Below are 114,865 nucleotides of genomic sequence, written 5' to 3' on the forward strand. Positions count from 1 at the left end.
CGGCGCCGGGTCACCCGCGGCCGGCCTCGCGGCCGCCGCCGCGCCCGCCCCCAGCAGCGCCCGGCCGTGCGCCGACAACGCGCCCCGGCCGGTCACGCCCAGCAGTTCGGCCTCGGTCAACGTCCAGCGGGCGAGCCGGGACCGCAGATCGTCGTCCCCCCGGGAGCCATGAGCGCCGTGAGCGCCGTGGGGACTCTGCGAGTTGTAGGGGCCGTGAGCACCCTGGGCGGCCGGGGCGGTCGGGGAGCTCTGCGGACCGTGCGCGGTCGCGGCGCCCTGCGGTTGCGGTCCGCGCAACGGGCGCTCCCAGCGCAACCGCGCCAGCACCGCCTCCGCGTCCGGCACGGCCCCCTCCGGCAACCCCGCCAGCAGCGTCAGCACCCGGCGCCGCACCTCCGGCGCGGCCGACCGGTCCAGGCCGGGACCCAGTGCCGACAGCGCCCGCTCCTTGAGATCCCGGCCGCCGACCACCCCCGACGTCCGGGTCGCCGACAGCCAGGCCTCCGCCAGCTGCGCCCACCGCTCGGCCGGCGGCCGCTCCAGCCAGTCGTCGTACTCCGGGGTCGCCGCGTACCGCTCGTCCGCCTCACCGTCGGAGGCGAGCAGGCCCGCCGCGTACGCCAGCTCCACCCAGAACGCGGCCACCGGCTCGGACACGTCCAGCGCGACGGCCGTCCGCTTGAGGTCGCGCACGCTCAGCCCACCGGCCCGCAGCACCGCCGGACCGCCCTCGTCCCACTCCTTCAGCAGCTCCTCGACCGTCGTCAGCGCGGTGTACGCCTGCCCGGCCGCCGTCGCGTCCACCACCTGGGGACGATGCGTCACCAGCGGCTGAACGGCGGGCGGCGTCGGCTCGGGCGACCGGTGGGCACGGCCCGCCCGCAGATGCAGGGCCACCTCGCGCGGCAGGACGACCGTCCCGGGCGCGGTCGGCAGCAGCAGCCCGCGATCGAGCAGCCACCGCAGATGAGCCGCCGGTTCGGCCGTGACCTGACCGTAGGGCGGCCCCCACACCAGCCGCTCCAGCACATCGAGGGAACCGGCCGGCGCCTTGGCGAGCAACGCGGCCATCTTCCGGCGACGCGAGAACAGCGAGGAGAGCGCGGAGACGGCGGACACCGAGTCGTGCGTGGACGGCAGTCCGGCGTTCGCCACGAACTCCTGGATCCGGCCCGGCGACATCCCCGCCGTCGCCTCCCGCACGCTCGGCCCGAGCCCCGTCGGCGACGGGTGCTGCGGGGACGGCGCGAGCAGCTCCCGGGCGGTCCGCACGAGTCGCAGCCGGTCGTCCGCGCCCCACACCAGAGCCTGTTCGCGCAGGGCCGTCAACGCACCGGGAAGCGCGGCCGCGACCGCCGGGTCGCGCGCGTCGCCCGCCATCAGAGCGAGCAGCTCGTCCCACGTCGCCGGATCGCCGGCCACGGCCAGCGCCTCCGCGGTCTGCAGCGCGAACGCGTCGAGCCGTTCCAGCGCACGCACCACGGAGGCACGGGTGCCGGCCCGGGTGGCGAGCTGGGTGAGGTCCGTGGGGACCGGCGTGATGAGGTCGGGGCGGGCGCGCAGCAGCGCGGCCAGGGAAGCGTCGTCCCGGGCGCGGAGCGCTTCCGCGAGGGACCGGGGGGCCTGTTGGTCCGCGGTGCTCATCTTGCCCACGGTAGCGGTAGACGCCCCCGGTGGCCGCGCCCCCGGCCCCGCCGCCGAGCTTCGAAGCTCCCGCGCGCCCGCGCCGGTCCCCGGCGGGCCGCACGTCGCGGCCCGCGTCGGCGACGAGTACCCGGCGGGCGCGGGCGGAAGCGGTAGCTTCTTCCCGTGGGGATCGAGAGCGACCAAGTCGTCTACGAGTATCTGAGCCGCGTCGGCGACGTCGCGCAGCAGCGGCAGTTGTCGTCGGCCACCCGGATGCGGCTCGTCTCCGAGCTGCGCGACGAGATCGACCGGCGCCGGGCCAAGGCCGCCGTCGACTCTCCCGCCGCCGTCCGCCGCATCATCGACCGGCTCGGCAGTCCCGACGACATCGTCGCCGCCGCCGCCGGGACCGGCGCCGGCGCGCCGCAGCCGCCGGCCCCCGCCGTGCCCGTGCAGCGCGACCGCGAGGAGACGGCGCGGCCGCCGAAGGGGATCCGGCGCGTCGTGCCCCGGCCCCGGACCGGCGCACCGCCCGCCGCCCCCTCCGACGCGCCGTCACCGCCGCACCGCGCCCCCGCGCACGAGCTGGGCGACAGCCGGGAGACACCCGACTGGTGGCTGCACGAGCCGACCCCGTTCGGCCCCGGCGAGGACGTGCACGGCTTCGTCGGCGGTGTGGAGATCCCTGACCTGCTCAAGCCCCCGCCCCGCCGGGACCCCGAGAAGGAGGCCGCCGAGCGGAAGGCCGCCGAGGAGCAGGCCGCCCGGAAGGCCGCCGACGGCGACGAGACGATCGACGACGAGGGCGCCGCCCGCCCGCGCCGTCGGCTCCCCTTCGTCAGGGCGTCCGGCGCGCAGGCCCGGCGCTGGAGCAACCCCCTCCTGCTGATCGCCGCCTGCTGCCTGGTCGTCGGCGCGGTGCTCGGGAACTGGTACGGGCTGCTCCTGGGCTGGCTGATCGCCTACGCCTCGCGGCGGCTGACCGACCGTGAGACGAAGCTCGCGGTCGTGTGGCTGCCGGGGCTCGCGCTCACGGCCGGGCTCGTCTGGCTGTGGGGGCGTTCCGAGGGGCGCTGGGGCGAGCCCATCGCCGAGGGACACATGAACGAAGCGGTCGCCGGGACCTGGCCGTGGGTGATCCGGGGCGCGGCCGTGACGTCGGCCCTGTTCCTGGTCTGGCGCTCACAGCGGCAGAGGTGACGGCGCCCGCGGCGCCGCGGGTGACGGCGGCGCCGGCCGGCGCGCGCTCCCGACCGGCGACAATGGCGCCATGACCGTCACTCCCGCCCGCACCGTCGGCTTCGACCTCGACATGACCCTCATCGACTCCCGCCCCGGCATCCGTGCCTGCTGGCAGGAGCTGTCGGCGCGGACCGGGAGGTACGTCGACGCCGATCTGGTGGTGACCCGGCTGGGGCCGCCGCTGGCGCAGGAGATGGCGCACTGGTTCCCGGCGAGCGAGATACCGGCGATGGCCGATCTCTACCGCGAGATCTACCCGGAGTTCGCCGTCGCGGGCACGCTCGCGATGCCCGGCGCCCACGAGGCCGTCGACGCGGTCCGGACGGCCGGCGGACGGGCGATCGTCGTCACCGCGAAGTGGGAGCCGAACGCCAGGCTCCACATGGAACACCTGGGCATGCGGCCCGACGCGGTGATCGGCGACCTGTGGGCGGCGCAGAAGGCGCAGGCCCTGCGCGAGCACGGCGCGTCCGTCTACGTCGGCGATCACGTGGGGGACGTGCGCGGCGCCCGTGCCGCCGGGGCGTTCTCGGTCGGGGTGGCCACCGGACCGTGCAGCGCGGCGGAGCTGACCGAGGCCGGCGCGGACGTCGTCCTCGACGATCTGACGCGGTTCGCGCAGTGGTTCGCGGCCTACGAGGGCTGACCCCCGCCCCGAGCCTGACGGCGTCCCGCGGCGGCGGACCGCAGGACGCCCGCGGCGGCGACCAGGAAGCCGACGCCCATCAGCATGCACAGTCCGAACATGTACGTCGGAAAAGGCGTCGTGCCGAGCAGCAGCGGGGCCACCGTGACGAGTGTGGCCACGGCGCCGACGAAGAACACGACGGCCCCGGCACGGATCAGTCGGTCACCGGCGGCGGCGGAATTCGTTTGGGTTTTGTCACGCACCCGACCAGGGTAGTTCCCAGCCCTGAGGAACAGCCGGGGGACGTCTTGTCACCGGCCCGAAGACCATTAGCCTTGGTACCGGCGGGTCGTGGACGACCCGCCCAAGTGCTATCAAGAGCCGTTCCGCAGCGGTTCAGAGCTCTTTCCGACGCAGTTTCCCGACGAGTACGAGGACGAGGACAGACGTGCCTACCGGCAAGGTCAAGTGGTTCAACAGTGAGAAGGGCTTCGGCTTTCTCTCCCGCGACGACGGCGGTGACGTCTTCGTGCATTCCTCGGTCCTCCCCGCCGGAGTCGAGGCACTGAAGCCGGGCCAGCGAGTGGAGTTCGGCGTCGTCGCCGGACAGCGCGGTGACCAGGCGCTCTCCGTCGTCATCCTCGACCCCACCCCGTCGGTCGCCGCCGCACAGCGCAGGAAGCCCGACGAACTGGCCTCCATCGTCCAGGACCTGACCACCCTCCTCGAGAACATCACCCCGATGCTGGAGAAGGGCCGTTACCCGGAGAAGACCTCCGGCAAGAAGATCGCCGGACTGCTGCGCGCGGTCGCCGACCAGCTGGACGTCTGAGGCGGGCGTCGGCGACCGGGCGGCGGCCGGTCACGGGAAGTCGAGCGCACCGGGGCCGAGGGGCGGCAGCAGTCCCTCGGCCGCGGCGCGGGTGAGCAGGCCGCGGACCGCCGCCCGGCCGTCCTCGCCCAGATCCGCCGTGAACTCGTTGACGTACAGGCCGATGTGCTGGTCGGCGACGGACGGGTCCATCTCCTGGGCGTGTTCCATCACGTACGGGCGGGAGACCTCGGGCTCGTCCCAGGCGGCCCGCACGGAGGCGCGGATCGAGTCGGCCAGCCGGGTCAGCGCGGCCGCCCCCAGCGAGCGCTTGGCGATGATCGCGCCGAGCGGGATCGGCAGGCCGGTCGTGGACTCCCAGTGCTCGCCCATGTCCGCGAGCTTGTGCAGTCCGTAGTTCCGGTAGGTGAAGCGCGCCTCGTGGATGACGAGCCCCGCGTCGACCTTGCCGTCCCGCACCGCCGGCATGATCTCGTGGAACGGCATGACGACGATCTCGCCGACGCCGCCGGGGACCGTGTCCGCGGCCCACAGGCGGAACAGCAGGTAGGCCGTGGAGCGCTCGCTCGGCACGGCGACCGTGCGCCCGGTGAGGTCGGCCCCCGGCTCACCGGTGAGGACCAGCGGCCCGCAGCCCCGGCCCAGCGCGCCCCCGCAGGGCAGCAGCGCGTACTCGTCGAGGACGTACGGCAGGACGGCGTACGACACCTTCAGCACGTCGAACTCGCCGCGTTCGGCCATGCCGTTGGTGAGGTCGATGTCCGCGAACGTCACGTCGAGCGCGGGCGCGCCCGGCACCCGGCCGTGCGCGAGGGCGTCGAAGACGAAGGTGTCGTTGGGGCAGGGGGAGTACGCGATCTGCAGCGCCGGCTCAGTCGTGGTCATGTGCCTTCCAACTCTCCAGGACGGGTGCGAGCTTCCCGAAGGCCACGGTGAGCGCGTCGAGCGCCTCGCCGATGCGCCAGGCGGCGCGGTCGCGCGGGCCGACGGGGTTGGAGACCGCGCGGATCTCCAGTACGGCCGTGCCGTGCGCGGCGGCCGCCTCGGCCACGCCGAAGCCCTCCATCGCCTCGGCCAGCGCCCTCGGGTGGCGGGCGCGCAGGGCGGCGGCCCGGGCGGCGGTGCCGGTGACCGTCGACACGGTCAGGACGACGCCGGAACGGGCGCCGGTGGCGGCCGCGGTCTCCCGTACGAGGGATTCGGGCGGACGGTGGGTGACGGCGCCGAAGCCCAGCTCGGTCACCGGCAGGAAGCCGTCGGCGGTCTCGGCGCCCAGGTCGGCCGCGGTGATCTCGTCGGCGACGACCAGCGAGCCGACGGGCGCGGCGGGCGCGAAACCGCCGGCGATGCCGGCCGAGACGACGAGGCCGTAGGGCTCGCCCCGCAGCGCGGCGGCGGTGAGGGCGGCGGAGACGCGGGCGGCGGCCAGGGCGGGGCCGACGCCCGCGGCGAGCAGGTCGCACGCCTCGCCGGCGCGGTGCAGCGTCGCATCGGGCAGCAGGGGCCGCGGCGCCGGCTGCCCGGGCCATGCCCGTGCCACCGCGTCCCGCTCGGCGGGGACGGCGGTGGCCACGAGGACGCGTGGGCGGGACGTGGTCAGTCGTCCTTCTTGAGCTTGAAGGACCACAGGCCGGTCGCCGCCTGGCTCTTCTTCTTGCCGTCGCCCGCCTTGATGGTGACGAGCGTGGAGTTGCCCTGGGCGCCGTACTGCGCGTTGAAGAACACGCTGCCCGGGATCGTCCGGTAGGTCTTGTCGCTGTCCTCGGTGAGCGGCTGACCGTTCATCAGGATGGTCCAGCGCTTGTCGGCCACGTCGGGGTCGACGCCGATGCGGACGGTCTCGTCCGGGTCGACGCTGATGGACTTGATGTCCTTGTCTCCGAGGCACTGGGTCAGGGCCGCGGCCTGCAGGGCCTTCCCCTCGCCACCGCAGGTGGCCTCGGAGCTGACCGAGTCGCGGCCGACGGTGATCGTGGACAGGGGGGTCGGCTTGTCGCAGGCCGACAGGACGAGCAGTCCGGCACAAACGGCGCCGGCGGCGGCGACGGCACGGCGGCGTCGCACCACGCCGAGGACATCAGCGGCTCCGCCGCGGGGCATCGTGGTCATGGCGGAAGGCTATCGGGCACGTCGGGTGGTCTCTTTACGCGGGGGGCGGCGCGGCTGTGTGTTACGCCACGCGGGCCTTCGCACCGCTCCCGTGCCGCACCGAGGAGAGCAGCCCGCGGACGGTGGCCAGCCAGCCCAGCGCGACCACGGCGGCGGCCACCGACAGGCCCAGCGAGCCGTTGAGCGGCATGACGATGCCGACCGCGCCGCCGAACACCCAGCACACCTGGAGCAGCGTCTCGGAGCGGGCGAACGCCGAGGTGCGCACGAGTTCCGGCACGTCCCGCTGGATCAGCGCGTCCAGGGACAGCTTGGCGAGGGCCTGCGAGAACCCGGCGACGGCCGCCAGACAGGCCACCAGGAACGCGCCGAAGAACACGGCGGCCACGAGCACCGCCCCCAGCACGACGGCGACGACCGCGACGATGATCAGCTCGGGGGCCTTGGAGCGCAGCCATGCCCCGACCGCCGTCCCGAGCGCGTTGCCGACGCCCGCCGAGACGGCGACCATGCCCAGCGACACGGCCGCGCTCTGCCCGGTGAGCGGGTGCTCGCGCAGCAGGAACGCGAGGAAGAAGGTCAGGAACCCGGACAGCCAGCGCAGCGCCGCGTTGGCGCCCAGGGCGTGGGTGACGGCGATGCCGACCGTGCGCAGGCCGGGGCGTTTGACGGGATGGCGGTGGGGGCCGTGCAGGTGCTGTTCGTCGGCGGCGAGGAGGGCGACGTCCTCGCCCTTGGCGGAGTCGACCTTGCGGGGCAGGGAGAAGGACAGGAAGGTCCCGGCCACGAAGATCAGGAAGGCGCCGTAGAGCGGGTAGCGCGGGCCGAGGGCCTGCAGCCCGGCGCCGACGGGCGCGGCGACGCCGGTGGCGAGCAGGCCGCCGAGGGTGACCCGCGAGTTGGCCTTGACCAGGGAGAACCCCGGGGGCAGCAGTCGGGGCACGACGGCGCTTCTGACGACTCCGTAGGCCTTGGAGGAGACCAGTACGCCCAGCGCGGCCGGATACAGCTCGATGCTGCCGGTGGCGACGGCCCCGGACAGCACCAGCGCGAGCAGGGCGCGGGCGAGCATCGCTCCCGCCATGGCCGCGCGACGGCCGTGCGGGAGCCGGTCGAGCAGGGGGCCGATCACGGGGGCGAGGACGGTGAAGGGGGCCATGGTGATGGCGAGGTAGAGCGCGACGCGGCCGCGGGCCTCGTCGGTGGGCACGGAGAAGAAGACCGTGGAGGCGAGCGCGACGGTGATCATGACGTCGCCGGCCCCGTTCACGGCGTGCAGCTCGATCAGCTTGCCGAGGCCGGACTCGCCGGCTCCGTGCGCGTGCGTGACCTTTCTGATGCCGCGGGCGGCGCCGGTGAACGGCAGGTTCAGGGCGCGGCCGACCGCGCGGACGGACCCGCTCATCCGGCCCGAACCGCTCACCTGGCTCCTCCCCTTGTTCCCCTTCGTCGCACCGGTCCCGGTGGCGCCCTGGGGTGTCCTTGCGGCTGCCACCCCGTCATAGTGCCCCGGAAACGCCGTGCATAGTGCGGTTACCGCGCGTATGGCCGTGTGATCGTCGGCGCGTGGGACCGTTCCGGCAACGGTTGCGATGCGATTGTGCCGCGACCCGGAGACGGCGGTGCGGCCGGGGGGCGCGGGAGCGGCGCGGGGAGGGAGGGCGGCCGGGGGTGGTCGGAAATGCGGTGGGGACGGTGGCGGAAGGGCGTGGAGAGGCTGTGGGGAGGCCGCGAGAAGGGCGTGTGAAGGGCGTGGGAGGGCTGTGGGAAGGCGGTGGCGCCGCGGTAGTAAGGCGGTGGCAGGGCGGCGGGGAGGCCGCTCCGGGACGGCCGGAAGAGGGGGCCGGGAGGGGTCCGGGAGGGGTCCGGGGCTTTTCGAAGGGTGGGAAACGTCCCGTCGGTGTAGGCCGAGCGTCCGGGAGCAGGTAGCGTGCGTAGCGCGCCGTGGCGATCGTTCTCGGCCGCGCGCCTCCCGGACATCCCGCAGAATGGATGACAGCAGGTGCGCCCGAGCGCGATCGGGCGCGGACGTCGACGCGGTCCAGTGGTCCGCTCCGTCCGCACCCGCCGCCTTCAGGCAGGCGCACCGAGAGACGGCGTAGGAGAGAAGCGATACCTGTGAGCGCAGCGACCACGCGAAGCCGCACCCCCGACCGCCTGTGCGCCGAGGCCGTCGACCTCGCCCGCGCCGCAGCCGAGGAGGCGGCCGCCCCCGGCGTGGTAGGCGAGCACGCGGGCGTCGTCTCCGAGGGCGACCGTGTGGTCACCCACTACTTCGAGTGCAAGGAACCGGGCTACCGGGGCTGGCGCTGGGCGGCGACGGTGGCGCGGGCCTCGCGCGCCAAGATCGTCACCCTGGACGAGGTGGTGCTGCTGCCGGGCCCGGACGCGGTGCTGGCCCCGGAGTGGGTCCCGTGGAGCGAGCGGCTGCGCCCCGGGGACATGGGCCCGGGCGACCTGCTGCCCACGGACGCGGAGGATCTGCGCCTGGAGCCGGGCTACACCGGCGAGGACGACCCGCGCCTGCAGCCGGGGTACTTCGACGCGGACGAGCCGACACCGAACTCGCCCCTCTCCGAGGAGATGGCCGAGCTGGTGGAGGCCGAGGACGCGGAGGTGACGGCGGTCCCGCCGGTGGCCCTCCCCGCGGCCCCGCGCCGCGGCACGATCGCGGCCGTCGCGGAGGAACTGGGCCTGCGCCGGGCCCGGGTCCTGTCCCGCTACGGCCTGCACACCGCCGCCGACCGCTGGGAAGAGGGCTTCGGCGCCAAGACGCCCATGGCGCAGGCGGCCCCCGCCTCCTGTGTGAGCTGTGGTTTCCTCACTCCCATCGGGGGCTCGCTGGGCCAGGCCTTCGGTGTCTGCGCCAACGAGTTCTCCCCGGCCGACGGCCGGGTGGTCTCCCTGGCCTACGGCTGCGGCGGCCACTCGGAGGCGGCCGTGATGCCCACACCGCCGCGGCCCGCCCCGCCGGTGATCGACGAGACCCGGGTCGACCCGTTCCCGCTGCGTCCGGCAGCGGACTCGGGCTCGGTGCCGGTCGTCTCCGACGAGGACGCGGCGGAACTCGGACACTCCTGACTCCCGTGACTCCCGGCCCCTCCGAGGCGCACGTCGACGAGGGGTGGAACGACCCCCTCCGGGGGGTTCGGGGAGGGCAGGGGCGGCGGGGGCGAAGAACATCTCGCGGTACCGTCGACTCCCGTCGACGAGGAGAGCCAACGTGAGCAAGTTCGTGCGGCCGGCGCCCGAGGGCGCGGATCCCTTCGGCACGGCGCGCCTGCGCCGCGGGGTCCTGGACGCCTGGGCCACCAGCCCGGCCCGTTTCCGGGAGGACGCCAACGCCGAGGAGGACCTCGTCCTCGGCGGCTACCGGGACCGGCTCGTCGTCGAGCTCGCGCAGAACGCCGCCGACGCGGCCGCCAGGGGCGGAGTGCCGGGACGGCTGCGGCTCACCCTCCGGGACGGCGTCCTGGTCGCGGCGAACACCGGCGCACCGCTGGACGCGGCCGGCGTGGAGTCCCTGGCGACGCTCCGTGCCTCCGCCAAGCGTGAGGCACGGCAGTCGGGCGTCGCCGTCGGCCGGTTCGGCGTCGGGTTCGCCGCCGTGCTCGCCGTCACCGACGAACCGGCCGTCGTCGGCCGCCACGGCGGTGTCCGCTGGGACCTGGCCGAGGCGCGCGCGCTCGCCTCCGAGACCGCCCGGCACAGCCCCGGCCTCGGGGACGAGGTCCGGCGGCGCGACGGCCATGTGCCCCTGCTGCGGCTCCCGTTCGCCGCCCAGGGCACCGCTCCCGACCCCTACGACACCGCCGTCATCCTCCCGCTGCGCGACACCGCCGCCGCCGACCTCGCCGAACGCCTCCTCGCCGCGGTCGACGACGCCCTCCTCCTCGCCCTGCCGGGACTGGAGGAGGTCGTGATCGAGATCGGCGACGGCGCCGCCCGCACCCTGCGGCGCTCCGTCGACGGCGTCCACACCGTCGTCTCGGACACCGAGCAGGGCACGACCCGCTGGCGGACCGCCTCCGCCCACGGCGACCTCGCCCCGGAACTGCTCGCCGACCGCCCCGTCGAGGAGCGGCTGCGACCCCACTGGTCGGTCACCTGGGCCGTGCCCGTCGACGAGGACGGCGCTCCCGTCCGGCCGCGCACCACGCCCGTCGTCCACGCACCCACCCCCAGCGACGAGCCGCTCGGCGTCCCCGCCCTGCTCATCGCCTCCTTCCCGCTCGACACCACCCGCCGCCACGCGGCCCCCGGCCCGCTGACCGACCACCTGGTGCGCCGCGCCGCGGACGTGTACGCCGAACTCCTCGCCGCCTGGCGGCCGGTGGGCGCCGGGATCATCGACCTGGTGCCCGGACCGCTGGGCAAGGGGGAGCTGGACGGGGCGCTGCGCCGGGCCGTCCTGGAGCTGCTGCCGCGCACCGCCTTCCTGCCGCCCGCCGTCCCGCCCGTGCCGGAGGAGGAGGCCGAGGGCGGGGGCGAGGGTGAGGACGCGGTCGCGGTCGGGCTCCCCGAAGCGCTCCGCCCGCGTGACGCCGAGGTCGTCGAGGGCGCCGGCGCGGACACGGTGCGGGTGCTGGCGGAGGTGCTGCCCACGCTGCTGCCCGCCGGACTGGAGCGGCGCGTCGAGCTGCGCACGCTGGGCGTGACCCGGATCCCGCTCGCGGACGTCGTCGACCGGCTGGCCGGTCTGGAGAAGGACCCGCAGTGGTGGTACCGGCTCTACGACAGCCTGGCCGGAGTCGACCCGGACCGGCTGACCGGGCTGCCGGTGCCCCTGGCCGGAGGCGCCTCGCAGGGGTTCGGCGCCGGGGGTCGCCGGACCGCCGTCGGCCCGCGTCAGGTGCTGCTGCCCACCCCGGACGCGGCCGTCCTCGACCCGGACGTCCTCGCCCGGCTCGGTCTCAAGGTCGTCCACCCGGACGCCGCGCACCCCCTGCTGGAGAAGCTCGGGGCCCTGCCCGCCACCCCGCGCGCGATCCTGACCACCCCGCAGGTGCGGGCCGCCGTCGCGGCCTCCCTGGACGACGACGGCGGCGCCTGGGACGACCAGGGTGCGCTGGACGCCGAGGAGCTCGCCGACACCGTGCTCGCGCTGGTCCGCGACGCGGGTCTGGAGCCCGGCGACGAGCCCTGGCTGGGCGCCCTCGCCCTGCCGGACGAGGACGGCGAACTCGTCCCCGCCGGTGAACTGGTCCTGCCGGGCAGCCCTTTCGCCTCCGTCATCCGCGAGAACGAACTCGCCTCCGTCGACGTCGAGTTCGCGCAGAAGTGGGGCGAACAGCCGCTCGCCGCCTGCGGAGTGCTCGCCGACTTCGCGCTGGTGCGGGCCACGGACGTCGTCCTCGATCCGGACGAACTGGAGCCGCGCGAGGGCGACTTCGCCGAGCCGGACGACGCGGGACTGCTGGACGCCGTGGACGTGTGGTGCGAGGACGTCCTCGACCGCTTCCCCGACAGCCCCGTGCCTCCGGTCGCCACCGAGCTGGTCGCCGTCCGCGACCTCGACCTCGTGGACGAGGACCGCTGGCCGCAGGCCCTCGCGATGCTCGCCCGGCCCCCGCTGCGCGACGCCCTCACCCAGCCCGTCCGCGTCCTCCTGCCCGACGGCACCCACGAGGTCGTACGGCCCTACACCGCCTGGTGGCTGCGCGGGAACCCGGTCCTCGACGGCCGCCGGCCGGCCGGCCTCCTCGCGGCCGGCGGCGACCCGCTGCTGCACGGCCTGTACGACGAGGCCGACGCCACCGGCTTCGACGACGAGCAGGTGCTGCGCGCCCTCGGCGTGCGGACCTCGGTGGCGGCCCTGCTCGACGAGCCCGGCGGCGCGGCGGAACTGCTGGACCGCCTCGCCGACCCGGAGCGTTCCGTCGGCCCCGCTCAGCTGCACGGCCTGTACGGGGCATTGGCCGAACTGGACCCCGAGCAGGTGACCCTGCCGGACGAACTGCGGGCCGTCGTCGACGGACACGTCGAGGTCGTGGACGCCGCAGACGCGGTGGTCGTCGACTCTCCCGACCTGCTCCCCTTCACCCAGGGCGTCCCGCTGCTCCCGGTACGCCCCTCCCGGGCGGCCGAACTCGCCGAGCTGTTCCAGGTGCGGCGGCTGAGCGAGTCCGTGACCGGCGGGGTGGACTCCGAGGGCGCCGAACACGACGTCCCGGAGTCGGTGCGCACGCTGCTCGGCCCGCGCACGCCCGCCACCTACGTCGAACACGAGGAACTCGTCGTCGACGGCGTGGAGATCGACTGGCGTCTGACCGCCGACGGCGTCCTGCACGCGGCCACCCTGGAGGGCGTCGCGGCCGGCCTCGCCTGGGCGGCCCGCCAGTGGCCCCGCCGCTTCGAGGTCGCCGCCCTCCTGGAGGACCCGTCCCGCACGGCGGAACTGGCCCGGGACCGCTGGTTCGACTGAGACGGACGGAGCCGACGGACCCGAAAGGGCCGTCCCACCGGCGAATACCGGTGCGACGGCCCTTTCCCCTACGTCACGGTGTCTTCGCTACTCCAGGATGTGCGCGAACGTCTCCTGGAACCCGAAGTCGATGATGTTGTGCCTGGTCCATTCGGCCTTGTACTCGGCGATGGTGTCACCGCCCCGCCCGGTGCAGGCGTCGTGGATCCGCCGACGGACGCTCCGTCAGGAAACCTCGTCGCCTCGCACAACCGTTCCTCCTCGTCGGCCCTCTGAGTAAGCGAGTCAAAAGACTCCCACGATCACTTGGGCCCCGGATGTGGTGCGGGCCGTGCGAGCGGCGACCGACCGGGCCCCTTTCCTCAGGGGGAATGCATGCGCACACGCGCCACCGTGGTCGCCGTCAGCGGTGCCATGGCTCTGTCCGCCCTCGCCGTGCCGGCCGCGCAGGCGGCGGGAAGCCGCTCGCACCACCCCGTCGACACCCTGAAGGCCCTGCACGCGGCCGCCTCGGGCAGGAGCGCCCTCAGCGGTGCGGGTTCCGCCGCCGGCGCCCCGTACCGGCTGGACGCCAGGTTCGGCAGCGTCAGAATCAACAAGGGCCGGGCGATCGTGGCCGGCACCGGTGCCAAGGTCACCGTCCCGGTCACCTTCAAGGTCACGCACGGTGCGGGCGTCGACCTCACCGCGGAGGACGTCGAGCTGGACCTGGTCCTCTACCGCGGTGCGTCGTTCGCCCACCCGGACCACGTCCTGATCGGCGATTTCCGGCCGACCTGCAGCACCGCCTCCGCCACGGTCGCCTCCTGCACGGGCACCGTCGACATCTCCCCGTCCGGCGAGCTGGACAACGTCGACGCCACGGTCTGGAAGGCGGCCGGCTACGTCATCGACTGGAACGACGTCGACCCGAGGTCCGACGACGTCGACTGGACCAAGGTCGGATACGCCGAGGGCGACGCCCTGGCCACCGTCAAGCTCCAGCGCTCCGCGCGGCTGACGGCCAACGCCGCCCCCGAGCCGGTGAAGAAGGGCAGGACCCTCACCGTCACGGGTGCGCTGACCCGCGCCAACTGGGACACCGACAAGTACGCCGGTTACTCGGCCCAGTCGGTGAAGCTGCAGTTCCGCAAGAAGGGCAGCAGCGTCTACAGCACCGTCAAGACCGTCAAGACCGGCACCACCGGCGGTCTGAAGACCACCGTGACGGCTTCGGTGGACGGTTACTACCGCTTCGTCTTCGCGGGCACCTCCACCACCCCGGCGGTCAGTGCCGTGGGAGACTTCGTCGACGTCAAGTAGCCCGCGTCACCGGATGCGGTGGGCTGCCCAGAAGGGGCCGAGGTCGACGTCCGTCATGGACTGGGCGGCTCGTACGAAGTCCTCGGTGGTGGAGACGCCGTACCAGTGGTCGCGGGCGTACTCCTTGAGCAGACGGGCCATCGCGTCGGCGCCGAGGGTGCGTTCCAGGTCCGCGAGGGCGCAGGGTCCGGCCGTGTAGACGAGGTGGTACTGACCGCGCTGCTGCGACCAGTAGGCCATCGAGGCGGTCAGCGCGGCGCTGTCGTCGGGCCAGTAGACGTCCGACCAGCAGTCACGCGTGTCCCAGCCCTGGAAACGGAAGTTGGCGTACTGGGCGAAGCTCTCGTCCAGCCACGGTGAGGAGTACTCGTCGTTGCCGACGATCCCGTACCACCACTGGTGCGCCACCTCGTGGACGACGGCGCCGCCTTCCTCGGTGGTGCCGATGAGGACGAGGCCGGGGTATTCCATGCCGCCGCCGAACTCCGGGGTCATCACTACGTCGAGCTCGCCGTACGGATAGCGGCCGAACTCCCGGCCGAACCGGTCGATCGCGGCGACGGCGTCCGTGCGGGTCAGCCGCACGCCCGCGGCGGGGGTGTCGGGCGCCCAGTACGAACGGACGAGCACGCCCCCGGGCGTGGTCCGTGTTGCCGAGCGGAACGGGCCCGCGGCCCACGCGAAGTCCCGCACCCGGTCGGCGACGCTGAGCGTGACGGTGCGGCCGGCGTCGCCGGGCAGGGTCCGGGTGCGGCCGGTCGCGGGCACCTTCAGGGCCGACGGGTGGTCCAGGCGGACCCGGAAGTCGCTCGCCAGGGCGTAGAAGCTCTCACCGAGCGCCACGTAGGGGTCGAGGTGCCACCCCTTCGCGTCGTGCACGGCGAGGACCGGCAGCGCGTTGCCGAGGAACCGGGACGCACCCTCACGGCCGAAGCGGGCGTTGCGGTCGGGCACGGTGAGGGAGACGTCGAAGGCGACGGACGTCCGCTCGCCGCGCGCGAGCGGCTCGGGCAGCACGATGCGCAGGGCCGTGCAGTCCACGGTCAGGGGCCCCGGTGTGCCGCCGACGACGTGCGACACGGCGACGGGGGAGGGCGGCCCACCGGGCGTGCCGCACGCGTCCTCGCCGTTGCCCCAGAGCCGCAGGTACACCTCACGCAGAGGTTCGGCGGAGGCGTTGCGGAACGACACCCGCTGCCGTCCGGCCCAGTGCCCGCCGTCGGCGTCCGAGCGCAGAGTCACGTCGTAGCGGGCGCGATCGGGCGTCGCCGCGGCCCTGGACCCCGCCGCGACGGAGGTCGCCGGCCGGGATGCCGCGTCGGCGTCACCCACCCCGGCGCAGAGCGCAGCCAGCACCACGAGCAGCACGACGGACAGGCGACGGCGACGAGGCACGGGCGGCCACACGGCTGACGGCGACATGCCAGCCGATGCTGCCACAAGTCCCCGAAAAAACAACCGACTTGGCCGGCACTCGGGTCGAGGCCGGAACCGCCGAGGGAAAGGATCTTTCTTTACCTTCTCCCGTACAACTCACCGGATCCGCCGTCGATCTCACCCCATGAGTCAACAGACTCCGAGATCACTCCTCTCCATCTGGGGAACGCACATGCGCATACGCGCTCTCGTCGTCGCCGCCACCGGCGCCGTCGCTCTCTCCGCCCTCGCCGTTCCGGCCGCACAGGCCGCTCCGGCCGCGGCGCCCGCCGTGACCTTCTCCCAAGTGAAGATCAACACGGGCAAGCCGGTCGTGGTCGGCCCCACGGCCAAGGTCACCGTCAACGCGACCTACACCGTGACCAAGCCCGCCGGCCTCAACGCGGCCTCCATCGACACCGGTCCGCTTCTCTACCGCGGCAGCAAGCTCAGTGCGCAGGCCGACATCATCGGCGGCGACGACCCGGGCGTGTGCTCCGCCGTCTCCACGACGGTCCTGCACTGCACCGCCAAGCTCCAGTTCCGGCCCATCGGCTCCGACGAGTACGAAGGCCTCGCCAACAGCCAGGCAGGCGCCTGGAAGGTCGGCGCCCTCGCCGTCCCGAGGAACGCCACCGGCCTCGGCGACTTCATGTGGCAGAGCGACCTGGGCGCGATCAGCGTGCAGCGCCAGGCGAAGCTGACGGCCAACGCCGCCCCCGAGCCGGTGAAGAAGGGCAGGACGCTCACCGTCACGGGTGCGCTGACCCGCGCCAACTGGGACACCGACAAGTACGCCGGTTACTCGGCCCAGTCGGTGAAGCTGCAGTTCCGCAAGAAGGGCAGCAGCGTCTACAGCACCGTCAAGACCGTCAAGACCAGCACCACCGGCGGTCTGAAGACCACCGTGACGGCTTCGGTGGACGGTTACTACCGCTTCGTCTTCGCGGGCACCTCCACCACCCCGGCGGTCAGTGCCGTGGGAGACTTCGTCGACGTCAAGTAGCCTGCGTCCGCGGCCGGTTCGACCGGCCGCGTCAGTCCGGGAAGCGGCGGTCGACCCAGCGCCAGGAGAACTCCAGGGCGATCGCCGCCACTGCCGCCACGCCCACCGCGATCCACGGCATCGTCAATCCGACCAGCTTCAGCGCGAAGAAGTGCTGCAGTGACGGGACCGCCAGCACCAGCAGGAACGCCACGCCCATCGAGGCCACCAGCAGCACCCGCCACCAGGTGTAGGGGCGGGCGATGATCGCCAGTACCCACATCGACGCCAGGAACAGCGTGAGCGTGGCCGCGCTCGTCTCGGCCTCCAGCGAGCCGTCGCCGGTGTAGTGGTGGCGGGCGAGCAGATAGGTCACGAAGGTCGCGACGCCCGCGATCACCCCGCCGGGGACCGAGTACCGCATCACCCGTCGCACGAAGTGCGGGCGGGCCCGCTCGGTGTTGGGGGCGAGGGCGAGGAAGAAGGCCGGAATGCCGATCGTGAGCGTGGACAGCATCGTCAGATGCCTCGGCAGGAACGGGTACTCGACCTGCCAGCACACCACCAGCAGGGCCAGCAGCACCGAGTAGACCGTCTTCACCAGGAAGAGGGTCGCCACCCGGGTGATGTTGCCGATGACCCGCCGGCCCTCCGCGACCACCGACGGCAGGGTCGCGAAGCTGTTGTCCAGCAGTACGATCTGCGCGACCGCCCGGGTGGCCTCGGAGCCCGACCCCATCGCGACCCCGATGTCCGCGTCCTTCAGCGCGAGGACGTCGTTGACGCCGTCCCCGGTCATCGCGACGGTGCGCCCGCGGGACTGCAGCGCCCCCACCATGTCCCGCTTCTGCTGCGGGGTGACCCGGCCGAACACCGTGCCCTCGTCCAGCGCCCGCCCCATGCCGTCCTGGTCCGCGGGCAGTCCGCGGGCGTCCACGGCGGCGCCCTCCAGCCCGAGCTTGGCCGCCACCGCCCCCACCGACACCGCGTTGTCGCCGGAGACGACCTTGGCCTGCACGTTCTGCTCGGCGAAGTAGCGCAGTGTGTCGCCCGCGTCGGGCCGCAGCCGCTGTTCGAGCACCACCAGGGCGACGGGGCGGGCTCCGCGCGCGGGCTCCGGATCGCCCAGGTCGCGTGCGGCGCGGGCCAGCAGCAGCACACGCAGCCCCTGCTCGTTGAGCCGCTCGGTCTCGCCGAGGGCGGGATCGTCGTCGTCCAGGAGCACGTCGGGCGCCCCGAGCAGCCAGGTGCTGCTCCCGCCGTCGCTTTCGCCGTCGCTCTCGTTGAAGGCGGCGCCGCTGTACTTGCGGGCCGAGGAGAACGGCAGGGACTCGGTGCAGCGCCAGCCGTCGGCGTGCGGAAAGGCGTCGATGACGGCCTGGAGGGAGGCGTTCGGCCGCGGGTCGGACTCCCCGAGCGCCCCGAGCACCTGCCGTACGTAGCCCTCGTCGGCGCCGTCGAGGGCGTGCAGCCCGGTGACGTCCATGCCGCCCTCGGTGAGGGTGCCGGTCTTGTCCAGACAGACGGTGTCGACGCGGGCGAGACCCTCGATGGCCGGGAGTTCCTGCACCAGGCACTGCTTGCGGCCGAGCCGGACGACGCCGATCGCGAAGGCGACGGAGGTGAGCAGGACGAGCCCCTCGGGCACCATCGGGACGATGCCGCCGATCGTGCGCGCGATCGAGTCCCGGAAGCCGTTGTTCTTCACGAACAGCTGCGTGACGACGAGGCCGATCGCCGCCGGGACCATCATCCACGTGACGTACTTGAGGATCGTCGAGATGCCGGAGCGCAGCTCGGAGTGGACGAGCGTGAAGCGGGAGGCCTCCTCGGCGAGCTGGGCGGCGTAGGCCTCACGGCCGACCTTGGTCGCCCGGAAGGCGCCTCCGCCCGCCACGACGAAGCTGCCCGACATGACCCGGTCGCCCGCCCGTTTGACGACGGGGTCCGCCTCGCCGGTCAGCAGCGACTCGTCGATCTCCAGCCCGTCGGCCTCGACGCACGTCCCGTCCACGGCGATCTTGTCGCCGGGCCCGATCACGATGAGGTCGTCCAGGACGAGCTCGGACGTGGAGACCTGGACCGCGGTGCCGTCGCGCCGGACGGTGGGGCGGGCCTCGCCGACGACCGCGAGGGAGTCCAGGGTCTGTTTGGCCCGCCACTCCTGGACGATGCCGATACCGGTGTTGGCGAGGATCACGAAGCCGAACAGACTGTCCTGGATGGGGGCGACGGCGAGCATGACCAGCCACAGGACGCCGATGATCGCGTTGAACCGGGTGAAGACGTTCGCCCGGACGATCTCGCCCACGGAACGGCTGCTGCGCGCGGGGACGTCGTTGACCTGGCCGCGCGCGACGCGGTCCGCGACCTCGGCGGCGGTCAGACCGCTCGCCGTCGGTGCGAGGGCGGGGACGTCGGTGTGGGGCATGGAATCGACGGTACGTGCGGTTTTGGGGCTTCACCCCCTGAAGCCCCCGAAGATCCGACCTGGGGAGGACGAGCAGGGGAGGGGGATGCTACGACGGTCGTACGGCTGCCCCGCCGGCCGGCGGGGCGCTCACTCCGCGGCCGCCGTCGCCCCGGGCGCCGCCGCCCGCTTGATCGCCGCGTCGCGCCTGCGGACGTACCAGATGCCGATCAGGCCGAGGCCGGCGCCCGCGAGGCAGGTCCACACCCACCAGGCCCGGCCGCGGTCGTCGAACCAGCCGTAGAAGGGGAGCTGGACGAGGAAGAGGACGAACCAGAGGATCGTGCCGCCGATGATGGTGGCGACGACGGGACCCTCCAAGGGCTCCGGCGCCTCGTGCTGGGGTGTCCACTTCGCCATGGGGACAGCTTACGAGGTGGTCACGTCTACGCGCGGAGATGGCCGATCCTCGCGTTATATGTTCATACTGAAACGGTTTGATGTTGACCACTTCTCTTCGTAGGAACCGCCAAAACATGCCCACCTCGGCCCCCGCCAAGACCCCCGCCCCTGACGAGCCGGGAGCCAGGTCCGCCCACGGCGCCCTCGATCGTTACTTCAAGATCTCCGAGCGGGGCAGCACTCTGTCCAGGGAGATCCGCGGCGGCTTCGCCACCTTCTTCGCGATGGCGTACATCATCGTGCTGAACCCGATCATCCTCGGCAGCGCGAAGGACATGTACGGGCATCAGCTGGACAACGGGCAGCTGGTCACCGCTACCTGCGTGACGGCGGCCTTCACCACGCTCCTCATGGGCGTGATCGGCAACGTGCCCATCGCGCTGGCCGCCGGCCTCGGCGTGAACTCCGTGGTCGCGCTCCAGCTCGCGCCCCGGATGTCCTGGCCGGACGCCATGGGCATGGTGGTGCTCGCGGGTCTCGTGGTCATGCTCCTGGTCGCCACCGGTCTGCGTGAGCGCGTGATGAACGCGGTCCCCTTCGGCCTGCGCAAGGCGATCAGCATCGGCATCGGCCTGTTCATCATGCTGATCGGGCTCGTCGACTCCGGCTTCGTCAGCCGCATCCCGGACGCCGCCCACACCACCGTCCCGCTCCAGCTCGGCGCCGACGGTCACCTGAACGGCTGGCCGGTCCTCGTCTTCATCCTGGGCGCGCTGCTCACGCTGGCGCTGATCACCCGCAAGGTGCCCGGCGCGATCCTGATCTCGATCGTCGCGATGACCGCCCTGGCGCTGATCATCAATGCCGTCGCCACCGTTCCCTCCTGGGGCCTGACCACCCCCGAGTGGCCCGGCAACCCCGTCGCCTCCCCCGACTTCGGTCTCATCGGCCAGGTCAGCCTGTTCGGCGGCTTCGGCAAGGTCGGCGTGCTGACCGGCGTCCTGTTCGTCTTCACGGTGCTGCTGTCGTGCTTCTTCGACGCGATGGGCACGATCATGGGCGTCAGCGACGAGGCCAAGCTGACCAACGCCAAGGGTGAGATGCCCGGCATCAACAAGGTCCTCTTCGTCGACGGCCTCGCGGTCGCCGCGGGCGGCGCCAGCTCCTCCTCCGCCACCACCGCGTTCGTGGAGTCCACGGCCGGCGTCGGCGAGGGCGCCCGCACCGGCTTCGCGAACCTCGTCACCGGCGGATTGTTCGCCGTGGCGCTGTTCCTGACCCCCGTGGCCACGATGGTCCCGTCCCAGGCCGCCACCCCGGCGCTGCTCGCGGTGGGCTTCCTGATCCTCTCCGGCTCGGTCCGGGAGATCGACTGGGCCGACCCCACCATCGCCATCCCGGCCTTCATCACCATGGTGATGATGCCGTTCACCTACTCGATCACCAACGGCATCGGGATGGGCTTCATCGCCTTCGTCCTGCTGCGCCTCGCGGCCGGCCGCGGCCGGGAGGTCCCGGCGCCGATGTACGTGGTCTCCGCCGTGTTCGTCTTCTACTACCTGATGCCGGCCCTCGGCCTCACCTGAGCCCGGGCTTTCACCCGAGCCGGATCCCGGGAGCGGCGGACGGGCTCAGGTGAGCCCGTAGAACTTCCCGGTCTCGTCGACCGCGGTCTTGAACCGTTCGTCGAAGTCATCGCGGATGAGCGTCTGGACGACATAGTCCTGGACGCTCATCCCCCTTTTGGCGGCATGCTGCCGGAGCCGTTCGAGCAGCTCCCCGTCTATCCGCAGGCTGAGCACACTGGTCCCCATGAGACGAGGGTCGCGGGCGTGTAGCGCAGTCCGGCCGCTTTCCGCTGCCGACTCACCCGTTCGAGTGATGGCCGGGTTTCGTGGCCAGAGTCACGGGAATCCCGGCGCGTCCCAGCTTGTTTAGCCAGAGTAATGAGTTACCCTAAAGAGATGTCTGACCTCACCCATGGCGACGACGCTGCCGCCGTGAACTCCCTTCGCTCAGCCGTGATGCGGCTGTCCCGCCGGCTCAAGCACCAGCGGGTCGACGAGTCGCTGAGCCCGACCGAGATGTCGGTGCTCGGCACCCTCTCCCTCTGCGGCAGCGCCACACCCGGCGAGCTCGCCCGCAAGGAGCACGTGCAGCCCCCCTCGATGACACGCATCGTCGCGCTGCTGGAGGCCAAGGGTCTGGTCCGGCTGGAGCCGCACCACGAGGACCGCCGCCAGAAGGTCGTCACCAAGACCGAGCAGGCCGAGGCCATGCTCGCGGAGAGCCGCGCCAAGCGGAACGCCTTCCTGGCCGCCCTGGTCGACGGCCTCGACGAGGACGAGTGGGCGAAACTGCGCGCCGCCGCCCCCGTGCTGGAGAAGCTCGCACACCTGTAGACCGTCCCCGAGGAGGCGAACCTGTTGAGTACGGGACCCGGAGCAGACTCCGCACCCGCACCGGCCATCCACGACACCCCGCCCGCTCCCCCACCCGCCCGCAGGTCCTCGATGTTCGCCTCCCTGCGGGTCAGGAACTACCGCCTCTTCTTCATGGGCCAGGTCGTCTCGAACATCGGCACCTGGATGCAGCGCATCGCGCAGGACTGGCTCGTGCTCAGCCTCACCGGCTCCGCCACCGCCGTCGGCGTCACGACGGCGCTGCAGTTCCTGCCGATGCTCCTCTTCGGCCTCTACGGCGGCGTCCTCGTCGACCGTCTCCCCAAGCGCCGTACGCTGCTGTTCACCCAGTCGGCGATGGCCCTCACCGGCATCGCGCTCGCCGTCCTCAGCCTCTCCGGCCAGGTCCAGGTCTGGCACGTCTACGTCGCCGCCTTCGCCGTGGGCCTCGCGACCGTCCTGGACAACCCGGCGCGGCAGACGTTCGTCTCCGAGATGGTCGGCCCCGACCAGCTCCAGAACGCGGTCAGCCTCAACTCGGCGAACTTCCAGTCGGCCCGGCTGATCGGCCCCGCCGTGGCCGGCGTGATGATCACCGGCGTCGGGACCGGCTGGGCGTTCCTCTTCAACGGCCTGTCCTTCGTCGCCCCCCTCGCCGGTCTGCTGCTGATGCGCTCGCGCGAGCTGCACGTCGTCGAGCGCGCCCCGCGCGGCAGGGGGCAGCTGCGGGAGGGCCTCCAGTACGTCGCCGGCCGTCCCGACCTGATCTGGACGATCGTGCTGGTCGGGTTCGTCAGCACCTTCGGGTTCAACTTCCCCGTCTACCTCTCGGCCTTCGCCGACGACGTGTTCCACGCGGGCGCCGGCTCCTACAGCCTCTTCAACACGCTGATGGCGGTGGGCTCCCTGGCGGGCGCCCTGCTCGCGGCCCGGCGCGGCACGGCCCGGATGCGGGTGCTGGTCGCGGGGGCGGTGGCCTTCGGCGCGATGGAGATCGTGGCCTCCACCGCCCCCTCCCTGTGGCTGTTCGCCCTGCTCATGGCCCCGATCGGCATGTTCGGCATGACGGTCAACGTCACCGCCAACAGCAGCGTCCAGCTGAGCACCGACCCCGCCATGCGGGGCCGGGTGATGGCCCTCTACATGATGGTGTTCATGGGCGGCGCCCCGATCGGCGCGCCGATCGCCGGCTGGGTCACCGACGCGTACGGCGTCCGGGCCGGACTGGCGTCGGGCGGTGCGATCTCGGCCGCCGCGGCCGTCACCGTCGGCCTGGTCCTGGCCCGCATGGGCAACCTGCGTCTGTCGGTCGGCTGGCACCACGGCCACCCGCGCGTGCGGTTCGTCCCGCGCGAGGACCGGGAGCTCGCCCCCGTCGCCTGACCCTGCGGGACGTCACCCTGCGGGACGTCGACCTGCGGAGGGTGCGGGGAGCCGCACCCTCCGGGCCAGCACCTGGCCGGGCCACGCGTGCTCCCCGACGGTGTACGTCTGCGTCGGGGTGAAGCCGTTGGCCTCGTAGTAGGCGACGAGTCTGCGGTCGTCGCCGGCGTAGCAGTCCACGCGGAGCAGATCGACGCCCGCCTGCCGGGTCGCCTCGGCCGCGTGGGCCAGCAGGGCGCTGCCGAGACCGTGGCCCTTGAAACGGCGGTCGGAGGCGAGCCAGTGGATGTACCGTTCGGGCTCGCCGGGCGGTGGGAGGTGGGCCAGATAGGCGCCGGGGGAGTCGGTGAGGGTGAGAGCGGCGGCCGGCACGCCGTCGGCCTCGGCGAGGAACACGTCGCCCTCGGTCATGTACCGGGTGACCGATTCCACCGTCCTGGTCTGCTTGGACAGGGGGGCCGTGCCCCACTGCCGGGTGCGCCCCTGTGAGACCAGCCACTCGACGCTGCTGTCGAGCATGCCGAGCATCACGGGAATGTCCGCCGGTCCGCCATCTCTGATCGTGATCCGCATGACGTCCATCATGGCGCGCGTGCGCCCGCTCCGGCCGGGAAAATCGGCGCCATGAGACTCTTCGCCGCCGTGCTCCCCCCGGACGACATCGCCGACGAACTCGCCGCCCGGACAGCCGTGTTGCGCGCACTGCCGGGCGCGGACGCGCTGCGCTGGACGGCCCGGTCCGGCTGGCACTTCACCCTCGCCTTCTACGGCGAGGTCGACGACGTCCTCCTCCCGGAGCTGTCGGCGCGGCTGGAGCGGGCCGCGCACCGGGGTGCGCCCTTCCCGCTGGCGGTGCGCGGCGGCGGACAGTTCGGGCACGGCCGGGCGCTGTGGGCCGGGGCCGCCGGAGACGTCCCGGCGCTGCGGCTGCTGGCCGACCGGGCGGAGGCGGCGGGCCGGAAGGCGGGCGTGGAGATGGGCGAGCACCGCCGCTACAAGGCGCACCTGACACTGGCCCGCAGCCGCGACGCCGTGGAGGTGCGGCCGTACCTCGAGGCGCTGGAGGCCTTCGAGGGCCGTGCCTGGACGGTGGGGGAGCTGGTGCTGGTGCGCAGCCGTCTCCCGGCCTCGGGGGCGCCGGGCGAGCAGCCCCGTTACGAGCCGGTCGGGCGCTGGGCGCTCGGCGGGGCCGGTTAGTCTCGACGCGTGGACCCGAAGACCCGGAACCGGATCATGGCCGTTGCCCTTGTGCTGATGTTCGTGGTGGTGGCGGTGGCGGCGGCGGTCGGCAGATAGCGCAAGCCGTCGCACCGACCGCCGCCGCGCCCTGCCCGCATGGGCGGACGGCCCCCGTCTCATGGGCTCGGCGCTGCCGGGCGAAGGCGTCTCCTGGGCTCGCCGCTACCAGGCGAAGGCCTCCGGGGACGGTCCCGGGCCGGGGAAGACCTCTTCCAGGCCGGCCAGCAGCTCCTCGCTCGGCTCCATCTCGACCGCGCGCAGCGCCGAGTCGAGCTGCCCGGCCGTGCGCGGGCCGACGATGGGGCCGGTCACGCCGGGCCGGGTGAGCAGCCAGGCCAGAGCCGCCTCGCCGGGCTCGACCCCGTGCTTTTCGAGGAGGTCCTCGTAGGCCTGGATCCGGGCGCGTGTCTTGGGGTCGGCGAGGGCGTCGGCGGCCCGTCCGGAGGCGCGGCGGCCGCCCTCGGCCTGCTTCTTGATCACCCCGCCGAGCAGCCCGCCGTGCAGCGGTGACCAGGGGATGACCCCGAGGCCGTAGTCCTGCGCGGCCGGGATGACCTCCATCTCGGCGCGGCGCTCGGCGAGGTTGTAGAGACACTGCTCGCTGACCAGGCCCATGCGGCCGTGCCGGGCGGCGGTCTCGTTGGCCTGGGCGATCTTGTAGCCGGGGAAGTTGGACGACCCGGCATAGAGGATCTTGCCCTGCTGGACCAGCACCTCGACGGCCTGCCAGAGCTCCTCGAAGGGAGTGCCACGGTCGATGTGGTGGAACTGGTAGAGGTCGATGTGGTCGGTGCCGAGCCGCTGCAGGCTCGCGTCGACGGCCCGCCGGATGTTCACCGCGGAGAGCTTGTCGTGGTTGGGCCAGGCGTCGCCGTCGGCGGACATGTTGCCGTAGACCTTGGTGGCGAGGACCACCTTGTCGCGCCGTCCGCCGCCCTTCGCGAACCAGCTGCCGATGATCTCCTCGGTACGGCCCTTGTTCTCGCCCCAGCCGTACACATTCGCGGTGTCGAAGAAGTTGATGCCCGCACCGAGCGCCGCGTCCATGATGGCGTGGCTGTCGGTCTCGTCGGTCTGCGGGCCGAAGTTCATGGTGCCGAGGACGAGGCGGCTGACCTTGAGTCCGGTACGTCCGAGCTGCGTGTACTTCATGGAGCACAAGCCAACGACCTGGAGTGCGCTCGATGCAAGGGGGGCGGGCCGAGCCGGAAGGGGACGGGGCGGAGTCGGGGGCGGCCGGGAGGACGGGCGGCCGGGCCGACGGTCGGGGTCGCGGGGGAACTCGCCGTTCCTGGGCCGGGCGCTCCTCGCCGGCCGCACCCGCTCGAGTGCCGCCGCACGGTACGACGGCACGGACGGCGACGGGGACGGGGCGCCGTCTCAGCCCGCGTACTCCCCGCCCAGTTCCCACCCCTGGTACATCGCCTCCGCGAAGGCCGAGGCCAGCTGGTGTTCGCCGGCGGCGTTGGGGTGGGTGCCGTCGTAGGTGTCCGTGTCGATGTCCCAGGTCGGCGGGACCGAGGCCAGCAGGATCGGGGAGGCCGGTTCGTCCAGGTCGGCGGCGGTCTTCGCCAGGAGCTCGTTGAAGCGGGCGACCTCGGCGGCAAAGGGCTCGTCGTTCGCGGCCCGGACGTTGTGGATGACCGGCAGCCACACCATGGCGATCCGGGGGTTCGCCGCGCGGGCCTCGGCGACGAAGGCGCGCGCGTTCTCCGCCGTCTGCTCGGCGTTCGTGTAGAAGCCCAGGTCGATCAGGCCGAGCGAGACCAGCAGGACGTCCGCCCGCGACCTGCGGACCGCCTCGCCGATCAGCGGGGTCATGTGGGCCCAGCCCTCGCCCCAGCCGGCCAGATGCCCGCGCGGGAAGTCGGGTTCGGCGTAGGCGTACGACGAGGGGCTCTCCGTCGCCTTGTCGTAGAGCGTCTCGCGGGGGCCGACCAGCGTGAAGGGGCCGCCGTACTCAGCGCACAGGTGCTGCCACAGGCGGTAGCGCCAGGTGTGCTCGCCCGTGCTGCCGATCGTCATCGAGTCGCCTACGGGCATGAACCTGAGCATCCGCTCATGATGAGGGATCCGGCGTGGATCACCGCGGGCGGGGGCGTGTGAGACCGGCCACGAACCGGTGAACCGCCGGGCGGGATGGCAGGCTTGGGGGCATGCGCCGACCTTTCGCCGTCCGAGCCGGAGCCCTGGTGACCGGAGCCCTGCTGCCCGGGGTCCTCCTCTCGGGAGCCCTCGCCGTGCTCGCGGGACCCGCCGCGTCCCCCGCGTCCGCGGCCGACGGCGACAAGGGATTCACCATCGAGGACCCGCGCATCACCGAGTCCAGCGGCCTCGCCGCCTCCCGGCAGCACCCGGGCGTCTACTGGACCCACAACGACAGCGACGACGGCCCCTACCTCTACGCCGTCGACAGCGCGACGGGCAGGACCGTCGCCCGGGTCACCCTCACCGGGATCGGCACGCCTCGTGACGTCGAGGCGATCTCCATCGGTCCGGACAACCAGATCTGGGTCGGCGACATCGGCGACAACCTCGGCGGCACCTGGAAGTACGTGTGGGTCTACCGGCTGCCCGAGCCGAAGAAGCTCGTCGACCAGACCGTCAGGGCCACGCAGTACGTCGTGAAGTACTCCGACGGCCCCCGCGACGCCGAGTCGCTCCTGGTGCATCCCAAGACCGGGCGCGTCTACATCATCGACAAGAAGGAGGACGGCGGGCACCTCTACGAGGGCCCGGCCACGCTCTCCGCCTCCGGGGCGAACGTCTTCCGGCCGATCGCCCCCGTCGACCTGTGGGCCACCGACGCCGCCTTCTCCCCGGACGGCTCACAGCTCGCTGTGCGCGGCTACTTCGGCGGCATCTCCTACGCCTGGAACGGCGGGAAGATCGAACGCGAGGGGCGGCTCGACGTGCCGCTGCAACGGCAGGGCGAGTCGGTCAGCTACTCCGCCGACGGCGACAAGCTCCTGTACGGCAGTGAGGGCTCCCACAGTCCCGTGGTGGCCGAGGACGCGCCCAAGAGTGCCTCGTCCGGCTCCAAGTCCGCTTCCGGGGGCGGGAGTTCCAGCGCCTCCGGCAAGGATGGCGGGTCCTCCGCGACGGGCGGCGTCAAGGTCGGCGCGCTGGCCGTGGTCGCGGTGTGCGCGGTCTTCTTCGGCCTCCGTCGGTTCCGGCGGCGCGGCTGAGCTCCACCGTCCGCGGGCGGCGCCGTTCCGGAGCCACCGCTGCCGTAGTCCTTGACGTGGTCATGGTGTGTCAGTTACCTGGGTGGTGCGCGGTGTATGGGAGCGCTCCCATATGTTCCGGGGCCGCGCCTCCCGAGAGGAAGCAGCGAGATGTTCCGCAGCTTGCGAAGAGTGCTGTGCGCTGTCGCCGCCGCGCTCCTGATACCCCTGGGCGCCGGCGCGCAGGCGGCCCATGCGGCCGATGCCGTCGTGGCCGACGCCGGCGCCGGTTACTGGCACACCAGCGGCCGGCAGATCCTCGACGCCGCCGGGCAGCCGGTCCGGGTCGCCGGGATCAACTGGTTCGGCTTCGAGACCGGCAACCACGTCGTGCACGGCCTCTGGTCGCGCGACTACAAGAGCATGATCGACCAGATGAAGTCGCTGGGTTACAACACGCTCCGCATCCCGTACAGCGACGACGTCTTCAAGTCCGGGACCGTCCCCAACAGCATCGACTTCTCCAGCGGCAAGAACGCCGACCTCCAGGGCCTCAACTCCCTGCAGGTGCTGGACAAGCTGGTCGCGTACGCAGGCCAGGACGGCCTGAAGGTCATCCTCGACCGGCACCGCCCGGACTCGGGCGGACAGTCGGCACTCTGGTACACGGCCGCCGTCCCCGAGTCGACCTGGATCGCCAACCTCAAGGCCATCGCCTCCCGTTACCTGGGGAAGGACACCGTCGTCGGCATCGATCTCCACAACGAGCCGCACGACCCGGCCTGTTGGGGCTGCGGGGACATGGCGACGGACTGGCGGCTCGCCGCGCAGCGCGCCGGCAACGCGGTCCTGTCCGTCAACCCGAGCCTGCTGATCTTCGTCGAGGGCGTGCAGACCTTCAACGGCGTCTCCGGCTGGTGGGGCGGCAACCTGATGGGCGTCGGCCAGTACCCGGTGCAGCTGAACGTGGCCGACCGGGTGGTCTACTCGGCCCACGACTACGCGACCAGCGTCGCCCAGCAGAGCTGGTTCAGCGACCCGGCGTTCCCCGCCAACATGCCGGGGATCTGGGACAAGTACTGGGGTTACATCTTCAAGCAGAACATCGCCCCCGTGTGGGTGGGCGAGTTCGGCACGACCCTGCAGTCCACGGTGGACCAGAAGTGGCTGGCGGCCCTGGTGACCTACCTGCGGCCGACGTCGACGTACGGCGCGGACTCCTTCCACTGGACCTTCTGGTCCTGGAACCCCAACTCCGGTGACACCGGCGGGATCCTGAAGGACGACTGGCAGAGCGTCGACACCGTGAAGGACGGCTACCTGGCGAGCGTCAAGGCCCCGGGCTTCCCGAGCAGCGGCGGCGGCGGCGGAGGGGGCGGCGGAGGGGGCGGTGGCGGTGGCGCGGCCGCCTGCGCCGCCTCGTTCACCGTCAGCAGCGACTGGGGCGGCGGCTTCAACGCCGAGGTGAAGGTGACCAACACCGGGACGGCCGCGCTCGGTTCGTGGAAGGTGAGCTGGACCTGGAGCGGCTCGCAGCAGATCACGAACATGTGGAACGCCTCGTACACCCAGAGCGGGGCCACCGTGACCGCGGTGAACGCCGCGCACAACGGCGCGGTTCCGGCCGGCGGCTCGACGAGCTTCGGCTTCGGGGGCGCGCCGGGCGGCGGGGCGGCGCCCAGTGTGAGCTGCTCGGCGGCGTGAGGGCGGGGTGCCCGGTGAACCGCTTGCCGGGCACCCGGCCGGAAGCGGCCGTGACGCAAATGAGTTCCCAATTTTCGGTCGAACAGGTCCTCGAGGCCGCACTTCTCCGGAAGGATCCCGCCAGGATCGCAAACCTTGCGGTCAGGCCGAACCACCCATGGTGTGAAGGAACTTCATGAGAAGAAGCACAGCCGTGCTGTGCGGCGCGACCGTCGTACTGGCCGGAACGCTCACGGCCGTTCCGGCCGAGGCCACCACCTCCCGGTCCGCACCGGCCGCCCAGGCGTCGAAGGTCACCTGGAAGAAGTGCGCCACGGAGGACTCCCCGACCCTGCAGTGCGCAACGGTCAAGGTGCCGCTCGACTACGCCAGGCCGCAGGGGCGGAAGATAACCCTCGCCCTGTCGCGTGTCCCGCACACCGCGCGGAAGTACCAGGGCCCGCTGCTGGTCAACCCCGGCGGCCCCGGCGGCAGCGGTCTGTCCCTCGCCGGGTTCGTCGCGTCCTCGCTCCCCAAGGCGGTCGCGTCCCAGTACGACGTCATCGGCTTCGACCCGCGAGGCGTGGGCGAGAGCAAGCCCGCCCTGGACTGCAAGCCGGGCTACTTCAACCCGGTCCGCCCGGACTCCGTGCCCCGCACCGCCGCGATCGAGAAGGCCAACCTCGCGCGCGCCAAGTCCTTCGCCAAGGCCTGCGGCACGAAGTACACGGACCTCCTGCCGTACATCAACACGGTCAGCGCCGTGAAGGACATGGACGCGATCCGCGCGGCGCTCGGCGCCCAGAAGATCAACTACTTCGGCTACTCGTACGGCACCTACCTGGGCCAGGTCTACGCCAAGCTCTTCCCGAGCCGGGTGCGCCGCCTGGTGCTGGACTCGATCGTCGACCCCGGCGGGGTCTGGTACGACGCCAACATCACGCAGGACTACGCCTTCGACGCCCGTCAGAAGGCGCTGATGGCGTGGATCGCCAAGTACGACGCCACGTACAAGCTCGGCACGGACCCGGCCAGGATCGAGGCCAAGTGGTACGCGATGCGGGCCGAACTCGCCAAGAAGCCGGCCGGCGGCAAGGTGGGCGCCTCCGAGCTCGAGGACACCTTCATCCCCGGCGGCTACTACAACGGCTACTGGCCCTCCCTCGCGGAGGCGTTCGCCGCCTACGTGAACGACAAGAACGCCACCCCGCTCGTCAAGGCGTACGAGGGCATGGCGGCCATCGACGCCTCCGGCGACAACGGCTACAGCGTCTACACCGCCGTGCAGTGCCGTGACGTGTCCTGGCCGCGCGACTGGAACCAGTGGCGCAAGGACAACTGGGCCGTGTACAAGAAGGCCCCCCTCATGGCCTGGAACAACGCCTGGTACAACGCGCCCTGTGCGTTCTGGCCCACCAGGACGATGAAGCCGGTGAACGTCGCCAACAGCAAGCTCCCGCCGGTGCTGCTGTTCCAGGCGACGAAGGACGCGGCCACCCCCTACCAGGGCGGCGTCGCCGTCCACCGCCTCCTCAAGCACTCCAGCCTGGTGGTCGAGAACGGCGGCGGCAACCACGGCATCACGCTGAGCGGCAACGCCTGTCTGGACGCGTACCTGGCGAAGTACCTGACCGACGGCACCGTGCCGCGCGGCAGCGGCGTGGCCGACGCGGTCTGCCAGAAGACCGCCGACCCGAAGCCGGCGGCCGCGACGCCGTCCGCCCTGGCCGCCGGTCGGCCGGCCGCCGCGGCCCCCGGCGACGCCCTGCACCGCCTGCTCGGCTCCCGCGGCTGACGGCCCGCCGCTGAACCGAGACGCGAAGGGGGCCCGGTGTTCACCGGGCCCCCTTCGTCGTCGTACCGAAGACGATTACAGGTTCTCGATCACGTAGTCGACGCACTTCGTGAGCGCCTCGACGTCCGCCGGGTCGATCGCCGGGAACATCGCGACGCGCAGCTGGTTGCGGCCGAGCTTGCGGTAGGGCTCGGTGTCGACGATGCCGTTGGCGCGCAGCACCTTGGCGACGGCGGCCGCGTCCACGTCGTCGCTGAAGTCGATCGTGCCGATGACCTGGGAGCGCTTGGCCGGGTCGGCGACGAACGGGTTCGCGTACTTGACGTCCTCGGCCCAGCCGTAGAGCGTGCGCGCGGAGGTGGCGGTGCGGCGCACCGACCAGTCCAGGCCGCCCTGGCCGTTGATCCACTCCAGCTGCTGGTTCAGCAGGAAGAGGGTGGCGAGGGCCGGGGTGTTGTACGTCTGGTTCTTGCGGGAGTTGTCGATCGCCGTCGGCAGGCTGAAGAACTCCGGCACGTGCCGGCCGGACGCGTGGATCCGCTCGGCGCGCTCGATCGCGGCCGGGGAGAACACGCCGATCCACAGGCCGCCGTCGGAGGCGAAGGACTTCTGCGGGGCGAAGTAGTAGACGTCCGTCTCGGCGATGTCGACCGGGAGGCCGCCGGCGCCGGACGTCGCGTCGACCAGGACGAGTGCGCCCTCGTCGGCGCCCTGGACCCGCTTGAGCGGGGCGGCGACGCCGGTGGAGGTCTCGTTGTGGGTGAACGCGTACACGTCCACGCCCGCCTCGGCCGCCGGCTCGGGGTGCGTGCCGGGGTCGGAGGAGATCACGGTGGGCTCGGCCAGCCAGGGGGCGAGCTTGGCGGCCTTGGCGAACTTGGAGCTGAACTCGCCGAACGTGAGGTGCTGCGACTTGTTCTCGATGAGGCCGTGGGTCGCGACGTCCCAGAACGCGGTGGAGCCGCCGTTGCCGAGGACGACCTCGTAGCCCTCGGGGAGGGAGAACAGCTCGGAGACGCCCTCGCGCACCTTGCCGACCAGGTTCTTCACCGGGGCCTGGCGGTGGGAGGTGCCGAGCAGGGACGTGCCGGTGGCGGCCAGGGCGTCCAGCGCCTCCACCCGCACCTTGGAGGGGCCCGCGCCGAATCGACCGTCGGCGGGCTTGATGTCAGCAGGAATCCGGATCTCAGCCACGGAAGCGAGGTTAGCCGGTGGGGGAAACCTGGGTGAAACCTCGTCCGTCGGGTGAGACGGGTTCGTGTCGCCCTCCGGGGGCGGATCCCGACGGGCTGTGGGCGCGCACGCATGCTGGTTTGCTGAACTCATGACGGATCTCGAGGCCGCTCTGCGCAGGGTCGTCCGGGGCGAGGTCGCGTTCGACGCGACCTCCCGCGCGCTCACCACCATGGACGCGTCCAACTACCGCCGGGTCCCGCTCGGGGTCGTCGCGCCCCGGGACGAGGACGACGTGGCGGCCGTGCTGGAGGTGTGCCGGGAGCGCGGGACGCCGGTCGTCGCGCGGGGCGGCGGGACGTCGGTCGCGGGACAGGCCACGGGGACCGGCGTGGTGCTGGACTTCACCCGGCACATGAACCGGCTGGTCTCGCTCGACCCCGAAGCGCGGACCGCGGTCGTGCAGCCGGGGCTGGTGCTCGACCGGCTCCAGGAGGCGGCTGCCCCGTACGGGCTGCGCTTCGGACCCGACCCGTCCACCCACAGCCGGTGCACGCTCGGCGGGATGATCGGCAACAACTCCTGCGGTTCCCACTCGGTGGCCTGGGGCACCACGGCGGACAGCGTGCGCGAGCTGCGGGTGGTCACCGCGCGTGGACGGCGGCTGCGGCCCGGGCGGGGGTGGGCGGGGGCGCCGGACGGCCTGCGCGCCCTGGTGGACGGGGACCTCGCCCTGCTGCGGACCGGCTTTCCCGAACTGCCCCGCCGTATCTCGGGGTACGCGCTGGACGCGCTGCTGCCGGAGAACGGCGCGGACGTCGCCCGCTCCTTCTGCGGGAGCGAAGGGACCCTGGGAGTGCTGACGGAGGCCGTCGTACGGCTCGTCGAGGCGCCCCGCGCGCGGGCGCTCGCGGTGCTCGGCTACGCGGACGAGGGCGCCGCCGCCGACGCGGCGGCCGGGCTGCTGCCGCTCGGGCCGCTCACCGTGGAGGGGATGGCCGCCGACCTGGTGCCGCCGGGGACGAGCGGGCTGCCGCGCGGCGGGGCCTGGCTGTTCGTCGAGGCGGGCGGCGCGTCGCGGGACGAGGCACACGCGCGTGCGCGGACGATCGTGCGCGCGGCGGACGTCGTGGACGCCCGGGTGGTGACGGACCCGGCGGGGCAGCGGGAGCTGTGGCGGATCCGGGAGGACGCGAGCGGCACGGCGACCCGGATCCCCGGGGACCCCTCCCGGCACCCCGGGGCCGGGGGAGCCGCCGAGGCCTGGCCGGGCTGGGAGGACTGCGCGGTGCCGCCGGCCCGGCTGGGCGCGTATCTGCGCGACTTCCGGGGGCTGCTCGCGGAACACGGCCTGCGGGGCGCCCCCTACGGGCACTTCGGGGACGGCTGCATCCACGTCCGCATCGACTTCGATCTGCTGACGCCGGCCGGCATCGGCCGTTTCCGCCGGTTCTCGCAGGAGGTGGCCGAGCTGGTCGTGGCGCACGGCGGCTCGCTCTCCGGCGAACACGGCGACGGACAGGCCAGGGCCGAGCTGCTGCCGCGGATGTACGGACCGGAGCTGGTCGCGCTGTTCGAGCGGGTGAAGGACGCCTGGGACCCGGACGGCGTGCTCAACCCGGGGATGCTGGTGCGGCCCGCGCCCCTCGACTCGAATCTGCGCTTCTCGGTCCTCCCGCGCGAGCCGGTGGACGTGGCCTTCGGGTACCCGTCCGACGGCGGTGACTTCTCGGCGGCAGTGCGGCGGTGCGTGGGAGTCGCCAAATGCCGTACGGCGACGGCGCCCGGGGCGGGGGTGATGTGCCCGTCGTTCCGGGTCACGGGCCGGGAGGAGCACTCCACGCGCGGGCGGGCCCGGCTGCTGCACGAGATGCTGGCCGGCGAGCTGGTGACCGACGGCTGGCGCTCCACGGAGGTCCGCGACGCGCTCGACCTGTGCCTGTCCTGCAAGGGCTGCCGCTCCGACTGCCCGGTCGAGGTCGACATGGCCACCTACAAGGCGGAGTTCCTGTACCACCACTACCGGGGCCGCCGCCGTCCCGCCGCGCACTACAGCATGGGCCGGCTGCCGGTGTGGCTGCGCTGGGTCAGCCGGTTGCGGGCGGCCGCCCTCGTCAACGCGCTCGCCTCGGTCGGCCCGCTGGCGGGCCTTGCCAAGCGGCTCGGCGGCATCGCGGCGGAACGGGACGTCCCGCGACTGGCACGGCGGACGTTCACCGGCTGGTGGCGCGCCCGGAACGCTGCCGTCCGGCCCGCTTCCGGGGCCGCCGGGGAGCCCGCTTCCGACGCCGCGTCGGGGGCCGCGCAGGGCGGCGGGCCGGTGGTGCTGTGGCCCGACACCTTCACCGAGCACCTCTCGCCGTCCGTGGGCCGGGCGGCCGTCCGGGTGCTGGAGGCGGCGGGACTGCGGGTGACGCTGCCGCCGACCTTGCGGATGCGGGGCAGGCCGGTGGGCGACGGCCGGTCGCGGAGCGCGTTCACGCTGCTCACGGCCCGCCGGGGCCGGGTCTGCTGCGGGCTGACGTACGTCTCCACCGGCCAGCTCGACCTCGCGCGCGGGGTGCTGCGCCGCACGCTCGACCTGATGGAGCCGGTGCTGGAGACGGCCGCCCCGGTCGTCGTCCTGGAGCCCAGCTGCGCGGCGGCCCTGCGCACCGATCTGCCGGAGCTGCTGCACGACGACCCGCGCGCGGCCCGGCTCGCCGCCCGCGTCCTCACCTTCGCCGAGGTCCTGGAGCGGCACGCCCCGGGCTGGATCCCGCCCCGGCTGGACCGTCCGGCGGTCGGGCAGACCCACTGCCACCAGCACGCGGTTCTGGGCGACGCGGCCGAGCGGCGGCTGCGCGAGGCGGCCGGGCTCACCGGTGAACTGAGCGGCGGGTGCTGCGGCCTGGCCGGTGACTTCGGTTTCGGGAGAGGCCGCTTCCAGGTGTCGGCGGCCTGCGCGCAGGAGCAGCTGCTGCCGGCCGTGCGGGACGCCCCGGAAGGGGCGGTGGTCCTGGCGGACGGGTACTCCTGCCGGACCCAGCTGGAACAGCTGGCGGGAGTGCGGGGGAACCACCTCGCGGAGGTGCTGGCAGCGGGACTGGCAGCGGGACCGGAGGACGCGGACGGGTCGACGCGCGCGTAGCAGTGGGCGGAACGACCGGCCGTCGCCCGGCGGCGCGGGTCTGCGGGGGGAGGCGGCGTCTCGCAGCCTGAGACGGTGGCCCAGACAGTGGCAAAATCAGTTCACACACCTGACGTAGTCCACTACCGTGGACTCTGCAGTACATCGTGCTGAACGAACCGAGTCGACCACCTGGACCGCCCGTGACCACCCCCGACGCAGCAGCGACCGCCGCCCCCGTCATCCCACCGCAGATCCGGTCCGACGCGGGAGCGGGCGGCCCCGGCCGCAGCGGCCGGTTCGGCTCCCTCGGTCCGGTCGGGCTGGTGCTCGCCGGAGGGGTCTCGGTGCAGTTCGGCGGCGCGCTGGCGGTGACGCTGATGCCGAGGGCGGGCGCCCTGGGCGTCGTCGCGCTGCGGCTGCTGGTGGCCGCGGTCGTGCTCCTGGTCGTCTGCCGGCCGCGCCTGCGCGGCCACTCCCGCGCCGACTGGGGCACGGTCGTCGCCTTCGGCGTCGCCATGTCCGCGATGAACGGCCTGTTCTATCAGGCGCTCGACCGCATCCCGCTGGGCGTGGCGGTCACGCTGGAGGTGCTCGGCCCCCTCGCCCTGTCGGTCGTCGCCTCGCGGCGCGCGCTGAACCTGGTCTGGGCCGCACTGGCGCTGGCGGGCGTCTTCCTCCTCAGCGGCGCGGGCAGTGGCGGTGGCCTGGGCGCCCTGGATCCGGTGGGCGTCGCGTTCGCGCTGGGCGCCGGCGTGATGTGGGCCGCGTACATCGTGTTCAGCGCCCGCACCGGCCGCCGGTTCCCGCAGGCGGACGGGCTGGCCCTGGCGATGGCGGTCGGCGCGTTGCTCTTCCTGCCCCTGGGGCTCGCGGAGTCGGGCGTCAAGCTGGCCGACCCCGTGACGCTCGGTCTGGGGGCGGGGGTGGCCGTGCTCTCCTCGGTCCTGCCCTACACCCTGGAGCTCCTCGCCCTTCGCCGCCTGCCGGCCTCCACCTTCGCGGTGATGATGAGCCTGGAGCCGGCCCTCGCCGCCACGGCCGGCTTCCTCGTCCTCGACCAGGCCCTGAGCACCGTCCAGGCCGCCGCGATCGCCTTGGTCGTCGCGGCGAGCATGGGCGCCGTCCGCACCCAGACCGCCCGCCCCAAAACGGCAACACCGGAGGCGTGACGGGGCCGCGGCCTGCGGCCTGCGGCTTGCGGCTTGCGGGCTGCGGCCTGCGGCTCGCGGCCTGCGGCCTCGCGGCGCCCCCGCCCCGCGTTCCCGCCCGTTCCCGGTGCATGAATTCATGCAAGCGTGCTTGATTGTTTCTCTGTCCGCTGCCATGCTCCACCTCATGGCCGACCCGACCCCCGTGCTCGACGACCTCCGTGCCGAAAGCGACGAACTCGACCGGCTGGTAGCCGAGTTGGGGCCGGAGCAATGGCGGCTTCCCACCCCCGCCCCCGGCTGGACCGTCGCCCACCAGATCGCGCACCTCGCCTGGACCGACCACTCCTCCGCGCTGGCCGTGACCGACCAGGACGCCTTCGCCCGCGAGGTCGAGAAGGCGCTGGCCGCGCCCGGGGACTTCGTCGACAACGGCGCCGAGGAGGGCGCGGCGAAGCCGCCCGCACAGCTGCTCGCCGACTGGCGGGCCGGACGCAGGGCCCTGGACGAGGCCCTGCGGGCGGCTCCGGCGGGAGCGCGTTTCCCTTGGTACGGGCCGCCCATGGCCGCCGCCTCGATGGCCACCGCACGGCTCATGGAGACCTGGGCGCACGGCCTGGACGTGGCGGACGCGCTGGGCGCGGTCCCCGTGCCCACCGACCGGCTCCGGCACATCGTCCGCCTCGGCGTGCGCACCCGCGACTTCGCCTTCGGGGTGCACGGGCTGCCCACGCCGTTCGAGGAGTTCCGCGTCGAACTGCGCGCTCCCTCGGGCGAGACGTGGACCTTCGGCCCCGAGGACGCCACGGACCGCGTCACCGGCCCCGCCCTCGACTTCTGCCTGCTGGTCACCCAGCGCGCCCACCGCGCCGACCTCGCCCTGCGGGCAGAGGGTCCCGACGCCGACCGCTGGCTGGACGTCGCCCAGGCCTTCGCCGGTCCGCCCGGCGAAGGCCGCCCGCCGAAGGGCCCGGAAGCGCGCGCGGACGCGAAGGGGCCGACGGGGGCGGGGTCGTGAGCGTGCTGCGCGTCGGCAACGCCTCGGGCTTCTACGGCGACCGCTTCGACGCCCTGCGCGAGATGCTCACCGGCGGCGAGCTCGACGTCCTCACCGGCGACTACCTCGCCGAGCTGACCATGCTCATCCTCGGGCGCGACCGGATGAAGGACCCCGCCGCCGGGTACGCCCGCACCTTCCTGCGCCAGCTGGAGGAGTCCCTCGGCCTCGCCCACGAGCGGGGCGTGCGGATCGTCACCAACGCGGGCGGTCTCAATCCGGCCGGACTCGCCGACGCCGTGCGGCAGTTGGCGGACCGGCTCGGCATCCCCGTACGCGTCGCGCACGTCGAGGGCGACGACCTCGGCCCCCGGTACCCCGGCAGTCTCACCGCCCACGCCTACCTCGGCGGGTTCGGCATCGCCGCGTGTCTGCGCGAGGGCGCGGACGTCGTCGTCACCGGGCGGGTCACCGACGCGGCCCTCGTGACCGGTCCGGCCGTCGCCCGCTTCGGCTGGGAGGCGACGCAGTACGACCGGCTCGCGGGCGCCGTCGTCGCCGGACACGTCCTGGAGTGCGGGGCGCAGGCCACCGGCGGCAACTACGCCTTCTTCACCGAAGGCGGGGCCCGGCGCGGTGGCGGCCACGGGGGCGGCCGCGACCTGCGGCGGCCCGGCTTCCCGCTCGCCGAGATCCACGACGACGGCAGCTGCGTCATCACCAAGCACCCCGGCACGGGCGGCTTCGTCGACGTCGGCACGGTGACCGCGCAGCTCCTGTACGAGACCGCCGGCGCCCGGTACGCCGGGCCCGACGTCACCGCCCGCCTGGACACCGTGCGTCTCGCCCAGGACGGCCCCGACCGGGTGCGGATCCAGGGTGTGCGCGGCGAGGCCCCGCCGCCGACCCTCAAGGTCGGCCGCACCCGCCTCGGCGGCTTCCGCAACGAAGTGGTCTTCGTGCTCACCGGTCTCGACATCGAGGCCAAGGCCGACCTCGTGCGGGAGCAGATGGCGGACGCCCTCGCCGAGTCCCGCCCCGCCGAGGTCCGTTGGGAGCTGTCCCGCACCGACCGGCCGGACGCCGACACCGAGGAGACGGCGAGCGCGCTGCTGCGGCTGGTCGTCCGCGACCCGGAACAGGCCGCCGTGGGACGGGCGTTGAGCGGGGCGGCGATCGAACTGGCCCTCGCCGGCTATCCCGGCTTCCATGTGCTCGCCCCGCCCGGGAAGGGCTCCCCTTATGGGGTGTTCGAGGCCGCGTACGTCCCGCAGGAGGACGTCGAGCATGTCGCCGTCCTCCACGACGGCCGGCGCGTCCCGGTCCCGCCGCCCGCCGCCGCGCGCGTCCTCGAACCGGCGGCGGAGCCGGACCTGCCCGAGCCGCCGCCCCCGGGGCCCGTGCGGCGCGCGCCCCTCGGGCTCGTCGCCGGAGCCCGCAGCGGCGACAAGGGCTCCGACGCCAACGTAGGGGTGTGGGCCCGCACCGACGCGGCCTGGCGCTGGCTCGCCCACGAGCTGACCGTCGAACGATTCCGGCAGCTCCTCCCGGAGACCCGGACCCTGACCGTCACCCGGCACGCCCTGCCCCGGCTGCGCGCCCTGAACTTCGTCGTCGAGGGCCTCCTCGGCGACGGCGTCGCCGCCCAGCACCGCTTCGACCCGCAGGCCAAGGCGCTCGGCGAATGGCTGCGCTCCCGCTGCCTGGACATCCCGGAGGCCCTGCTTTGACGGTCATCACGTCCGCCCTGGACATCCACGGCCCCGACTACCGTGCCCACCGCGAGGCCATGCTCGCCAAGCTGGCCGACCTCGACGCCGAGCACGCGAAGGCGCTCGCGGGAGGCGGGGAGAAGTACGTCGCCCGGCACCGCGCCCGCGGCAAGCTCCTCGCCCGTGAGCGCGTCGAGCTGCTCCTCGACCCCGACACGCCGTTCCTGGAACTCTCGCCGCTGGCCGCCTGGGGCAGCGCCTCCCCCGAGTACGCGGTCGGCGCGTCCCTCGTCACCGGCATCGGCGTCGTCGAGGGCGTCGAGTGCCTGATCACCGCGAACGACCCCACCGTGCGGGGCGGCGCCAGCAACCCGTGGTCGCTGAAGAAGGCCCTGCGGGCCAACGACATCGCCCTGGCCAACCGGCTGCCCTGCATCAGCCTGGTGGAGTCCGGCGGGGCCGACCTGCCCTCGCAGAAGGAGATCTTCATCCCGGGCGGCGCCGTCTTCCGCGACCTGACCCGGCTCTCCGCCGCGGGCGTCCCGACCGTCGCCGTGGTCTTCGGCAACTCGACCGCGGGAGGGGCGTACGTCCCCGGCATGTCCGACCACGTGATCATGGTCAAGGAGCGGGCGAAGGTGTTCCTGGGCGGGCCGCCGCTGGTGAAGATGGCCACCGGCGAGGAGAGCGACGACGAGTCGCTGGGCGGCGCGGAGATGCACGCGCGCGTGTCGGGTCTCGCCGACCACTTCGCCGTCGACGAACACGACGCCCTGCGCCAGGCGCGGCGCGTGGTGGCCCGCCTCAACCACCGCAAGGCCTACCGGGATCCCGGCCCGGCCCTCCCTCCGAAGTATGACGAGGAGGAGCTCCTGGGCATCGTCCCCGGAGACCTGCGCACCCCCTTCGACCCGCGCGAGGTGATCGCCCGGATCGTCGACGGCTCCGACTTCGACGAGTTCAAGCCCCTGTACGGCACGAGCCTCGTCACCGGCTGGGCCGCCCTGCACGGCTATCCGGTCGGGATCCTGGCCAACGCCCAGGGCGTGCTCTTCAGCCAGGAGTCCCAGAAGGCCGCGCAGTTCATCCAGCTCGCCAACCAGCGCGACATCCCGCTGCTCTTCCTGCACAACACCACCGGCTACATGGTCGGCAAGGAGTACGAGCAGGGCGGCATCATCAAGCACGGCGCGATGATGATCAACGCGGTGTCCAACTCGAGGGTCCCGCACCTGTCCGTGCTCATGGGCGCGTCGTACGGCGCCGGCCACTACGGCATGTGCGGGCGCGCCTACGACCCCCGGTTCCTCTTCGCCTGGCCGAGCGCCAAGTCGGCCGTGATGGGCCCGCAGCAGCTCGCCGGGGTCCTGTCCATCGTCGCCCGGCAGTCGGCCACCGCGAAGGGCCTGCCCTACGACGAGGAGGCCGACGCCGCCCTGCGCGCCATGGTGGAGCAGCAGATCGAGTCCGAGTCGCTGCCGATGTTCCTCTCGGGCCGGCTCTACGACGACGGCGTCATCGACCCGCGCGACACCCGCACCGTGCTCGGCCTGTGCCTGTCGGCCGTCCACACGGCTCCGTACGAGGGCGCCCGCGGCGGCTTCGGCGTCTTCCGGATGTGAGGCTCATGATTACTTCCGTTCTGGTGGCCAACCGCGGCGAGATCGCCTGCCGGGTCTTCCGGACCTGTCGCGAGGCGGGCATCCGCACCGTCGCCGTGCACTCGGACGCCGACGCAGGCGCCCTCCACACGCGGGTGGCCGACACGGCCGTGCGGCTGCCCGGCGCCACGCCCGCGGACACCTATCTGCGCGCCGACCTCGTGGTGAAGGCCGCCGTCGCGGCGGGCGCGGACGCCGTGCACCCCGGCTACGGCTTCCTCTCCGAGAACGCCGGCTTCGCGCGGGCCGTCCTGGACGCGGGCCTGGTCTGGATCGGGCCGCCGCCCGAGGCCATCGAGGCGATGGCCTCCAAGACCCGCGCCAAGCGGCTCATGGGCCTCGCGCCCCTGCCCCCGGACGAGGTGACGCAGGCCGACCTGCCGGTGCTGGTGAAGGCGGCCGCGGGCGGCGGAGGACGCGGGATGCGCGTCGTGCGCCGACCGGAGGAGCTGCGGGCCGCGCTGGAGGGCGCGCGCGCCGAGGCCGCGAGCGCCTTCGGCGACGGCGAGGTGTTCGTCGAGCCGTACGTCGAGAACGGCCGCCACGTCGAGGTGCAGATCCTCGCCGACACGCACGGCACCGTCTGGGCGCTGGGCACCCGCGACTGCTCGTTGCAGCGACGCCACCAGAAGGTCGTCGAGGAGGCGCCCGCGCCCGGACTGCCCGACGAGGTGGCCGACCGGCTGCGCACGCTGGCCGTGCGCGCCGCGCGCGCCGTGGACTACGTGGGCGCGGGCACCGTCGAGTTCCTCGTCGCCGACGGCCGGGCGCACTTCCTGGAGATGAACACCCGCCTCCAGGTCGAACACCCCGTCACCGAGGCGGTCTTCGGCCTCGACCTGGTGGCCGAACAGCTGCGGATCGCGGAGGGCGCGGCCCTGCCCGCCGAACCGCCGCCCGCGCGCGGGCACGCGATCGAGGCCCGCCTGTACGCCGAGGATCCCGCGGCCGACTGGACCCCGCAGACCGGAGTCCTGCACCGCCTGGCCGTCCCGGACGGCGTCCGCCTGGACACCGGCTACGCCGACGGCGACGAGATCGGCGTCCACTACGACCCGATGCTCGCCAAGGCGATCGCCCACGCCCCCACGCGCGCGGAGGCGATCCGCCGGCTGGCGGGTGCGCTGGAACGGGCGGCGGTCCACGGCCCGGTCACCAACCGCGACCTCCTCGTGCGCTCCCTGCGCCACGAGGAGTTCGCCTCGGCCCGCATGGACACCGGTTTCTACGAGCGTCACCTCGCCGAACTGACCGAGGCCGCCCCCGACCCGTACGCCCCGCTCGCGGCGGCCCTCGCCGAAGCGGCGGACACGGCCTCGCGCCGGGGCGTCGGCGGCTGGCGCAACCTGCCGTCCCAGCCGCAGACGAAGCGGTACGCGGTCGCGGGCGAGGAGTGCGAGGTCCGCTACCGCCACACCCGCACCGGCCTCACGGCCGAGGGCGTCCAGGTGGTGTCGGCCGCCGCCGACCTGGTCGTCCTGGAGATCGACGGCGTACGGCGCCGCTTCGACGTCGCCCGCTACGGCGACCGCGTCCACGTCAACGCCGACGCCCTGACCGCCCTGCCCCGTTTCCCCGACCCGCAGGCCCGGCACGCGCCGGGCTCCCTGCTGGCCCCGATGCCGGGCACGGTCGTCAGGCTCGCGGACGGACTCGTCACCGGATCGGGCGTCCGGGCGGGTGAACCGCTCCTCTGGCTCGAAGCGATGAAGATGCAACACGTCATCGCGGCTCCGGCGCAGGGCACGGTGACGGCGTTGCACGTGACCCGAGGGCAGCAAGTGGAGGTCGGCACGCTCCTGGCAGTGGTGGAGAGCGGCTGACGACGAAGGGGCGCGGGGCCGCATCGGCATGCGGCCGCGCCGCGTGAGCGGGACCAGCCACGACGAGCCGGCAGACGAAGGAGTCACCGTGACCACCCACATCGAGTCCGACGAGCACAAGGCGCTGCGAGCGGCGGTGTCGGCCTTCGCGAGGAGCCGCGCCCACGACGGCGACCACAGCGCCCTGTGGCAGGAGGCCGCCAAGCTCGGCTACATCGGCGTCAACCTGCCGCAGGAGTACGGCGGCGGAGGCGGCGGCATCGCCGAACTCTCGCTGATACTCGAAGAGTTGGGGGCCGCCGGGAACCCGCTTCTGATGATGATCGTCTCCCCGGCGATCTGCGGCACGGTCATCGCCCGCTTCGGCACGGACGCCCAGAAGCGGGAGTGGCTGCCCGCGCTGGCCGACGGCAGCCGCCTCATGGCGTTCGGCATCACCGAGCCCGACGCCGGCTCCAACAGCCACCGCATCACCACCACCGCCCGCCGTGACGGCGCGAGCGGCGACTGGCTGCTGACCGGCCGCAAGGTCTTCGTCTCCGGCGTCGACATCGCCGACGCCACCCTGATCGTCGGCCGCACGGAGGACGCCCGCACCGGTCGCCTCAAGCCCTGCCTGTTCATCGTCCCGCGCGACGCCCCCGGCTTCACCCGCCGCGCCATCGACATGGAACTCGACAGCGTGGAAAGGCAGTTCGAGCTGGCCCTGGACGACGTCCGGCTCCCCGCCGAAGCACTCGTCGGCGACGAGGACGCGGGTCTGCTGCAGCTGTTCGCCGGCCTCAACCCGGAGCGCGTCATGACGGCCGCCTTCGCGATCGGCATGGGCCGGCACGCCCTCGCGCGAGCCGTCGCGTACGCGCGTGAACGCACCGTCTGGAACGCCCCGATCGGCGCCCACCAGGCCATCGCCCATCCCCTCGCAGAGGCACACATCCAACTCGAGCTGGCCCGGCTGATGATGCAGAAGGCTGCCCACCTGTACGACGCGGGGGACGACGCCGGCGCGGGCGAGGCGGCCAACATGGCCAAGTACGCGGCGGGAGAGGCCTGTGTGAAGGCGGTCGACCAGGCGGTGCACACCCTCGGCGGCAACGGCCTCACGCGCGAGTTCGGGCTCGCCCGGCTGATAACGGCCTCCCGCGTGGCTCGCATCGCCCCGGTGAGCCGGGAGATGATTCTCAACTACGTCTCCCACCAGACCCTGGGCCTGCCCAAGTCGTACTAGGCCGCACATCCCCGTGCCAGGAGGAACCGTGTTCCGCAGCCCGTACGCAGACGTCCCGCCCGTCGACCTGCCCATCCACGACGCCGTGCTGGGCCGCGCAGCGGAGTTCGGCGAGCTCCCCGCGCTCGTCGACGGCACGGACGGCACCGCCCTCACCTACGACCAGGTGGACCGCTTCCACCGCAGGGTCGCCGCCGCGCTCGCCGAGGCGGGCGTCCGCAAGGGCGACGTGCTGGCCCTGCACAGCCCCAACACCGTCGCCTTCCCCGTCGCCTTCTACGGGGCCACGCGCGCGGGCGCCACCGTCACCACCGTGCACCCGCTCGCCACCGCCGAGGAGTTCGCCAAGCAGCTCGGCGACAGCGCCGCCCGCTGGATCGTCACCGTCTCCCCGCTGCTGGACACCGCCCGCCGCGCCGCCGAACTCGCCGGTGGCGTCCAGGAGATCCTCGTCTGCGACACCGCGCCCGGACACCGCTCGCTGATCGACATGCTCGCCTCCGACGCCCCCGAGCCCCAGGTGGACATCGACCCGGCACAGGACGTGGCGGTCCTGCCCTACTCCTCCGGCACCACCGGCGTTCCCAAGGGCGTCATGCTCACCCACCGCCAGATCGCCACCAACCTCGACCAGCTGCGGCCGGCGATCTCCGCCGGCCCCGGCGACCGCATCCTGGCCGTGCTGCCCTTCTTCCACATCTACGGCCTGACCGCCCTGATGAACGCGCCGCTGCGACAGGGCGCCACCGTCGTCGTACTGCCCCGCTTCGACCTGGAGACGTTCCTCGCGGCCGTCCAGAACCATCGCATCACCGCTCTGTACGTGGCCCCGCCGATCGTCCTCGCCCTCGCCAAGCACCCGTCCGTCGCCCGGTACGACCTGTCGTCCCTGCGGTACGTCGTCAGCGCGGCCGCACCGCTGGACGCCGGCCTCGCCGAGGCCTGCGCGAAGCGCCTCGGCCTGCCGCCCGTCGGCCAGGCCTACGGCATGACGGAACTGTCCCCGGGCACCCACGTCGTCCCGCTGGACGCCATGCGCGACGCCCCCGCCGGGACCGTCGGCAGACTCATCGCCGGCACCGAGATGCGGATCGTCGCCCTCGACGACCCCGACCGTGACCTCGACGTCGGCGAGGCGGGCGAGATCCTGATCCGCGGCCCCCAGGTCATGAAGGGCTATCTCGGCCGCCCCGAGGCCACCGCCGACATGATCGACGCCGACGGCTGGCTGCACACCGGCGACGTCGGACGCGTCGACGCCGACGGCTGGCTGTTCGTCGTCGACCGCGTCAAGGAGCTCATCAAGTACAAGGGCTTCCAGGTCGCCCCGGCCGAACTGGAGGCGTTGCTCCTCACCCACCCCGGCATAGCGGACGCCGCCGTCGTCGGCGTCTACAACGGCGACGGCAACGAGGTCCCCCACGCCTACGTCGTCCGCCAGCCCACCGCACCCGGCCTGTCCGAAGGAGAGGTCGCCATGTTCGTCGCCGAACGCGTCGCCCCCTACAAGCGCGTCCGCGAGGTCTCCTTCGTCGACGCGGTGCCGCGCGCCGCGTCCGGCAAGATCCTGCGCCGCCTGCTGCGGGAGCGCCCGTGACACCGGCGGAGACCTCCTCGGTCGGACAGTCCCGCGAGCGGGGCGTCCACACCCTCAGCCTCGACTCGCCCGCCACCCGCAACGCCCTGTCCTCGGCGCTGGTCGGGCGGCTCGCCGCATCGCTCGCCGACTGCGCCGAGGACGCCGACGTGCGCGCCGTCGTCCTCACCCACACCGGCGGCGTCTTCTGCGCGGGCGCCGACCTGCGCGACCCGCCCGACCCCGAGGCGTTCGTGGCGCTGCTGCGCCGGATCGTGGAGCTGCCCAAGCCGGTCGTCGCCCGCGTCGCCGGCCATGTCCGCGCAGGCGGCCTGGGACTGCTGGCCGCCTGCGATGTCACGGCCGCCGCCACCGGGTCGACCTTCGCCTTCACCGAGGTGCGCATCGGGGTGGCGCCGGCCGTGATCTCGCTGCCGCTGCTCCCGCGCACCGACCCGCGCGCCCTCGGCCGTTACTACCTCACCGGCGAGCGCTTCGACGCCGCGGAAGCCGCCCGCGTCGGCCTGCTCACCGACCACGGCGACGACGTCGACGCCGTCCTCGCCCCCGTCCTGGACGGTCTGCGCAGATCCGCCCCCCAGGGGCTGGCGGAGACGAAACGGCTGCTCACGGCTAGGGTGCTGGAGACATTCGACCGGGACGCCGCCGACCTCACCGCGCTCTCGGCCCGGCTGTTCTCCACCCCGCAGGCCCGCGAGGGGATGACGGCCTTCCTCGAACGACGGGATCCCGCATGGGTGCTGTGAGCGCAGTCGACCGCGACCGCCTCCCCAAGCAGGACCGCAGCCGGGCCACCCGGCAGCGGCTCCTGGAAGCCGCCGTGGCCGCCCTCGCCGAACACGGCTGGGCGGGCTCCACCGTCTCCGTCGTCGCCGAACGCGCCGGCGTCTCCCGCGGCGCCGCCCAGCACCACTTCCCCACCCGCGAGGACCTGTTCACCGCGGCCGTCGAATACGTCGCCGAGGAACGCTCCCGCGCGCTGCGCGCCCTGTTCCCCCAGGGTGCGGCGGGCGGCGCGGCGGGGGACCGGACCGCCGTCGTCGCCGCCCTCGTGGACCTGTACACCGGGCCCCTGTTCCGCGCCGCCCTGCATCTGTGGGTCGCCGCGTCCAACGAGGAGCAGCTGCGCCCCCGGGTGACGGAGCTGGAAGCCCGCGTCGGCCGCGAGACCCACCGGATCGCCGTGGAGCTGCTGGGCGCCGACGAGTCCGTGCCCGGCGTCCGCGAGAGCGTCCAGGGCCTGCTCGACATGGCCCGCGGCCTCGGCCTCGCCAACCTCCTCACCGACGACGGAGCCCGCCGGGAACGCGTGGTGGCGCAGTGGGCCGGCCTCCTGGACGAGAAGCTGCGCTGAGGGCGTCTTCGTGTCGTGGCGTCGTGGCGTCGGCACGTCGTCGAGCCGGTCACCGGGCCCCGCCGCTCGGGCGGCCGGACGCTCAGGGGCTGAGCCGCTCCACCCGCCAGCTCCCGTCCGGCTGCGCCACGTACCGCAGCCGGTCGTGCAGCCGGTTCAGACGGCCCTGCCAGAACTCCACCGACTCGGGCGCCACCCGGAAACCGCCCCAGTGCGGCGGCACGGGCACCTGCTCGCCCTCGGGATAGCGGGCCGCCAGCTCGGCGTACGAGGCGTCGAGGTCGGCCCGCGTGGCGATCACCGAGGACTGGGCGCTGGCCCACGCGCCGAGCTGCGAGCCGTGCGGCCGGGTGCGGAAGTAGGCGGCCGTCTCGTCGCGTCCGGTGCGCCGGGCCACGCCCCGCACGATGACCTGCCGGGCCATCGGATGCCACGGGAAGAGCAACGAGACGTACGGGTTCTCGGCGAGGTCGCGGGCCTTGCGGGAGTCGTAGTTGGTGTAGAAGACGAACCCCTGCTCGTCGAAGTGCTTCAGCAGCACCGTGCGCGAGCTGGGCCGGCCCTCGGCGTCCGCGGTGGCGACGACCATGGCGTTCGGCTCGAAGAGATGGGCCTCGACGGCCGCGTCCTTGAACCAGCGGGCGAACTGCTCCACGGGCGTGGCGGCCAGACCGGCCTCGGAGAGCCCCTCGGCCCGGTACTGCTTGCGCATGGCGGCGGGGTCGGGGAAGGACCCGGGGGAGACGGCGTCTGCGTCGGTCACCCGGCCATCTTGCCGCATGCCCCACCCACGCGGATCACCCGTCGGCGGCAACCCATCGGGTGGCACTGAGTGCCGCAACCACTCCCCAAAGGTGGCACTCGGGGATATGGTGCAGATGCCGTCCCCGTCGGGTGACCGCCCGCCCCACGGGGCATCAGTGGGATGACCGCCCAGGACCGCGAGTCCTTCCGAGGACCGCGGAACCAGGGGCGCCGCCCGTCCCGCACCCGCTGTCGCCCGCACGTCCCGTCGTACACATCACGAGGAGCCGCCCGATGTCCGACTTCGTACCCGGACTCGAAGGAGTCGTCGCGTTCGAGACGGAGATCGCCGAACCCGACAAGGAGGGCGGCGCCCTGCGGTACCGGGGCGTCGACATCGAGGACCTGGTCGGCCACGTGTCCTTCGGCAACGTCTGGGGCCTGCTCGTCGACGGCGCCTTCAACCCCGGCCTGCCGCCCGCCGAGCCGTTCCCGATCCCCGTCCACTCCGGCGACATCCGCGTCGACGTCCAGTCCGCGCTCGCCATGCTCGCGCCCGTCTGGGGCCTCAAACCCCTCCTCGACATCGATGCCGAGCAGGCCCGCGCGGACCTCGCCCGCGCCGCCGTCATGGCCCTCTCCTACGTGGCCCAGTCCGCGCGCGGGCAGGGCACCCCGATGGTCCCCCAGCGGGAGATCGACAAGGCCACCTCCGTCGTCGAACGGTTCATGATCCGCTGGCGCGGCGAGCCCGACCCCAAGCACGTGAAGGCGGTCGACGCCTACTGGACGTCCGCGGCCGAACACGGCATGAACGCCTCCACGTTCACCGCCCGGGTCATCGCCTCCACCGGCGCCGACGTCGCCGCCGCCCTCTCCGGCGCCGTGGGCGCCATGTCGGGCCCCCTGCACGGCGGCGCCCCGTCCCGGGTCCTCGGCATGATCGAGGAGATCGAGCGCACCGGCGACGCGGACGCCTACGTCAGGCAGGCCCTCGACAAGGGCGAGCGCCTCATGGGCTTCGGCCACCGCGTGTACCGCGCCGAAGACCCCCGCGCGCGCGTGCTGCGCCGCACCGCCCGCGAACTGGGCGCGCCCCGCTTCGAGGTGGCCGAGGCCCTGGAGAAGGCGGCCCTCGCCGAGCTCCACGCCCGCCGCCCGGACCGCGTCCTGGCGACGAACGTCGAGTTCTGGGCGGCCATCGTGCTGGACTTCGCCGAGGTGCCCGCCCACATGTTCACCTCGATGTTCACCTGCGCCCGAACGGCCGGCTGGTCGGCGCACATCCTGGAGCAGAAGCGCACCGGCCGCCTGGTCCGCCCGTCGGCCCGCTACACCGGCCCCGGCTCCCGCGACCCGCGCGACATCGAGGGCTACGACGACATCGCCGACTGAACCGGACCGGCCGTCACGCGGGGCTGAGCAGCCCCGCGTGATGCCGCTCGGCCACCGGCGGATGGGCGCGCAGCTTGCCCTTCAGCTCGTTGAAGCCGTACTCGGCGAACAGCGGGTTGGCCGGATCGTCGGTCACACCGGGCGCGGCCGAGGCGTAGGGGAACGGCAACGGCTCCACGCGCGCGTCCAGGCGGGGGTTGTAGAAGAACGGCACCGAGAACCGCTCCACGGCGCTCGGCGGTGACACCACCCGGTGGTTGGTGGCGACCAGGTACCCGGCGGTCGCGACCTCCAGCAGCTCGCCGAGGTTGACCACGAACGCGCCCGGCAGCGGCGGGACGTCGTGGAACGCGCCGTCCTCCCGCTGCACCTGGAGGCCGCCCACCTCGTCCTGGAGCAGCAGCGTCAGGAACCCGTAGTCCTTGTGTGCCCCGACCCCCTGCCCGGCGCCGTCCCCGGCGCTGCCCGGATACCGCACGAGCTTCAGGTGCGGATGCGCCCGGTCGCCGAACACCGGGTCGTAGAAGCCGGCCGGCGCGCCGATCGCGGCGAGCAGTTCGTGCAGCAGTTTCTCGGCGACGGCGCTCAGCCGCTCGATCCAGGCGAGCGCGGCCGTGCGCAGCTCGGGCAGCCCGGCGGGCCACTGGTTGGGTCCCTGGAGCCACCAGTAGGCGGGCTCGTCCGGTCCGGGCCTCCGCGCGGGCCGCTCGGCCCCTATGTCCAGCTGGTCGCGCCAGTCCTGCCGGCCGCCGGTGCGCTCGTCGCCGGTCCGCGTGTACCCGCGGAAGTGGGGCGAGTTCACGTTGTCGAGGGCGAGCCGCCGGTCCTCGGGCAGCGCGAAGAAGGCGCGCATGGCGGACAGCAGCGCTTCCGTCTCACGCTCGCCGACCCCGTGCCCGACCAGCTGGAAGAACCCCACGTCATGGGCGGCGCTGTGCAGCTGGGCGTGGAGCAGCGCCCGTGCCTGGGGGCCGCGGTCGGCGGCGGAGAGATCGATGATCGGCAACTGCCGGTAGGACGGGTTCGTCGCGAGGGCTGTCACGTTCGTCATGGTGCGTCCGTGGGTGTACGGGGGCCCGCGGCCGGCGTCGGGTGGGACGGCGCACGGGTGCCAGGTGGGCGGAGGGAGGAAGAGCGCGTGAACGCGGGCGGCGTGAACCGCGAGGGGCCGGAGGCTCAGACGGAGCGTCGACAGCCCATGCTCGTGACGCGGACGTAGTCCACGTGGCGGCGTCGAACGAGCGAAAGCATGCGCCCAGAGTACTGCCTGACGAAAGATCCGTACGTGGCGCGGGTCACGCGCCGCAGAACCTGCGGGCGCGCAGTGCCGCAGAAGCCGAATTCGCCGCGGCCGGGGGCGCCGGAGAACGCAGACGACCCGCGAGTCTGGTCCTCGCTCAGGAGGGCCGGCCGGACTTACCGGCGACTCGCGGGTCGGGTGACTGCTGGGTATGGGCCGGCTGCACGTGTCTCACGTACTGGTCCGGCACCGCACAGAGTGTGGTGGCGAGCCGCTAGCCCGCAGCCACCTCACGAGTCCGGGAATCACACATCTACCGGATCACCTCCTTTCGCGTGTACTGGAACCCTAAGAAGTGTTCCCTCGCCAATCAACTGTTTTTCCGACATGGCTGCCGCGAGGGCCCGGTCGCGGACGACGCGGGCTGTTGACGTCCTCGCGGCGACGCGGTTCGCTGGTGGTGTGAATGATCTTCGTCTGCGTACGGAGGCAGTGGCCGACGAGGCCGCGCTGGAACGGTGGCGGTACGTCCACAACATGATCGTGCCGCCGGCCGCGATGTCCCTCGACGAGGTACGCGAACGGGCAGGGCGCTTCCGGCTGCGGAACGCCTACGTCGGTGACGTCCTGGTCGGCTGCTCGACCGTACGGCCGCCCGACGGCGAGCGGGCCGTGGCGACCGTCATCGCGCGCGTACTGCCCGAGTACAGGGGTAGAGGCTACGGAGCCGCCCTGTACGACGACGGTCTCGCCCACGCGCGCGGCCTCGGCGCCCGGGTGGTCGAGACCTGCGTGCTCGCCGTCAACGAGGACGGTCTGCGGTTCGCGCAGGCGCGCGGTTTCGTCGAGGTCGAGCGATACGTGCTGGACGACGGGACGGCGGAATGGGTCGACCTGCGGCTCCTGTCCCGCCAAGGCTGAGGTGCGGTACAACGATTCCTCTGCAATCTTGCGGGAACCTATGTGGGCTGCGTCACGTTCGAGTTGAATGAGGGCAAGTGAGCGAACCTGCAGGGGGTCCAGGTGAGTGCTTCCCGGCGTAGTGGGACCACCGACGAACTCGGGCCGGACGAGCCCGAGCGGCCCGGGCGGGGCGACGACGGCCCGGAGCCCCCGGACGGCGCGCAGCCCGGCGTCGGCCCGGACGGCGCCGACCTGCTCGCCGCACTGCTCGACGGCATGGACGCGGCGCTGTGCGCCTTCGACGGCGACGGCGTCGTCACCCACTGGAACCGCGAGGCCGAGCGCATCCTGGGCTGGAGCGCCGAGGAGGCCGTCGGCCGCCAGGGCTTCGCCGGCTGGGCCGTGCGCGAGGCCGACGCGGAGGACATCGAGGGGCGGCTGATGGCCGCCATGCACGCCTCCGGCCGCCAGGTGCACGAGTTCGCGCTGCTGACCAAGGACGGCGGCCGGGTGCTCGTGCGCACCCAGTCGGCCGCCGTGCCGGGCCCGGACGGCAAGCCCGCAGGGCTGTACTGCGCCTTCAGCGAGGTGCACGCCCAGATCGACCTGGAGCGTTCCATCGCGCTCAGCGAGGCCCTCTTCGACGACGCTTCCTGGGGAGTCGTCCTGGTCGACGCCGATCTGCGCCCCGCCGTCGTCAACGCGCACGCCGCCCGCGCGCTGGGCACCGGCCGCACGGCCGTGCTGGGCCGCCCGCTGGGCGAGCTGCTCACCCGGGGCGCGGAGGAGCTGGAGAACGCGCTGACGCACGTCCTCGCCGAGGGCGCCCCGCCGGCCCCGGCCGAGCTGTGGGTGGGGGTGCGCACCCCGGACGGCGAGAAGCGGCGCTGCTGGCGCAGCGGCTTTCTGCGGCTGGCCTCGCCGCTCGCGGAGGAGCCGGTGCCGCTGGGGGTCGGCTGGATCTTCCAGGACGTCACGGAGGCCAAACAGGGCGAGCAGGAGGCCTCGGTGCTGCGGTTCCGGGCCAACCAGCTGCACCGGGCGGTCCGGGCGGCCGCCGAGTGCGAGGACCCCGCCGAGGCGGCCACGGTCCATCTCGACTTCGCCCTCGCCGGTTTCGCCGACCACGCCCTGGTGGACCGGGTGATGGGCGACGCGGAGGGGGCGGGGCCGCTGCGGCTGATGCGGGTCGCGTCCACCCCCTCGGGCGGGCCCGGCCCGAGCACGCTCACCGGACACGCGGGCCTGCCGGTGCGCTATGCCGAGGGGCATCCGGCGCTGCAGTGCGTCGCGCGCGCCGGTTCGGTGCGGGCGGGCTCCGGCTCGGTGCCGGCCGACGAGGCGCGGGAATGGGCGCGGGCACGGCAGTGGCCCGACGACACGGTGCACGCGCTGTGCGCGGTGCTGCGCAGCCGCGGTCGCACCCTGGGCGTGGTGACGTTTCTGCGCGGCGGCGGCCGTACCGCCTTCGATCGCTCCGACGCGAACTACGCCGAGGACGTCGCCGTACGCATCGCCTCGGCGCTGGACCTGGCGGACCTGGCGGACCTGACGGCGAGGGCGGGCGGCCGCGGCGACGGCTGACCCGCCCGCCCGGACGCCCGCGTGCGGGGGCCGCTCAGTGCCGGTAGAAGATGCGGTCCCGGTACTCCTCCATGATCCGGCCGTTCCAGTCGTGGCCGCCGTCGACGTTGCCCGAGCGCAGCAGCGGGGGCTCGATGCCTCGCTCGGCGAGGGCGCCGGCCGCGGTGGCCATGACGGCCTGCAGGAGGGCCGAGGTCACGACGGTGGAGGCGGGGGCGAAGGGCGCGGGGACGGTGTCGAGGGTGAGCTCGGCGTCGCCGACGGCGATCTTCGAGTCGAGGACGACGTCGCAGTGGTCCTTCAGGAAGGTCCCGGTGACGTGGCGGGACGTGGTCTGCGTCGCGTACGCCACCGAGGTCACGCCGATGACCTTCACGCCCAGGGCGCGGGCGTTGAGGGCCATCTCCACGGGCAGGGCGTTGCGGCCGGAGAGCGACACGACGACGAGGGCGTCGCCCGCGCGCACGGGCGAGGTGTCGAGCACGGCGCCCGCCAGGCCGTCGACACGCTCCAGGGCGGAGCCGAGAGTGGCGGGGACGACGTCCACGCCGACGACGCCGGGCACGGCGAGCAGGTTCATCAGGGCGAGGCCGCCCGCCCGGTAGACGACGTCCTGGGCGGCGAGCGAGGAGTGCCCGGCGCCGAAGGCGAAGAGGCGGCCGCCGGCGGCGACGGTGTCGGCGAGGAGCGTGCCGGCGGCGTCGACGGCCTCGGCCTCCTCGTCGCGGACCCGTTGCAGCAGGGCGACGGCGGCGTCGAAGAACTGGGCGGCGAGCTTGCGGTCGCTCATCCGAGGGGCCCCTTTGCCGTGTCGGTGGAGGTGTCGGTGTCCGTGTCGCGGATCACCGTGCGGTCTGGACCAGTGCGCTGTCAATATGGCCGGCACCGGTGGGACGGCACGGGCGCGTGATGCTCCGGGCGCGGCCGCCGGCGCCCGGACGCGACCTCCCCGTTCGGGCGGCGAGGCACGCTTGTCAGTGGTATCCGGCAGAATTGGGTGCAGGGCCAGCGCACGCGCCGTAGAGCGGTCGAGCTTTTCGGCAGAGCTAATCGAGGGGCACGAATGTCCGGACTGATCGACACCACGGAGATGTATCTCCGCACCATCCTCGAGCTGGAGGAGGAAGGTGTGGTCCCCATGCGTGCCCGGATCGCCGAGCGGCTCGACCAGAGCGGCCCGACGGTCAGCCAGACGGTGGCGCGCATGGAGCGCGACGGACTGGTCGCGGTGGCCAGCGACCGCCACCTGGAGCTCACCGACGAGGGCCGTCGGCTGGCCACGCGCGTGATGCGCAAGCACCGTCTCGCCGAGTGTCTGCTCGTCGACGTGATCGGCCTGGAGTGGGAGCAGGTCCACGCGGAGGCGTGCCGCTGGGAGCACGTGATGAGCGAGGCCGTGGAGCGGCGGGTGCTGGAGCTGCTGCGGCACCCGACCGAGTCGCCGTACGGCAACCCCATCCCGGGCCTGGAGGAGCTGGGCGAGAAGGACGGCGCGGACCCGTTCCTGGACGAGGGCATGGTCTCGCTGGCCGATCTCGACCCGGGCCTGGAGGGCAAGACGGTCGTCGTGCGCCGGATCGGCGAGCCGATCCAGACGGACGCGCAGCTGATGTACACGCTGCGTCGCGCGGGAGTGCAGCCGGGCTCGGTCGTGAGCGTGACGGAGTCGCCGGGCGGTGTGCTGGTGGGCAGCGGCGGCGAGGCCGCGGAGCTGGAGTCGGACGTCGCGTCGCACGTGTTCGTCGCGAAGAAGTAGCGCCCGTCCGCCGCCCGTCGCCTGGCGTCCGCCGGCGTCGTCACGCTGAGTGTTGTTCAACTCCTGGTGCTGGCGGGGAAGTTGTGGCGCTTCGTCGATCTCGTCGAATCGGAGATTCCCTGCGTCGAATCGCAGCGCGCCGACGCTTGTCGTGCCAGGCTGTCGCGTGAGGCATATGACCTGAGGGGGCGGGGATGGTGTGCCGCGGAGCAAGGGAGGGCCCCGACGCCGTGCGGCGCCGGGGCCTGTCCTCCCCTGTGTCGACCCGGAGCCCCGAGCTCTCAGGGTCGTTCCCCTCGGACCGTTTTCCCCGAGCGGTCCGCCTCCCGCTGAAGATCTCCCCTCGGCGGAGGGGATCATTCCTTGAGAGTGGTCACTCGAACGAGGGGTGTTGTGCGCGGAGAGTGCAATTCTCGAAAGAGCATTCGATAGCCTGCAGGTGATCGAAGGCGGTACGGAGCATCGGCAGCGCAGCGGTACGACGGCTAGGGGGGTGCCAGGACCTATGGCGCGACGCATCGACGTGACCGGGGCGGGCGGCGTACGTCTGGCGGCCTGGGAGTTCGGGGACCCGCCCAAGGGGATCCCGGCGCAGTCCTCCGGCGGGCGGCAGCGGCCGGCGGAGCCCGAGCGGACCTCCGGGGTCCTGTTACTGCACGGCCTGATGGGCCGTGCCTCGCACTGGGCGTCCACCGCCCGCTGGCTCTCCGAGCGGCACCGGGCGGTCGCCCTCGACCAGCGCGGCCACGGGCAGAGCGAGAAGCCGCCGCAGGCCGCGTTCACCCGCGAGGCCTACGTCGAGGACGCGGAGGCCGCCCTCGAACAGCTCGGGCTCGCCCCGGCCGTCCTCATCGGGCACGCCATGGGCGCGCTCACCGCGTGGCAGCTCGCCGCGAAACGCCCCGACCTGGTGCGCGGTCTGGTCGTCTGCGACATGCGGGCCTCGGCGCTCGGAGCGGCCTCGCAACGCGAGTGGGCCGACTGGTTCACGTCCTGGCCGCTGCCCTTCGCCACCCTCGCCGACGTCCGCAAGTGGTTCGGCGAGGACGACCCCTGGGTGGAGCGGCCGAACCCCTCCCGGGGCGAGTTCTACGCCGAGGCGATGCACGAGTCGCCGGACGGCTGGCGTCCCGTCTTCGAGCCCGAGCAGATGCTCAAGTCCCGTGAGACCTGGGTCTACGACGCGCACTGGGAGGAACTCGCCCAGGTCCGGTGCCCGGCCCTGGTGGTGCGCGGCCTGGACGGCGAACTGGGCCGGGCCGAGGCCCAGGAGATGGTGCGCGTCCTGCCGCGCGGCGAGTACGCCGAGGTCGCCGACGCCGGGCACCTCGTCCACTACGACCAGCCGGAGGGCTGGCGTACGGCGATCGAGGCCTTCCTGGACACCGTGCTCAGCCCCGACGCCCCCTGAGCCCGAGCGGAGCGGCCTTCGGGACCGTCAGCCCTTGCTCACGGCCGCCAGGATCTCCGGCAGCCGCGCCGCCGTGCGCGGCGCGGCCAGCCGCAGCCCCAGCAGCGTGACGCCCGCGCCGTACAGCGAGCCCCCCGGCAGCAGCAGCCATGTCCACGCGTCCCCGTCCTCGCTGACGTTGAGCCAGATCGTCACCGCGATGACGGGCGCGCACAGCAGCGCCGCCGAGACCATTCCGCCGAAGACCGCGATCCAGGCGAGCCCGGCCTGCCCCGGGGCGACGTTCTTGTAGCCCTCCTGCGGGATCGAGTAGGGAAAGCGCGCCGAGGTCCACGCCCCGGTCGCGAGCATCGCGCCGAGCAGCGCGAGGGACAGTCCCAGCACCTCGGGCAGCTTCGCCCAGTCGCCGAGCATCGCGGTCGTCAGCACGGTCACCGAGGTCGCGTACGGCAAGGTGATCAGCAGCAGGGCCAACGCCCGGGCGCGCAGCTCCTCGTACGCGTCCCGCGTCGACGAGATGGTCATGGCGACCATCCAGAACGCGGAGGTGTCCTGCCCGAACTGGTTGTACATCTGGATGCCGAGCATCCCGGCGGCGAAGCACGCGAAGTAGACCGAGCCGGTGCCCTGCAGCGCGTTGAACACGGGCACGATCAGGCCGATGGCCAGCGACGTCACCCAGGCCGCCTTGGTCTTCGGATCACGCCAGACATAGCGCAGGCTGCGTTCCATCACGGTGCCGGTGCGCCCGCCCGGCAGCAGCCGGGCCGGCCCCGCCCGGCCCCGCCGCTTCTGCGCGACCGGTTCGGCTGCCTGCAGGGTCGAGCCGTCGGGCGAGGTCATCAGCCGCGTCATGCTCCGCGCCCACGCCGTCACCAGCAGGGCCAGCGCCGCCGCGCTGACGGCGAGCTGCGCGGCCGCCACGCCGTAGTCGCCCTCGCTCACCGAGTCCACCGCGCCGACCGCCGACGCGGGCGGCAGCCACCGCAGCACGGCCGCCGTCGGATCGAGCTCCCCCAGACCGGACGTGCCGAGCCGCTGCACCCCGAAGTTGACGACCTGCACCCCGACCGCGATGACCAGTCCGCTCAGCACCGCCAGATCGCGCCCCTTGCGGCTGGTCAGCAGCCGGATGTTGGCGGTGGCCACGGCCCGCGCCAGCGCCACGCACACCAGCAGCGCGAGCGCCACGGCGAGCACGCCCACCGTCCACGCCGCCGCTCCGTGCGCCACCGACACCACCGATCCGGCCAGTATCAGCAGCGTGAGCGTCGGCCCGATGCCCACCAGCGAGGCCACCAGCAGCGCCCGCACCAGCGGCAGGGGGCGCAGCGGCAGCATCACCAGCCGGGTGGGGTCGAGCGTCTCGTCGCCGCTGGGGAAGAACAGCGGCATCACCGCCCACCCCACACCGAACACCGCGACCAGCAGCACCACCAGCGACACCGCGTGCGCGTGTCCCCGCAGGGCGATCAGTCCGAGCAGCAGCAGCGCGGCGAACAGCAGGGTGAGGACGGCGGAGGCGACGTACGCGGCCCGCCGGCCGCTCGACTGCCGCAGCCCGTTGCGCAGCAGTGACAGCTTCAGCCGGACGACGGTGGCGACGAGGCCGGGCGCGGAGGCGGTCGTGGCGGGGGCCGGCGTGCCGGCGCGGGTGCTCAACGGCCCGCTCCGCCCAGCCAGTCGAGGTCGGAGCCGGTGTCCCGGCCCTGCGCCCCGACGAGTTCGAGGAACGCCCGCTGCAACGAGGGCGCCGCCCCCCGCACCTCCTCCAGTGTGCCGTGCGCCCGGATGCGCCCGGCCGCCATCACCGCCACCCAGTCGCACAGCGACTCGACGAGCTCCATCACATGGGAGGAGAACACGACCGTCGCCCCGGACGCCGTGTACCGCTCCAGCACGCCCCGGATGATCTGCGCGGACACCGGGTCCACGCCCTCGAACGGCTCGTCGAGGAAGAGCACTTCCGGGTTGTGCAGGAGCGCCGCCGCGAGCCCGATCTTCTTGCGCATGCCGGTCGAGTAGTCGACGACGAGCTTGTGCTGGGCGCCGGCCAGGTCCAGGACGTCGAGCAGCTGTGTGGCGCGCTTGTCGACCTCGGCGCCGGGCAGCCCCCGCAACCGGCCGCTGTAGGCCAGCAGTTCACGCCCGGACAGTCGTTCGAACAGCCGCAGCCCCTCGGGGAGGACCCCGATCCGGGCCTTCACCTCGACGGGATCCCGCCACACGTCGTGCCCGACGACCTCGACGGACCCCTGATCGGGCCGCAGCAACCCGGTCACCATCGACAGGGTGGTGGTCTTCCCGGCTCCGTTCGGTCCGACCAGCCCGATGAACTTCCCCGAGGGCAGGTCGAGATCGATCCCGGCGACGGCGACCTGCTGACCGAACCGCTTCCAGAGGTTGCGCACGCGTACGGACGTCATGCACGAACCCTACGCATGCGGCTGAGGGCGCGCCCTACCGATCCCGCCCGCACGCGTAGGCGAGCGGCGAGATCAACTCCTCGGCGTCCGGCAGCCACCGGTTCGCGGCGGTCGGCCGGCAGGCCCACTGCACGGCCCCCCTGGACCCGAACCGGGTGGGCGGCGCGGCCACGTACGTGCCCTCGCCGAGCGTCACGAGATCGAGGGCGCCCAACGACCAGCCCAGTTTGCGCACCAGGTCCGGCAGCTTCGCCGACGCGCCCGGCAGCACGAAGAACTGCATGCGCCGGTCCGGCGTCAGGGTCACCGGTCCGAGCGTCAGTTCCATGCGCTCCATCCGGGCCAGGGCGAGAAACCCGGCCGTCTCCGGCACGGAGATCGCGTCGAACGTGCGCCCGGTCGGCAGCAGGATCGAGGCGGTCGGCTGCTTCTGCCACATCCGGCGTGCGACCGTCGCACTGCCGGTGGCCTGTGTCGCCCAGTCCGGGCGGGCGGGGTGCGCCCCAGGGGCGGCACACGCACCGTCGCCGCAGGAGCAGAGCTGCACCCCGTCGACGGCTTCCAGCCAGGTGCCGGGGAACACGTCCCAATGACGTTCCTCGGCGTAGCGAACAGCGGTCTCGAGCAGCGATTCCCCGCGCTGCTTCGGGATTTGAGTGGCTTCGGCGCCCGCGATGGTCTCTTCCACGATGAACACAACTCTAGCGGTCACCAGGGGTTACGCCCGCCCGAATGCGCGGGGGAGGAGCATCGATTCGGCGTCCGGGGCGCATGGGTGCATGGGCGGGGGCGCGCGGGAGGAACGGGCGCGGGAACGGGTAACCAGATAGCGGGGGTGACTTCCGCCGGTATCCCGGCATTCTCCGCATTGCCCGTCATTGCTCTTCATTGCCCGTCAATGCTCGGTATTACCCGGCAACCATCAGCAATCCTCACATGCCTCGCATTTTCGGTCGATCCGTGGGGCATTGATCTGCTCGGCCGGAACTTTTCGGTGGAAGACACGTCAACTCGGTGTGTGGGCGGGCACCCGCCGCCCCGGTCACCGCAGCCACAGGGGGTAGTGCCCATGGCCGCAAGGCCGCTAGTCGCGCGGCAGCCGAACGAACGGCTGCAGGCGCTCATCCAGGAGGCGGGGTGCTCGAACGCCGGGCTCGCCCGCCGCGTCAACATGTGCGGCGCCGAGCACGGTCTCGACCTGCGCTACGACAAGACGTCCGTGGCCCGTTGGCTGCGCGGACAGCAGCCGCGTGGACGCGCTCCGGCGATCATCGCGGAGGCGCTGGGCCGCAAGCTCGGCCGGACGGTCACCATCGACGAGATCGGCATGGCCAACGGCAAGAACCTCGCGTCGGGCGTGGGTCTGCAGTTCTCGCCGACGGTGCTGGGGGCCATCGAGCAGGTCTGCGAACTGTGGCGCAGCGACGTGGGCCGGCGCGACTTCCTGTCGGGCTCGTCCGTGGCCGCCTCGGCTCTGGTCGAGCCGAGCCGCGACTGGCTGATCTCCTCGCCCGACGCCCAGGTGGCGCGGTCTGCGGGCCCCCGGGTGGGCCCGTCCGACGTGGCGGCCGTCAAGGCGATGACGCAGGCGCTGGTCGACCTCGACCACCAGTACGGCAGCGGGCATGTGCGCCCGGTCGTCGTGCACTACCTCAACAGCGTCGTCTCGGGCCTGCTCGCCGGCTCCTACCGGGAGGCGGTGGGACGCGAACTCTTCGCGGCCGTCGCCCGCTTGACGGAGCTCGCCGGGTACATGGCCGTCGACACCGGTCAACCCGGCCTCGCCCAGCGCTACTACATCCAGGCGCTGCGGCTGGCCCAGGCGGCCGGCGACCGCGGGTACGGCGGCTACGTCCTCGCCGCCTCCATGAGCCACCTCGCCGCCCAGCTCGGCAACCCGCGCGAGATCGCCCAGTTGGCGCGGGCGGCGCAGGAGGGAGCGCGCGGGCGGGTGACCCCGCGCGCGGAGGCGATGTTCCTCGCGGCGGAGGCGCGCGGGCACGCCCTGCTGGGCGACGCCCGGGGCGCGCAGGCGGCTTCCGGGCGCGCGGTGTCGGCGCTGGAGGCGGCGGACCCGGCCGCCGGGGACGACCCGGCCTGGATCGCGCACTTCGACGAGGCCTACCTGGCCGACGAGTTGGCGCACTGCCACCGCGACCTGGGCCAGGCCGAGGCGGCCGCGCGCTGCGCCGAGCAGTCGCTGGCCGGACATCCGCCGAGCCGTGCCCGGCGGCGCGCGATCGGGTACGTCCTGCTGGCGACCGCGCAGGTGCAGCAGCGCGAGATCGAGCAGGCCTGCAACACCGGCCTGAAAGCGGTCGAGTTGCTGGGGACGCTCCGCTCCAACCGGGGCGCGGAGTACCTGGAGGACCTCCAGCAGCGGCTGGAGCCGTTCCGTGAGGAGTCGGTGGTGCGGGAGTTCGGGGCGCGGCTGGAGTTGCAGACCGCGGCGTGAACGGACGGGGCGCCGTTGCGTGAACGTGCGGGGAACGGCGTCCGTCCGCACGACGGCGACGGATACAGCGCACGGCGCTCCGGATCTGTTACGGACGTCACTGCCCGGCCCTGAAGCGGCAGGTCACGTTCTGAGCTGCGTGGCACGGGGTTCCGGGGACCCGGTAGCGTGAGCCGACGATTCCGAAGGTCCCCCATTCGTAGGAGTCCCGGTGACGCAGAGTGGACAGGGCGAGGAGCCCTCGGCGCAGCCCGCGCGCGAAGGCATCGTGCTGCCCTCCGACGGTGGGGAACCCCTGCTGCCGGGAACGACCCCGAGCGTGCCGCGGCCGGGAGCCCGGCCGGGCCCGCAGCCAGGTCCGCAGCAGGGCGAGCACTCCGGCGGGTACGGCGCTCAGCAGTACGGACAGCCGGACCCCGGGCGCCAGGAGTACGGGCGCCAGGAGTACGGGCAGCAGGAGTACGGGCAGCAAGGGCAGCAGGAGTACGGGCAGCAAGGTCAGCAGGAGTACGGGCAGTCGCCCTACGGTCCGCCCGGACAGCAGCCGCAGCCCGGACAACAGGACTACGGCCGCCAGGACTTCGGGCAGCAGGCCCCGTCCGGCGGGCAGACCTGGGGGCAGCCCTGGGGGTCCGACCGGCAGGCGCCCGCCGCGCAGCAGTCGGCCCAGGGCTGGCCGCTCCCGGCGGACCAGCCGGCCCCGGCGCACCAGCAGGGCCACCAGGGGCAGGCCGGGCAGCAGGACCGGTGGAACGCCTCGCAGGAGCCCTGGGACGGCGGCTCCCGGGCGGGCGCCGGCCCGCTCCCGCCCGAGGGCGCCCCGGCCCGGGGCGGCGCGACGTACGGCCAGGGCGCGCCCCTGCCGCCGGCCGTGGCCTCGGCCGACGAAGGCGCCACCCAGTACATACCGCCCGTACCGGCCGCCCCGGCCGACGAGGGCGCGACGCAGTACATACCGCCGGTCCCCGCCGACGAGGGGGCGACCCAGTACATACCGCCGGTCCCCGCGGACGAGGGCGCGACGCAGTACCTTCCGCCGGTCGCTCCGGGGGCGATGCCGCCCGAAAGCCCGGCCGAGTCGACCCATTTCCTGGGGCGCGCCCCGCGGAACGCTCCGGGGCCGATGCCCGGTGCGGGCGCCTTCCCCGGCGCACAGCAGGGCGCACACCCCGACTCCGAGGCCACTCAGTACATTCCGCCCGTCCCGGGCCAGGGCGGCGGGGACGGGCAGCCGCCCGCCGGGTTCGAGAACCTCTTCCGCGGCGGCCCGGGAGACGACGGCCAGGCCGGGTCCACGCAGCAGCTTCCGCGGTTCAGTGAGCCGGACGTCCCTGTACACGGCGCCCGGCAGGGCTACGGGGCCGGGCCCGCCGCCCGCTCTCCGCAGCCCGCCTACGCCCAGCCCGCCTACGCCCAGCCCGGCGGCCCGGCGGCGGGCGGGAGACGCGGGGCCTATGACGACGGTGGCGACGGCGGAGACGGCCGTCGCCGCTCGCGGGTGCCGCTGTTCGTGGCGATCGGCGTGGCGCTGGCGGCCCTCGGCATCGGCGCGGGCGCGATGCTCGCGGGCGGCGGCGGGGACAAGGCCGGCGACGGCAAGACCGTCGCCGCGTCGGCCCCCGTCTCCGGTGACTCCGGGGCGACCTCCACCGACGCGGCCCGCCAGCAGGCCGTCGAACTGGACAAGCTGCTGGCCGACAGCGGCAGCAGCCGGGCCAGCGTGATCAGCGCGGTGGCCGATGTGAAGGGATGCGACAACCTGTCGCAGGCCGCCACGGATCTGCGGGACGCGGCCGGGCAGCGCGCGGGCCTGGTCACGAAGCTGTCCGCGCTGAAGGTCGACCGGCTGCCGGACCACGCCGCGCTGACCGCCGCTCTCACCAAGGCCTGGCAGGCGTCCGCGTCGGCGGACGACCACTACGCCGCCTGGGCCGACCAGGTCAACGGCGACAAGAAGAAGCACTGCAAGAAGGGCTCGGCCCGCGCCACCGGCGAGGCGCAGGCGGGCAACCGGGCGAGCGGCACCGCCAGCGCCCAGAAGAGCCAGGCCGCGAAGCTCTGGAACGAGATCGCGAAGAAGTACGAGCTCACGCAGCGCGGGCCCACCCAGCTGTAGTCCCCGCCCGGCCGGTCGGCGTGCCCGGCCGGTCGGCGTGCCCGTCCGGCCGGTGTCCCGCCCGCCGGGCCGGGCCGGTGTCCCGCCCGCCGGGCCGGGCCGGTGTCAGCCCACGGCTGCCTTCTGCAGGGTCTTCGTCGTGTCGACGAAGCCCTTCCTGGCGGCCACCAGCCGGCCCTTGCGCACCGTCTGCAGGGTGACGTCGGCGTTGACCAGGCGGGGGAAGCCGATGGAGGCGAGCCGGTCGGAGAACTGCCAGCGCAGGGTCGGCGTGAGACCGCCCGTGGAGATCTGCAGGCCGTCGTCGAGGGCGCCTCGGACGGTGCGGGCGGTCACGTCGCCGCCGGCCAGCGACTCCACGGCCTGCCGGAACACGGTGTAGGCGATCCAGGTGGTCTGCACCCCGGTGTCGGTCGGGTCGATCCGGGTGTCGGAGAAGGCCGCCTCGCTGATCACCTTCTTCATCTGCGCCCAGGCGGGGTCGCTCGCCTCGGGGTACCAGCCGGTGACGTACGCCCCCTCGAAGGGGCCGGAGCCGGCGCCGGCCGCGTCGATCACCGTCTGGTCGACGCTGCCGAGGACGGTGGCGGTGCGCACCTCCGGGTGGTCCGCCCGGGTGCGGCGGAAGGAGTCCATGAAGGTGCTGGTGCGGTCCCCGAGCGCGGTGACCACGCAGCCCTTCCCCGTTCCCTTGCCCTGCCCGCCGGTCCCGTTCCTCGGGCCGGTCCCGTCGTCGGTCGCGTGCGCCAGGGCGGTCTCGGCCTGTGTCGCGTACTCGGCGGCGTCCTCCGGGGCCCGCTGGTCGGCGGCCTCGTCGTGCCCGCCCGCCGTCAGGCCGGCGTCGAGCATCGTGGGCAGCGTGTCGCCGGCGATGGTGTCCGGGCGGACCAGCGAGACGGGACCGCAGCTCGTGGCCAGCGCCTTGCCGAGGCCGGCCAGCAGTGCGGGCTGACCGCCGTTGACCGGATAGGACAGCGGGCTGGTGAACTCGGCGTTCGTGACGCCGTAACCGCCGATGTAGGGGATGCCGGCGCCTTCGAGGTGGGGGAAGAAGGCGTCGGAGTGCTGGCTGTAGGAGCCGACGACGGCGACCGCGTGCTCCTTGACGGCCTGCCGGGCGCACTTCGCGGCGGCCACCGTGTCGTTGTGTTCGTTGCAGGTCAGGACCTTGAGCTTGCGCCCGTTCAGGCCTCCGGCCGCGTTGGCCCAGCGGGCGTAGGCGCGGGCGAAGGCGGGCATGCCGGGCTCGTTGGTCGCCGACGTCGCCTCGGGCGCCCAGGTCATGACGACGATCGGGTCGTCCCCGGAACCCCCCGTGGTACCGGGGACGACCCCGCATCCGACGGCCAGCGACGCACAGGCGGTCAGGGCGCCCGCCGAGAGGGCGGCTGCTCTGACGGACCTGGTGAAGCGGAAGGACCTGGGGAGGAAGGTGCTTCGCGTGGACGTGCGTCGCCTGCCGGTCATGGACACGCACGATTCCGTCACATCACCAACCCGGGAGTGACCCTCGGTCGACGGGCGGTGACGGGAAGGTGAATTGCAGGGGCCCGCGAAGCTCCTGGGGTGAGGAAACGTACGATCGGTGACCGTGCAAGGTTCGGAGAACTCTTCCCGTCGCGGCCGTCGCTCGTTCACCATGGGCGGCATGCCACTCAACGACATGCCGTGGTGGCGCTGGCGCAGCAATGTGCGCTCCGCGCTGCACATGCTCTCCGATCCGGCGTTCCAGCAGAACGTATGGCTGGCCGGCGTCGAGGGGTACGGGGACGTCACCGATGCCGTGTACCGCCTGGTCGAGGACACCTGGCTCGACAACTGGTCCGCCGAGAAGTACGTCGGGACGATCTTCCGCGACTCGCAGGAGGCGGCCCTGGTCGACACCGCCGTGCTGCGCGTGCTGCGGATCATGCACCAGGTCGGGCCGGACGCCCCGGTCTCCGCGTACGTCGACCACGAGGCGTGGCCGGACGCGGTGCGGGCGGCGCGGGACGCGCATGTGCGCATGGCGACGAGCGACGGCGACGACCCCGACGCACCGCCCCGGACGCTGGAGGTCCTGCGCATCATGACGCGGGCGGCATAGACGCGGGCGGCATGGACGCGGGCGGCATGGACGCGGGCGGCATGGACGCGGGCGGCATGGACGCGGGCGGCGGCGCGGGGAGGGGACCGGGCGTCCCGTTCCGTCCTGCGGGACGGTTGCCCGCGGCGCGGGGCGGTATGCGACCCTGTCGGGCATGAACGCGCAGTCCAGCCGAGCCGCGGCGCACCCCGCCGACCAGTACGTCCTCACGCTCTCCTGCCCCGACAAGCAGGGCATCGTGCACGCCGTGTCGAGTTACCTCTTCATGACCGGCTGCAACATCGAGGACAGTCAGCAGTTCGGCGACCACGACACGGGTCTGTTCTTCCTGCGCGTCCACTTCTCCGCCGAGTCCCCGGTGACCGTGGACAAGCTGAGGGCGAGCTTCGCCGCGATCGGCGACTCGTTCCACATGGACTGGCAGATCAACCGGGCCGACGACAGGATGCGCATCGTCCTCATGGTCAGCAAGTTCGGGCACTGCCTGAACGACCTGCTGTTCCGCGCCAGCATCGGCGCGCTTCCGGTGGAGATCGCGGCCGTGGTGTCCAACCACACCGACTTCGCCGAGCTCGTGGGCTCGTACAACATCCCCTTCCGCCACATCCCGGTGACGAAGGAGAACAAGGCGCAGGCCGAGGCCCAGCTGCTGGAGCTGGTCCGCGAGCAGGACGTCGAGCTGGTCGTCCTCGCCCGCTACATGCAGGTCCTCTCCGACGACCTGTGCAAGCAGCTCAGCGGCCGGATCATCAACATCCACCACTCCTTCCTACCGAGCTTCAAGGGTGCGAAGCCGTACCACCAGGCGCACGCGCGGGGCGTGAAGCTGATCGGCGCGACGGCGCACTATGTGACGGCCGACCTCGACGAGGGGCCGATCATCGAGCAGGAGGTCGAGCGGGTGGGGCACGGCGTCACGCCGGACCAGCTCGTCGCCATCGGGCGGGACGTGGAGTGCCAGGCGCTCGCCCGGGCCGTCAAGTGGCATGCGGAGCGCCGCATCCTGCTCAACGGCCGGCGGACGGTCGTCTTCGCGTAGGGGTTCCGGCTCTCCGTTCCGCCGGGGCCGCCGCAGGGCGGTCGCGGTCGCCCGCGCCACGCCCTGCGCCGCCGCCCTACATCCGGCTCAGGCTCGCCGCCGCGAACAGCACGTCCCGGATCGCCTCGCGGTCGCCGACCTGTCCCGCGGCCGCCTCCTCGGGCGACACATGGCCTGCGGCGAGCCGGCAGAACTCCACGTCGTCCAGGGCCACATGGGCCACCTCGTGGTCGGCGGAGCCCACCGCGCCCGGCGAGTCCAGCGGGATCAGCCACTGGCCGCCGCCGGAGCCCTCGATCTCCAGCCGCAGGCTGCGGCCGGGACGGCCGGCGCTCACCAGGTGGCGGGTGTGGTGCGAGGGCGTGGCGAGCCCGGCGCGGCGGCGGGCCGCGAGCGTCTCCGGCAGCATCCGGGCGGCCAGGTCGATCATGCCGTGCAGATGGCGGGCGGCGGGCGGCGCGTAGGGGTAGTCGACCGCCTCGGCGATGTCCTCGGCGTGCACCCAGCACTCGAAGGCGCGGTCCAGCAGCGCGTCCCGCAGGGGCAGTTCGAAGCCGCCGTAGGACACCGGCATGGCGCCGTGTCCCTCTCCGCCGGTGAAGGACGCCGTGCGCACCAGGGCGTGGGTCTGTTCGCGCCAGGGCCCGCGCACGGAGCGGGTCGGCGGAAAGCGCGAGCCGGCCCAGAAGGCCTCGGTGCGACGCGCCGGGGTGCCGGGCGGGCCGTCCGCCGCGCTCGGCCGGTCGGCGTCCACGCCCGCCTCGTCCGCGTCGTGCGCCCCGGCCGTCTCCAGCGGGTCGTCGAGGCCCAGGGCCAGGGCGACCAGTCCGTCCACCGCGAGGAGATGGGCGATGACCCCGGCGACCGTGGTCCGGCGGCTCGTTGCCTCCTGGCCGCGGAACCAGCGCAGCCGCACGGGGGCGTGCCACTCGGCGTCCCCGAAGTCCTGGAGCAGGGCGTCCAGCCGCGCCGTCTCGGCGTCGTACGACTGCGCCCAGGACGGCACCGGGATGCGGGGCGGGCGGCGGGTCAGGCAGCCGTCGATGACGCGGGTGCGCAGCCCGGGGTCCAGGTCGAGGCTCTCCGGGCGCTGCAGCAGGCCGACCGCCTCGCGCAGCCGCCGTGCCTCGTCGGCGCAGGCGCCGCAGTCGCCGAGGTGCTCCTCGACGGCGGCCGTCTCCTCGGCGGAGCAGGCGGCCAACGCCCATGCCCCCAGCAGGGACTTGAGCACCGGGTGCTCCAGCCGGAGGGGCTGCGGGAGGGCCGGCTCCGGCGGCGCGGGCAGCGGCAGCCCGCCGTCCTCGACGGACGCCCGGGGCAGCGGTATGCGGGGCGGCCGGCCGGGGCCGGGGGAGGAGGGAGCGTCCTGACCGCCGTCGCCGTCGCTGCCGGCCCCGGGGCCGGCCGGCCCTCCCGGTCCGCTCGTGTCGTCCGGCCCGTTCATCCCGGTGGGCACCCTGTCCTCGCCGTGCGCCTGCGTGTGATTCTCGTCCTGCGCCTGATCCTTGTCCTCTTCGCCCGACCGGCCGTCCCGCTGCTCGTCCTCCTCGCCTTCGCCGCCGTCGTACGACAGCCAGGGGGTCGCGTCGCTCACGCGGCACCCCCGTATCCGGGCGGGGCCCCGGGGGCCGCGACGTCGTGGGCCGTGGACAGCAGCTGGAGGCCCAGCCGGAGCCGGCGGCGGGCCTCGTCTTCGGTGACGCCGAGGTCGGCCGCGGTCTGGCGGTAGTCGCGGCGCTGGAAGTAGGCCAGCTCCAGGGCGGCGCGCAGGGGCGCGGGCATGGCCTGGACGATGTAGTCGGCGCGGGCGGCGACGGATGCGTGCCGCACCCTGCGCTCCAGTTCCTCGGTCGCCTCGGCCGAGCCGTGGCCGGTCTCGGCCAGCGCGGCGGTCTCGGTGGCGCGCAGCCGCTGCACCGCGAGACGGTGGGTCAGCGCGGCGACCCAGGTGCGCAGCGGGCCCTGCCGGGGGTCGTAGGCGTCGGGGTGCTCCCAGAGGTGGGCGAAGACCTCGCGGGTGATGCCGTCGGCCGCTCGTTCGTCTCCGAGCACGCGATGGGCGAGTCCGTGCACGAGCGAGGCGAACCGGTCGTAGAGCTCGCCGAGGGCGGCCGCCTCACCGCGCGCGAGCCGCTGCTGCATCTTGCGGTCCCAGCGGGGCGGTGCGTCCTTTTTCGCCATGAGGCCCCCTCACCCGTGTCCGTCCCTCTGGCCGTGCGTCCTTCGGCTGTGCGTGTGTCCAGCGTGCGTCCACCGTCTCCTCGAATGTAGTCGGCACGTACGACAAAGCACGCCCCTTTGTTTCAATGTGCGCCCCCTGTCCGCGACGGGGTGGTATGGGCGGCGTCTACCCGACAGACATGGATCGAACCGGACCGGATATGACAGAAACAAGCCTCTTTCCGTTGGTTTCTGTTTTTCCCCAGGAGTTTCGGGGCAGGGCCGCTGGGCAGCCGCGCTGCAAGGAAGCGAAGGGACAGCTTCCGTTCCCAGCACAGCGACAGCGAGCGAAGGGCGTGGTGGTGGCCTTCACAGTGACCGGCGGCGAGCAGGGCGGATGGGCCGTGCTCCACGTGTCGGGCGAGCTGGACCTGGTGACGTCGCCCGTGCTGCGGCAGCGGGTGCACGACGAGGTGGCCGAGGGCCGCCACAGTCTCGTCCTGGATCTCTCCGACGTGTATTTCTGCGACTCCAGCGGTGTCGGGGTCCTGATCGCGGCCCGCCGGCTGATCCGCTCCTGCCGGGGACGGCTGCGTCTGATCCTCCCCGCGCACGGCGCGGCCGACGGCTCCCACGTCAACCGCGTCCTGGGCGCGCTGGGCGTGCGCCGCCTCTTCGACGTCTACGGCGATCTCGCCGGCGCCGTGGACGACGGGACCGAGCCGCTCTCGGCGTGAGCCGTGCCCCGCTCCGCCACACGCTTGTCCCGAAATTCCCCCGGTCTTGGCACAGGCGTCGCCTTCCGGCCGTCCGGACGTCTTCGGCGTCGTACGCTCCCTGCCGGAAGCACTCTCAGACCCATGCCGGGAAGCGCCCCGTGCAGCACCCTCGGCGCACGCCCGGCAGCAACGCACCCACCCCACCACGTGACGACGTAAGGCGGCCCGAGCAGACATGGTCAGCAGTGAGTACGAGCGCAGGATCGCCGCCCGGTTCGCCACCTTCGACCAGGACGGCAACGGCTACATCGACCGCGTGGACTTCGCCGCCGCGGCCAAGGCGGTCCTCGCGGAGTTCGCGACCGCAGCCCGCTCCGACAAGGGGCAGGCCCTCTACGCGGGGGCCGAGGCGTTCTGGCAGGGCATGGCCGGGATCGCCGACCGCGACGGCGACCAGCGCATCAGCCGGGACGAGTTCGTGAACAGCGCGGTCAAGCGCCTGCGCGACAACCCGGAGCGGTTCGCCGAGATCGCCCGCCCCTTCCTGCACGCCGCCCTGGACGTCGCGGACGCCGACGGCGACGGACGGGCCACGGTCGAGGACACCGTCCGGGTGCTGCACGCCCTCGGAGCGCCCGACGAGGTCGCCCGCGGGGCCGCCGCCGTCCTCGACGCGGACGCGGACGGCAAGGTGGGCGAGGCGGAGATCGTCCCCGCCTTCGCGCGCTACTTCACCGTCCCCGAGTAGCCGTCCCCGAGCGGTCGTCCGCGGCGGGCGGCGGGGCGGGCGATGGGGCGGGTTGCGCGTAGCGTTCGCGGAGCTTGTACTTGAGGACCTTGCGCAGGGTTTCGTTGCGCGGCAGGGCCTGAACCACCTCCAGCCGCTCCGGCAGTTTGTGGACCGACAGCCCGCCCGCGCGCAGATACGCGGTCATCGCCGCCAGGGTCAGCGGCTCCGCGGCCGTCGGCGCCCGTTCCACCACCGCGCACACCAGTTCGCCGCGCTCCGCGTCGGGCAGGCCGATCACCGCCACGTCCCCGACGGCCGGGTGCGCGGCGAGCAGGTCCTCGATCTCCTTCGCGGACACGTTCTCGCCCTTGCGGATGATCACGTCCTTCAGCCGCCCGGTGAGGACCAGATGGCCGCTGTCGGTCAGGCGTCCGAGGTCGCCGGTGCGCAGGAACCCGTCCGCGTCGAACGCCTCGGCGCTCTGGGCGGGATCGAGGTACCCCTGGCACACGGCCTCGCCGCGCAACCGCACCTCTCCGTCCACCACGCGTATCTCCATGCCCGCCGGGGGCCGCCCCTCGGTCGTGGCGAGGTTCTCCGCGGTGTCGTCCGGCGACCCCATGGTGATCATCGGCACCTCGGTCATCCCGTACCCGTGGGTCAGCTGCACGCCCATCTCGCGCACGACCGCGTGGTACACCTCCGGCGGCTTGGGGGCTCCGCCGCCGGCGAGCAGCCGCAGCGTGGGGATCACGGGGACGCCCGGCTGCCTGCGCTGCTCGGCGAGGAACATCGAGTAGAAGGCCGTCGAGCCGCCCGCGACCGTCACGCCGTGCCGGCGGTACCCCTCCAGCGCGTCCGGCAGCGCGAAGTGCTCGAACATCACCGCGGGGAAGCCGTACAGCAGCAGCATGACGGTGTAGTCGGGGCCCGCGATGTGGGCGTACGGGAACGCCATCGAGCCGACGTCGTCCGGGGTCAGCCGGAGCGCGTGGGCGAGGCAGGAGCCGCCCGCGATCAGCGAACGGTCGGTGTGCAGTACGCCCTTGGGGTTCGAGGTGGTTCCCGAGGTCCAGTAGATCCAGCGCACCGAGCCGCCCTCGGCGGGCGGCGGCGGAAGGACGGCCGGATCCCCCTCCGGCAGGTCGTCGTACGCCTCGAAGACGCCCTTCGCGCCCAGCCGCCGGGCCATCTCGGTGTGATCGTGGCCCCGCCAGACGCCCGGCACCGCGAAGAACTCCGCCTTCGACTCGCGCAGCGCGAAGCCCACCTCGCGGTCGCGGTAGAACGGGATGACGGGAGACTGCACGGCCCCCAGCCGGGCCAGGGCGAAGGACAGGACGGCGGTCTCCAGACGGGTGGGCAGCTGCCAGGCGACGACCGTGCCGGGGCGCACGCCCATGTCGTGCAGCCCGGCCGCGGTCCGCTCGGCCCGCTCGTGCAGCTCGCCGAAGGTCAGGGCGCGCTCCTCCTGGAGGAGGACCCGGCGGTCGGGGGTGAGGCCGGCGCGGCGGTCGAGCAGTTCCCAGAGCGTGCGGGCGTCGCTCAGCTCATGGGCGGTGGCGGTGGCTGTGTCGTTCACGTCGGCCCCCTGACCTAGCTGACGGACAGTCAGATTTTCGGCAGAGCGTAGGGCCGGTCGCCTTGTCGGTCCAGGGGTCGCGGACTAGCCTGCTGGGGAAACTGCATATGACGGTCCATCAGATAGCGCTGCGGACAGCGCTTCGGACGACTGGCGTACCGCCAGGCGGAGGGGAAGCCATGAGCACCGAACTGCCGCGCATCGTCAGCGTCGACGATCATGTGATCGAGCCCGCGCACCTCTTCGCGACCTGGCTGCCGCGCAAGTACCGGGACCGGGGGCCGCAGCCCCTCACCGCCGGCATCGGCGAGCTCGCCTACGTCGCCGGGAAGTACCAGATCACCATGGACCCGGACGGCCCGCCCACCGACTGGTGGATCTACGAGGACCTGAAGTTCCCGTACAAGCGCAACATCGCCGCCGTCGGCTTCGACCGCGACGAGATGACCCTGGAGGGGATCACCCGGGAGGAGATGCGCCGCGGATGCTGGGACCCGAAGGCCCGGCTGGCGGACATGGACCTCAACCACGTCGAGGCCTCGCTGTGCTTCCCGTCCTTCCCCCGCTTCTGCGGCCAGACCTTCGCCGAGGCGCACGACAAGGAGGTCGCGCTCGCCTGCGTGCGCGCCTACAACGACTGGATGGTCGAGGAGTGGTGCGGCGGCAGCGGCGGCCGACTGATCCCGCTGTGCCTGATCCCCCTGTGGGACATCGACCTGGCGGTCGCCGAGATCCGGCGCAACGCGGCCCGCGGGGTGCGCGCGGTGACCTTCTCGGAGATCCCGAGCCACCTGGGGCTGCCGTCGATCCACTCGGGCTACTGGGACCCGTTCTTCGCCGTGTGCGAGGAGACCGGGACCGTCGTCAACATGCACATCGGCTCGTCGTCGCAGATGCCCGCCGCCTCGCCCGACGCGCCCCCCGCCGTCCAGGCCTCGCTGTCGTTCAACAACGCGATGGCCTCGATGATGGACTACCTCTTCAGCGGAGTCCTGGTGCGCTTCCCACGCCTCAAGCTGGCCTACTCGGAAGGGCAGATGGGCTGGATCCCCTACGCCCTGGAGCGTGCCGACGACGTCTGGGAGGAGCACCGCGCGTGGGGCGGCGTACGCGACCTCGTCCCCGACCCGCCGTCGACGTACTACTACCGGCAGATCTTCTGCTGCTTCTTCCGCGACAAGCACGGCGTCGCGTCGCTGGACGCGGTGGGCCGCGACAACGCGACCTTCGAGACCGACTACCCGCACGTGGACTCGACCTTCCCGCACACCAAGGAGGTCGCCCTCGACCACGTCAAGGGCCTCGACGACGAGACGGTCTACAAGCTGATGAGGGGCAACGCGATCCGCATGCTCGACCTGGACCTCGACAAGTAGCCGGCGCGGCGACCAAAGCAGGGGATCAGGACTATGGACCTCTCGGACAGCCCCGAGGACGCGGAGTTCCGGGCCCGGCTGCGCGAGTGGCTCGCCGAGGTGCTGCCGGCGCTCCCGCCGAAACCGTCCCCGGACGACTGGCCGGGCCGCCGCGCCTACGACCTCGGCTGGCAGCGCACCCTGTACGAGGCCGGGTACGCCGACGTGCACTGGGAGGCCTCGCCCGGCGTCCGGCTGATCTTCCTGGAGGAGACGGAGAAGGCCGGCGCGCCCTATGTGGGGGCCGGCTTCGTCGGGCTGCTGCACGCGGGGCCGACCATCGCCGCCGAGGGGACGCCCGAACAGCGGGCCCGCTGGCTGCCTCCCGTGTTGCGCGGCGAGGAGGTCTGGTGCCAGGGCTTCAGCGAGCCCGACGCCGGCTCCGACCTCGCGGCCCTGCGCACGCGCGCGTGGCGCGACGGCGACGACTACGTGGTGAGCGGGTCCAAGATCTGGACCTCGCACGCGGAGGTCGCCGACTGGTGCGAACTCCTGGTCCGCACGGACCCGCAGGCACCGAAGCACCAGGGCATCACCTGGCTGGCCATGCCCATGGACGCCCCGGGCGTCACCGTACGGCCGCTGCGCACCCTCGCCGGCTCCACCGAGTTCGCCGAGGTCTTCCTCGACGAGGTGCGGGTGCCGGTCGCCAACCGGGTGGGCGCGGAGAACGACGGCTGGCGGGTGACGATGGTGACGCTGTCCTTCGAGCGCGGCACCGCCTTCGTGGGCGAGGTCGTGGCCTGCCGGCGGGTGCTGGGCGAACTGGCCGTACGGGCACGCCGTGACGGGCGCTGGGACGACCCGGCGCTGCGCCGGCGGCTGGGCCGCCTCAACGCCGAGTTCCGGGCACTGTGGCGGCTGACGCAGTGGAACGTGAGCGAGGCGGAGGCCGCCCGCGGCGGGGTGCCCGGCGTCGGGGGCTCGGTGTTCAAACTGAGGTACTCGCAGGCCCGCCAGGAGCTGTACGACACCGCCGCCGAGGTCCTGGGCGACGCGGCCCTGGACCTCGACCACCCCTGGGTCCGCGACCGGCTGTCCTCGCTGTCCTACACCATCGCGGCCGGCACCTCGCAGATCCAGCGCGACATCGTGGCCGAACGGATCCTCGGACTGCCGAAGGGGAGGTGACCGTCCGCCATGCGCTTTCGACCGACGGACGACCAGCGCGCGCTGCGGGACGGCGTACGCGGACTGCTGGCGCGCCGGTTCGACCGGGAGGCCCTGCGGGCCGCCGTGGACCGGCCGGGGCGGCTGGACCGGGCGCTGTGGCGCGAGCTGGGCGCCGCCGGGTTCTTCGCGCTGCGGCTGCCCGAGGCGGAGGGCGGCGTGGGACTGGGGCTGCCCGAGGCGGTGTTGGCGTTCGAGGAGGCGGGCCGGGCCCTGCTCCCGGGGCCGCTGCTGGCCACGCACCTCGCGGCGGGGCGGGTGCCCGGCGCGGCCGAGGGGGAGACGGTCGTCGCCGCCGTCGACGGCGGCGGGCTGGTGGAGTGGCTCGCCCAGGCGGACGTCGTGCGCGGCGACGCCGCCGGGGCCGTGCCGCTGAACTGCGTGGACCCGCTCACACCGCTGCACTCCGTCCCGGCGCGCGGGGCCGCCGATCCCACCGCGGTCCTCCTCACGGCGGCGGAGCAGCTCGGGACCGCCACGCGCGCGTGCGAGCTGGCCGTGCAACACGCCCGGGCGCGTGAGCAGTTCGGCCGGCCGGTCGGGGCCTTCCAGGCGGTCAAGCATCTGTGCGCGGAGCTGCTGGTGCGGGTCGAGACGGCCCGCGCGGCGGTCTACGCGGCCGCCGTCACCGCCGACCCGGCCGACATCGCCGCCGCCCGGCTCCTCGCCGACGAGGCCGCCGTGCGCGGCGCGCGCGACTGCCTGCAGGTGCACGGCGGCATGGGCTTCACCTGGGAGGCGGACGTCCATCTGCTGCTGAAACGCGCCTGGGTGCGCACCCGCCGTGCGGGCGGCGGCACGGAGAGTGAGGAGTTTCTCGCGCGGGATCTGCTCTCCGGGACGGACGGCGGGCAGGTCTGCCTGCGGTGACGGCGGGTTCGGTGCACGGGCGGGCGTGCGGATGTCGCGGATCGTGGCAGAGCGGGATCACGGAGCGTTGATATCGGGTTGTGTCCGATGCGTGACCCGTCACGGCCCGGAGTCGGCGGGTCGCTCCGGTACCTTCTGTGGGATGCGAGTGGTTCCGAGCATGAGCCATGCCGGCGGTGCCCCTGGGGCGGTGCCGGATCCGGCGGTGCGCGCCCCCGCTCGCAGGGCGGACGGGCTTTGCGCCCCCGCCTGTTCGACTCCCCGCAACGAGCGTCGCACAGTATGCCGCACGGGTACTCCTTCGCGATGGAATATGCCCGAAGCGCTTGTTGGGGTGACTGTATGTCAACCAAGCTGTCTCCTCAGGGATTCACGTTCCGTCACCCTGCCTCTGGCCGTTGTTCTGGCCATGCAGAAAATGGCTACGATCGTGGCCCCCGTCGTCATGGTGTCCACGCGGCTCGCGTGGCTCGCGTGGCGCACGGCCATGTGTCCGCCGGTTCGGATGGTGTGAGCGGTGCAGGTGCTTCAAGTGCAGCTGGAGATCCGGCCCGACCCCGCTGAGGTGGGGCGCGCCCGCAGGTGGGCCCGTTCGCGTCTCGCCGGGTCGGGGATAGCGGACGAGGAGCCGCTCGCCGAGACGCTGATCCTGCTCGTCTCCGAGCTGGTCACCAACGCCGTGGTGCACACCGGTTGTCCGGCGGTGCTGCGGCTCTCCCTGCCGGGTGCGGTGGGCGAGCCGTCCGTCGTCCGCCTGGAGGTGGCCGACGCCAGCGACCGGGCCCCGGTGCCCCGATGTGCGGGCGACGAGGCGACCGGCGGCCGCGGTCTGGCCCTCGTCGACGGACTCGCGGACCGCTGGGGCTGGAGCGTCGAGGGCGCGGGCAAGCGCATCTGGTGCGAGCTCGACCGCTGTGCCGCGCCGGGTCGGGCGGAGACCGACCGGGGTGGTGTCGCCGAGTGCGCGGTCGTCGCCGAACGCGCGGTCGCGGTGCGGACGAAGTCCGCGCCGGCCTACGGAGGCCTCGCCTACGAGGTGGTGTGACGAACCGTCGGCGCACGCTCCTGGCTGTGTGCTCACGGCGGCGCACGGTCGCGAAACGCCCGGTGGGGTGCGGTGCACGGATGCGGGAAGCGCTGCCGGTCCTCGCCCGGTGGGGGGCCGGTGCGCCCGCCCGTGCTTCCGTGCGCGCCCACTGCGAATCGGGCGTAAGTAATAAATCGTCGTCCGGGTGTTGACGTGAGGTGTCCGTTTGATCACGCTTGTGGGCAGCGATTCGCCGTGAGGGGACGACGAGGGCTTCGGTGACGGAGGCCCTTGCCGAGCGCGGGTCGCGATTCGGCGTCGACGGCTTCCTCAGGGCCCTGGGGAGCCGAGGGGGGTACGCCGGAGTCGGATGGCGGTGCGCGGTGCCGTGCTCGGGGCGGGCGGCCGCGCGCCGCCCGCCGACGTCTTCCAGGAGCCGGCTTCCGGGGCTCGCTCTTCCCAGGCGCCCCTTTCCGGGACTCCGTGCGGGATTCCCGGGCCCGTTTCCGGGCCCCTCCCCGGGCTGCCTGCCGAGGGCTCAGAGAACGGCCACGGGAGCCACCGGAGTTCCCGTCCCGCCGACGAACGGCTCGGGCATCGCCGACAGCAGGAAGGCGTAGCGGCCGGTTTCTCCACAGGCTGTGGACAACTTTTCGAGATTCCAGTTCTGGCCCTGCAGCATTCCCATCTCCACCAGGTGGAGCGCGTGCACGGGCAGCCACAGGTCCTCGATCTCCGGCGGGAAGATCTCGAACGTCAGCGTGTCGTCGGCCACGGCGGCCACGTCGCGCGCGTGGAACCACTCGGGCGTGCGGATGGACAGCCCCGGGGACGGATAGCCGTACCCCTGCTTGTCGCCGCTCAGATAGACCTGGATCTGCCCGGTCCGCACGAGCACCACGTCGCCGGCGCGCACGTGTGTGCCCGCCAGCTCCTCCGCCGCGTCCAGGTCCTCCGGGGTGACCGCGTGGTCGCCCGCCAGCCGGTCGACGCCATGCGCGCGTGCCACGTCGAGCAGCACCCCGCGCGAGACGACGTGCCGTGCCTTGTCGATGCCGCTGAACTCCGCTCCCCCGTGCGCCGTGACGGTGGTGGCCGGGCGGCCGTTGTAGAGCTTCCCCGAGTGCGACACATGGGTCAGCGCGTCCCAGTGGGTGCCGGCCTGGAGGCCCATCGTCACGGCGTCGTCGTTGCACGCCACCGTGCCCGGACCGAAGATCTCCTGGTTGATCTGCACCATGGCGTGCAGCGGGTTGACCCGGCCCGGGATCAGCCCGGTCTGCACGCCGTCCTCGCGCAGCGGCAGCGCCAGCGGGACGCGGCGGCCGGTGCGGATCTCGGCGGCCGCGGCGCGGACGACGTCGTCGGTGATCAGGTTCAGCGTGCCGATCTCGTCGGCGGCCCCCCAACGCCCCCAGTTGTTGACGCGCTTCGCGATGTCGTGGAACTCGACCGGCAGTGTCATTCCGTGCCTCCCCGGGGCTTGTCCCCGACCGACGGACGGGTCAATCTAGACCTCGAATCTCAAATCTAACGGTCCGTCAGAAACTGTGGGAGGGGTCCGGCCGTGGGGAACTTCCTGACCGGCAAGGTCGTCGCCGTCACGGGCGCGGGACGAGGCATCGGACGGGCAGTGGCGCTCGCGGCGGCTGCCGAGGGCGCACGGGTCGTCGTCAACGACTACGGCGTCGGTGTGGACGGGGCCGCCCCCACCAGCGAGATCGCCGAGGCCGTCGTCAAGGAGATCGAGGCGGCGGGCGGCGAGGCGGTCGCCGTCGCCGACGACATCTCGACGATGGCGGGCGGCCGGCGGGTCGTGGACACGGCCCTGGAGACGTACGGACGGCTCGACGGAGTCGTGTGCGTGGCCGGGATCCTGCGCGAGCGGATGCTGTTCAACATGTCCGAGGAGGAGTGGGACCCGGTCGTCGCCACCCATCTCAAGGGCACGTTCACGGTGTTCCGGGCCGCGTCGGCGGTGATGCGCGGGCAGCGCTCCGGCACGCTGATCGGCTTCACCAGCGGCAACCACCAGGGCTCGGTGTCCCAGGCCAACTACAGCGCTGCCAAGGGCGGGATCATCTCGCTCGTGCGCAGCGCCGCGCTGGGCCTGCACAAGTACGGGGTCACGGCCAACGCGGTGGCCCCGGTGGCCCGCACGCGGATGTCGGCCGGCGTGCCCATGGAGCTCGCGGAGATGGGCGAGCCGGAGGACGTGGCCGCGTTCGTGGTCTATCTGCTGTCGGACCGCGCGCGCGAGGCCGCGGTCACCGGGCAGGTGTACACCGTCGCGGGGCCGAAGATCGCCGTGTGGGCACAGCCGAGGGAACTGCGTTCGGCCCACGCGGAGGGGGGCTCCTGGACCCCGGAGCGGATCGCCGAGGTGCTCCCCGCGACCGTCGGAGTGGATCCGATGCCGATGCTCGCGCGGCTGGAGGAGATGGCGCGGGCCGCGCGGGAGGGGAACCGGCCCAACGCCTGAGCGTGCTTCCCGCGGTCTTCGCGGTGCCGGTCGTCCGTGGCCGGTCGCGCCCACGCGGGGAGCCGCACATCGATGCGGTCCCGCCCCCCCCGGGGGGTGTCGGTCGCCCTGTCCAAGGAGGGGAACGTGGACTTCGGATTCACGCCGGCGGACGACTCGTTCCGCGCCGAGGCCCGGGCCTGGCTCGCCGAGCACACCCCGCACGCCCACGGTCGCCGTGCCTGGGAAGGCGTCCTCGGGGCGGCCGGATGGGTCGGGATCGGCTGGGGGGAGGGCGGATACGGCAACCGGACCGCGACCCTCACGCAACAGGTCGCCTGGGCCGAGGAGTACGCCCGGTCGGGCGCCCCGCCCCGGTCCGGACACATCGGGGAGAACCTCCTGGCGCCCACCCTCCTCGCACACGGCACGGCCGGGCAGAAGTCGCGCTTCCTGCCGCCGATCGCCGCCGGCGCCGAGCTGTGGTGCCAGGGATACAGCGAACCCGGCGCGGGATCCGACCTCGCCGCCCTCCGCACGAGAGCCGAACGCGCAGCCGACGGACGGTCCTACCGGGTCACCGGGCAGAAGATCTGGACGTCCCTGGCCCATGAGGCCGACTGGTGCTTCGTGCTCGCGCGCACCGACCCCGAGTCCAGGCGGCACCACGGGCTGATCTTCCTCCTCCTGCCCATGGACCAGCCGGGCCGGATCGAGGTGCGCCCGATCCGGCAGCTCACCGGCACCAGCGAATTCAACGAGGTGTTCTTCGACGGGGCCCACGCGCGCGCCGAGCACGTCGTCGGCGCGGAGGGCGACGGCTGGCGGGTCGCGATGAGCCTCCTCGGCTTCGAGCGCGGGGTGTCGACGCTCGCCCAGCAGATCGGCTTCGCCCAGGAGTTGGCGCGGGTGGTGCGCACGGCGGTGGAGAACGGCGCGGCCGACGACCCCGTCGTCCGCGAGCGGCTGGTGCGGCTGTGGGCGGAGTTGCGCACCATGCGGTGGAACGCGCTGCGCACGCTGGGGGGTTCGGGCGGGCCGGGCGCGCCGAGCGTGGCGAAGCTGCTGTGGGCGGGCTGGCATCAGCGGCTGGGGGAGGCGGCGGTGCAGGTGCGGGGGGCGGCGGCGGGCGTCGGCCCGGCGGACTGGTCGCCCGCCGCGCCGTACCGACTCGACGACGCACAGCACCTGTTCCTGTTCTCGCGGGCCGACACGATCTACGGCGGCTCGGACCAGATCCAGCGCACGATCATCGCCGAGCGCGTGCTCGGTCTGCCCAGGCAACCCAAGGGATGAGGCGGAGGGGAGCAGCGTGATGCGAGGCGTGGTGTTCGACGGGACGCGGGTCGAGGTCGTCGACGATCTGGAGGTGCGCCAGCCGGGGCCGGGCGAGGTGCTCGTCGCGATCTCGGCGGCCGGGCTGTGCCACAGCGACCTGTCGGTCGTCGACGGGACGATCCCCTTCCCGGCTCCCGTCGTCCTCGGGCACGAGGGCGCGGGCGTGGTGGAGGAGGTCGGCGCCGGGGTCTCCCACGTCGTGCCGGGAGACCACGTCGCCCTGTCCACGCTCGCCAACTGCGGCGCGTGCGCCGAGTGCGACCGGGGCCGCCCGACGATGTGCCGACAGGCCATCGGGCGGCCGCAGAAGCCGTTCACGCGCGCGGGGCGGCCGCTGTTCCAGTTCGCCGCGAACTCCGCCTTCGCCGAGCGGACGGTGGTCAAGGCGGTGCAGGCGGTGCGCATCCCGAAGGACGTTCCGCTGACGTCGGCCGCGCTGATCGGGTGCGGGGTGCTGACCGGGGTCGGGGCCGTCCTCAACCGCGCGCGGGTGGGCCACGGGGAGAGCGTCGTCGTCATCGGGACGGGCGGGATCGGGCTCAACGTGCTGCAGGGCGCGCGGATCGCGGGCGCGTCGCGGATCGTCGCCGTCGACGCGAACCCGGCGAAGGAGGCGGCGGCGCGGCGGTTCGGGGCCACGCACTTCCTGACGTCGGCGGACGGCGTGCGGGAGGTGCTGCCGACGGGCGCGGACCACGTCTTCGAGTGCGTGGGCCGCGTCGAGCTGATCCGGGCGGCCGTCGACCTGCTCGACCGGCACGGTCAGGCGGTGCTGCTGGGGGTGCCGCCGGCGACCGCCGAGGCGTCCTTCCTCGTCTCCTCCCTGTTCCTGGACAAGTCGATCCTGGGCTGCCGTTACGGCGCCTCCCGGCCGCAGCGGGACGTCGCCCTGTACGCGGAGCTGTACCGCGAGGGCCGGCTGCTGCTCGACGAACTCGTCACCCAGACCTACCCGGTGGAGGACTTCGAGAAGGCCGCGGCGGACGCGGAGGCGGGGCGGGTGGCGCGGGCGGTGCTGACGTTCTGACAGCCGTCGGATCCAGAACCCTCGGGTTGTCCACAGGCTGCGGAAAACCTCTGGGGCGATGTCGGCGCCGCCCCCTACGGTCGGGTCATGAGTTACCGCGACGTCGCCTCCCGGCAGGTCCTGATGTGGGCCTGCACCGCCGTGGGAGCCCGCATGCCGGTCGCCATGGCCCCGCTGGCCCTGGTGTTCCTGGTGCGCGAGCGGCCGGGCGGCTACAGCCTCGGCGCCGTCCTCGCGGCGGCCTTCGTCCTCGGTGAGATCGTGGGCGCCCCCGTGCTCGGGCTGCGGCTGCGCCACGAGCGCGCCCGAGCGCACCTGGCGGGGGGCCTGGCCTGCGGCGCCGTCGGATTCGCCGGGCTGGGGGCGCTGCCGGAGGCGCATCCCGCGGTCCTGTGCGGGTTCGCGGTCGTGGCCGGGGCCGCCCCGGCCGCCGCCACCGGCGGTCTGCGCACCCTGCTCACCACGCTGGTCCCGGAGCGGGCGACGGCGCAGGCGCTGTCGGTGGAGTCGATGCTGACGGCCGGGGTGTGGGCGCTCTCGCCGGCCGCGGTCGCCGGTCTTGCCCTCGGCGTCGCGCCGCGCGTCCCGCTGCTGCTGGCCGCCGCGCTGATGGCGTCGTCGGTCGCGGGCCTGTGGCTGCTGCCGGCCGCCTGGGGCGCGGACGGCGCGGGCGGAGCGAACCCCACGGGCGGATCGTTGCTGCGGCTGCTGGCCGGCGCCTGGCCGGTCTACGTCACGGGCGCGGCCAGTCTCGCCCTGCTCGGGCTCGCCGAACTCGTGCTGCCGGCGCTGCTCGAACAACGCGGCATCGGCGTCGGCTGGTCCGGCCCGCTGCTGACCGGGATGGCCGTGGGCGGCGGGGTCGGCGGCTTCGTCCACGGTCTGCGCGCCTGGCCGGGCCGGCTGCGCACCCACAGCGTGGCGCTGATGGCCGGGGTGGCGGTGTGCGTGACGACGGCCGCGTCGTCACCGGGCGCGGCGGGGATCGCGGTGGCGCTGGTCCTGGGGGGCACGCTCCAGTCGGCGGCGATGCTCACCCGCAACCTGTCCCTGCGCGAGGCCCTGCCGCCGCACGCCCTGGCCGCCGGCTACTCGGTCATGTACGCGGCCGCGGGGGCGGGGTACGCGGCGACGGGGTCGCTGGCCGGCCTGCTGCTGCGGGCGGTCGCGCCGTCCACGGCGGTCCTGGCCGGGGTGGGGCTGACCCTGGTGCTCACCGCGGTCGGCTGGTGGGGCGAGGTCCGGGCGACCGGGAGGTCACGCCAGGGCGCCGACCGGGCCATGGCCGTCGCGCCCGACGCCGTCCACGCGGCCGCTTCCACCGCTTCCCTCGCTTCCGGCGCCCCCGCCGCCGGTCCGGAAGGTGCGGCGATACGCGGTGGGGGTGACGCCGAGAGCAGCCTGTAGGTGCTGGCGCATCGACTGGGCGGTGCCGAAACCGGCGCTCCGCGCGATCCGGTCCACGGACAGGTCGCTGGACTCCAGCAGGTGCCGGGCCCGTTCGACGCGCTGCTGGGTGAGCCACTGACCCGGGCTGATCCCGGCCTCCTCGCGGAAGCGGCGGGTGAACGTCCGCACCGACATGGCCTCCTGCTCCGCCATGTCGCGCAGCTGGATCGGCTCGTGCAGGCGGCCCAGCGCCCAGGCGCGGGCGGCGGTCGTGGTCGCCTGCTGCGGGTCGGGCACCGGACGCTCGATGTACTGGGCCTGGCCGCCGTCGCGGTGCGGGGGCACCACGGTGCGACGGGCGACGTCGTTGGCGACGGCGGTGCCGTGGTCGCGGCGCACCATGTGCAGGCACAGGTCGATCCCGGCGGCGACGCCGGCCGAGGTGAGCACGTCGCCGTCGTCGATGAACAGCACGTCCGGATCGACGTCGATCCGCGGGAAGAGCCGCTGGAGGCGCTCGGCGTCGGCCCAGTGCGTGGTGGCGGGCCGGCCGTCGAGGAAACCGGCGGCGGCCAGGACGTACACGCCGGTGCAGATGGAGGCGAGGCGGGTGCCGGGCCGGATCCGGGCGAGGGCCGCGGCGAGCTCGTCGGTCAGGACGCCCCGCTCGAAGACCGGGCCGAGCTCGTAGGAGGCCGGGACGATCACCGTGTCGGCGGTGGCCAGGGCCTCGGGGCCGTGTGCGACGTCGACGGCGAAGTCGGCGTCCGTCTCGACGGGACCCGGCGGCCGGACGGAGCAGGTGACGACCTCGTACAGCTGCCGGCCCCCGCCGTCCCTGGGACGGCCGAAGATGCGGTGCGGGATGCCCAGCTCGAAGGGGAGCAGACCGTCGAGGGCGAGGACGACGACACGGTGGGGGCGGAAGGGGCGCTCATCGAGAGGCATGGCCCGATCCTAGCGAATGCTGTCTTTCGGGCCACTCGTTCCGCGGGGGGCCGGTGCCCGAAGCTCGGTGACGTGACCCAGACAACCGAAACGCCCGCAGCGGCAGGGCGACCGAAGCAGGACGGACCGCCCCGCATCCGCGTCCACCGGGCCTGGTTCGTCGCCGCCGTCACCTTCGTCACGATCATCGGAGCTGCGGCCTTCCGCTCGCTCCCCGGACTGCTGATCGACCCGCTGCACGACGAGTTCGGCTGGTCGCGCGGCACGATCGGCGCGGCCGTCTCGGTCAATCTGGCGCTGTACGGCCTGACCGCCCCGTTCGCGGCGGCGCTGATGGACCGCTTCGGCATCCGCCGGGTGGTCGCCGCCGCGCTGACGGTGATCTCCGTCGGCTCGATCCTGACGGTGTGGATGACGGCCGCCTGGCAGCTGATGCTGTACTGGGGCCTGCTGGTGGGCCTCGGCTCGGGCTCGATGGCGCTCGCGTTCGCCGCGACGGTCACCAACCGGTGGTTCACCGAGCGGCGGGGCCTGGTCAGCGGCGTCCTCACCGCGGCCTCCGCCTCCGGCCAGCTGATCTTCCTGCCGCTGCTGTCGTGGATGGTCACGCGCCACGACTGGCGTCCGGCCGCGGTGACGGTCGCGCTGGCCGCGCTCGCGGTCGTCCCCTTCGTCTGGCTGCTGCTGCGGGACCATCCGGCCGACGTCGGCCAGAAGCCCTACGGCGCACGGGAGTTCGTGCCCAAGCCCGCGCCGGTGCGGGGCGCGGCGCGGCGCACCCTGCGGGTCCTGGCCTCGGCGGTGCGCACGGGTCCCTTCTGGCTGCTGGCCGGCACCTTCGCGATCTGCGGCGCCTCGACGAACGGCCTGGTGCAGACCCACTTCGTGCCGGCCGCCCACGACCACGGCATGCCGGTCACGGCGGCGGCCTCGCTGCTCGCCGTCATCGGGGTGTTCGACGTGGTCGGCACCATCGCCTCCGGCTGGTTCACCGACCGCTTCGAGGCGCGCCGGCTGCTGGCGGTGTACTACGCGCTGCGCGGTGTCTCGCTGCTGTTCCTGCCCATGCTGCTGGCGCCCTCGGTGCACCCGCCGATGATCTTCTTCATCGTCTTCTACGGCCTGGACTGGGTGGCCACCGTCCCGCCCACCCTCGCCCTGTGCCGCGAGCACTACGGCGACGACAGCGCCATCGTCTTCGGCTGGGTCCTGGCCTCGCACCAGGTGGGCGCGGCGCTGGTGGCCTTCCTCGGCGGCGTGGCCCGCGACGCGTTCGGCTCGTACGACGTGGTCTGGTACGGCTCGGGGGGACTGTGCGCGGCCGCCGCGTTGATGGCGCTGGTGATCCGGCGCAGGCCCGTGGTCCCGGCGGCGTCTCCGGCGCCGGTCGCGGCCTGACGGGGGGCAGGAGGCCGGCCCGCGACGGCGGCGTGAACGGGGCCGGGTCGCGCAACCCGCCGGTGACTACTCCACGTACTGGACGACTACCTTCCGTAATGTGAGGCTCTCCGAGTTGCTCTGCCGTTCACTGCCTGTGGAGGCGCCTCATGACAGCCCTGTCCCGTCGTGGCGTACTGAAAAGCCTGCCTCTCGCCGCCGGCGCGGTCGTGGCCGCGGGGGCGGCGAGTCCGCCCGCCGCGGCGGGGCAGGCGGCCGATCCGCCCTTCCCCGAGCCAGAGACGCGCAGCTCGTCGCCCGCCACGGGACGGCTGAAGACCGAGCTGACCGTCCGCTTCACCGACCTGGACATCCCCGGAGTCGGCCGGGTGTCCACCCGCACCTACGAGGGCACCGTCCCGGGGCCGACGCTGCGCGTGCACCCCGGGGACTCCCTGGAGATCACGCAGATCAACGCGCTGCCGGCGAACGGCGGCGGGGCGCACCAGGAGATGAACGTCCCGCACCACTTCAACAGCTTCAACCTGCACGCCCACGGCATGCACGTGGACCCGGCGGGCGAGTCGGACAACGTCTTCCGCGTCTTCGAGCCCGCCGCCGCCCCGGGAGCGACCACCACCCACCGCAGCCGCATCGACGTGCCCGCCGGTCACCCGGCCGGCACGTTCTGGTACCACCCCCACCACCACGGATCCACCGCGACCCAGGTGCTGGGCGGCATGGCGGGCGTCCTCGTCGTCGACGGGGACGTCGACGAGGTGCCCGAGATCGCCGCCGCCCGGGAGGTGGTCGTCTGCATCAGCGAACTCAAGGTGTCCGGCGGACGGGTGCCGGAGCTGACCTCGAGCGGCGTCTACGACGCCATTGCCTCGACGTTCCTGGTCAACGGCGTGAAGAACCCCGTGCTGACCATCGCCCCGGGCGAGATCCAGCGCTGGCGGATCGTCAACGCCGGCGCGCTCACGGCGCAGTTCCTGAGCCTGGCCGGGCAGGAGATGCACCAGATCGCCTGTGACGGCGTCACCTTCATGGAACCCGTCGCGACCACCGGACTGACGCTGCCCATGGGCGGACGGGTCGACGTACTGGTCCGCGGCGGCAAGCCGGGCACCTACCAGCTGACCGGCGGCGGCCCCTCCCACCCCCTGCTCACGCTCGTCGTCACCGGCGCCGCCCGGACGATGTCGCTGCCGGCCCGGCTGCCCGGCCGGCCCCCCGAGCTGCCCGAGCCGACCCGCACCCGGACGCTGACCTTCCGCAGCTACGAAAACGTCTTCTCCGGCGCGTTCCCCAACGCCTACCGCATCCTGGGCGACGGCGAGACCCCGCCCGCCACCACCCAGGGCGGCCGCACGGACGCCGCCTGGGGCCGCTACTCGCCCAGCCACGTCAACCAGCGGGTGCGGCTCGGCGAGGTCGAGGAGTGGACGGTCGTCAACGACTCCCGCGCCCACAGCCATCACCCCTTCCACCTGCACACCAACCACTTCCTCCTGACGGCCGTGGACAACCGCCGGCTGGCCACGCCGATGTGGCACGACACCGTCTCCGTCCCGCCGAACGGCTCGGTCACCTTCCGGCTGCGCGCCGAGGACTTCACCGGCCGCTCGATGCTGCACTGCCACCAGCTCCAGCACGGCGACGAAGGCATGATGCAGATCGTCGACTACGTGAAGTGACCGGGGGCCGGCGCCGGTTTCACCCGTAGGTCACAGGAACCGGCCCCTGTGGAAGAGCAGGGGCGGTTCGTCCGCGCCCTCGCCCGTTCCCAGGGCGGTCACCCGGCCCACGACGACCAGGTGGTCGCCGCCGGTGTGGACGGCGTGGATCGCGCAGTCGATCCACGCGAGCGCGCCGGCGAGGCGTGGGGCGCCCGAGACCGGGGCCGGGTCGTGGTCGACGCCCGCGAACTTGTCCGTGCCGCTCGCCGCGAAGGCACGGCACAGCGCCCCCTGCCGCGCGCTGAGCACATTGACGCAGAAGACGCCGGCGCGGGCGATGCGCGGCCAGGTCGTCGAGGTGCGGCCGACCATGAAGGCGACCAGGGGCGGATCGAGGGAGAGTGAGGAGAAGGACTGGCAGGCGAAGCCCGCGGGGCCGTCCGGCGTGGGTGCCGTGACCACGGTCACCCCGGAGGCGAAGCTCCCGAGCACCCGCCGGAACTCGGCCGGATCGACGGGTGCGCGCTCGTCCTCGCGCACGCAGCGCAGTGCGGGGCGCGGCAGCGGCTCGACCGGGCCCGCCCTGAGATAACGGACGGCGGCGGCCGCCATTCCCGCATGTCCCATCATGTCCTCAGTGAAGCTGACGATACGTCAGATGGGAAGGGGTGCGGGCGCACGGACCGGTCCGGGCGCACGGCCCGCCGATCGTCACCGCCCCCTGAAGTCCGTCGCGCGTCGCTCCACGAAGCTCGCCACGCCTTCCTGGGCGTCCCTCGTCGTCATGTTGATCTCCTGGGCGGCCGCCTCGGCGGCGAAGGCCGTGGCGCGGTCCGACTCCAGGGAGGCGTTGACGAGTTGCTTGGTGAGGGCGAGGGCGCGGGTGGGGCCGGCGGCCAGGCGGGTCGCCCAGTCGCGGGCCGTCTTGTCCAACTCCCCGTCCGGGAGGACCCGGTTGACCAGGCCCAGCCGCTCGGCGTCCGGCGCGGTGAGCGCGTCGCCGAAGAACATCAGCTCCTTGGCGCGCTGCGGGCCGACCAGGCGGGGCAGCAGGTACGCGCCGCCGCCGTCGGGGACCAGGCCGCGGCGGACGAACACCTCGATGAAGCGCGCCGATTCGGCCGCCAGGACCAGGTCGCAGGCGAGCGCGAGGTGCGCGCCCAGGCCGGCCGCCGTGCCGTTCACCGCGGCGATCACCGGCTTCTCGCAGTCGAGGACGGCGGCGACCAGGCGCTGGGCGCCGAGGCGTAGGGTGCGGGCGACGTCCCCGGCGACCCGCTCGCCGCGCGCCGCTCCGCCGCGCAGATCCGCCCCCGCGCAGAAGCCGCGGCCGGCGCCGGTCAGGATCACCGCCCGCACGCCCGGGTCCGCCGAGGCCTCGCCGAGGAGCGCGATCAGGCGGTCGCGCCCGTCGGGGGTGAGGGCGTTGAGGGCCTCGGGCCGGTCGAGGGTCAGATGGGTGACGTGGCGGTCGGTCCGGTGACGTATCGACGGCTCGGGCACGCTCATGTTCCGTTCCTCCGGTCGCGGCGGGCGGCCCGCACCGGGTGAGCGGCCCTCACCGGCACACGGCCAGTGCGTCCAGGGCCACCGCGCCCTGACCCCGGGGCAGGACCACCAGCGGGTTGACGTCGAGCTCGGCCAGGTCGTCGCCGAGCTCCAGGGCCATGCGCTGCACCCGCAGGACGACCTCGACGAGCGCGTCGACGTCGGCCGGGGGGCGGCCTCGGACCCCGTCCAGCAGGGCCCTGCCGCGCAGTTCGGCCAGCATGTCGCGGGCCTGGTCCTCGCCGAAGGGCGGGACGCGCACGGCGGCGTCCCGCAGGACCTCCACCAGGACCCCGCCCAGCCCGACCGTGACCGTGGGCCCGAACAGGTCGTCGTGGGTGACGCCCACCACCATCTCCACGCCCCGCTCGACCATCTGGCACACCAGGACGCCGTCCAGCGCGACGTCCTCGTAGCGGGCGATGTCGGTCAGCTCGCGGTAGGCGTCGCGGACCTGGCTCGCCGAGGTCAGGCCGATCTTGACCAGCCCCAGTTCGGTCTTGTGGGCGATCTGCGCGCCGGACGCCTTCATCACCACCGGGTAGCCGACCAGCCCCGCCGCCCGCACGGCCGCCGCTGCGCTGGTCACCAGCTGTTCGCGCGGGACGCGGATGCCGTACGCCCGCAGCAGTTGCTTGGCCGCGTGCTCGCTCAGCTGCTGTCCCGGCCGCATCAGAAGCTGAGCCTTGCGGTAGGACGGGGACGGGGTGCGCGGGGCCTGGTCGAAGGGGGAGCGGTAACCGGTCACGAAACGGTGGTGGTCGAGATGGGCCCGGACGGCCGAGATGCAGTTGGTCAGGGTGCGGAAGGTGGCCACCCGGGAGGAGCCCAGCAGCACCTCGCGGTAGGCGGGTTCCGTGCCCACCGGGGAGCCCCAGACCACGCACACCAGCTTGTCCGTCCGTTCCGCCGCGTCCACCAGGTCCTGCACCAGCCGGTCGCTGAGCGGAGGGAAGGGCCCGGTGACGGGACAGATCAGGACGCCCACCGCCGGGTCGTCGAGAATCGCGTCGATGATCTTCCGGCCGCGCCAGTCGCCCACCGGGTGGCCGCCGTTGTCGACCGGGTTGGCCACGTTCAGGTAGTCGGGGATCCACTGGTGCAGTTCGGCCTGTTTCGCGCTCGACAGGGCCGGCAGGTCCAGGCCCGCCGCCGTGGCCAGGTCGGCCGCGTGGGCGCCGGTGCCGCCCGAGATGGAGTAGATCACCACGCCGGTGGCCCGCGGCGGCCGCGCCCGCGCCAACAGGGTGGCGGTGTCCTGGAGTTCGTCCAGGCCGTCGACGCGGATCACGCCGTACTGCCGCATCGCCGCGTCGACGACCTCGTCCGCACCGGTCAGCTTGCCGGTGTGGGAGGCGGCGGTGCGGGCGCCGGCCTCGGTACGGCCCACCTTGACCGCGACCACCGGCACGCCGCGCCGGGCGGCCCGGTCGGCGGCCAGCAGGAAGGACCGGCCGTCCTTGAGGCCCTCGACGTAGCAGGCGATCGCACCGACCTCCGGGCGCTCGGCGAAGTAGGAGAGGAAGTCCGCGGTCTCCAGGTCGGCCTCGTTGCCGGTCGGCGCCCAGTGCGAGAGGCGCACGCCGAGCTCCTGCAGGGCGAAGACCGGGCGGCCCTGGTGACCGGACTGGGTGATCAGCGCGATCGCCGGTCCGGTGAGGTCGTCGCGGAACCGCTCGAAGGCGTTGAGGTTGGTGTTCGGGCCGAGCAGTCGTATGCCGGAACGTTCCACCGCCGCCGCCAGACGCTCCTGCGCGGCCGCGCCCTGCTCGCCGGTCTCCGCGAAACCGGAGGCGAAGACGACCGCGAACTTCACCTTCGTCTCGGCCAGCTGCTCGATCACCGGCAGTGGGTCGGAAACCAGCAGCACCGCCAGGTCGACCTGCTCGGGCAGGTCGGCGACGGACGCGGCGCAGGGCAGGCCGAACACGCTCGCGCGGGTGGGGTGCACGGGATGCAGCCGCGCCCCCACCCGCTCCGCCCAGCTCACCAGCTGTCGGGTGACGCCGGTGTTCGGGCGCCCCTCGGCGTCCGAGGCGCCGACGACCGCGACGGACCCGGGCCGGAAGAACCGGTCCAGATCGGGGACGTCCGCGTACAGCGGGCGGCCGCTGACGTCGAGGTCGTCCGCCTGGGCCGGCCGGCCGTGCACGGCCGGCCCGGGCTCTTCGCCGCACGCGATGACCCGGGCCCGGCGGGAGCCGGTGGTGAGGGTGCCGTGGGTTGATCCAAGCATCGGTCCGCCCGCTCCCTGTGTGACTGCCGTGAGTGACCGTGGAGTAACTGACGCTCTGTCAGGTTACATAGCTGACGGTCCGTCAGGAATGGTCGTGCACACAGAAAGGAGCGGACCCGGGCCCGCCGCCTACAACGCGGCCAGCACCTCCGCCGCCACCCGCTCGCCCGAGCGCACCGCCCCGTCCATGAAGCCCATCCAGTGGACGGAGGTCTCCGTCCCGGCCCAGTGGATCCCGCCGACGGGCTCGCGCAGCGCCGGGCCGTACCGGGTCAGGACGCCGGGCGCGGCGATGGAGACCGGGCCGCCGCGGGTGTAGGCCTCGTTGTTCCAGCGTTGCAGGACGAAGGACGTGGGGGAGGCCGCTTTCGGGCCGAAGTACGTCACGTAGTCCTTGAGCACGGCCGCCCTGACCTCCGCCTCGCTCGCCGCGTCGTACGCCCGCGCCTCGTCGGCCTCGATGAAGCCCATCAGCGCGCCGTAGGAGCCGTCCGGCGGGGAGTTGTCGAAGGTGGAGCTGACCACGCCGGTGTCGCTGACGACCTGCCCGTTGAGGCCGTCGGCCCGCCAGAAAGGGGTGTCGTAGATCGCGACGGCCTTGCCGACGGATGCCATCGGCAGGCGCTGGGTGAGCTGGTCGCGGGCGGCGGGCAGCAGCGGGTCGTACGAGATGCGGGCCGCGAGCGGCGGGGGCACGGCGACCACGACCCGCTTGGCGGTGACGGTGACGCCGTCGGCCGTCACGACGTACTTCGCGCCGGAGCGGGCGATCGTGCGCACCGGGGCGTTCAGCACCACCCGGTCGCCGAGGGTGGCGGCGAGCTTGATCGGCACCTGCTGGGATCCGCCGACGAAGCGCTGCTCCTGCGCACCTCCCGCGGTCTCGGTGAGGCGTTCCAGGGTGCCGGGCGTCGAGTCGTTGCCGGCCGCGGCGATGTAGAAGAGCACGAAGAGCAGCGAGAGTTCGCGCGGCTCGGCCGAGAAGATCGAGGTGCAGGCCACGTCCAGGAGGAACTTGGCGGACGGGATCACGGCGTTGGCGCGCAACCAGGTCTCGAAGGTCTGCCGGTCCCACTCCTCGGCCTTCGCGGCGGTCCAGGGCGCGTCGACCGGGACCGTCTTGGCCATGTCGTCCAGCGAGGCCTGGACGACCGCCGCGTTGGCGAGGCCGGCGGCGTCGACCGGCGGGACCGAGCCGAGCAGGCCGTCGGTGGCGTACGGGGTCTTCTTGCCGTCCTTGTAGAGCAGGTTCTTGCCGGTGTTGTAGGTGGGGAAGGTGGCGACGCCCAGGGAGTCGGCGAGCGCCTTGATGCGGTCCTGGGTGGGGCCGATGAACTCGCCGCCGCCCTCGGTGACCCCGCCGCCCGCCAGGGGCAGGTTGACGACCCGGCCGCCCACCCGGCCGCGGGCCTCCAGGACGGCGACCGTGCGGCCGGCGGCGACCAGGTCGCGTGCCGCGGTGAGACCGGCGAGGCCGGCGCCGACGATCGCGACGTCCACCTCCCGGGTGGCCGCGGCGGCCTGACCCGCGGCGGTCGCGCCGAGCGCGGTCGCGCCGGCGGCCACCGCGGCCGTGCGGCCGAGCAGGGAGCGGCGGGACATCCTGGGGGTGGGCTGTCTTTCACTTGCCACGTGCGTCCTCCGTCGGGCTTCGGGAGCGAGAGGTGGAGCCGAAAAGGTGAACAGGGCTCACATTCTGGCTCCGCGCACGGGCGCACGACAACGCTCCCGGCACATCTGGCACAGATGTAACGGGCAGCGGAATCAAGGAAGTTACCGACAGTTACGGGTGTGGGCCGCCCAGGGTCACCGTCGGGCTCGGCGGACGGCCTTCGCTATCTTCTCCGCGTCGATCGACAGCTCGCGGAGCGTGCCGCTGATGGGGGTGGTGAAGCCGGTGAAGTAGAGGCCGGGGGCCTCCTTCGCGGTGCGGGCGCCGTGGGCGACAGGTCTGCCCCGTTCGTCGAGCACGCCGAGGTGGCCGACCAGGCCCTCCAGGGCGCGGACGTATCCGGTGGCCGCGACGACCGCGTCCGGGGAGATCCGGGACCCGTCGGCGAGCACGACCTTGCCGCCGTCCTCGAAGCCCTCCACGGCGGCCACGACCTCCACCCGGCCCTTGCGCACGGCGTCGATCAGACCGACGTCCTGCACCGGGATCGCACCCTGTCGGGCCCGGGTGTAGAGACCGGTGTCGGGGCGCGGCAGTCCATGTGCGGACAGGTCGGGGATGCTCGCCCTGGCCATCACCCGGCAGATCCGGTCGACGAGGGCGACGGGCAGGCGGCGCACCAGGATGCCGCTGTACTGGGCGGCCCAGCCGGCGGTCGAGCGGCGCACGATGTGCGGCACGGTGCGCACCGCGAGCCGCACCCGCCCGGCCCCGTGCTCCGCCAGGTCGACGGCGATCTCCGCGCCGGTGTTGCCGACGCCCACGACGAGGACGTCCCGCCCGGCGTAGGGCGCGCCGTCGCGGTAGGCCCCGGCGTGGGTCAGCTCACCGGCGAACTCCTCGCGGCCCGGCCAGTCCGGCAGGTACGGGGTGTGGTTGTAGCCGGTGGCGACGACGACCGCCGAGCCGACCAGCTCCCGGCCGCCCGTGGCGCGCAGCAGCCACCCGGCGCCGTCGGCGGCGCGCTCGACGCGGGAGACCTCGACGCCGGTGACGATCTCCAGCTCGTGGACCTCGGCGTACTTCTCCAGGTACCGCACCACGTCGTCGCGGGCCGCCCAGCGCCCGAACCGGCGCGGCATCTTCAGCCCCGGCAGGGCGGACAGCCGCCGGGTGGTGTGCAGGTGCAGCCGGTCGTAGTGCCGCCGCCAGGACGCCCCGACCGCGTCGGCCCGCTCCACGACGACCGCGCGTATGCCCTGGGCACGCAGTGCGTACGCGGTGGCGAGGCCGCCGGGACCGCCGCCGATCACATAGACGGGCGGGTCGGCCGGGTTCGCGGTGGTGATCGCCTGGGCGGCCGGGCGCCGTGCGGAGTCTTCCATGAGCGCGAGCGTAATCACGCATGCCGTTGATGGGTCTCGGTCAAGACCGGAATTGGTTGCGGATCGATCACGTGTGGGGGAGAGGCGGGCGGAACCGGTGACGTAGGCCACTTCGTCATGGGGGACGTGTGAGGGGTGGGGTCGACAGGTGACGGCCGGGAGGGGGAGAGGGGGCCCGGGCGAACGGGCTGCGGCGGGCGGGCGGGGGCCGCCCACCGGGGACGCGCGGGGTTCCGGGAACCCCTGAACTGACGTACCGTCAGATTCATGGATGCGATCTGGCTCGACGGGGCCGAGTGGCTGGCGGTGCTGCGGATCGGACTCGGCCTGTGGTGGCTGGAGAGCTGGCGGCACAAGGACAAGAAGGCCTGGTCCGAGGGGGCCGGCATCGCCTGGGCGGCGGACGTCGCGGCGAAGCACCGGTGGAACACGGTCCGTTCCGGTTTCGCCGTCGTGGTGCAGCCGCGCCCCCGCGCCATGTCCTACGTGGTGGTGTACGCGGAACTGGCGCTCGGACTCGGGCTGATCACCGGCTTCCTCACCCCGATCGCACTGGCCGGCGGCCTGCTCCTCAACCTCCTCTACCTGGTCCTCATGATCCACGACTGGGCCGAGCAGGGACAGAACTCGATGATGGCGCTGATCTCGGCGGTGGCGCTGGGCGGGATGGCCTGGCAGACGTGGTCCCTGGACAGCGCCCTGGGGTGGTTCTGATGGGCGGCGCCCGGTACGACGTCCCGGAGGCCGACGCCTTCACCCGCACCTACTGGGACGCCGCCGCCGAGGGCCGGCTGCTGATCCGGCGCTGCGGAGCCTGCGCGCGGGCCCACCACTACCCCCGCGAGTTCTGCCCGCACTGCTGGAGTGAGGACGTGGTCTGGGAGGACGCGAGCGGCCTGGCCACCCTCTACACGTGGTCCGTCGTCCACCGCAACGACCTGCCGCCCTTCGGGGAGCGCACCCCCTACGTCGCGGCCGTGGTCGACCTGGCCGAGGGGCCGCGGATGTCGACCGAGCTGGTGGGGGAGGCCGAGCCGCGCATGGACATGGCGCTGACGGTCGCCTTCCGGGACGGGGTCCCGGTGTTCCGTGCGGTGGCCGCCGACCCGGCCCCGCTCGCCGCCCCGACCCCGCCCGCCCGGACGGGTGTTCAATGATCGGATGACCGATATCCGTGAGCCCTTCTCCGCACCCCACACGATTCCCGTGCTCGACGGCCACGGCCTCAGGCTCCGCGCCTGGGACCCCGGGTCCGCGGCCGACGTGGAGGCATGGCTGCGCGGGCACCTCGACCCGGAGTTCAGGCGCTGGAACACGCCGCTGCGGACGATCGCCGACACCGCCGACGCCCGGGCCTCCCTGAAGAGCAAGAACGCGGACGCCGCCGCCGGGCACGCCCTGCCGTTCTGCGTCACGGACACGGCGGACGGCGCGATCCTCGGGCAGATCTCCGTCAACATGATCGACCGTGTGCTGAGCTTCGCCCGGGTCGGCTACTGGGTCCTGCCGGAGGCGCGCGGCCGGCACGTCGCCACCGGCGCCCTGCTGCTCGCGGCGCGCTGGACGTTCGCCGAAGTCGGCCTGCACCGCCTGGAGTTGGGTCACGCGCTCGGTCACGGCGCCTCCTGCCGGATCGCCGAGCGCTGCGGGTTCCGCTACGAGGGGACCCTGCGCGGGGCGATGTGGGAGTCGGACCGCCGGGACGCCTTCCGCGACGTCCATCTGCACGCCCGCCTGGCGACGGACCCGGAGCCGGAGTTCCCGTGAGGGCACGGTAATCGGCAGGCGGTGCACGCACCCCGCAGGCGACGATGGGGCATGCGCCCTGACAGCCCTGACAGCCCTGACAGCCCTCGCGGCCCCGGCAGCCCACACGGTGTGGACGGCCCCGGCAACTGGCACCTCACCCATGACCTCGACGCGTTCCTGGACCGCGCCGGGGAGTTCCTGGCCTCCCGGCCGGCCCTGCACACGGTCCCGTTGACCGTCGTCGACAGCCTGCGGCGCAGGGGACCGCACGTGTACGGCGAGGAGGACCCCGTCTTCGGCGTACTGGACGGGCCCGGGTCGGGCGGCGGGGTTCGCGGGGTGTTCTTCCGCACGCCTCCGCACGGGATCTACCTCACGTCCCTGACGGAGGAGGAGGCCGACGCCCTCGCCGCGACACTGGCCGCCGCCGGCCACCGGTTCCCCGGCGTCTCCGCCGACCGCGACACCGCGGCCGCGTTCGCCCGGGCGTGGCAACGGCGGACGGGCTCCGAGTCCCGCGTGACGGTACGGCAACGCCTCTACCGGCTGGCGGAGTTGACACCGCCGGAGCCCGCCCCCGCGGGCCGCGCGCGGGTGGCATCCGCGGTCGATCGGGACCTGCTCGTCCGCTGGTACGGGGAGTTCTCGGCCCAGGTCGGCGCGCACCCCGTCCAGGACGGCGGAGCCTGGGCCGACTCCCGTATCGCCTACGGCGGGATCACCCTGTGGGAGACGCCCGACGGCGCCCCCGTCGCGATGGCCGGCGCCACCCCGGAGGTGGCCGGCCAGATCAGGGTCGCGCCCGTCTACACCCCGGCCGAGCTGCGCGGCCGTGGCTACGCGGGCGCGGCCACGGCCGAGGTGAGCCGTGCGGCACGTGCCTCGGGCGCGGCGGAGGTCCTCCTCTTCACCGACCTGTCGAACCCGACGAGCAACGGCCTCTACCAACGGATCGGCTACCGCCCGGTGGCGGACTTCGCGGTGCACGAGTTCACAGGGCACCCGCGTGCCGCCGACCGGCCCTGAAAGGGCTCAGGGCCACAGGAGGTCGGTGGTCCAGGAGCCGCCCGAGCGGTGGTAGCTCAGACGGGTGTGGCGGCGGGCGCCGTCGCCCTGGAAGAACTCCACCTCGTCCGGGCGCAGTCGGTACAGGGTCCAGGTGGGGGACTTCGCCGTCGGGTTCCGGCGGGCGTGCTCCCAGGCCGCCTCCGAGGCTTTCGCCAGCTCTTCCGGTGAGGCCAGGATCTCGCTCTGCCGGCCGGTCAGCGCGGCGGCCAGAGCGCCGGTCGAGCGGGCGTGCAGGTCGGCCTGCGCCTCCTCGGAGGGGGCGGACGCGACCGGACCCCGCACCCGGACCTGACGGCCGAGCACGGGCCAGTAGAAGGTGAGCGCCGCGTAGGGGCGGGCGGCGAGCTGGCGGCCCTTGCGGCTGGTGGCGTGGGACGCGAAGGACCAGCCGTCCGCGTCCGCGCCGTGCAGCATCACGATCCGGGCGTCGGGCAGGCCGTCCTCGCCGACGGTGGAGAGGGTCGTGGTGTGCGGCTCCCGCTCGCCCGCCGCGACCGCCCGCGCGAACCACTCGGTGAAGAGGGACAGCGGTTCGGCGGGCGCCGACGCCGGGTCGAAGGGCGGCAGTTCCGTCACCTCCGGGTCCCACACCCGCAGCGTCCTCAGGAGTTCATGCAGATCCTTGGCCATGCACCGAGTATCCGGTCAGTGCCGGGCGAACTGGACCCGGGTCGGCTGCACCACGTTCGCCCGGACGGCGATCCCCTCGACCGTCAGCTGCTCACCGTAGATGTCGGTGAGCCTGATCGGGCTGCCGCAGCCGGCGCCGTGCTCGGAGAGGAAGTAGTTGTAGCCGGTGCGCGCCAGCCGGGTCCAGCCCGCACTCGTACGGACCTCCAGGCGGGCCAGCGGGTTGCGGTGGCCGATGGCCTGGATGCCGCACCAGTACTGGGACGAGCCGGTCTTGTAGCGGATCGAGATCGTGTCGGACGTGGCCGGGCTCAGCAGGCTCCACGTGATCGGGATCCGCCCCGTCACGAGCGGCGCGAGCTTGGCGAAGGCCTGCTGGCTGAGGTCGATCTGGCCGACCGCGCAGGGCGCCGGGCACTCGTTGGTGATCCGGACCGTCACGGACGCCCCGTTCGCCGCGCGCACGGACACGTACGCCCCGCACGCCTCGGACGTGGCGTAGTCGGCGGTGTTCATCGCCGCGGTCATGACGTCGGAGGTCGGGCCGTAGGAGCAGGCGCCGTTGCCGTCGCCGATGTCGTAGGCGGTGGCGACGCCGGTGTAGGCGGTTCCGGGGCGGATGCGTCCGGACGACGACGCCGTCCCGGACGCCGAGCGGGCGGCGGGCGCGGCGGGCCTGGCCGCGGGCCGCGCGGACGGCGTGGCCGGGCGCGCGCCGGTCGGGCTCGGGCTGCCGGAGGCCTTCGAGGACTTCGGCGACGGCGACGACGACGGGGAGGGGGAGGGGGACGCCGTCGTCCCCGGGTCCGCCGTGGGCGTCCCGTTCGCCGCGGCCCCGGCCGCCGGCTCGACCGCCCGTGCCCCGTCGTCGCCCCCGCCGCCGGGACGGAAGGCAACGACCAGTGACACCAGGAGCGTGACGGCGGCCACGGCCACCAGGGTGACGACGGGGACGCGACGGCCCGTGCGCCGGTCGGCGCGGCGGGAACGTCGGTGCGAGGAGGTTGCCACGGAGGGATCCTTACGCGAGTCGGTGGAGCACGTCCGACAGATGGCTTCGCAGAAGCGGCACCTGCCGACTCCCAGTGGGCGCCGGACGCGGAAAGGTTGCCGTCCGTCTTCTGCCGTCCACCGCGGGACCGCCGACGGCCGCCGCACGGCCTTCCTGCGGTCACCCGGGCGCGGCACGATCGCCGTCATGACGATCACCGGTGGCACGGGGACCGACGAGGCCACACCCGTCCGCCACGACTCGCGCCGACCCGCGCCCCTTCCGAAAGCCTCACCCGCGGCCCAGCACCACCGTCCCCGAGGAGCAGAACCAGCCGCCGGTCGCTGAGGCCACCGCGTGGCGGGGGAGGCCTCCGGCGGGGCCCCGTACCTGCCGGGCTCCTGCTTCGCCCCTCAGTTGCCGTACCGCTTCGACCAGGAGGAACAGGCCTCGCATCCCGGGGTGTTGAGCCGACAGTCCGCCTCCGTCCGTGTTGACGGGGAGCTCTCCTCCCGTCACCTGGAGCCGGCCCTTCTCCACGAACGGTCCGCCCTCGCCCTTGGCGCAGAAGCCCAGGTCTTCGAGGGTCACCAGCGTCATGTACGTGAACGCGTCGTAGATCTCGGCGAAGTCCATCTCGTCCGGGCGCAGTCCCGCCCGTTCGAAGGCCAGACGGCCGCTCGTCGCCGCGGGGGAGACCGTGAAGTCGTCCCACTCGGACATCGAGGCGTGCGAGACGTGCTCCCCGGTCCCGAGGATCCACACCGGCGCCGTGCGGCAGTCGCGTACGTACTCCTCGGCCGCCAGCAGGACCGCCGCCCCGCCGTCCGAGCGCAGACAGCAGTGCAGTTTCGTGAACGGGTCGGCGATCATCGGGCCCGACAGGACGTCGTCGACCGTGATCGGGTCGCGGAACATCGCCTCGGGGTTCAGCGCCGCGTTCGCCCGCGCCTGCACCGCGACCTGCGCCAACTGCTCGATCGTCGTGCCGTGCCGGTGCATGTGGCGGCGGGCGGCCATCGCGTACTTGGCGATCAGGGTGTGGCCGTAGGGGGCCTCGAACTGGAGCGGGCCGCGTGCGCCGAAGGCGAAGGTGCCGCTGCGGCGGCCCGCCCTGATGTCGGCGCGGGGCGTCGAGCCGTACGCCAGCAGGACGGCGTTCGCGTGCCCGGCGGCGATCGCGTCGGCCGCGTGCGCCGCCATGACCTCCCAGGTCGCGCCGCCCACCGAGGTGGAGTCGACCCAGGTCGGGCGCAGGCCCAGATAGTCGGCCAGTTCGACCGGGGCGAGCGTGCCGAGGCCGGCGGAGCCGAAGCCGTCCACCGTCTCCCGCCCCAGTCCGGCGTCCGCCAGCGCCCGGCGGGCCGCCTGGGCGTGCAGGGCGTAGGGGGTCGCGTCGTCCACCCGGCCGCAGTCGGAGAGTGCGACGCCGACGACGGCCACGTTTCGGGTCCCGGCTGTCATGAGAGGCCACCTTCCTCTGTGCATCTCGTTCCCGGGCTCCTAATATGACGGACCGTCAGATCAGGAGGAAGGGGCGGCCATGGACCCCGGCTTCACCGCCGAACAGGACGAGATCCGCCGCACACTGCGGGAACTGCTCCACAAACGCTGCGGCCCCGAGGAACTGCGCGCCGCCCTCAACACCCCCGCCGGACACGACCCCGCCCTGTGGGCCGCCCTCGCCGAACAGCTCGGGCTGCCCGGCCTCGCGCTCCCGGAGCGCTACGGCGGCGTCGGCTGCCCGCGCACCGACCTCGCGCTCGCCGCCGAGGAGACCGGCCGGGTCCTCGCCCCCACCCCGCTGCTCGCGACCTCCGTCCTCTCCGCGCCCCTGGTCCTCGCGCTCGGCTCCGACGCCCAGCGCGCCCGGCTGCTCCCGCCGATCACCGACGGCGCCCTGACCGCCGCCCTCGCCGTGCCCGCACCGGCCCTCGCCGCCGCCCTCGCCCTGACCGGTCCGGGCGGTGGCGACTGGGCCGGCGGGGGCCGCGCGGGGGGCGTGCAGGCCCGGCCGGCCGACGGCGGCTGGCGGCTGTACGGGGAGGCCGCGCAGGTGCTCGACGGACACAGCGCCGGGCTGCTGCTGGTCGCCGCGCACACCGGCGGGTTCGTACGGTCGCGGACCCTGCTGTTCCTGGTGGCGGGGGACGCCGCCGGGGTCGTCCGGACCCGGCAGACCGCTCTCGACGCGACCAGACCGCAGGCGCGCGTCCAGTTGCGCGACGTGGAGGCCGAACTGCTGGGCGACGAGGCGGCGGACGTCCCGCGCGCCCTGGCCGGCGCCGGTGACTTCGCCGCCGCGTTCCTGGCCTGCGAGGCCGTCGGGGCCGCAGGCCGGGTGTTGGAGCGGACCGTCGAGTACCTCGGGCAGCGGGTGCAGTTCGGGCGGCCGATCGGCTCGTTCCAGGCGGTGCAGCACCGGCTGGCGGATGTGTACGTGCAGATCCAGGCGGCCCGGTCCGCCGCCTACTACGCCGCTTGGGCGACCGGCCGGACGAAGGACGTCACGAAGGACGTCACGGAGGACGCCACGGACGACGTCACGCAGGACGTCGGCGGGCTCGCGCTCGCCCAGGCCCTGGAGGCGCTGCGCCTCGCCGCCTCCGAAGGCGTCCAGCTGCACGGCGGGATCGGTTTCACCTGGGAGCACGAGGCGCACCTGTACTTCAAGCGGGCCGCCGGCGACGAGCTGCTGTTCGGACCGGTGCACCGGCTGCGCGCCCACGCCGCCGAGCGGGCCGCTCTGTTCACACGGACGGAGGTGACGGTGTGATCGGTGTCTGGCTGGTGCAGAAGGCGTCCTCGACGCGTGCCTTCGCGAAGGTCGCCCCTCATGTGATCCCGGCGCTCGACCGGGCCGTCCACCGGATCACCCGGGGGAAGGTGCTGCTCAGCGCCCAGATGCTGCCGGGGGTGATCCTCACCGCGACCGGTGCGAGGAGCGGCGCGCCGCGCCGGACGCCGCTGGCGTGCATGCCCGAGCCCGCCGGCCGGGGCTGGATCCTCGTCGGCTCCAACTTCGGCCGCACCGGACACCCCGCCTGGACCGCCAACCTCCTCGCCCACCCGGACGCGGAGATCAGCTGGAAGGGCGCCGACGTCCCGGTGACCGCACGGCTGCTGGCCGGAGAGGAGCGGGCGGCGGTGTGGGAGCGGCTGCTGGCCTTCTGGCCGCCGTACGCGACCTACCAGGCGCGGGTGGACCGCGAGATCCGGGTCTTCCGTCTCACGCCGAGGGTCCCCGATCGCCCCGTCTGATCCCGCCGCACGCTCTAGAACGCCTGCTGGATCAGCAGAAACGCCCCGATGCCCAGCATCGCCGCGCCCGAGGTGCGGGTCACCGCGCGGGCCGCCGCCGGGCGGGCGCCCAGCAGCCTGCGGGCCAGGACGCCCACCGCCACGTACACGGCGGCGCAGCACGCCATGTGCAGCAGGCCGAGGACGGCCGTCTGGGCGGCGACCGGGAGGTGACCGCCCGCGGCCCCCGCCCTGTCCCCCGTGGTGAGGAACTGCGGCAGCACCGAGAGGTAGAGCAGCAGGCCCTTGGGGTTCAGTCCGCTGATCGTGGCCCCGCGCAGGAACACCCGCGCCCCGCTCGTCCCGTCCGGGTGGACCGTCTCCCCGGCCTGCGGTGTTCCCGGCCGCCGCAGCACTCCCCACCCCAACCACACCAGGTAGGCCGCGCCCGCCGCCGTCAGCCCGGTGAGCAGTGCGGGCGAGCCCGCGACCAGGACCGCCAGGCCCGCCGTCGCCAGCGCGGTGTGCAGGGCGTAGCCGCTCACCAGGCCGCTCACCGCGGCGCCGACCGAGCGGCCGCGCAGCCCGGCCGAGATCACGTACGCCCAGTCGGCGCCCGGCACGCAGACCAGCAGCAGGTCGACGGCGAGGAAAGAAATCAGCGTTCCCGAGTCCATGAGGGGGACATTAGGCGCGATGCGGTCGAAAGTGTTCCCGATGTTTTCATGGAACACGGTGATATGAGGGAAGATCTGCCTCATGGACGACGTCGACCGGAAGATTCTTGCCGAGCTGCAGCAGGACGGGCGGCTGACGGTGACCGAGCTGGCCACGCGGGTGCGGCTGAGCGTCTCGCCGTGCCACCGGCGGCTGCGGGAGCTGGAGCGGTCCGGGGCGATCAGCGGCTACCGCGCGATGGTGGAGCCGGCCGCCGTCGGCCTGACCTTCGAGGCGCTGGTCTTCGTCTCCATGCGGCAGGAGGACCGGGACACGGTCGCCGAGTTCGAGCGGGCGGTGGGCGAGGTGGAGCACGTGCTGGACGCGCAGCGTCTGTTCGGGGAGCCCGACTACCTGCTGCGGGTGGCCACCGCCGACCTCGCGGCCTTCCAGCGGCTGTACGACGAGCGGCTCGCCACCCTGCCGGGCGTGCAGCGGCTGACGTCGACGCTGGTCATGAAGCACGTGGTGAAGGACCGGGCGCTGCCCGCATAGCGCGGCAGGCGGCGGCCCGACCGGACGAAGCACCGGTGAACCGCCGCCTGGCAGACAGGACTTGATCGTAAGAGTGGTGCGCCCTCGCAGGCTTCGCCGCTACTTCGTCGGCTTCTTCCCGGTGATGCCCAGGTGCACCAGCAGCGCCAGGTTCGGCTTGAGCTCAGCCTGCTTGACGCCCCACGTCTGGAAGCCCTTCTGATGCGAGGCGACGGCCGCGAGCATCGCGACCAGCGCGCCGGCGACCGCCGCCGGGTTCACGTCCTTGTCGACCTTGCCCTTGGACTGCAACTCCGCGACCGCGTCCGAGAGGGAGTTGTTCACCGAGTTGAGGATCTTCATGCGGAGTTTGTAGAAGCGTTTGTCGCCTTCGGCCGCGCCCAGGTCGACCACGCGCAGGATCGCGTCGTTCTTCCGCCAGAACTCCAGGAAGCCGTCCACGAGTTCCTGCGCGGTCTGCCAGCCCGCCTTGCCGACCCAGGAGCGGCCGGCGACCAGCTCGGTCAACTCGGCTCCCTCCGCGGCCATTTGTTCGGCGATCTCCAGGACGGCGCCCTCGACGTCCGGGAAGTACTGGTAGAAGGTCGCGGGCGAAGTGCCCGCCTTCCGGGCGACATCGATGACCTTGACGTCCCGGTAGGGAGAGGAGCTGAGCATCTCGCTGAGGCAGTCGAGCAGCTTCTGCCGCGTCGCCTGCCCGCGCCGACCGGCCACGCGGCCGTCGACGGTACGCACTTGTCCTGTCATGCCGTCAGCTTACCGAGGGGTGATGGGAGCGCGATTCGGCCGACTGCAAATGGGGTGCACAGGGGTGCGGAGGCGGCTGTGCCTGGTCTGCGGCTTGCGTGAACCGCCGTTAGTTTGGCTCCATGGCCGAAAACAGGGCATCGGTGTACGCAGAGGGCGTCCCCTGCTGGGTGGACGCGCAGCTCCCCGACGTGGACGCGGGCAAGCGGTTCTACGGTGAGCTCTTCGGGTGGTCCTTCGAGGAACGGGCGGAGGGCTACGGCGACTCCGTGTGGGCCCGGCTGGACGGCGAGCCCGTGGCCGCGCTGGCCCACAAGACCGACGGCCGCATGCCCACCGTCTGGACGGTGTATTTCGCCACCCCGGACGCCGAGGCGACCTCCCGGCGGATCCTGGCGGCCGGCGGCCAGGTGGTGACGGCCCCGATGCCGGTCGGCGGGCTCGGGACCGCCGCCCTGGCCGCCGACCCCGAGTACGCCGTCTTCGGGCTCTGGCAGCCCGCCGGGCACCAGGGATTCGGTGTCCGCCACCGGCCCGGCGCGTTCGCCTGGGCCGAGCTCTACGCGCGGGACACCGAGGCCGCCAACACGTTCTACGGACATCTCTTCCACGAGGCGCTCTTCGGCCCCGGCGCGGCCCCCGACTTCGGCCGCGCCCCGGTGTCCGACGTCTTCCCGGAGATGATGCCGCCGCACTTCCTGGTCCACTTCGGCGCCGAGGACTGCGAGGCGGCGCTGGGCGCGGTGAGCCGGCTGGGCGGACGGGTGCAGGCGGGGCCGTTCACCGCCTCGTACGGCACGGTGGCCGTCGTCACCGACAATCAGGGGGCGTCGTTCGCGCTGCTGCAGCGCTGAACGGGGTGCTGGAGGGCCTTCTCACCGGCGGGTTCGTCCCGAGGTGAGGATTTTTTGCCCGCATATGAAATGAGACACCCCGATTGCCCCCGGGTTCGCAACCGGCCGCCCGGCCAGGAAGAATCGGGGTGCGTGCCGCCAGGGCGGTGCGGTGGTGAGACGCTGCACGGGGCCGTGTACACAAGTGGGTGGCGCGGCTCGTACGGGGAGGTGGCAGGCAAGTGGTGGATCAGCTGACGCAGCACGATCCTCGGCGGATCGGGCCGTTCGAGGTGCTGGGACGGCTGGGTGCCGGCGGCATGGGGCTGGTCTATCTGGCACGTTCGGCCTCGGGCCGGCGCGTGGCGATCAAGACGGTCCGCACGGAGCTCGCCGAGGACCAGCTCTTCCGCGTGCGCTTCACGCGTGAGGTGGAGGCGGCCAGGGCGGTCTCCGGCTTCTACACGGCCGCGGTCGTCGACGCCGATCCGCGCGCCGCCGTGCCCTGGCTGGCCACCGCGTACGTTCCCGCGCCCTCCCTCGAAGAGATAGTGAACGACTGCGGGCCGATGCCGGCCCAGGCGGTGCGCTGGCTCGCGGCGGGCGTCGCGGAGGCCCTCCAGTCGATCCACGGCGCGGGGCTGGTCCACCGTGACCTGAAACCGTCCAACGTGCTCGTGGTCGAGGACGGCCCCCGGGTGATCGACTTCGGCATCGCGTCCGGTGTCTCGAACACCCGTTTGACCATGACGAACGTGGCGGTCGGCACCCCCGCCTACATGTCGCCCGAGCAGGCGAAGGACTCGCGGAGCGTCACCGGCGCGAGCGACGTGTTCTCGCTCGGCTCGATGCTCGTCTTCGCCGCCACCGGCCATCCGCCCTTCCACGGCGCCAACCCGGTCGAGACGGTCTTCATGCTGCTGCGCGAGGGCCCGGACCTGGAAGGTCTCCCCGACGAGCTGCGTCCGCTCATCGAGTCCTGTATGCAGATGGACGCCACGGCCCGGCCCAACCCGGCCGACCTGCAGGCCCAGCTCGCCCCCCACCTCTTCGGCTCCGGCTCCGACGACAGCGGCACGGCCTCGGCGTGGCTGCCCGAGAAGGCGGTCGCCCTCATCGAGACCCGCCGGGGCGGCCGGTCGGCGAAACCGGCCCCCGTGAGCCCGCGCAGCGGCGGTGGCGGCGGTGGCGGCGTGGGGCTGGGCCGGGGCAACGTGCCGCCTCCGCCGTCCCACGATCCGGTGGTCCTCGCCCGTCCGGTCCAGCCGCCCGTGGGTGTCGGCGCCCCCGACACCGGTCCCGTCCGGCTGGCCGGCGCGGCCGTGCCGATCGGGCCCGGTCCGCGCGTGGCCGACGTGCGCGCCACGGCCGCCGTGAAGGCGCCGCTCGCCGAGCCGGGCCTGGTCGCCAACTGGTCGCGTCTGCACCCCGGCGTCAACGGCGCCGACACGGCGCTCCCGGCCACGCAGGGTGCGCCCGCGGAGACCCCGGCGGGCTGGCGGCCCTGGCGTTTCCGCATGTCGAACGACGTGTGGGGGACCCCGTCGGTGGCCGGCGACCTGGTGTACGTCACCTCCTTCGAGGTGCACGCCCTGGACGTGGCGACCGGTCGCCGTCGTTTCAAGACCCGGGACGTGGCCTGGTCGATGGCGGTCGCGGACGGCCGCGTCCACGCCTCCGACGGCCCCACGCTGTTCGCCCTGGACGCCCGCGAGGGCGCCGATCTGTGGCGGCTGTCGACGGAGGCCTGGGTGTACTCGCTCAGGGCCGAGCGCGGCACGGTCGTCACCGGCACGCGCGGCGGCGGCGTCCAGGGCTGGGAGGCGTCCAACGGGCAGAAGCTCTGGGAGATCTCCGGCTGCCAGACCGACTTCGAGTCCCCGGAGGCCGGGCCGGTCCTGCACGAGGGCACGGTCTTCGTCTGGCAGGACGCCCGGCTGAGAGCGCTGGACGCCCGCACCGGCGAGGAACGCTGGACGTACCCGATCGGCGACACGGCCTCCTGCGGCGGCGTCCCGGTCCGCGTCACCCCCGCCCCCGACGGCAACGTCTACCTCTCGGCCGGCACCCGCGTCCTCGCCGTCGACGTCGCGAGCGGCATGGTGCGCTGGCACTTCGAGGCGCCGGCGGTCTTCCTGTCCCCGCCGACCTTCGTCCCCGGCCCGGCCGTCACCGGCGGCGGCGTCTACCTCGCCGACTACCTCGGCACGGTGTACGCGATCGACGCCACCGACGGCCGCGACCGCTGGCGCATCGCCACCGAGGCCCGCTCCTCGGTCGACCCCGTGCTGGTGGCTGCCGGCCATGTCCACGTCGGCAGCGGCAAGGGGCTCTACACCCTGGACGCGGTCACCGGCACGCCCAAGTGGCGCTTCCAGGCGGGCGGCGACATCGTGGGCGCCCCGGCGGTCGCGGAGGGCCGCATCCACTTCGGCTCCACGGACCACCTGCTGTACACCCTGAAGGCCGACGACGGGCGGTTGCGCTGGAAGCTGGCGACCGGCGGCGAGATCACCGGTTCGCCGGTGGTCCGCGACGGCGTCGTGTACGCGTGCAGCAAGGACCGCTGTGTGTACGCCCTGGACGCCGAGAAGGGCACGGGCACCGCGCGAACGGCGTGAGCCGGCCACCGCGGCGCCCGTCGCCGCGGTACGCCCCGCCGGGGACGGGCCGGTCGCCCCGTGGTGACATGGCCGTGACAGGCATTGCCTAGGCTGTCCGTATGGATCGACGGGGGCAGAGACTCAGGTTCGCAGCGGTGGCGACATGCGTCGTCCTGGCGCTGACCGGCTTCTCGACGGGAAGAGGCCACGGCCACAGCAGTCACGGCCACAGCGGCGGGGGCGGCGGGTGCAGCAGCTCGGGCCAGGACCACGACACCTCGTCCTCGACCGGCGGCACCTCCGGATCGCGCTACCACGACTACGACGACCATGACGACTACTCGGACGCCACCTCCGGCGGCAGCGGTTCGTCCAGCTCGTCCAGCCCGTCCACGGCGCTCCGGGACGCCACGGTGCGACTGATCGACTGCGCGACCCCGGGCAGGGCCCACGCGACCGTCAGGGTCGACAACCCGAACGCGACCGGCGCCCGGTTCACCGTGACGGTCGGCTTCCTCGACGCCCGGTCCGACCGGGTGGAGGAGCGGACCCAGGACGCGTACGTCGCCGGGAACGACACGACGACGGTCCAGGTCGACCTGTCCTCCCCGGGTGACGCGGCGAAGGTCGACCACTGCGACCCGGAACCGTACGCGCCGGCGAGCTGACCGGACGCCCCACGCCGCACCGACGCCTGCACCACGCGCACCCCCGCCCGCACCCTCCTGCCCCAGGGCAGCCTCGGTCGCGGCGCTGACGGCGCTTCAGCGGATCCTCGGGCGACCGGCTGATCGTCCGGCGAACAGTTCCGTCTGTTTCTCGCTCGGCAGGTTGCCCAGGGTGATGAGGTGAGGGGCCTGTGCGAACGCCCAGGCCCGGGCCGCGTCCTTCGCCGCCCACAGGGCCCGCACCGTCCCCTGGACACCGGTGGGCGGATACCCGGCGACGACGGCGGCGCAGGCGACGGCCGCCGTCAACGCGCCGCCCGCCTCGGTGACCTCGGAGACCAGACCGACCTCGTGGGCGCGCCGCGCCGAGATCCGTTCCGCCGTGCCCATGAGCATCATCCGCGCGACCTCCCCGTACGGCATGCGCTGCGCCAGGAGCACCGACTCGTAGGCGCTGACCATCCCGTACGTGGTGTGGGGGTCGAAGAAGACGGCGTCGGCGCCCGCGACGACGAACTCGCACTCCCCGAGCAGATAGAAGGCGCCTCCGCAGGCCATGCCCTCCACGGCGGCGACGACCGGCTTCCACAGGTCGTTGGCCTTGGGGCCGACGGTGAGCAGCGGATCGTCCTGCATGTAGGGGGAGTCGGGCTGCGGCACGACGGCGTCCCGGTCGATCCCGGTGCAGAACGCCCGCCCTCCGGCCCCGGTCAGGACGACGGCCCGGACGCGGTCGTCGAAGCGCAACCCCCGCCAGACGTGCCGGAGTTCGCCCGCCGTCGCGAGGTCGATGGCGTTGAGCCTGTCCGGCCGGTCGAGGGCGACGACCGCGACGCCGGTGTCCTCGTCGACGTCGAGGCGCACGCTCACGGCCGCTCCAGAACCCACTGCGGCAGCCCGTCGCCGTCGAAGACGACCTGCACACGGGCGCCGATCCGGATCCGGTCGGCGGGAAAGGAGTCCAGGGCGGCTCCCGGGCCGCTCACCAGGTTTCCCACCAGCCGTATCCGGGGCGTCTCGGCCAGCTCGACGACGATCACGTTGTAGGGGGCCCGCGCCGCGTACTCCGGCAGCAGGGGCGGGTGCGGAACGACGTAGGACCAGATCCGCCCGCGTCCGGAGGTCGGCCGCCACTCGCTCGCGAAGGACTGGCAGTGCGGGCAGCAGGGCCGGGGCGGGAAGCGGGGCTCGCCGCAGTCGGCGCAGGCCTGGACGCGGAGCTCGCCCTGGGCGGCGTACTGCCAGAAGGGGGCGCCGTCGGCGTCGGTGACGGGGGTCAGCATCGTGGGATCAACTCCTCGGACTGTCAGTTCCTGAGCAGCAGGGCGGAGGTCGGGACGCCCTCGCCGGCGGTGACGAGACAGGCGGCGGCGTCCGGCACCTGGGCGGTGCTGGTCCCGCGCAGCTGCTTGACGCCCTCGTTGATCAGATTGAAGCCGTGCACATAGGCCTCGCTCAGGCCGCCTCCGCCGGTGTTGATCGGCAACCGTCCGCCCGTCTCCAGCGCGCCGCCCTCGGTGAAGGCGCCCCCCTCGCCCCGGCCGCAGAACCCGTACCCCTCCAGGGAGAGCGGCACGAGGGGGGTGAAGGCGTCGTAGATCTGGGCGACGTCGACGTCGGCGGGGGTGAGGTCGGCGTGCTTCCACAGGTGCCTGGCCGCGGTCCAGGCGGGACCGGTGAGCGGGTCGTCGTTCCAGTAGTTGACCATGCCGTGGTGCTGGGCGGGCAGGCCCTGGGCGGCGGAGTGCACGTAGACGGGCCGCCGCCGGCAGTCCCTGGCCCGTTCCCTGCTGACGATCACGCAGGCCAACGCCCCGTCGGTCTCCAGGCAGTTGTCGTAGAGGCAGAGCGGCTCGCTGATCCAGCGGGCGGTCATGTACATCTCGCGGGTGAGCGGGCGTTCGTACATGATCGCCGCCGGGTTCTGGTTGGCCCGGTTGCGGCAGGCGAGGGCGACGTTGAAGAGGTGGTCGCGGGTCGCGCCGTACTCGTGCATGTAGCGGCGGGCGAGCATGGCTATCTCGTCGGCGGGCCGCAGCAGTCCGAAGGGCCGGGTCCACTGGGCCGGGGTGGGCAGTTGGACTGCCGTGTTGGTCCACGGGCGCGGTCCGCTGCCCCGCTTGCGCGAGCGCCAGGCGACGCCCACCGTCGCCTGTCCGGCGGCGATCGCGGCGGCGAGGTGCGCGACGGTGGCGCACGAACCGCCGCCGCCGAAGCCGACCTTGCTGAAGAAGGTGAGGTCGCCGAAGCCGACGGCCTTGGCCAGCTCGACCTCGTCCGTCTCCTCCATCGTGTAGGAGGCGAGCGCGTCGACCTCGTCCGGGGCGATCCCGGCGTCGTCGAGGGCGGCGAGGACGGCCTGGCAGGCGAGCGTCTTCTCGGACTCGGGGAGGTGCTTGGCGAACGGGGTCTGGCCGATGCCGACGATGGCGGTGGCGTCCTTGAGGGTCACGCTGCGCGCACCTCCGCAATGCGATATGGCGGCTGACAGTCCGTCAGGTTACAGCTAATCTGACGGGTAGTCAGCTATCGGCGGGGAGGCTCGTGATGCGCGGTGACGTGGAGTGGGGCAGCATCCCGGGCCTGGTGCGCGCGGCCGCCGAGCGGTACGCCGACGCCGAGGCCGTGGTGGAGGGCCGCACCCGGATCTCGTACGCCGAACTCGGCGCCCGCGTGGAGCGCGCGGCGGCGGCCTGCATGGCGAACGGGGTCCGCTCGGGCGACCGGGTCGGCATCTGGGCCCCGAACACTCTGGAGTGGATGGTCGCGGCCCTGGGCGCGGTGTCGGCAGGGGCGGTGCTGGTGCCCGTCAACACACGTTTCAAGGGCGCCGAGGCGGCCGACGTGCTGCGCCGGAGCGGGGCCAGGCTGCTGTTCGTGACCGGCACCTTCCTCGGGGCCTCGTACGTGGCGTCACTGCGGCGGGCGGCCGGGGAGGGCCCCGGGGCGGGACCGCTGGCGGGCCTGCCGGCGCTGGAGCAGGTGGTCGTGCTGTCGGACGACGCCCCGGTCGACTTCCGCACCTGGAAGGACTTCCTGGTGAGCGGGGAGGCCGTGGGAGGGGCGGAGGTCCGCCGGCGCGCGGAATCGGTGCGCGGCGACCAGCCCTCGGACATCGTCTTCACCTCGGGCACCACGGGCCGCCCCAAGGGCGCGGTGATCACGCACGCGCAGACCCTGCGGGCGTACGGGATCTGGACCGACCTGGCGGGGCTGCGGCGCGGCGACCGCTATCTGATCGTGAACCCCTTCTTCCACACCTTCGGCTACAAGGCGGGGGTGATCGCCTGCCTGATGCGGGGCGCGACGATGATCCCGCAGCCGGTGTTCGACGTGGACGCGGTGCTGGCGCACGTGGCCTCGGAACGGGTCTCGGTGCTGCCCGGCCCCCCGACGCTCCACCAGTCCCTCCTGGAGCACCCCGCCCGCGACCAGTACGACCTCTCGGCGCTGCGGCTGGTGGTGACGGGCGCGGCGGTGGTCCCGCTCCGCCTGGTGGAACGGCTGCGGGGCGAACTCGGCGTGGAGACGGTGCTGACGGCTTACGGCCTGTCGGAGGCGAGCGGCATCGTCACGATGTGCCGGCGGGGCGACGGGCCGGACGTCGTCGCCACCACCTCGGGCCGGGCGATCCCGGGCACGGAGGTGAAGGTGGTCGACGACCGCGGCGCCGAGCCGGCCCCGGGCGCACCGGGCGAGGTGCTCGTGCGGGGCTTCAACGTGATGCGCGGCTACTACGAGGACGCGGCGGCCACGGCGGAGGCGCTGACCCCGGACGGCTGGCTGCGCACCGGGGACGTGGGCGTCCTGGACGCGGCGGGCAACCTCCGCATCACCGACCGCATCAAGGACATGTTCATCGTCGGCGGCTTCAACGCCTACCCGGCGGAGATAGAGCAACTCCTGGGACTGCACCCGGACGTGGCCGACGTCGCCGTGATCGGCGTCCCCGACCTCCGCCTGGGCGAGGTGGGCAGGGCGTACGTGGTCCGGCGAGCGGGCGCGGTGTCGACGGCCGACGACCTGATCGCCTGGGCCCGCCGCGAGATGGCGAACTACAAGGTGCCCAGGTCGGTGGAGTTCGTACCCGAACTGCCCCGCAACGCGAGCGGCAAGGTGGTGAAGGGGGAGCTGCGGGGGCGCGGGGTGCGTCAGCCGTACGACGTCGGTCGCGGCCGCCGAGAAGCGCCACCGGGGTCACGCCGTCGAGCTGGACACGAGGGAGTGTGAATGACCGGCGTCGGCCGGGAGGCGGTCAAGAGGAGGGGGCACCAGCAGCTGCGTGCGGGCCCGGGGAGGGGGACTGCGGGTCGTCGCGGACTGCTCGGGGACACGCAGTACACGGTGGCCTGAGCGGGCGCCGTCCGTGTTCCCCGCATGCCTCGGCCGCGGCGGCGCCCCCTCCGCGCCGCCGCGGCCGATCCCCGTCGGGTGTGGCTGGTGTCAGGCCGTCTCGTCGGTCGCGTGGAAGTCGGCCGGCTTGTTCAGCGGCTCGGTGGTGGCGTGGAAGTCCTTGGCGGCGATCTCCTCGCCCGCCGCGTCCGCGGCCGGCCGGGAGTCGGCGACGACCGCCGGGGTCTCGGCCTTCTCGCTCGTCGCGTGGAAGTCGGCGGGCTTGACGGTGCCGGTGTTGTCGGCCATGAAGTGACTCCTAGAAAAGAAAGCGTGACGCAGCGGATGGGAGCGGGACCGCCCGGCAGTACCCCCGTGGATTGCCGGGCGGATCCCGCACGGCCGTTCACCCCGGGCGGCGTCCTGTGGCCTGATCCACAAGACCCCGCTCAGCGACGCGGCCGTCGCACCGAGCCGTCTGCCCCCCGACGCGACGGTCCGGCACGACTGACAGTGCCGCACGGCGATAAACGAACGATGAACGCCTTCGCGTGACCCTCACCCGACCGGCGCCGAGGCCAGCAGCGAGCGTACATCCGCCGCCTCGGGTGACTTCAGCGCCTCGAACGCCGTCAGGGCCTCCTGCCAGCACACCCGCGCCCGGTCGAGCTGGCCGACGCCGTGCAGACCCCGGCCGAGGGCGGTCAGGACGTTGGCGCGCCGCCAGTCTCCGCCGATGCCGTGCAGGACGGCGAGGGCCTGCTCCGCACAGGCCGCGGCGCGGGCCGGGGCGTGGTCGGCGAGATGGAGTTCGGCGAGCCGGAAGAGGGTCATGCCGTGCCACAGCTGCTGCCGGGCGTCCTGGAACATGCCGAGCGCGTCGGTCAGCGCCTCGAGCGCCGGTGTGATCTCCCCGGCGCTGGTCAGCGCCAGCCCCAGCGCGTATTTCCCGTTGGCCAGGCGCAGGGCCATGCCGGTGTCGTCGCGCTCGTAGATGGCGACGCCCTGCCGGGCCAGGGAGACGGCGCTGTCGATGCGGCCGGTCGCCAGATGGACCCGGGACAGGTTGCACAGTGCGCTTGCCTCGCCCGGCGAGTTCCGGTCCGCGCGGAACGCGGCCAGCGCCTCCGTGAGGTGCTGCTCCGCCTCGTCGTGCCGGCCGGTGTAGAGGGCGATGATGCCCTGCTGGTTGGGCGCCTGAGCGCAGACGACCGGGTCACCGGCGGCGAGGCCCAGCGTCAGCGCGGCGCCCGCCTCCCGGTCCGACTCGGTGAACTGGCCGGACACGCCCAGGATATGACTGTGCATCAGCCGGGCTCTGCCTTCGGCGTAGGCGTCCCCGGTGCGCTGTGCCGCCGTGACCACCGCGGTGGCCGCCAGCACGTACTGGCGTGAGCTGATCCCCGACTCCCCGAGGTCGACGGCGGCGAAGAGCAGGTCGGCGGCGCGCCGCAGCATGCCCGCCGTGCCGGTCTGCTGCACCGCCGCCAGCAGTCCGCTCGCCTCGGTGAACAGCCAGTCCAGGGCCTGGCCGCGGTCGGGGAACTCCAGGCCCGGGTAGCTGCCGCGGCTCAGGTGGTCCAGCACGCGCTCCCCGGGCCGCTCGATCGCGTAGACGCCCGTGGCGGTGGCCAGGTAGAAGTCCAGCAGCCGCGACATCGCGGCCTCCGTCCCCCGCAGCCCGGAAGGCGCGGCGGACGACCCCGCGCCGGCCGGCTCCTCGTCGCGTTCCGCGCAGGCCCGCGCGTACAACCGCACCAGGTCGTGGTAGCGGTAGCGGCCGGGGGCCGCGGACTCGAGCAGGGAGGTGTCCACCAGGGACTCCAGCAGGTCCTCGGCGTCCTCCAGCGGCAGGTCCAGGACGGCGGCGGCCGCCGCGAGGGAGATGTCCGGTCCGTCCGCCAGGCCCAGCAGACGGAACGCGCGGGCCTGGGCCGGCTCCAGCGCGCCGTAGCCGAGCTCGAAGGTCGCCTTCACGGCGAGGTCGCCGGCCTGCAGTTCGTCCAGTCTGCGCCGCTCGTCGGCGAGCTTCGCCGCCAGCACCGACACCGTCCAGGTGCGGCGCGCCGCGAGGCGGGACGCCGCGATGCGGATGGCCAGCGGCAGGAAGCCGCAGGCCGCCACCACGTCCAGGGCGGCCTTGCGCTCCGACGCCACCCGCTCCTCGCCTACGATGCGGGTGAACAGGGCCAGCGCCTCGTCCGGGGACATCACGTCCAGGTCGACCAGATGGGCGCCCGCCAGGTCGACCATCCGGACCCGGCTGGTGACCAGCGCCGCGCAGCCCTCCGTGCCCGGCAGCAGCGGCCGCACCTGCGCCGCGTCCCGCGCGTTGTCGAGCAGCACCAGGACCCGGCGTCCGTCCAGCACGGAGCGGTACAGCGCCGCGCGTTCCGCCAGGGAGTCCGGCACCGCCGAGTCGGCCGTGCCGAGCGCCCGCAGGAACGAGCCCAGCACCGTCTCGGGCTCGGCCGCCCGGGCCCCGGCCCCCTGGAGGTCGACGTACAACTGCCCGTCGGGGAACGCGGAGCGGGCCTGGTGGGCGATGTGCACGGCGAGGGTCGTCTTGCCGACGCCCCCGATCCCGGCCAGCGCGGACACGGCCATCACCCGTCCCGTCCCGTCGCCCGCACCGGTCCCGGAAGCCGCCGCCAGCACCTCGCTCAGTTCCCGCACGAACGCCGATCGCCCGGTGAAGTCGGGTACGGTCGCCGGGAGTTGGGCGGGACGCACCTGCACCACCGTGGGCTGCTCGGCCGGCGCGGACGGCTCGGCGAGCTCCGGGTCGGCCTGCAGGATGCGACGCTGCAGCTCGCGCAGTCCCGCGCGCGGATCCACCCCCAGCTCCTCGGCCAGCAGCCGCCGGGTGTCCGCGTACACCGCGAGTGCCTCCGCCTGCCGGCCGCTGCGGTACAGCGCCAGCATCAGCAGCTCGCGCAACCGCTCGCGCAGCGGGTACGCGGCCGTCAGCGCCGTCAGCTCCGAGACCGCCTCCGCGTGGCAGCCCTGCTCCAGGTCCATGTCCAGGCGGGCCTCCAGCAGCCCGAGCCGCCACTCCTCCAGCCGGACGCGCTGGGCCTCCGCGTAGGGCCCGGGGACGCCGGCCAGCGCCTCGCCGTCCCACAGGCCCAGCGCCTGCTTCAGCACCTCCCGGGCCCGGCCCAGGTCACCGGCCGCCCTCGCCTTCTCCGCCTCGGCCGCGCGCTCCTGCGCCACCGCCAGATCCAGGGCGCCCTCGCCCAGCCCGCGCACCGCGTACCCGCCCGACTCGCTCACCAGGACGCGCGGGTCCAGCGCCTTGCGCAACCGGGAGGCGTACGTGCGCACCGCGGCCAGCGCCTGTGACGGCGGGTCCTCCCCCCACAGCGCGTCGATCAGCTCGGCGGCCGTGGCGGTCCGGCCCTCGCGCAGCAACAGAGCGGCCAGCAGCGCGCGTTGTTGGGGGGATCCGGTGGCCAGCTGTTCCTCGCCGCGCCGGGCGCGCACCGGGCCGAGCACGTCGAAGCGCAGCGCGGCGGGCTCCCCGGGAGAACCGGGGCGCCTCTGCTGCGGCACACGTGGGCCGCCGTGCTCTGCGCGGTCGTCCATCAGGGCTCCCCTTAGGCATCCGAAGTACCAGCCCAGTTTGCCCTGTCCGCGCCAAGACCGTCAGCTGCGCGAGACGCCGATCACAGCGCGGCTCACGGGAGGGCGCAGACCCCTCACCCCCTCTGCGCACACATTCGCACACAGTCGATCACCAGCGGCTCCCGCAGGCTAGCTGACGGGTCGTCAGTTCAGCGCTACCGTGCCCCCATGGACACCTCAGCGACCGCCTCGACCGCCGCCTCGCCGACCGCCGCACCGCTCCCGCTGATCATCTCCGTCGACGACCACACCGTGGAACCCAGCACCGTCTGGCAGGACCGTCTGCCGAAGAAGTACCTCGACGTCGGCCCGCGCACCGTCCGCGCCCCGCTCAAGGAACTGACCTTCCTGGGCGGCCGCTTCAAACCCGTCATGGGCGAGCCCGGCGACGACGGTCCGATCGGCGACTGGTGGCTCTACGAAGACCTGCAGCGCCCCCTCACCCGCCTGGACACCGCCGTCGGCTTCAGCCGGGACGAGATCA

At 73.3% G+C, this 114,865-nt stretch carries 96 protein-coding genes and 1 pseudogene (1 of these 97 cut by a window edge); 56 read left to right on the forward strand and 41 right to left on the reverse strand.

Annotated elements, in window-relative coordinates:
• A pseudogene (locus tag BG482_RS14695) lies at nt 1-1,644 on the reverse strand (DNA-binding protein); the annotation flags it as partial.
• A gap of 165 nt (nt 1,645-1,809) precedes the next feature.
• On the opposite strand from BG482_RS14695, the gene BG482_RS14700 reads away from it, so the two are divergent.
• Complete coding sequence (locus BG482_RS14700) at nt 1,810-2,826, forward strand: hypothetical protein (RefSeq protein ID WP_069769460.1); 1,017 nt, start codon at nt 1,810-1,812, stop codon at nt 2,824-2,826.
• A gap of 70 nt (nt 2,827-2,896) precedes the next feature.
• A complete protein-coding gene (locus tag BG482_RS14705; RefSeq protein ID WP_069769461.1) occupies nt 2,897-3,514 on the forward strand; it encodes an HAD family hydrolase in 618 nt (205 codons plus the stop codon).
• On the opposite strand, the gene BG482_RS14710 is transcribed toward BG482_RS14705, so the two are convergent.
• Nucleotides 3,502-3,759, reverse strand: coding sequence for a hypothetical protein (locus tag BG482_RS14710; protein WP_069769462.1), 258 nt, complete (start codon nt 3,757-3,759; stop codon nt 3,502-3,504). The two genes, BG482_RS14705 and BG482_RS14710, sit on opposite strands and share 13 nt — an antisense overlap.
• 185 nt (nt 3,760-3,944) lie before the next feature.
• Between BG482_RS14710 and BG482_RS45805 the strand changes: the two genes are divergently transcribed.
• Nucleotides 3,945-4,328 carry a cold-shock protein gene (locus BG482_RS45805; RefSeq protein WP_069769463.1) on the forward strand — a complete coding sequence of 128 codons (384 nt, stop codon included), beginning with the start codon at nt 3,945-3,947 and terminating at the stop codon, nt 4,326-4,328.
• A gap of 30 nt (nt 4,329-4,358) precedes the next feature.
• Here BG482_RS45805 and BG482_RS14720 read toward each other — a convergent pair whose 3' ends face one another.
• The 4 genes from BG482_RS14720 to BG482_RS14735 all read right to left on the reverse strand — a co-directional run bounded on the left by BG482_RS14720 (nt 4,359) and on the right by BG482_RS14735 (nt 7,932).
• Nucleotides 4,359-5,213 (reverse strand): 1,4-dihydroxy-6-naphthoate synthase, encoded by an 855-nt coding sequence (locus BG482_RS14720; protein ID WP_069769464.1) that lies wholly within the window; start codon nt 5,211-5,213, stop codon nt 4,359-4,361.
• Nucleotides 5,200-5,901, reverse strand: a complete 702-nt coding sequence (locus BG482_RS14725) for a futalosine hydrolase (protein ID WP_256096374.1) — start codon at nt 5,899-5,901, stop codon at nt 5,200-5,202. The genes BG482_RS14720 and BG482_RS14725 overlap by 14 nt, the downstream gene beginning before the upstream one ends.
• A 23-nt stretch (nt 5,902-5,924) precedes the next feature.
• A complete protein-coding gene (locus BG482_RS14730; protein ID WP_176741383.1) occupies nt 5,925-6,437 on the reverse strand; it encodes a DUF2771 domain-containing protein in 513 nt (170 codons plus the stop codon).
• A 61-nt stretch (nt 6,438-6,498) separates the two neighbouring features.
• Nucleotides 6,499-7,932 (reverse strand): MFS transporter, encoded by a 1,434-nt coding sequence (locus BG482_RS14735; RefSeq protein WP_176741384.1) that lies wholly within the window; start codon nt 7,930-7,932, stop codon nt 6,499-6,501.
• A gap of 623 nt (nt 7,933-8,555) precedes the next feature.
• On the opposite strand from BG482_RS14735, the gene BG482_RS14740 reads away from it, so the two are divergent.
• The 3 genes from BG482_RS14740 to BG482_RS14750 all read left to right on the forward strand — a co-directional run bounded on the left by BG482_RS14740 (nt 8,556) and on the right by BG482_RS14750 (nt 14,163).
• Complete coding sequence (locus tag BG482_RS14740) at nt 8,556-9,518, forward strand: DUF3027 domain-containing protein (protein WP_069769466.1); 963 nt, start codon at nt 8,556-8,558, stop codon at nt 9,516-9,518.
• A 142-nt stretch (nt 9,519-9,660) separates the two neighbouring features.
• Nucleotides 9,661-12,861 (forward strand): sacsin N-terminal ATP-binding-like domain-containing protein, encoded by a 3,201-nt coding sequence (locus BG482_RS14745; protein ID WP_069769467.1) that lies wholly within the window; start codon nt 9,661-9,663, stop codon nt 12,859-12,861.
• A 375-nt stretch (nt 12,862-13,236) separates the two neighbouring features.
• Entirely contained in the window at nt 13,237-14,163 is a 927-nt protein-coding gene (locus BG482_RS14750) for a hypothetical protein (RefSeq protein ID WP_069769468.1), read from the forward strand.
• 6 nt (nt 14,164-14,169) lie between these two features.
• On the opposite strand, the gene BG482_RS14755 is transcribed toward BG482_RS14750, so the two are convergent.
• Nucleotides 14,170-15,585, reverse strand: a complete 1,416-nt coding sequence (locus tag BG482_RS14755; protein WP_069769469.1) for a M1 family metallopeptidase — start codon at nt 15,583-15,585, stop codon at nt 14,170-14,172.
• Nucleotides 15,586-15,772: 187 nt separating this feature from the next.
• Here BG482_RS14755 and BG482_RS14760 point away from each other — a divergent pair, with 187 nt between their 5' ends.
• Nucleotides 15,773-16,585 carry a hypothetical protein gene (locus BG482_RS14760; RefSeq protein ID WP_069769470.1) on the forward strand — a complete coding sequence of 271 codons (813 nt, stop codon included), beginning with the start codon at nt 15,773-15,775 and terminating at the stop codon, nt 16,583-16,585.
• Nucleotides 16,586-16,616: 31 nt separating this feature from the next.
• Here BG482_RS14760 and BG482_RS14765 read toward each other — a convergent pair whose 3' ends face one another.
• On the reverse strand, nt 16,617-18,995 hold the full coding sequence (locus BG482_RS14765; protein WP_069769471.1) for an HAD-IC family P-type ATPase: 2,379 nt from the start codon (nt 18,993-18,995) through the stop codon (nt 16,617-16,619).
• A gap of 129 nt (nt 18,996-19,124) precedes the next feature.
• Nucleotides 19,125-19,394, reverse strand: a complete 270-nt coding sequence (locus tag BG482_RS14770; protein ID WP_069769472.1) for a DUF2530 domain-containing protein — start codon at nt 19,392-19,394, stop codon at nt 19,125-19,127.
• 116 nt (nt 19,395-19,510) lie between these two features.
• On the opposite strand from BG482_RS14770, the gene BG482_RS14775 reads away from it, so the two are divergent.
• Nucleotides 19,511-20,962 (forward strand): NCS2 family permease, encoded by a 1,452-nt coding sequence (locus tag BG482_RS14775; RefSeq protein ID WP_069769473.1) that lies wholly within the window; start codon nt 19,511-19,513, stop codon nt 20,960-20,962.
• A gap of 45 nt (nt 20,963-21,007) precedes the next feature.
• Here BG482_RS14775 and BG482_RS14780 read toward each other — a convergent pair whose 3' ends face one another.
• Complete coding sequence (locus BG482_RS14780) at nt 21,008-21,190, reverse strand: ribbon-helix-helix protein, CopG family (RefSeq protein WP_069769474.1); 183 nt, start codon at nt 21,188-21,190, stop codon at nt 21,008-21,010.
• Nucleotides 21,191-21,340: 150 nt separating this feature from the next.
• Between BG482_RS14780 and BG482_RS14785 the strand changes: the two genes are divergently transcribed.
• Both BG482_RS14785 and BG482_RS14790 read left to right on the forward strand, forming a co-directional pair.
• Nucleotides 21,341-21,778: a MarR family winged helix-turn-helix transcriptional regulator gene (locus BG482_RS14785; protein WP_069769475.1), complete on the forward strand. Its 438-nt coding sequence runs from the start codon at nt 21,341-21,343 to the stop codon at nt 21,776-21,778.
• A gap of 24 nt (nt 21,779-21,802) precedes the next feature.
• Nucleotides 21,803-23,161 (forward strand): MFS transporter, encoded by a 1,359-nt coding sequence (locus tag BG482_RS14790; RefSeq protein WP_107450565.1) that lies wholly within the window; start codon nt 21,803-21,805, stop codon nt 23,159-23,161.
• A 12-nt stretch (nt 23,162-23,173) separates the two neighbouring features.
• Here BG482_RS14790 and BG482_RS14795 read toward each other — a convergent pair whose 3' ends face one another.
• Entirely contained in the window at nt 23,174-23,734 is a 561-nt protein-coding gene (locus tag BG482_RS14795) for a GNAT family N-acetyltransferase (protein ID WP_069769572.1), read from the reverse strand.
• Nucleotides 23,735-23,785: 51 nt separating this feature from the next.
• On the opposite strand from BG482_RS14795, the gene thpR reads away from it, so the two are divergent.
• The gene (gene thpR / locus BG482_RS14800; protein WP_069769477.1) at nt 23,786-24,358 is read left to right on the forward strand and encodes an RNA 2',3'-cyclic phosphodiesterase; all 573 of its coding nucleotides are present in this window, start codon (nt 23,786-23,788) and stop codon (nt 24,356-24,358) included.
• 204 nt (nt 24,359-24,562) lie between these two features.
• Here the strand turns inward: thpR and BG482_RS14805 are convergent, their stop codons facing one another.
• Nucleotides 24,563-25,552 (reverse strand): aldo/keto reductase, encoded by a 990-nt coding sequence (locus tag BG482_RS14805; protein ID WP_069769478.1) that lies wholly within the window; start codon nt 25,550-25,552, stop codon nt 24,563-24,565.
• Nucleotides 25,553-25,780: 228 nt separating this feature from the next.
• Nucleotides 25,781-26,455: an SGNH/GDSL hydrolase family protein gene (locus BG482_RS14810; RefSeq protein ID WP_069769479.1), complete on the reverse strand. Its 675-nt coding sequence runs from the start codon at nt 26,453-26,455 to the stop codon at nt 25,781-25,783.
• Nucleotides 26,456-26,556: 101 nt separating this feature from the next.
• Here BG482_RS14810 and BG482_RS14815 point away from each other — a divergent pair, with 101 nt between their 5' ends.
• The 3 genes from BG482_RS14815 (at nt 26,557) to BG482_RS14825 (ending at nt 31,045) form a co-directional block, all read left to right on the forward strand.
• Nucleotides 26,557-27,588, forward strand: coding sequence for a hypothetical protein (locus BG482_RS14815; protein WP_069769480.1), 1,032 nt, complete (start codon nt 26,557-26,559; stop codon nt 27,586-27,588).
• Between the two features lie 150 nt (nt 27,589-27,738).
• Nucleotides 27,739-29,271 (forward strand): cellulase family glycosylhydrolase, encoded by a 1,533-nt coding sequence (locus BG482_RS14820; protein ID WP_069769481.1) that lies wholly within the window; start codon nt 27,739-27,741, stop codon nt 29,269-29,271.
• A 175-nt stretch (nt 29,272-29,446) separates the two neighbouring features.
• Nucleotides 29,447-31,045, forward strand: a complete 1,599-nt coding sequence (locus BG482_RS14825; RefSeq protein WP_069769482.1) for an alpha/beta hydrolase — start codon at nt 29,447-29,449, stop codon at nt 31,043-31,045.
• 75 nt (nt 31,046-31,120) lie between these two features.
• Here BG482_RS14825 and serC read toward each other — a convergent pair whose 3' ends face one another.
• Nucleotides 31,121-32,239: a phosphoserine transaminase gene (gene serC, locus BG482_RS14830; protein WP_069769483.1), complete on the reverse strand. Its 1,119-nt coding sequence runs from the start codon at nt 32,237-32,239 to the stop codon at nt 31,121-31,123.
• Between the two features lie 130 nt (nt 32,240-32,369).
• Between serC and BG482_RS14835 the strand changes: the two genes are divergently transcribed.
• From BG482_RS14835 to BG482_RS14880, 10 genes are all read left to right on the forward strand, one after another.
• Complete coding sequence (locus BG482_RS14835) at nt 32,370-35,348, forward strand: FAD-binding and (Fe-S)-binding domain-containing protein (protein WP_069769484.1); 2,979 nt, start codon at nt 32,370-32,372, stop codon at nt 35,346-35,348.
• Nucleotides 35,349-35,530: 182 nt separating this feature from the next.
• On the forward strand, nt 35,531-36,499 hold the full coding sequence (locus tag BG482_RS14840) for an EamA family transporter (RefSeq protein ID WP_079141824.1): 969 nt from the start codon (nt 35,531-35,533) through the stop codon (nt 36,497-36,499).
• 166 nt (nt 36,500-36,665) lie between these two features.
• Entirely contained in the window at nt 36,666-37,496 is an 831-nt protein-coding gene (locus BG482_RS14845) for a TIGR03084 family metal-binding protein (RefSeq protein ID WP_069769574.1), read from the forward strand.
• Nucleotides 37,493-39,205, forward strand: coding sequence for an acyclic terpene utilization AtuA family protein (locus BG482_RS14850; protein WP_069769485.1), 1,713 nt, complete (start codon nt 37,493-37,495; stop codon nt 39,203-39,205). The genes BG482_RS14845 and BG482_RS14850 overlap by 4 nt, the downstream gene beginning before the upstream one ends.
• Nucleotides 39,202-40,809 (forward strand): acyl-CoA carboxylase subunit beta, encoded by a 1,608-nt coding sequence (locus tag BG482_RS14855; protein WP_069769486.1) that lies wholly within the window; start codon nt 39,202-39,204, stop codon nt 40,807-40,809. The genes BG482_RS14850 and BG482_RS14855 overlap by 4 nt, the downstream gene beginning before the upstream one ends.
• 5 nt (nt 40,810-40,814) lie before the next feature.
• The gene (locus BG482_RS14860) at nt 40,815-42,671 is read left to right on the forward strand and encodes a biotin carboxylase N-terminal domain-containing protein (RefSeq protein ID WP_069769487.1); all 1,857 of its coding nucleotides are present in this window, start codon (nt 40,815-40,817) and stop codon (nt 42,669-42,671) included.
• 88 nt (nt 42,672-42,759) lie between these two features.
• The gene (locus tag BG482_RS14865) at nt 42,760-43,899 is read left to right on the forward strand and encodes an acyl-CoA dehydrogenase family protein (RefSeq protein WP_069769575.1); all 1,140 of its coding nucleotides are present in this window, start codon (nt 42,760-42,762) and stop codon (nt 43,897-43,899) included.
• A gap of 28 nt (nt 43,900-43,927) precedes the next feature.
• The gene (locus BG482_RS14870; RefSeq protein ID WP_069769488.1) at nt 43,928-45,496 is read left to right on the forward strand and encodes a 4-coumarate--CoA ligase family protein; all 1,569 of its coding nucleotides are present in this window, start codon (nt 43,928-43,930) and stop codon (nt 45,494-45,496) included.
• Entirely contained in the window at nt 45,493-46,242 is a 750-nt protein-coding gene (locus BG482_RS14875; protein WP_069769489.1) for an enoyl-CoA hydratase family protein, read from the forward strand. Before BG482_RS14870 ends, BG482_RS14875 begins: the two co-directional genes overlap by 4 nt.
• Nucleotides 46,230-46,850 (forward strand): TetR/AcrR family transcriptional regulator, encoded by a 621-nt coding sequence (locus BG482_RS14880; RefSeq protein WP_069769490.1) that lies wholly within the window; start codon nt 46,230-46,232, stop codon nt 46,848-46,850. Before BG482_RS14875 ends, BG482_RS14880 begins: the two co-directional genes overlap by 13 nt.
• 82 nt (nt 46,851-46,932) lie before the next feature.
• Here BG482_RS14880 and pdxH read toward each other — a convergent pair whose 3' ends face one another.
• Nucleotides 46,933-47,631, reverse strand: coding sequence for a pyridoxamine 5'-phosphate oxidase (pdxH, locus tag BG482_RS14885; RefSeq protein WP_107450567.1), 699 nt, complete (start codon nt 47,629-47,631; stop codon nt 46,933-46,935).
• A 257-nt stretch (nt 47,632-47,888) separates the two neighbouring features.
• Between pdxH and BG482_RS14890 the strand changes: the two genes are divergently transcribed.
• Nucleotides 47,889-48,989, forward strand: a complete 1,101-nt coding sequence (locus BG482_RS14890; protein ID WP_069769492.1) for a citrate synthase 2 — start codon at nt 47,889-47,891, stop codon at nt 48,987-48,989.
• A gap of 13 nt (nt 48,990-49,002) precedes the next feature.
• Here the strand turns inward: BG482_RS14890 and BG482_RS14895 are convergent, their stop codons facing one another.
• Nucleotides 49,003-50,040 (reverse strand): isopenicillin N synthase family oxygenase, encoded by a 1,038-nt coding sequence (locus BG482_RS14895; protein ID WP_069769493.1) that lies wholly within the window; start codon nt 50,038-50,040, stop codon nt 49,003-49,005.
• A 651-nt stretch (nt 50,041-50,691) separates the two neighbouring features.
• On the opposite strand from BG482_RS14895, the gene BG482_RS14900 reads away from it, so the two are divergent.
• Together BG482_RS14900 and BG482_RS14905 are read left to right on the forward strand one after the other, a co-directional pair.
• Nucleotides 50,692-51,150 carry a GNAT family N-acetyltransferase gene (locus BG482_RS14900; protein ID WP_069769494.1) on the forward strand — a complete coding sequence of 153 codons (459 nt, stop codon included), beginning with the start codon at nt 50,692-50,694 and terminating at the stop codon, nt 51,148-51,150.
• 102 nt (nt 51,151-51,252) lie between these two features.
• Nucleotides 51,253-52,716, forward strand: coding sequence for a PAS domain-containing protein (locus BG482_RS14905; protein WP_069769495.1), 1,464 nt, complete (start codon nt 51,253-51,255; stop codon nt 52,714-52,716).
• A 34-nt stretch (nt 52,717-52,750) separates the two neighbouring features.
• Here BG482_RS14905 and BG482_RS14910 read toward each other — a convergent pair whose 3' ends face one another.
• A complete protein-coding gene (locus BG482_RS14910; protein ID WP_069769496.1) occupies nt 52,751-53,506 on the reverse strand; it encodes an SIS domain-containing protein in 756 nt (251 codons plus the stop codon).
• A 273-nt stretch (nt 53,507-53,779) separates the two neighbouring features.
• Here BG482_RS14910 and BG482_RS14915 point away from each other — a divergent pair, with 273 nt between their 5' ends.
• Entirely contained in the window at nt 53,780-54,472 is a 693-nt protein-coding gene (locus BG482_RS14915; RefSeq protein ID WP_069769497.1) for a metal-dependent transcriptional regulator, read from the forward strand.
• Between the two features lie 505 nt (nt 54,473-54,977).
• Nucleotides 54,978-55,883: an alpha/beta fold hydrolase gene (locus BG482_RS14920; RefSeq protein WP_069769498.1), complete on the forward strand. Its 906-nt coding sequence runs from the start codon at nt 54,978-54,980 to the stop codon at nt 55,881-55,883.
• Nucleotides 55,884-55,910: 27 nt separating this feature from the next.
• Here the strand turns inward: BG482_RS14920 and BG482_RS14925 are convergent, their stop codons facing one another.
• The 3 genes from BG482_RS14925 to BG482_RS14935 all read right to left on the reverse strand — a co-directional run bounded on the left by BG482_RS14925 (nt 55,911) and on the right by BG482_RS14935 (nt 59,006).
• The gene (locus BG482_RS14925) at nt 55,911-57,470 is read right to left on the reverse strand and encodes a transporter (protein ID WP_176741385.1); all 1,560 of its coding nucleotides are present in this window, start codon (nt 57,468-57,470) and stop codon (nt 55,911-55,913) included.
• Between the two features lie 71 nt (nt 57,471-57,541).
• Complete coding sequence (locus tag BG482_RS14930; RefSeq protein ID WP_069769500.1) at nt 57,542-58,309, reverse strand: ABC transporter ATP-binding protein; 768 nt, start codon at nt 58,307-58,309, stop codon at nt 57,542-57,544.
• A 34-nt stretch (nt 58,310-58,343) separates the two neighbouring features.
• A complete protein-coding gene (locus BG482_RS14935) occupies nt 58,344-59,006 on the reverse strand; it encodes a bifunctional DNA primase/polymerase (RefSeq protein ID WP_107450569.1) in 663 nt (220 codons plus the stop codon).
• 372 nt (nt 59,007-59,378) lie between these two features.
• Here BG482_RS14935 and BG482_RS14940 point away from each other — a divergent pair, with 372 nt between their 5' ends.
• Together BG482_RS14940 and BG482_RS14945 are read left to right on the forward strand one after the other, a co-directional pair.
• On the forward strand, nt 59,379-60,764 hold the full coding sequence (locus tag BG482_RS14940; protein ID WP_069769501.1) for a transcriptional regulator: 1,386 nt from the start codon (nt 59,379-59,381) through the stop codon (nt 60,762-60,764).
• Between the two features lie 211 nt (nt 60,765-60,975).
• Nucleotides 60,976-62,880 carry a hypothetical protein gene (locus BG482_RS14945; RefSeq protein WP_069769502.1) on the forward strand — a complete coding sequence of 635 codons (1,905 nt, stop codon included), beginning with the start codon at nt 60,976-60,978 and terminating at the stop codon, nt 62,878-62,880.
• Between the two features lie 105 nt (nt 62,881-62,985).
• Here the strand turns inward: BG482_RS14945 and BG482_RS14950 are convergent, their stop codons facing one another.
• A complete protein-coding gene (locus tag BG482_RS14950) occupies nt 62,986-64,347 on the reverse strand; it encodes an ABC transporter substrate-binding protein (protein WP_069769503.1) in 1,362 nt (453 codons plus the stop codon).
• A gap of 118 nt (nt 64,348-64,465) precedes the next feature.
• Between BG482_RS14950 and BG482_RS14955 the strand changes: the two genes are divergently transcribed.
• Both BG482_RS14955 and purU read left to right on the forward strand, forming a co-directional pair.
• Nucleotides 64,466-64,966 (forward strand): sugar ABC transporter substrate-binding protein, encoded by a 501-nt coding sequence (locus BG482_RS14955; protein WP_079141825.1) that lies wholly within the window; start codon nt 64,466-64,468, stop codon nt 64,964-64,966.
• Between the two features lie 154 nt (nt 64,967-65,120).
• Nucleotides 65,121-66,005, forward strand: coding sequence for a formyltetrahydrofolate deformylase (gene purU / locus BG482_RS14960; protein WP_069769505.1), 885 nt, complete (start codon nt 65,121-65,123; stop codon nt 66,003-66,005).
• A gap of 76 nt (nt 66,006-66,081) precedes the next feature.
• Here purU and BG482_RS14965 read toward each other — a convergent pair whose 3' ends face one another.
• The gene (locus tag BG482_RS14965) at nt 66,082-67,449 is read right to left on the reverse strand and encodes a zf-HC2 domain-containing protein (protein WP_069769577.1); all 1,368 of its coding nucleotides are present in this window, start codon (nt 67,447-67,449) and stop codon (nt 66,082-66,084) included.
• Between the two features lie 146 nt (nt 67,450-67,595).
• Entirely contained in the window at nt 67,596-68,186 is a 591-nt protein-coding gene (locus tag BG482_RS14970) for a sigma-70 family RNA polymerase sigma factor (protein ID WP_069769506.1), read from the reverse strand.
• A gap of 335 nt (nt 68,187-68,521) precedes the next feature.
• Between BG482_RS14970 and BG482_RS14975 the strand changes: the two genes are divergently transcribed.
• Both BG482_RS14975 and BG482_RS14980 read left to right on the forward strand, forming a co-directional pair.
• The gene (locus BG482_RS14975; RefSeq protein ID WP_069769507.1) at nt 68,522-68,902 is read left to right on the forward strand and encodes an STAS domain-containing protein; all 381 of its coding nucleotides are present in this window, start codon (nt 68,522-68,524) and stop codon (nt 68,900-68,902) included.
• Nucleotides 68,903-69,119: 217 nt separating this feature from the next.
• Nucleotides 69,120-69,632: an EF-hand domain-containing protein gene (locus BG482_RS14980; RefSeq protein WP_069769508.1), complete on the forward strand. Its 513-nt coding sequence runs from the start codon at nt 69,120-69,122 to the stop codon at nt 69,630-69,632.
• Here the strand turns inward: BG482_RS14980 and BG482_RS14985 are convergent.
• On the reverse strand, nt 69,616-71,196 hold the full coding sequence (locus BG482_RS14985; protein ID WP_256096375.1) for a class I adenylate-forming enzyme family protein: 1,581 nt from the start codon (nt 71,194-71,196) through the stop codon (nt 69,616-69,618). The two genes, BG482_RS14980 and BG482_RS14985, sit on opposite strands and share 17 nt — an antisense overlap.
• Nucleotides 71,197-71,375: 179 nt before the next feature.
• Here BG482_RS14985 and BG482_RS14990 point away from each other — a divergent pair, with 179 nt between their 5' ends.
• The 4 genes from BG482_RS14990 (at nt 71,376) to BG482_RS15005 (ending at nt 75,696) form a co-directional block, all read left to right on the forward strand.
• Nucleotides 71,376-72,572: an amidohydrolase family protein gene (locus tag BG482_RS14990; protein WP_069769509.1), complete on the forward strand. Its 1,197-nt coding sequence runs from the start codon at nt 71,376-71,378 to the stop codon at nt 72,570-72,572.
• A gap of 33 nt (nt 72,573-72,605) precedes the next feature.
• Nucleotides 72,606-73,742, forward strand: a complete 1,137-nt coding sequence (locus BG482_RS14995; protein WP_069769510.1) for an acyl-CoA dehydrogenase family protein — start codon at nt 72,606-72,608, stop codon at nt 73,740-73,742.
• Nucleotides 73,743-73,751: 9 nt separating this feature from the next.
• Nucleotides 73,752-74,651 (forward strand): acyl-CoA dehydrogenase family protein, encoded by a 900-nt coding sequence (locus BG482_RS15000; RefSeq protein WP_069769511.1) that lies wholly within the window; start codon nt 73,752-73,754, stop codon nt 74,649-74,651.
• A gap of 532 nt (nt 74,652-75,183) precedes the next feature.
• Nucleotides 75,184-75,696 carry an ATP-binding protein gene (locus tag BG482_RS15005; protein WP_069769512.1) on the forward strand — a complete coding sequence of 171 codons (513 nt, stop codon included), beginning with the start codon at nt 75,184-75,186 and terminating at the stop codon, nt 75,694-75,696.
• 520 nt (nt 75,697-76,216) lie between these two features.
• Here BG482_RS15005 and BG482_RS15010 read toward each other — a convergent pair.
• Complete coding sequence (locus tag BG482_RS15010) at nt 76,217-77,143, reverse strand: cyclase family protein (protein ID WP_069769513.1); 927 nt, start codon at nt 77,141-77,143, stop codon at nt 76,217-76,219.
• A gap of 102 nt (nt 77,144-77,245) precedes the next feature.
• Between BG482_RS15010 and BG482_RS15015 the strand changes: the two genes are divergently transcribed.
• From BG482_RS15015 to BG482_RS15025, 3 genes are all read left to right on the forward strand, one after another.
• The gene (locus tag BG482_RS15015; protein ID WP_069769514.1) at nt 77,246-78,160 is read left to right on the forward strand and encodes an SDR family NAD(P)-dependent oxidoreductase; all 915 of its coding nucleotides are present in this window, start codon (nt 77,246-77,248) and stop codon (nt 78,158-78,160) included.
• A 126-nt stretch (nt 78,161-78,286) separates the two neighbouring features.
• On the forward strand, nt 78,287-79,435 hold the full coding sequence (locus BG482_RS15020; protein ID WP_069769578.1) for an acyl-CoA dehydrogenase family protein: 1,149 nt from the start codon (nt 78,287-78,289) through the stop codon (nt 79,433-79,435).
• A gap of 19 nt (nt 79,436-79,454) precedes the next feature.
• Nucleotides 79,455-80,504 (forward strand): Zn-dependent alcohol dehydrogenase, encoded by a 1,050-nt coding sequence (locus BG482_RS15025; RefSeq protein ID WP_069769515.1) that lies wholly within the window; start codon nt 79,455-79,457, stop codon nt 80,502-80,504.
• A 1,257-nt stretch (nt 80,505-81,761) separates the two neighbouring features.
• Here BG482_RS15025 and BG482_RS15035 read toward each other — a convergent pair.
• Nucleotides 81,762-82,841, reverse strand: a complete 1,080-nt coding sequence (locus BG482_RS15035; RefSeq protein WP_069769516.1) for a GlxA family transcriptional regulator — start codon at nt 82,839-82,841, stop codon at nt 81,762-81,764.
• 72 nt (nt 82,842-82,913) lie between these two features.
• Between BG482_RS15035 and BG482_RS15040 the strand changes: the two genes are divergently transcribed.
• Together BG482_RS15040 and BG482_RS15045 are read left to right on the forward strand one after the other, a co-directional pair.
• Complete coding sequence (locus tag BG482_RS15040) at nt 82,914-84,239, forward strand: MFS transporter (RefSeq protein WP_069769517.1); 1,326 nt, start codon at nt 82,914-82,916, stop codon at nt 84,237-84,239.
• Between the two features lie 149 nt (nt 84,240-84,388).
• A complete protein-coding gene (locus BG482_RS15045; protein WP_069769518.1) occupies nt 84,389-85,918 on the forward strand; it encodes a multicopper oxidase family protein in 1,530 nt (509 codons plus the stop codon).
• A 30-nt stretch (nt 85,919-85,948) separates the two neighbouring features.
• Here BG482_RS15045 and BG482_RS15050 read toward each other — a convergent pair whose 3' ends face one another.
• The 5 genes from BG482_RS15050 to BG482_RS15070 all read right to left on the reverse strand — a co-directional run bounded on the left by BG482_RS15050 (nt 85,949) and on the right by BG482_RS15070 (nt 92,681).
• A complete protein-coding gene (locus BG482_RS15050; RefSeq protein ID WP_256096379.1) occupies nt 85,949-86,527 on the reverse strand; it encodes a flavin reductase family protein in 579 nt (192 codons plus the stop codon).
• 84 nt (nt 86,528-86,611) lie between these two features.
• The gene (locus BG482_RS15055; RefSeq protein ID WP_069769520.1) at nt 86,612-87,409 is read right to left on the reverse strand and encodes an enoyl-CoA hydratase/isomerase family protein; all 798 of its coding nucleotides are present in this window, start codon (nt 87,407-87,409) and stop codon (nt 86,612-86,614) included.
• Nucleotides 87,410-87,458: 49 nt separating this feature from the next.
• Nucleotides 87,459-89,684, reverse strand: a complete 2,226-nt coding sequence (locus tag BG482_RS15060) for an acetate--CoA ligase family protein (protein WP_069769521.1) — start codon at nt 89,682-89,684, stop codon at nt 87,459-87,461.
• Between the two features lie 129 nt (nt 89,685-89,813).
• Nucleotides 89,814-91,286 (reverse strand): FAD-dependent oxidoreductase, encoded by a 1,473-nt coding sequence (locus BG482_RS15065; protein ID WP_107450576.1) that lies wholly within the window; start codon nt 91,284-91,286, stop codon nt 89,814-89,816.
• A 204-nt stretch (nt 91,287-91,490) separates the two neighbouring features.
• Complete coding sequence (locus BG482_RS15070; protein WP_069769523.1) at nt 91,491-92,681, reverse strand: NAD(P)/FAD-dependent oxidoreductase; 1,191 nt, start codon at nt 92,679-92,681, stop codon at nt 91,491-91,493.
• Nucleotides 92,682-92,948: 267 nt separating this feature from the next.
• Here BG482_RS15070 and BG482_RS15075 point away from each other — a divergent pair, with 267 nt between their 5' ends.
• The 4 genes from BG482_RS15075 to BG482_RS15090 all read left to right on the forward strand — a co-directional run bounded on the left by BG482_RS15075 (nt 92,949) and on the right by BG482_RS15090 (nt 95,456).
• A complete protein-coding gene (locus BG482_RS15075) occupies nt 92,949-93,395 on the forward strand; it encodes a DoxX family protein (protein ID WP_069769524.1) in 447 nt (148 codons plus the stop codon).
• The gene (locus BG482_RS15080; RefSeq protein WP_069769525.1) at nt 93,395-93,838 is read left to right on the forward strand and encodes a Zn-ribbon domain-containing OB-fold protein; all 444 of its coding nucleotides are present in this window, start codon (nt 93,395-93,397) and stop codon (nt 93,836-93,838) included. Before BG482_RS15075 ends, BG482_RS15080 begins: the two co-directional genes overlap by 1 nt.
• 4 nt (nt 93,839-93,842) lie before the next feature.
• On the forward strand, nt 93,843-94,448 hold the full coding sequence (locus BG482_RS15085; RefSeq protein ID WP_069769526.1) for a GNAT family N-acetyltransferase: 606 nt from the start codon (nt 93,843-93,845) through the stop codon (nt 94,446-94,448).
• 111 nt (nt 94,449-94,559) lie between these two features.
• A complete protein-coding gene (locus BG482_RS15090; RefSeq protein WP_069769527.1) occupies nt 94,560-95,456 on the forward strand; it encodes a GNAT family N-acetyltransferase in 897 nt (298 codons plus the stop codon).
• 6 nt (nt 95,457-95,462) lie between these two features.
• On the opposite strand, the gene BG482_RS15095 is transcribed toward BG482_RS15090, so the two are convergent.
• From BG482_RS15095 to BG482_RS15105, 3 genes are all read right to left on the reverse strand, one after another.
• Nucleotides 95,463-96,128, reverse strand: coding sequence for a pyridoxal 5'-phosphate synthase (locus tag BG482_RS15095; protein ID WP_069769528.1), 666 nt, complete (start codon nt 96,126-96,128; stop codon nt 95,463-95,465).
• Nucleotides 96,129-96,143: 15 nt separating this feature from the next.
• Nucleotides 96,144-97,139, reverse strand: a complete 996-nt coding sequence (locus tag BG482_RS15100; RefSeq protein WP_069769529.1) for an expansin EXLX1 family cellulose-binding protein — start codon at nt 97,137-97,139, stop codon at nt 96,144-96,146.
• A 271-nt stretch (nt 97,140-97,410) separates the two neighbouring features.
• Nucleotides 97,411-98,583 carry an acetyl-CoA acetyltransferase gene (locus BG482_RS15105; protein WP_069769530.1) on the reverse strand — a complete coding sequence of 391 codons (1,173 nt, stop codon included), beginning with the start codon at nt 98,581-98,583 and terminating at the stop codon, nt 97,411-97,413.
• Between the two features lie 79 nt (nt 98,584-98,662).
• On the opposite strand from BG482_RS15105, the gene BG482_RS15110 reads away from it, so the two are divergent.
• Together BG482_RS15110 and BG482_RS15115 are read left to right on the forward strand one after the other, a co-directional pair.
• The gene (locus BG482_RS15110; RefSeq protein WP_069769531.1) at nt 98,663-99,895 is read left to right on the forward strand and encodes an acyl-CoA dehydrogenase family protein; all 1,233 of its coding nucleotides are present in this window, start codon (nt 98,663-98,665) and stop codon (nt 99,893-99,895) included.
• A complete protein-coding gene (locus BG482_RS15115) occupies nt 99,892-100,380 on the forward strand; it encodes a nitroreductase family deazaflavin-dependent oxidoreductase (RefSeq protein WP_069769532.1) in 489 nt (162 codons plus the stop codon). The genes BG482_RS15110 and BG482_RS15115 overlap by 4 nt, the downstream gene beginning before the upstream one ends.
• A gap of 14 nt (nt 100,381-100,394) precedes the next feature.
• On the opposite strand, the gene BG482_RS15120 is transcribed toward BG482_RS15115, so the two are convergent.
• A complete protein-coding gene (locus tag BG482_RS15120) occupies nt 100,395-101,036 on the reverse strand; it encodes a LysE family translocator (RefSeq protein WP_069769533.1) in 642 nt (213 codons plus the stop codon).
• Nucleotides 101,037-101,118: 82 nt separating this feature from the next.
• Here BG482_RS15120 and BG482_RS15125 point away from each other — a divergent pair, with 82 nt between their 5' ends.
• A complete protein-coding gene (locus BG482_RS15125; protein WP_069769534.1) occupies nt 101,119-101,571 on the forward strand; it encodes an Lrp/AsnC family transcriptional regulator in 453 nt (150 codons plus the stop codon).
• A 99-nt stretch (nt 101,572-101,670) separates the two neighbouring features.
• Here the strand turns inward: BG482_RS15125 and BG482_RS15130 are convergent, their stop codons facing one another.
• Entirely contained in the window at nt 101,671-102,306 is a 636-nt protein-coding gene (locus BG482_RS15130) for a TetR family transcriptional regulator (RefSeq protein ID WP_069769535.1), read from the reverse strand.
• 134 nt (nt 102,307-102,440) lie between these two features.
• Between BG482_RS15130 and BG482_RS15135 the strand changes: the two genes are divergently transcribed.
• From BG482_RS15135 to BG482_RS15145, 3 genes are all read left to right on the forward strand, one after another.
• The gene (locus BG482_RS15135) at nt 102,441-103,172 is read left to right on the forward strand and encodes a VOC family protein (protein ID WP_069769536.1); all 732 of its coding nucleotides are present in this window, start codon (nt 102,441-102,443) and stop codon (nt 103,170-103,172) included.
• Nucleotides 103,173-103,393: 221 nt separating this feature from the next.
• Nucleotides 103,394-105,772: a PQQ-binding-like beta-propeller repeat protein gene (locus BG482_RS15140; RefSeq protein WP_069769537.1), complete on the forward strand. Its 2,379-nt coding sequence runs from the start codon at nt 103,394-103,396 to the stop codon at nt 105,770-105,772.
• A gap of 137 nt (nt 105,773-105,909) precedes the next feature.
• On the forward strand, nt 105,910-106,422 hold the full coding sequence (locus tag BG482_RS15145) for a hypothetical protein (RefSeq protein WP_256096376.1): 513 nt from the start codon (nt 105,910-105,912) through the stop codon (nt 106,420-106,422).
• Nucleotides 106,423-106,518: 96 nt separating this feature from the next.
• On the opposite strand, the gene BG482_RS15150 is transcribed toward BG482_RS15145, so the two are convergent.
• From BG482_RS15150 to BG482_RS15160, 3 genes are read right to left on the reverse strand one after another with little or no spacing between them, the layout of a single operon-like run.
• Complete coding sequence (locus tag BG482_RS15150) at nt 106,519-107,292, reverse strand: enoyl-CoA hydratase/isomerase family protein (protein ID WP_069769539.1); 774 nt, start codon at nt 107,290-107,292, stop codon at nt 106,519-106,521.
• Nucleotides 107,289-107,705: a Zn-ribbon domain-containing OB-fold protein gene (locus tag BG482_RS15155; protein ID WP_069769540.1), complete on the reverse strand. Its 417-nt coding sequence runs from the start codon at nt 107,703-107,705 to the stop codon at nt 107,289-107,291. Before BG482_RS15155 ends, BG482_RS15150 begins: the two co-directional genes overlap by 4 nt.
• Nucleotides 107,706-107,728: 23 nt before the next feature.
• Nucleotides 107,729-108,874, reverse strand: coding sequence for a lipid-transfer protein (locus tag BG482_RS15160; RefSeq protein WP_069769541.1), 1,146 nt, complete (start codon nt 108,872-108,874; stop codon nt 107,729-107,731).
• Between the two features lie 95 nt (nt 108,875-108,969).
• Between BG482_RS15160 and BG482_RS15165 the strand changes: the two genes are divergently transcribed.
• Nucleotides 108,970-110,652 (forward strand): FadD3 family acyl-CoA ligase, encoded by a 1,683-nt coding sequence (locus tag BG482_RS15165; RefSeq protein ID WP_079141827.1) that lies wholly within the window; start codon nt 108,970-108,972, stop codon nt 110,650-110,652.
• A gap of 213 nt (nt 110,653-110,865) precedes the next feature.
• On the opposite strand, the gene BG482_RS15170 is transcribed toward BG482_RS15165, so the two are convergent.
• Together BG482_RS15170 and BG482_RS15175 are read right to left on the reverse strand one after the other, a co-directional pair.
• A complete protein-coding gene (locus BG482_RS15170; RefSeq protein WP_069769542.1) occupies nt 110,866-111,063 on the reverse strand; it encodes a hypothetical protein in 198 nt (65 codons plus the stop codon).
• Nucleotides 111,064-111,312: 249 nt separating this feature from the next.
• Nucleotides 111,313-114,342 carry a BTAD domain-containing putative transcriptional regulator gene (locus tag BG482_RS15175; protein WP_069769543.1) on the reverse strand — a complete coding sequence of 1,010 codons (3,030 nt, stop codon included), beginning with the start codon at nt 114,340-114,342 and terminating at the stop codon, nt 111,313-111,315.
• Between the two features lie 207 nt (nt 114,343-114,549).
• Here BG482_RS15175 and BG482_RS15180 point away from each other — a divergent pair, with 207 nt between their 5' ends.
• Nucleotides 114,550-114,865, forward strand: partial view of an amidohydrolase family protein gene (locus tag BG482_RS15180; protein ID WP_069769544.1) — the beginning only. Its footprint extends 947 nt past the window's final position; only the first 316 of its 1,263 coding nucleotides appear in the window; its start codon is at nt 114,550-114,552; the stop codon falls past the right edge of the window.

The sequence above is a fragment of the Streptomyces sp. LUP30 genome, from assembly GCF_001746365.1.
Lineage (GTDB): Bacteria > Actinomycetota > Actinomycetes > Streptomycetales > Streptomycetaceae > Streptomyces.

What these genes read in the sequence shown, in the direction of transcription:
- BG482_RS14980 (WP_069769508.1), top strand. Translation starts at nt 69,120, where the DNA reads ATGGTCAGCAGTGAGTACGAGCGCAGGATCGCCGCCCGGTTCGCCACC.
- BG482_RS15055 (WP_069769520.1), bottom strand. Translation starts at nt 87,409, where the DNA reads ATGAGCGTGCCCGAGCCGTCGATACGTCACCGGACCGACCGCCACGTC.
- BG482_RS15120 (WP_069769533.1), bottom strand. Translation starts at nt 101,036, where the DNA reads ATGGACTCGGGAACGCTGATTTCTTTCCTCGCCGTCGACCTGCTGCTG.
- BG482_RS14730 (WP_176741383.1), bottom strand. Translation starts at nt 6,437, where the DNA reads ATGACCACGATGCCCCGCGGCGGAGCCGCTGATGTCCTCGGCGTGGTG.
- BG482_RS14765 (WP_069769471.1), bottom strand. Translation starts at nt 18,995, where the DNA reads ATGCCCCACACCGACGTCCCCGCCCTCGCACCGACGGCGAGCGGTCTG.
- BG482_RS14910 (WP_069769496.1), bottom strand. Translation starts at nt 53,506, where the DNA reads ATGAGCGACCGCAAGCTCGCCGCCCAGTTCTTCGACGCCGCCGTCGCC.
- BG482_RS15135 (WP_069769536.1), top strand. Translation starts at nt 102,441, where the DNA reads ATGGCCGAAAACAGGGCATCGGTGTACGCAGAGGGCGTCCCCTGCTGG.
- BG482_RS14750 (WP_069769468.1), top strand. Translation starts at nt 13,237, where the DNA reads ATGCGCACACGCGCCACCGTGGTCGCCGTCAGCGGTGCCATGGCTCTG.
- BG482_RS14820 (WP_069769481.1), top strand. Translation starts at nt 27,739, where the DNA reads ATGTTCCGCAGCTTGCGAAGAGTGCTGTGCGCTGTCGCCGCCGCGCTC.
- BG482_RS15045 (WP_069769518.1), top strand. Translation starts at nt 84,389, where the DNA reads ATGACAGCCCTGTCCCGTCGTGGCGTACTGAAAAGCCTGCCTCTCGCC.
- BG482_RS15110 (WP_069769531.1), top strand. Translation starts at nt 98,663, where the DNA reads ATGGACCCCGGCTTCACCGCCGAACAGGACGAGATCCGCCGCACACTG.
- BG482_RS14950 (WP_069769503.1), bottom strand. Translation starts at nt 64,347, where the DNA reads ATGACCGGCAGGCGACGCACGTCCACGCGAAGCACCTTCCTCCCCAGG.
- BG482_RS14845 (WP_069769574.1), top strand. Translation starts at nt 36,666, where the DNA reads ATGGCCGACCCGACCCCCGTGCTCGACGACCTCCGTGCCGAAAGCGAC.
- BG482_RS15165 (WP_079141827.1), top strand. Translation starts at nt 108,970, where the DNA reads ATGCGCGGTGACGTGGAGTGGGGCAGCATCCCGGGCCTGGTGCGCGCG.
- BG482_RS15060 (WP_069769521.1), bottom strand. Translation starts at nt 89,684, where the DNA reads ATGCTTGGATCAACCCACGGCACCCTCACCACCGGCTCCCGCCGGGCC.
- BG482_RS14755 (WP_069769469.1), bottom strand. Translation starts at nt 15,585, where the DNA reads ATGTCGCCGTCAGCCGTGTGGCCGCCCGTGCCTCGTCGCCGTCGCCTG.
- BG482_RS15070 (WP_069769523.1), bottom strand. Translation starts at nt 92,681, where the DNA reads ATGGAAGACTCCGCACGGCGCCCGGCCGCCCAGGCGATCACCACCGCG.
- BG482_RS14860 (WP_069769487.1), top strand. Translation starts at nt 40,815, where the DNA reads ATGATTACTTCCGTTCTGGTGGCCAACCGCGGCGAGATCGCCTGCCGG.
- BG482_RS15095 (WP_069769528.1), bottom strand. Translation starts at nt 96,128, where the DNA reads ATGGCCAAGGATCTGCATGAACTCCTGAGGACGCTGCGGGTGTGGGAC.
- BG482_RS14890 (WP_069769492.1), top strand. Translation starts at nt 47,889, where the DNA reads ATGTCCGACTTCGTACCCGGACTCGAAGGAGTCGTCGCGTTCGAGACG.
- BG482_RS15080 (WP_069769525.1), top strand. Translation starts at nt 93,395, where the DNA reads ATGGGCGGCGCCCGGTACGACGTCCCGGAGGCCGACGCCTTCACCCGC.
- thpR (WP_069769477.1), top strand. Translation starts at nt 23,786, where the DNA reads ATGAGACTCTTCGCCGCCGTGCTCCCCCCGGACGACATCGCCGACGAA.
- BG482_RS15050 (WP_256096379.1), bottom strand. Translation starts at nt 86,527, where the DNA reads ATGGGACATGCGGGAATGGCGGCCGCCGCCGTCCGTTATCTCAGGGCG.
- BG482_RS15000 (WP_069769511.1), top strand. Translation starts at nt 73,752, where the DNA reads ATGCGCTTTCGACCGACGGACGACCAGCGCGCGCTGCGGGACGGCGTA.
- BG482_RS15010 (WP_069769513.1), bottom strand. Translation starts at nt 77,143, where the DNA reads ATGACACTGCCGGTCGAGTTCCACGACATCGCGAAGCGCGTCAACAAC.
- BG482_RS14990 (WP_069769509.1), top strand. Translation starts at nt 71,376, where the DNA reads ATGAGCACCGAACTGCCGCGCATCGTCAGCGTCGACGATCATGTGATC.
- BG482_RS14940 (WP_069769501.1), top strand. Translation starts at nt 59,379, where the DNA reads ATGGCCGCAAGGCCGCTAGTCGCGCGGCAGCCGAACGAACGGCTGCAG.
- BG482_RS15125 (WP_069769534.1), top strand. Translation starts at nt 101,119, where the DNA reads ATGGACGACGTCGACCGGAAGATTCTTGCCGAGCTGCAGCAGGACGGG.
- BG482_RS14780 (WP_069769474.1), bottom strand. Translation starts at nt 21,190, where the DNA reads ATGGGGACCAGTGTGCTCAGCCTGCGGATAGACGGGGAGCTGCTCGAA.
- BG482_RS15065 (WP_107450576.1), bottom strand. Translation starts at nt 91,286, where the DNA reads ATGTCCCGCCGCTCCCTGCTCGGCCGCACGGCCGCGGTGGCCGCCGGC.
- BG482_RS14930 (WP_069769500.1), bottom strand. Translation starts at nt 58,309, where the DNA reads ATGACGTCCGTACGCGTGCGCAACCTCTGGAAGCGGTTCGGTCAGCAG.
- BG482_RS15025 (WP_069769515.1), top strand. Translation starts at nt 79,455, where the DNA reads ATGCGAGGCGTGGTGTTCGACGGGACGCGGGTCGAGGTCGTCGACGAT.
- BG482_RS14915 (WP_069769497.1), top strand. Translation starts at nt 53,780, where the DNA reads ATGTCCGGACTGATCGACACCACGGAGATGTATCTCCGCACCATCCTC.
- BG482_RS14835 (WP_069769484.1), top strand. Translation starts at nt 32,370, where the DNA reads ATGACGGATCTCGAGGCCGCTCTGCGCAGGGTCGTCCGGGGCGAGGTC.
- BG482_RS14770 (WP_069769472.1), bottom strand. Translation starts at nt 19,394, where the DNA reads ATGGCGAAGTGGACACCCCAGCACGAGGCGCCGGAGCCCTTGGAGGGT.
- BG482_RS14775 (WP_069769473.1), top strand. Translation starts at nt 19,511, where the DNA reads ATGCCCACCTCGGCCCCCGCCAAGACCCCCGCCCCTGACGAGCCGGGA.
- BG482_RS15105 (WP_069769530.1), bottom strand. Translation starts at nt 98,583, where the DNA reads ATGACAGCCGGGACCCGAAACGTGGCCGTCGTCGGCGTCGCACTCTCC.
- BG482_RS15075 (WP_069769524.1), top strand. Translation starts at nt 92,949, where the DNA reads ATGGATGCGATCTGGCTCGACGGGGCCGAGTGGCTGGCGGTGCTGCGG.
- BG482_RS14760 (WP_069769470.1), top strand. Translation starts at nt 15,773, where the DNA reads ATGCGCATACGCGCTCTCGTCGTCGCCGCCACCGGCGCCGTCGCTCTC.
- BG482_RS14795 (WP_069769572.1), bottom strand. Translation starts at nt 23,734, where the DNA reads ATGCGGATCACGATCAGAGATGGCGGACCGGCGGACATTCCCGTGATG.
- BG482_RS14785 (WP_069769475.1), top strand. Translation starts at nt 21,341, where the DNA reads ATGTCTGACCTCACCCATGGCGACGACGCTGCCGCCGTGAACTCCCTT.
- BG482_RS14965 (WP_069769577.1), bottom strand. Translation starts at nt 67,449, where the DNA reads ATGAACGGGCCGGACGACACGAGCGGACCGGGAGGGCCGGCCGGCCCC.
- BG482_RS14995 (WP_069769510.1), top strand. Translation starts at nt 72,606, where the DNA reads ATGGACCTCTCGGACAGCCCCGAGGACGCGGAGTTCCGGGCCCGGCTG.
- BG482_RS14825 (WP_069769482.1), top strand. Translation starts at nt 29,447, where the DNA reads ATGAGAAGAAGCACAGCCGTGCTGTGCGGCGCGACCGTCGTACTGGCC.
- BG482_RS15175 (WP_069769543.1), bottom strand. Translation starts at nt 114,342, where the DNA reads ATGGACGACCGCGCAGAGCACGGCGGCCCACGTGTGCCGCAGCAGAGG.
- BG482_RS15035 (WP_069769516.1), bottom strand. Translation starts at nt 82,841, where the DNA reads ATGCCTCTCGATGAGCGCCCCTTCCGCCCCCACCGTGTCGTCGTCCTC.
- BG482_RS15085 (WP_069769526.1), top strand. Translation starts at nt 93,843, where the DNA reads ATGACCGATATCCGTGAGCCCTTCTCCGCACCCCACACGATTCCCGTG.
- BG482_RS14810 (WP_069769479.1), bottom strand. Translation starts at nt 26,455, where the DNA reads ATGCTCAGGTTCATGCCCGTAGGCGACTCGATGACGATCGGCAGCACG.
- BG482_RS14880 (WP_069769490.1), top strand. Translation starts at nt 46,230, where the DNA reads ATGGGTGCTGTGAGCGCAGTCGACCGCGACCGCCTCCCCAAGCAGGAC.
- BG482_RS14970 (WP_069769506.1), bottom strand. Translation starts at nt 68,186, where the DNA reads ATGGCGAAAAAGGACGCACCGCCCCGCTGGGACCGCAAGATGCAGCAG.
- purU (WP_069769505.1), top strand. Translation starts at nt 65,121, where the DNA reads ATGAACGCGCAGTCCAGCCGAGCCGCGGCGCACCCCGCCGACCAGTAC.
- pdxH (WP_107450567.1), bottom strand. Translation starts at nt 47,631, where the DNA reads ATGCGGCAAGATGGCCGGGTGACCGACGCAGACGCCGTCTCCCCCGGG.
- BG482_RS14720 (WP_069769464.1), bottom strand. Translation starts at nt 5,213, where the DNA reads ATGACCACGACTGAGCCGGCGCTGCAGATCGCGTACTCCCCCTGCCCC.
- BG482_RS14705 (WP_069769461.1), top strand. Translation starts at nt 2,897, where the DNA reads ATGACCGTCACTCCCGCCCGCACCGTCGGCTTCGACCTCGACATGACC.
- BG482_RS15155 (WP_069769540.1), bottom strand. Translation starts at nt 107,705, where the DNA reads ATGCTGACCCCCGTCACCGACGCCGACGGCGCCCCCTTCTGGCAGTAC.
- BG482_RS15170 (WP_069769542.1), bottom strand. Translation starts at nt 111,063, where the DNA reads ATGGCCGACAACACCGGCACCGTCAAGCCCGCCGACTTCCACGCGACG.
- BG482_RS14815 (WP_069769480.1), top strand. Translation starts at nt 26,557, where the DNA reads ATGCGCCGACCTTTCGCCGTCCGAGCCGGAGCCCTGGTGACCGGAGCC.
- BG482_RS14920 (WP_069769498.1), top strand. Translation starts at nt 54,978, where the DNA reads ATGGCGCGACGCATCGACGTGACCGGGGCGGGCGGCGTACGTCTGGCG.
- BG482_RS14805 (WP_069769478.1), bottom strand. Translation starts at nt 25,552, where the DNA reads ATGAAGTACACGCAGCTCGGACGTACCGGACTCAAGGTCAGCCGCCTC.
- BG482_RS14895 (WP_069769493.1), bottom strand. Translation starts at nt 50,040, where the DNA reads ATGACGAACGTGACAGCCCTCGCGACGAACCCGTCCTACCGGCAGTTG.